A 115,343-nucleotide genomic window follows, 5' to 3' on the forward strand; every position below is an offset into this window, starting at 1 on the left:
GGACCTTCCTATGGAAGAATCTCATTTCCTCAAGCCTCAAACCGATGCCGCAGGAATTGCCTGGATCAACCTGGCCACACCGACGACTCCGGAAGCTCGCATTCAAGATATGAACCATAACGGTTCGGGGTTTCTGTATTACGTCTCCAGGACCGGAGTGACCGGTGCAAATGGCGGGCTTCCCACAGATCTTGCACAGCAATGCAGCAAACTCCGCGTATTGTCTGAACTCCCCGTGGCAGTCGGGTTCGGCATAGCAACTCCTGAAGATGCAGCAAACCTGCGGGGACACGCGGACGGCGTAGTCGTCGGAAGCGCTATCGTTTCCCACGTTGCAACCAAGGGAATCGGCACAGAATTGGATTCGTGGCTGAAAACGATGACGGATAGTTTAGCGTGAAGATAAAGAATGAAGAATTGGGGAGGAACTTCGTGTAATCCCGCTTCAGCGGGACTCCCCAACCCCCATCTCAAGAACTTTCAGCTTTCTCCGGACTTGACTATTCATCGCTCGAGGGGAGAGGAAATTCCGAGCCCCAAAGGGGCGATCCAATCGTAGTCCCGCGGGACGCGGGATGCAACCCGTGGAGCAGCACGTCCGTAATTCCTCGTGGACGACCCTGAAGGGGTCTCTGCAAAAAACATCCATGATTCCAAAATCTTATTGGGCAACCCCTTCAGGGTCCGTACGATCCAAGGTTTTGTCTTACCGTGGGTTTGCACCCACGGCTACCTTAGGGCTACCCTTTCACGGCATGGATAAAACGCACCATGCAACTGCAAAGTTATCAATAATTCTCCTCTAAGAGAAATCCTCCCCCCTCTCTCAAAAAGGGGGCAGATACCAATGTGCTTTCAAAGCGGTAATATCTGGGAACCTTTTTTTGTAAAAAGATTCCCGAACCCTCCAAAAAACTTTTAGCACTCGCCCAAGCCCATAGTTTTTCGACAGAAAAACCATGGGCTTGGGCGAATATTAAAAGTTCTTGGGAAGGGTCTGGGAAACACTTCTTACAAGAAGGGTTTCCCAGGTTTTTATCTCTTTGAATGCAAATCTCCTCAAAAATCATCTGTGTTGGGTGACGCCGATTTGATTGCAGCACACCAGAACCGGACATTTGGAGCAGAAAGGAGAGATGGGGCGGCAGATATTCTGGCCCCAGGTCACGAGCAGGTCATTGTACTCGATCCAGTATTCTGCAGGCAGCTTGGCTCTAAGCGCCATTTCTGTCTGTTCGGGTGTCTTGGTGCTCACGTACCCGAGTCGATTGCTCACCCGGTGCACATGAGTGTCCACGCAGATTCCCTGTTGACCGAACCCCAAAGTGATCACCAGGTTGGCAGTTTTCCTGCCCACCCCTTTGATGGTAAGCAATTCGTCCAGGTCGTCAGGAACTTTACCGCCATACTTTTGCAGCAAATCCCGGGCGAGCTGCCTGAGATTCCTGGCCTTGGTTCTATAGAAACCCACGGGGAAGATGAGCTTCTCGATCTCTTCTTCCGGCAGATCGGCAAGCGCTTCAGGAGTGCTCGCCACAGCTAGGAGTCTCCGTGAAGCAACTCTGGTAACATCGTCTTTTGTACGGAGAGAAAGGACTGTACTCACGAGAACGTCGAATGGATCGCGCCTCTTCCGTGATATCTCGGTAACGATTGGTACGGCAAGGGACTCTACAGAGCGTCTCAAAATATCTACTACTCTGTGGATGTCGCAATTGTCTCTCAACCCGTTCAATAGCGTGTTCCTACGCGTTGTCGCACGAGTTCCAGGGTTTTCTCACCGATGTTTCTGGCCTTTTCGGCTCCCATAGCCAGTACTTTCCGGATATAGGTCTCATCTGCAAGCAGTTCCGCTCGTTTTTCTCTGGAATCCTTGAAATAGTCCCACAAGATTCCTACCAGCTCTTTTTTCAAGGTCCCGTACGCGGCCCCACCCTCGATATAGAGACGGTGCACCTCTTCCACCCTGGAGCGTGGAGCGAAATGTCGATAAATCTGAAACAGATTGCAGGTTTCGGGATTCTTCGGCTGATCCACCGGAGTAGAATCCGTCGTGATACTCATTACTTTTTTCCGAAGCTCTTTTTCGTCCAGGAAAATCTCGATGGTATTGCCATAGGATTTGGACATTTTCTGTCCGTCCACCCCTGGAATCGTTGCAATATCGTCGCTGATTTCGCCTTCCGGAATTACGAATGTATCGCCGTACGTGTAGTTGAACTTCAGAGCGATATCCCGGGTAACCTCTATGTGCTGCTTTTGATCCTTTCCCACAGGGACGAGATTCGACTGATAGAGTAGTATGTCTGCAGCCATGAGAACCGGATATGCAAACAGTCCATGATTGGGGCTGATTCCCTTGGCGATCTTATCCTTGTAAGAATGACATCGCTCAAGCAATCCCATGGGGGTTATACAGGTGAGTATCCAGGCGAGTTCGGTCACCTCCGGTACATCGGATTGCACCCAAAAAACGCAGCGATTCGGATCGAGCCCAAGAGCGAGAAAATCCGCGGCCGCCTCCAGGGTACCACGGGCAAGCTTGTCCGGTTCCGCCACACTGGTCAGGGCGTGGAAGTTCACGATAAACACGAACAGCTCCGCTCTGTCCATGTACGACAGCATGGGTTTCATCATGCCCAGATAATTTCCCAGGTGCAGGGACCCGCTGGGCTGAATGCCTGATAAGACTCTCAAGGGAGACTCCTTTTCGATGCATTGTGATTGCTGGATATGGAGCACGCAACACTACAACAGGCACGAGTTCCAACAGTGTAAGATGCACCAGTTGACGTTCACGGTCAATGGTCTTGCACCCGATGCCCGGTTTTTGAGGGCGACCATTCAGTTATGAGGGGGCACTAAGCATTCTGCGCTCTGGAAGGGCGGCCCAATAGTAGCCACGGGTGCAACCCGTGGACAGCGGCACGCCCATAAGCATGGTCCAACGACCCCTAGAAGGGGTCGACCAACAAGACAATAACGCTCAAATGTCGTTGGTGGACCCCTTCAGGGTCTTGAAGACAAGGGACTTGCCACACTGCTTCCGTGGGTTTTGCACCCACGGCTACTGTTGGGCAGCCCCTATGGGGCTGTAGAAAGCTCTTCCACGCGCAACTGAATAAATGCCTTTTGAGGAACAAGCACGTAAAGATTCAATGAGAAAACTATTCTCCCTGGAGGAGTCATAGGTTATTATGCCACGGGCGTCAGCATTCTTCCGAGGCAATCTTGAACTCCATGATATCGCGCGATCGCATACTCACGTTTCTCGCTCTTGGCCTGTTCTTTGTATTTCTCTACATTGCAGATAACCATTTCGATGAATACTCGATTCGCATACTCATAAATATCGCTATCTTCATCATCGTAGCAGTCAGTTACAATCTCATAAATGGAATTACGGGACAATTTTCGCTCCAGCCGAACGCGTTCCTGGCCGTCGGCGCGTACACCAGCGCTCTCCTTACACTTACGCCCGAAGAAAAGCTGAGGAGCTTCATCCTCGAACCCCTTATCTGGCCGCTTTCAGAGATAAGCACCTCGTTTCCCGTTTCCCTCCTTATCGCGGGACTTGTCACCGCATTGGTCGCGTTTCTTCTTGCAGTGCCGGTTTTCCGGGTACGCGGAGATTATCTCGCGATAGTAACCCTCGGATTTGGTGAAGTGCTCCAGGTAATTGCGAATAATCTTGTTCCCGTGACAAACGGACCTCTCGGGTTGAAAGGTCTCACGCCGTACACAAATCTCTGGTGGAGCTGGGGACTGTGCATCTTCACGATTCTTTGCACCGTGCGGCTCGTGAATTCTTCGTACGGCCGGGCAATGAAGGCATTGCGGGAAGATGAAACCGCAGCTCAGGCCATGGGGATAAATGCGTTCTGGACCAAGACGCTGGCATTCGTTTTCAGCGCGTTTTTCGAGGGTATTGCAGGGGGACTCCTGGCGCATCTTATCACTACCATTTCGCCTTCTCTGTTCACTTTTATGCTCACGTTCCATCTCTTGATCATGATCGTAATCGGGGGGCTGGGCAGCACTACGGGAGCCGTGATTGGCGCCGCGCTTATTACCTGGGGCGGTGAGGTCCTGAGATTCGTGGAAGAGCCCATGACCATATTCGGTCACTACTATGAAGGGGTGCCCGGCATGCGCATGGTGATCTTTTCCATCCTGCTGATTTTCGTAATGTTGTTTGCGAGAAGCGGCATCATGGGACACCGCGAGTTTTCCTGGCAGTGGCTGATAGATAATCTGAAAAGGCTTGCAGGAACGATCCGGGGCAAGGCATGACAGATAGGCTTTTCAGCATAGATGGATTGACCGTCGTGTTCGGTGGACTGTCAGCATTGCACCAGTTGAATATCGAGATCGGTCAGGGCGAGATTATCGGACTTATCGGGCCGAACGGAGCAGGAAAGACCACCGCATTCAATGCCATCACAGGGCTCGTGAGACCGACTTCCGGGAGAGTGACACTTCGAAATACCGACATAACAGGATGGGCTCCGGCCCGGGTAGCCAGATTCGGAATAGCCCGCACGTTCCAGAACATCAGGCTGTATGAGGACATGCCTGTACGAGAAAATGTGATGGTCGCTGCACATGCATCCATACGGTACAATTTTCTTGAAGCGGTTTCCGGGCTCGGTCGATTTCGTAGTGATGAACGACGAGTATACGATCAGGCCGACAACCTGCTGGAACTCATGGGACTGACAGAATTCGCGAACGAAAAGGCTCGGGCGCTTCCCTATGGCAGCCAGAGAAAATTGGAAGTCGCCCGAGCACTTGCACTGAAACCCGTGCTTCTCCTCCTGGATGAACCGGTCGCAGGAATGAACCCGAGAGAAACCATCGAATTCAGTCAACTCCTCAGGAAGATCAGGGATGACCTGCATCTGACAATAGTGCTGATCGAGCACGACATGGGATTCGTGATGGATATTTGTACAAAGATTCGCGTCATTGATCACGGCGTCCCCATTGCCTGGGGGACTCCGAAAGAGATCCAGAACGATCCCAAAGTGATCGCCGCTTATCTCGGCGAAGGGTAGGCCTATAATTCATGTTGGATATTCGAGACCTGCACGTTCATTACGATGGAATTCACGCACTCAAAGGAGTGTCCCTTCATGTGGAGGAAAAGCGAATCGTAACGCTCCTTGGGGCAAACGGAGCAGGCAAGAGCACAACAGTGAGGGCAATTTCGGGCATCGTTCCCGCCAGTTCCGGTGAAATACTTTTTCAGGGCATGCCGGTAAACAAGAAACCTGCCCATCTGATCCAACGGCAAGGACTTGTTCACGTTCCGGAAGGCCGCAAGGTCTTTGCCAACCTGACTGTACGCGAGAACCTCATGATGGGCGCGTACAACAACAGGGACAAAGCCGAAGTCAACCAGGTCATGGACATGGTTTTGACCAAATTTCCGATACTCAAAGAAAGAACCGCACAACTGGGGGGGACTCTCTCCGGTGGAGAGCAGCAGAAGCTGACAGTAGGCAGAGCCATGATGTCGAAACCGCGTCTGCTCATTATGGATGAGCCGTCACTGGGCCTGGCTCCTATGGTGGTTGCAGAAGTGTTTCGGATAATCGAGGAGATCAGGAGTGAGGGTGTCACGGTTTTCCTTATCGAACAAAACGCGAACGCAGCCCTCAAGATTGCCGATTATGCCTATCTTCTGGAGACCGGGCGCATCGTGTTGGAAGGCACCGGAGAAAAGCTCCTGAACAATCCTAAAATCAAACAAGCCTACCTTGGTGAGAGTCTCGAGACTGCTTTTCAAGATTGATAAAGCAAAACTTCAAGAAATATTGAGAAGTCACTTGACTCCACGCGCGGGTAATGGTAGGGAAGGGCCCGGCCTCAACCTCGGGGGAGGGAGGGGCCCTTGACCGGCAAACCGGGGGTGAGGATTGAGCAATCCTCGCCACCGGTTTCATTTTGCACGGCCTACAGAGACTCTCCAGATCGATTCACCCGCAGCCGTAAACAGAATCGTCCGAACCCGCAGACAACAAGGCCCTTTACACAAGAGAATTCATGCCTTATATAGATGCTTCATATTGTTAATCGGGGGATCCGTTTTCGATCACATAAAGCGATTGTTTCTCGCATCGTATGCAGCCGGATGAGACCGCCAGGAGGTGTTTTACTCCGCATTCATAGAATGCCGGACTGCAACCATCGAATTTCGGATTTACCTATAACCCCGTCAGAAATTGTCGGGCCCCAGCCGGGTGATGATTTCAAAGAGAGATATTATGAGGGCAAAACCCGAAAAAGCGATCGTCACGCAAGAAAAACCGACTCGAACGATATTCCAGGAGTACGCAGAAGCCTTTGTTGTAGCAGTGATCCTGGCCATCATTATTCGAGCAGTGCTTGTCCAGGCGTTCAAGATTCCGTCAAGCTCAATGGAACCAACTCTTCTCGTGGGCGACCACATACTCGTGAACAAATTTATCTATGGACTCCGCATTCCTTTCACCGATGAACGGTGGCCCAGGTTCAAGGACCCCAAGCGCGGCGATGTAATCGTATTCATCTATCCTGAGGACAGGACCAAGGATTTCATCAAACGAGTGGTGGCAGTCGGCGGAGAAACAATCGAGATTCAAAATAAGAAGGTTTTGATCAACGGAAAAGAGCCACCGGAACACTACGGGCATTTCTTCAGCAATGTAATGCTTCCCGGAGACATGAACCCCAGAGACAACATGCCCCCCGTCAAGGTCCCGGAAGGTACGGTATTCGTTATGGGTGACAACAGAGATTTCAGTCATGACAGCCGCTTCTGGGGGTTCGTACCCATCGAGGATATAAAGGGCGAGGCTTTCATTATTTATTACTCAGGAAAAGATTTCGAACAGGTGCGATGGAACCGGTTCCTCAAGATTATTCGGTAAGGCCGTCCCATGTGCCTATAGTCAGTGCCAAAAATTCTGTCGTTTATCACTCGTGCGAATTACAGGATATTGGTAGGGACCCAGCGTCCCTGCCGGTCCATTCTGTTGATATCATTGATCATATTGAAGATGTGCCGACACGGAGGCACGGCACCCACTAGTATTCCTAAATCTTCAATCGGTCACTAATTTTGGCTGCAAAATCAAGGTAGGAAGTAGAAAGCGAAGCACCTCATTGCTTTGAGAAAAGTTTCCCGCTGGACACGGCACTGCTCTGGTCACTCGGAAGAAGATTCCCTCCAATCCCCATGGGCGTTAACTCAAGCTTATTTTTGTCTTTTGTTCCAGAGGAACATCTGAAAATAGACCGGTGATTCATCGCCGGTTACCTAGGCAATTACAAGGATTTTTGAGTCCTGGAGGGATGGCTGGTTCACTGGTTCATAGGAATCCCGGCAATAAATTACCGGTCTATTTCTTTTCATCCCGCGGGGATGAAGAGATTAGGACAAAGTTAGCGCATATACCTTTAATTCCTGTTGTCTCGGCACTTATTTGCTGCCGAATCCCCCGAAATGTAACCTCGATTGAGGGCATGCGTCCAGGCACTGTGCGCAATTGGTGCACAGGAGATTGCCGCCTTCTTTGAACGGAGCCAATCCCATGGGACAAACTGCTGAACAGTGGTTTTCCGTGCAGCACGGCGACCTTACGGCTTTCACTTTGTTGATGACAGTCATGGTGAATGGAGCACGGAACAGAGAGAGAAACGATCCCGTCGGGCAAAACAACCTGCACCAGAAGCGGGGCAAAACGGCAGTTTCCATCACGAGCAAAGCAGCTATGAATAAGAATTCGGGGGATAGGCTGCGCTCTTTGACGAAAATCATAGCTTCCGTGCTGAATATTCCCGGAGCATGCACGTAGTTCAAAACGGGAATGGAAATCGCCCCTGCCAGGGCTGTGCCAAAAAGCAAGAAACTCAATCTAACAGCGTTCGCCTTAAATGAGCTTTTCACCGGGAGCGCTTTTTCGAGAGGGCGGCGCAATACTCGTTCACCAAAGAATCTCCTGACTTCTGCAGCACCGTCCGCAAGCAAATGATAAGGGCACATCCAGCCACACCAGACTCTCCCGAAAACGAGTGCGAATAATACCGGAAACAGTGCAGCGCCGAGCAAAAGCACCGTCAACCTGCCTGAAGCGAAAACGGCCTGCAGAATCACCACAGGATCGGTAACGCTAAGCCCCCCGATATTTACCGCATAAAGTGTCCCGGTAACCGCATATATTTCAAACAGGTTCAGCACCGGAACCAGAAACACAAACACCAGCACACTAAATTGGACTACTCGCCTGTGAGATCTGTACATCATACCCATGGGGTTTCCAAAGCGATAAGATCGGGGAAACCCTTCTTGAAAGAAGTGTTTCCCCAAGCCCCTTCTCAAGAACTTCTAATATTCGTCTAGCTTGGTATTTTCCGTAGGAAAAACACCAAGCTAGACCAGTATTAAAAGTTTTTGGAGGGGATTGGGAACCTTTTTACAAAAAGGTTCCCCAATGTTATTGCCTTTGAATCCGTGTCAATCCCAGCCTTCGATTTTTTTTGGAGTCTCGTATGGGAAATCGAATTTCGGGAGTTCTTTTGTCCCGTCGATCCGGGACTTTTGTTCCAGGAGCTGTTCTCCTTTCAAAACGCCTGCGGATCCCTGTGCAGGTACTTGAGCGGATTCATAGTGACCTTTGGCTTTACGAAAGTAGAATCCCGCTTCGTCAACCCTTCCCATACCCGTCGGAACGATGTTGACGGCACGTCGGGGGCGGGTAGGACAGCGCTCCACACATATTCCGCACCCTACGCATGCATCCAGTATTTCCGGACAGAGATTCTTTCTCAGTACGATAGCTTTGTCCTGAAGCGGACACACATTATAGCAGGTATTGCAGAGCGCCCCGATTTTCCGCCCGGATTCGTCCGGCAGCACGTCGTGATCCAGAAAAAGATGGCTGTAACAGATGGAGGAATCGATAACTGCACGCCCCATAGTGACTTTTTCCGGAGCCACCAGTTCATTATCAAGCGCACCTGTCGGACAGAGCCTGGAACAGGCCATACACAGGTAACACGCTTTCTGCTCGGGAAATACGTACGGAGTTCCCATGGTGACTCCGAGACCGGCCCTCTTGATCGATCCGTACGGGCACACTTCCAGGCATCTGTTGCACCGGATGCATAGCGCCATGAAATGCTTTTCGTCGACTGCTCCGGGCGGCCTCATTCGATTGTGCAGGAACGTGCCGGTAAACGGATTTTGGCCTTTTGAGAAAATGTTTTGGAGCAGTTCTTTCAGTCCGGACAATGAGCATTCTCCCTGCGGGGGCCAAGTCTGCAAAATTGTCATTGCGAGTGAACCGAAGCAATCTCCCTGGGCTGCAGTTGCACGTCATACCAATTCGTTTTTATGAACCTAATTTGGCCGGCACGGAGGCCGGCCGCCACCAGCTTTTGGTAGGGTCCGGCGTCTCTGCCGGACCTATTGGTTCTATGGTTTTTTTAGCGAAACGGTATCAGAAGATTGCTTCATCGATTCGCTCCTCGCAATGACACTTTCTCAAGTCAACTGGACAAAGTGCAATTGGGGAACTCTCTTGATGAAGAAGGTTCCCCAATTGCCGTGAACAGGAGAATAATCAGCTTCCTGATACTATCTTCTCCACCTCATCCTCGAAATTGATATACATGTGTGTAATATCGAGGATTTCAACGATCTGTGATTTCAAGCGGTCGCAGAGATCTTCGAGTTCGCCCTGGCTTTCAGCTTCCAGATTCACCACGAGCTCCGTTCTTAAATCCGAAACCGCCTGAACCGTGACTTGGGGGAATTCCTCCAGTTGTTTCAAGACGCTCTCATATGAGCCGGGCTCGATGAAAAGAGCGCTTCCTGTAATCACCATATTGTGCCGCCTGTCATGCTCTTGAGGGAAACGGCGTATCCACGCTGGAGATCACGGTCATGTCGGCTACGTCTTTCGGATCTCCGAACCGTTCGATCCTTACCGCACAGATCTTGAATTCCGGTTGTTTCGATCCGTCGTCGAACGCATCTATGGTGACCCGATTGATCATTCTGTCCCAATCCTGATCGAACCAGGGTACGAACAGAATTCCAGGCAAGGAACTCTTCACTACCCTCGCAGGCAAGATGTTGAATCCTCGCCTGCTGATCATTTTGACCAGGTCTCCGTTGTTGATTCCATATTGTTTTGCATCCGACGGATGTATTTCCACGTATGCATTGGGCTGCGACCGGGCTATTTCAGGCACACGCATCGTCATGGTCCCGCTGTGCCACTGTTCTATGACACGACCCGTGGTGAGAAAGAATGGATACTCCTTGTCAGGCGGTTCTTCAGGCCCTTTGTACGGTCTCAGGAATACGTTCGCTCTTCCTTCGTGTTTCTGGTCCGCATAAAAATAGATGAGCGCTTGTGGAGGGACTTTGACGATTTCAGGCATGTCCATGATGGGATCTTTGCCGCGAACGTAGCGCCTCGCTGTTCCGGGGCTCTTCTCATCAGGACACGGCCATTGCAGGCCTTCTTCCATCTTCAGGAGCCGGTCGTACGTGATGCCGTACAGGGAATGCTCCGTCATCTTCACACACTCGCGGTAATCGTCCCAGGCCATCTTGTAGTTCGCTGCAGGATCGTCCCCGTTCCAGGGAATCAGTTTTTCCAGGCCCATGCGTTTGGCCAGTTGAGCTGCAATCCACAGGTCGGGTTTTGCCTCTCCCGGTGGATCGGTACATTTCGAGGTGAGTTGGCTTCTTCGCTCCGAACAACCGTACACTCCGCCTTTTTCATAGATGAAGGCCGCGGGCAGAATCACATCAGCCAACTGAGTGGTTCTCGTGGGAAATATGTCCGCGACGACGAGAAAAGACTCCTTCATGCCCTTGTGATACTTGTGGCAGTTTGGTAACGACTGAGCCGGATTCGTGGTGGTGATGAACATACCTTTGAGAGGCTTGGAAGCGTCGTTTTCGGCTCCGAGCTTTGCGAACATTTCCATGGTGTGGAAGCCGGGTTTCGGATCGATTTTTCCTGCGGGAATCTTCCATGCTTTCTCCACTTGCTCTCGAACCGCTGGATTAGCCACCGGTCTCGTGCCGGGGAGAAGATGGCTGAGCGAACCGGTTTCGCGAACTCCTCCGCACGCGTTAGGTTGACCGGTGAGTGAAAAGGAATCCGCTCCTTCCTTGCAGATGTTTCCCGTAATGAGGTGTAGGTTATGGACCAGATTATTCGCCCAAACACCTCTTGTGCGCTGATTGAGCCCCATGGTCCACAGACTCATGGTCGGGCCCTGGGTCGCGAACAGCCGGGCGGCTTCCACAATGTTTGCAGCAGGGCAGCGGGTGAGCTTTTCCACTGCTTCAGGGGTAAATTGTTCGAGAAATTGTGTGTAAGCGGCGAAATCCACCACCTGCGTGCCTGTGGTAAATCTGCACAAGTTCTCGATGTACCACTTGTCCACCCAGTTGTTCTTCACGATTTCCCGAGCCATGCAATGGAACACCGCGAGATCGGTGCCCGGGTCTGCAGGGAGCCAGATGTCTGCGATTCGTGCAGTGGAAGTAAGCCTCGGTTCGCACACAATCACTTTGATGTTGTCAGGATTGGAGAGTTTCTGTCTCGTTACTCGTCTGAAGATGATCGGATGACACTCAGAGAGATTCGATCCCACGAGAAAGAATGTCCTGGCCTTCTCGATATCCGCGTATGAACCTGCCGGTTCGTCGGTGCCGAAAGTAGTAACATATCCGCCCACAGCGGAAGCCATGCATAATCGAGGATTCCCGTCCACCATATTGGAGCCGAATCCACCTTTCCAGAGCTTGTTGAAGGTGTAGCTCTCCTCTGTCATGCACTGGCCGGAACCGTAATACGCAACAGCATCTTTGCCGTGCTTTTGCTGCAGTTCCATGAACTTCTTCGCGACAAGATTCAGCGCTTCATCCCAGGAGACTCGTTTGAACTTGTCGTCCGCTCCGCGAACCAGCGGATATTTGAGGCGGTCGGGATGGTACATGCTCATGTACCCTTTGAATCCCTTCACGCAAAGAAATCCGAAGTTTGTTGCCGCTTGAGGGTTACCTCGGATAGCGGCTACTCTGCCGTTCTTCACCCCCACGTACACGCCGCATCCGGTACCGCAAAATCTGCATGTGCCTTTGATCCATTTGTCCACATCCACAACATCCTCGGACGCGTGTGACGTTCCTGCAAACGGAATATTCAAAGCCGCTGCCGCGAAACCGGCGGCCGTCATTTTGATCATTTCCCTACGAGTCACGCTCATGGTTTCCTCCACAAAACCGAATAGCGGCCTTTTAGAATCCCGGCACTTTGAACCTGTCTTCCCGTCCGGGCGAGAATTTTTCATACGTCTGTATCTTGTGCACCGTGAACCAGTGGCTCTTGTGACAGTATGAACAATTGGTGACCAGCGCCTGAGCGGGCATGTTATGTACCTGCGCGGAATGACATCCGATGCACACTGCCTTGTCAGGTCTGGCGCGATAATTGTTCACGTCCCCGTGACAGATGCCGCATTTCACGTTATTGATCCCGTGTTTGGACCCAAGCCACTGTTTGTAGTTCTCAGGGGTTTCTTTCTGGTGGCAATCCATACAGTTCTGTTTTCCGAACTGAACCCTGTGACAATCAGGCCGTTCGCCCGGCAGAAGAGGAGGTGCCACGAACTCTCTCCATTTGGGGTCCAGCACACTCGATGTTGCGGGCTTGGGACAGTCGGGGCAATCTTTCTCCTGGCCGCCTACCGGAAGCACCCAGACCGCAAACATAATGGCTGCAAGACAAACGGCTTTTTCCAGCCTGCGAATTCCCGCAGAGGAAACCGGACCGGGAAAGAGGGACAGTAGTACATCCGAGGGCCTTTTCATCTTCTACTCCTGTTGTTTATCCAAATGCACGAGCACTTTTTCCCGAGAAACTTGATTCTGCGACCTGGTTGTGAAGCTTCGGGGTTCCAACGGTCGCCCACGATATCTCCTTTATTTCTTACTCCTGAGCGCCTCCACCAGAACCGGCACAGCAGGGGAACCGATGGCGGCAAGGATGTTTCCGGCAGCCCTCGAAGACCTGTCGTCTCCTTTGAGCACCACCTGGACGAGCTGTTCGACTGCATTCGGCCCGATCTCCTTGAGCGCGGCAGCAGCACGCTCTGCAGCCGGTTTTTCTCCCTTCTTGAGCACCTCGATCAGGGGATCTACCGCATAGAATCCCATGCGTCCCAGCGTCTCACTTGCAGCTTGTCCCGTTTTCGAATCGCCGGATTGAATCGCCTTGATGAGATGTTCCACCGCAGGTTGTTCGACTTTCACAAGGGCCAGAATTGCACTGTCCCGAACACGCTTGTTGTCGTCACCAAGACAAAGGATGAGATTGGGGACTGCCGGAGCGCTCTGTTTACCGATGCCGAAAAGAGCCAGCGCAGCAGCCTCTCTCGTCATGTAATCCTTGTCTTTCAATGCATCCGTAAGCGCAGGAACAGCGGGGGCCGCATCGGGCCCGATCTCTGCGAGTGCCTCCATGACATTGAGACGGACGATCTCGTTCGGGTGCTTGAGGGCCTTTACCAGCAACGGAACAGCCTCTTTGGCTTTAGTGCCGTTTCGTTTGATCAGCTTTGTGGCATTCAGGACTACAGTGGGATCCGGACTTTCCAAATCTTTCACGATCTTGTCCAAATCCTCATTGGGCGCTGCTGCAAAAGTCGGGAGCGAGGCGAATGCTATGAAGACAATGAACAGCGCCGTCGCACACTTCACCAATGCAGTGATCCGTAATTCAGTTAATTTCAGCATCTTCACACCACTCGGATTCATGCAGGAACATGATGATGTCCCAATCGTGCTGTCTCCGCGTTCCTGGCAGACGTGAATTCACCTGTTTCAATGGGGATAATGATCTTCAGAATGGTCGTGAGAATCAGGAGACCTATTGCCCAAATTCCCATTGCCACCAGAAGTTCCAGTGTTGTCGGAACGTATTCCCAGACCTCGCCAAGCGGAGCCGGGATGAATCCGGGAATGATCAGTCCCATTCCTTTCTCTATCCATATGCCGATTATGATCAGGACGCACCCGACATTCAGGGTGACGAAGTTCTTTCGTGTGGTTGGAATGAGGAAAATGAGAAATGCGATGACGTTGAATATCAGGGCCGTCCATATCCACGGGACCAAAACGCCTTTCCCGTGCAACCCGGCATAGAGATAGAGAAGCGGCGAAAGATGATGCGTATTCGAATAGAGTTCCTTGTAAAATTCAGCCAGCAAGAGGAAGAGGTTGACGGCCATTGCAATGGAAATCATCTCTGCGATCTTGAACAGAGCTTCGTCTTTCACATGAAACCTCGTGTAATGCCTGACAATCTGATAGAGAATGATCACCAGTGCCGGACCGGAACAAAAAGCTGACGCAAGAAAACGGGGGGCGAGAATGGAAGCGTTCCAGAAGGGTCTGGCTGCAAGGCCGTTATAGATGAATGCGGTGACCGTATGAATGCTCACGGCCCAGGGGATCGACAGCAAGATAAAAGGCCAGATGAACCGCATATTTACCGGGCGATTGTTGTACGCTTTCCACAGGATGTATCCGGGTATAAAAAGATTCAGGAACATGTACCCGTTCAGGACGACGATGTCCCACCCAAGCAGCGACTTCGGAAGATTCAGGATTCCCAGGCCCGGCAGGAGATGCCAGATCCGATCCGGTCGGCCCAGGTCCGCGGTGACAAACATCATACACATGGCAAGAGCACTGACAGCAAGCGCTTCTCCCACAATGACGATGTCCCGGATGGGGCCGAAATCGTACAGATAGGCGGGAATGATCAGGAGAACCGCCGCAGCGGCCACTCCAACGAGAAAGGTAAAATTGCCGATATAGAATCCCCACGAGACGTAACTCGTCATTCCCGTAATGATAAGGCCCTTTTCCAATTGCACCGTGTAAGCTGCTATCCCGATCCCCGCAAGAATCGTAAGGCCCAGCATCCAAATGTAGTACAACGGCGGGCCTGTGAAGAGCCGCTTTATTGCCGATACGATGAATCCGGATCTCGCCATTGGTCCCTCATTTAGGAAAAGAAGTAGTAGAATTTGGGTTGTGTATTGAGATCCTCTTTCAGACGGAACACTCTTTTGGTCTGGATGATCCTGCTGATCTCGGAATCAGGATCGAGAAGATTGCCGAATTTTCGAGCACCCACCGGGCAGGCTTCGACACATTTGGGATACTGCCCCAGGCGTACGCGTTGAATGCAAAAGGTGCATTTTTCCACGACATTACGCATTCTCGGTCGGTTCCCGAGGTAATGGGTCTTCGTATTGACTTGTTCGGCAGGAATTACCGGATCGGCAAAATTGAACCACCTGCCCATGTAAGGACACGCTGCCATGCAGTACCGGCATCCGATGCACCAGTTGTAATCGACGACAACAATGCCGTCGGGTTCTGTCCAAGTGGCTTGTACAGGGCAGACCTTGGTGCACGGGGCATTTGCGCAGTGCTGACATTGCACTGGCATGTAGTAATAACCGGCCTCCGGCACTTCTTCGGGGTCGTAATAGATGGTGGATTCCTCGAGGTCCATGTTGCCGTCTTTGAACCTGAGAACCCGTATGTAATGCATTTGAGGATTTCGAGTGTGATTGTTCTCGTCGACGCACGCGTACACGCATCGCCTGCAGCCGATACACCGTTGGATGTCCAACGCGTATCCGAACAAAGTTCCATCTATGGGCGCTTCGGTTCCCACAACGAAATCCTTGCCATATTTGTTTTTGTACTCGGCCTTGAGGCGCTCGACTGTTTCTTGAATCTCTTTTTCGGTCATCCTCTTAAAATGGTTTTGAACAAATTCCTGCCACGAACATGAACTTACCGAAAGTAATCCCAGGATAGTAGCTGCGCCTTTAAGAAACGTGCGTCTATCGGGCTTCACGTCGTCACGGCTGTGTGAACCGAGTGATGCGGGTTTATCGACTTCTGCGACTGATTCAAGAGTTTGCTTCGGGTCGGGCATGGCTCTAAAACCTTCAGTGCTTGACCTGGATCTTCGGCGTCCAGGGTTTTGCGGGTGCAGGCATTGGCTCCAGAGGCTTGAACTTCGGTTGGTGCGGATTGTGACAGTTCACACAGAGAAAATACTGCTTCTCTCCATTCCAGTTGCCGGTCCGCTTCCCGTGAATACCGTTTCGCCAGTCCCTGTATTTTGTCCCGTGGCATTTGCCGCAGAGTAAATATGATTGCTCGAATTCGATCGGTTTTCCATCGCTCAGCGGCAGGAGCACGTTCCGGTTATCCGGATGATGGCAATCCAGGCACCAGACGCGAACCCCGCCATGAGCCAGACGGATGTTCCTGTGGACCAGCAGATCCTCCCGCCGGTTGAAGTTCACGGGAAAATCCTTTTCAGGTCCGTGACACGCCCTGCAAGGGGTAATGGTCTTGGGCAAAGGGGTGACCGGAACGGGGAACTCCTGGCCGGATTCAACTGCGGCAGTGTCTTCCGATTTTGCCTCATCGTCGAGCGTTACCTGGGCCGGAATCACTCCGGGCACCAGGCACGCCACGGCTAAGGCTGAAGCCGCGACCAGGAGCACTGTTTTGAGTTTTGCGATAATTCCCTTCATGGATTCGCTCTCTCCTGGTTGAGACCGGTTCTTACTTGGCCTCTTTTCCGCCGTACCGTTGCTGATAGAATTGCTCGAGTTTGTTGAGCTCGTCTTTACTCATTCCTTCCTTGTACCATTTGTGTTGAGGATCGGAAAATACGAACTCATTCAGGATCGGAGCCGCTTGATCCTTGCCGCCCATGATTCTTTCCACTTCAGGGATGAAATAGATGTAGAAGTGCTTGGCGACCTCATACATTCCGTGCCACCATGCGTAATCCGGGCCCATCATGGAAGCCCCGTGTCGTGCTCTTCGGCCTTCGTGGTGCCACAATTCATAGTAGGTCCAATCCAACTTGTCATCCATGTCGGCTTTTGTGAGCTTACCCATGTCCATGAGTTTCTGACGAATCTTGGTGGCAGGGATGGCAAACTTATTGTTGTAGAGCTCTACCAGGTCGTCGTATTGCGAATAGAATCCTTCGGTCGTGAAGTCCGAATGACACTGGCGGCAGACGTCTTTCATTTTCTCTCGGCGATCTTTCCAATGGGTGAGCTTCTTGGAAACAGCAGGTCTCAAAGTCCAGGAGATCCGTTCCCCTACATCATGGGTTTTTCCTTGATTGGGTGTTGCGCTGATATGGCAGGTGGCGCACGTTGCGGAATCCTGGTAATCCACACCCACAACCCATTCGTTATTGCCCATATTCATCTTGTCTCTGTGGGCCTGATACAGAATCCCATGTTTGGATTCGTTGTACACTTCGATCTGCGGATGGTCGGGGCCGAGATGACATTTGCCGCATGAATCGGGCCGCCTGGCCTGCTCTTTGGAAAAGGAATGTCTCGTATGGCATGCCGAGCAGCTACCCTTGCTTCCGTCGGGATTTATCCTGCCGATACCCGTATTGGGCCACGTGGAAGGATCGAGCTTGCCGTCTTTCAAGAGCTTGACATTAGATCCGTGACACTGACGACACCCCGTGGCAACTGCAGCCGGTCCACCCACTACGGTTCCGAGGTAATTATCGAGAGAGTTCAGGATGTCCGCGCCTTTTGCGTGGTGAGAACCCTGCTGTTGATCGAACTGATCTTTATGGCAGCGGGAGCAGTCCTTGGGGCTCACGATGGTCGCAATCCAGAATCCCCTGTGGTCATGTCCATCAGGATCTCCGGGGGTTTTATCGGTCTTTTTTTCCGCTCTGTGGCAGTCGTAGCAATTCACTCCCGCCTGCCCCATTTTGCCCGAGCGCCACAGTTTGTGGAGGCCCGGTGACTTGAGTTCATGGCATTTGATACAGACCTGTCCTTCCGGCGATCCATACAACTTCGGATCTACCTTGACCGCTGCGTAGGTCTGCCAGGAAGAGAGAAGAACCGACAATGCGACCAGTATGAGAACCTTTCTCATGTTTCCACTCCCCATATCAGTGAAATTACTCCTGAAAACATCGTTTTAAGCCGAATTCCGGTCGGATTAGTGATCCGAATGCCCGCAGTTTTCTAGCACCGCTCGGGTAATTTTTCCGCTTAATCCAATTATGACATGCTCTCCTGTAAGAGCGGTGTAAAATGCTGTAAAGATCCTGTAAAGTTGCTTCGGCCTTACGCGCTCGTCCGAGAGCCACCTGCAAATTCCAGCCTTCTAGAGTATAATTTACAATTGCCGATTCGCTTTTCTTTGCTTCTGGGAGGCTGGAGGCATCCTTTGCTGCGGACGACGTAAGGCCGTCTAAGCACACAGCCGGGACACCCCAGCCTTTGCTATGTCATGTGCATAACTGCGAAATGGTACAATACCAATGTGCTTCATAAAGAGAATATTGAAAAATCTGTTATTTGCCGGGACCGGATTTGCTCCCGCCGGTGGCGGGATTACTTCTTTGAACGCACATTCCCATGAAAGTCCCGAGCTACACAGCAAGGGTTTGAGGTTTTCTTATGTTCATGGTTGATCTCCATTCGAGAAAGCCGGCAAGTTTAAGAAGATTCCCATGCGTGGTCTCCGAAAGGAGCCGACAGTTTGTTGTGCCAGCCGGCGATTGGTCATGTTGGTATTCGAGCTCACGGCTTCAGTTTGCGTTTCGACTTTGATGCGCTTCTAAGTGAATATAGGTGCTTGGGCTGTTGCTGCCGGTTGATCCAGGGGTACGAGTTCGTACCCAATGAGAGACGCTTGCCAGGTAAGGTATTTTATCTTGGCCTCTCGGTTTCTTTCGAGCAGGTAAGTCTCTCCGAGATCTTTGAAATGTACTCCGTATTTGAGTACATGGTAAATGGTTTTAAGGATTTTGTGGGCTACTGCGATTATGGCCTTTTTGGCCCCCAAGCGCGCTTTCAGGGCGTAATATTTGGCCCGGTAGTAGGATCCTCGTGCCTTGATTGCCGGCCAGGCTACTTCAACCATGATGGTTTTTAGGTGGTTCTTTTTGACAGGGCTCTTGCCACTGAATCGCTTGCCACCGCTTTGGTTGTTTCCGGGAGAGAGGCCACACCAGGAAGCGAGGGCATGGGCGGTGGGGAACTCAGTCAGGGTTGGGCCTATCTCGGCCAATATGGCATGGGAGGAAACCGCGCCTACACCGGGAATCTCTTCGAGCCGCCGGATCGCTTCCTGAGCGTCTCTCATTACTTCCTTGATACGGGATTCAAGGATAGAGATTTGGGTCTCTAGGTTTTCGATCGTGTTGAGCAAAAGAGACAACAGGAACCGGTGATGGGCCTCGAAGAAGCCTTGGACAGAGCGATGGAGCTCCGCTGCCTTGTCTTGCAGCGATCCTCTCAGACAATTTTCAACCTCGGAAATCGTAGGGGAATTGTTGCCTGAGATTAAGAGTTTCATGAGGTTGCGGCCCGTTGCGCCGAACAGGTCGGATACCACGGAATCGATTTTAATGTTTGACTGTTGAAAGAGCTTGTGAACGCGGCGTTGGAAATCCCCGAGGTCTTCTTTGTAGTTTCTTCTCATTCGGGTCAAATCACGCCACTGTCTTTGATGTTTCGGAGGAATAAAGGCGGCCTTGAGCAGGCCGTGACGCAAGAGTCCGGCTAGCCATCTGCTGTCGCTGATGTCGGTCTTATGGCCTGGAACATTTCTCATGTGTCGGGCATTCACCAAGATAACCTTGACGGAATCTTCAAGGACGTTATGAACAGGAGTCCAATATGGTCCTGTACTCTCCATCGCAATTACAGGACACTCTCGTTCCAGGAGCCATTCCTTGAGTTTGATAAGGTCATCTGTGAATGTTTGGAACTCACGCATTTCGGATTGCTCTGTACCGGAACTGTCTGAATACAACAGACACGCTGACACGGAATTTTTGTGGACGTCCAATCCGCACGATATCTCGTGCACGACTGATATGGTAGTGTTATTCTGGTTTCTTGAGGGCATGACACGCCTCCTAGTGTTGTTTGATTTCATCTCATACTAGGCAGGTAGCCATGCTCTCATCTCAGTTCAAGGGACTTTCATCCTTCGTTGTGGCGCTCTTCGCCATGGGAGTTGGTACAAAACACTGCCGGAGGGCTCACATGGATGTTGCCGCATCCGCAGCGGTATTGGTTCTCATAGTTACAAGCCTGGTGATTGTAATTGCCATTCTCATTGGAACCCTCGCTTTTCAGCTCGTACAATTGAGCAATATGGCGAGGCTTCAAAAGAACAAAAAGGAATAAATTCAAACTAACCAACGCTCTAGTTGTTCAGAATTACTAATGAGAATAACAGGTGTTAGAAACCAAATCCAGAAGAAAGATCAGTGTGCGTAATCGTTCTGTTACAAACGGGCACTAGAGATTCTGCGCTTGGAAGGGCTGCCCAATAGTAGCCACGGGTGTCAGAGACTGTCTCAAAACTGTGCTGACACTCAGAATCGTGCCACGCTGACCACCCGGGGCTGAAGCCCCGGGCTATTTTCTGCCGCCCCTTCGCGGCTCAGGAAGCTGACGTCCCAGAGGGACGCAGGATAATAGCCTGGTAATTCATTGCCGGGAAGAAAGAAGTCGTGCCACGATTTAGGATAAATTTCGACTTTTGAGACATTCTCGTCAACCCGTGGATAGCTGAGGATGCGATGACCAACGGGAATCGCATCTGTCGAGGTCTTTCGCGACCGATACGGTTCGTTTCGCTCACCACATGCTACGTGAGCTACAATCCCGCCGGGAAGATGATGGGAAATTCGTGGCACAATCTGGGATAACTTTCAACTTTTTGAGACAGTTTCTTCCTGCCGGTCCATTCTACCGATATCAGGTGACGAATCCCTCCGTTTTCTTGGGATCGATCCGTCAAAGGCCTCGTCGTTGTAGAGTCCGCATACGATTCAAATTAGTGTTCATGTCCCTGATAGAGTTGTCGAGACCGCGCATATTACTCTGGAAACGTCGTTCGTAGGTTTCTATGCGTCTCTGAGTCGGACCGGTCGCGGAAAAACCGGAATAGAGCGGTGCTTTCTTCCCGGCGATGAAGTCGGGATTATCAATGAGAGACGCAGTCTCGGATTTGGCTGATTGGCTGGTTTCTCCCACGATCGTTTTTTCGGCACGATAATCGGCAACTGCCGGGGACACTTGCATCTCACCCATGACAATATGTGGAAACGCAAGAGAGAGCACAATTAGGAGCATAATTATACGAAACATATCGGCCCTCTTTCATCGGGATGACCGGATAAAACTCACTCTTGAATATAAGACAAGGACCTGGCTCTATCAACATCATGCAAGCGTTTGGACAGCCGTTTTCCTGTCAATCGTGAGGTAGAAAGTCCACCCGCAGCGCAGTATTGTTGATAAATCTACGAAGGGAAAATCCGGTTTCCACCTCTTCCAAAGTTACTGACAGCCCCACTGCTTCAAGTTCCTGATGAATGAGCCGAGGAGCGTGCCTGAAGTTCATGCGCTGAATCACCTGATGTATCGTTGCAACCGATGCGTTCCCGGGAGGTGGGACTACCATTTCGCGATTCGTGTCTATGCACTTGAAGCTGAGAACCACATCGTAATGACCTAATCGTGTGGATATGCGTACTCTCTTGTCAGAACCTTCCTTTTTAGCGTCAGGGACCGCATAACGCCTGAAAAGACTCTCCGTCAAGTTCTGTTGACACAGATACAATGCGGAACTCAGATCGTACACGTCCAAGGGGCGGTTCTCGAGACTTTCAATACGGCTTGTTCCCCGTTTTGGCTTCGCGAGCTTTGGAATAGACTCATTGCGATTGACGATCAGATCCACAATGATATTGCCCATGGAACAGGAAAGGCAGATAGGATTTTCGCCTCCATCCAGTCCTTGCTGCCGTATTTTCCGCAGAATCAGATCGTGATGGTGCGATGCAGTGATACGCTGGATCACCTGCTGCATAAAGAAAGGATTCGTGTTGAACTTCTCAGAAAGAATTATCCGCTGCATCTTTTGGATGTGCAGTTCGAGGAAGTAATTCTCTGCCTGGTAATACATGCTCACTGCTTCGCTGGAATTATCTTCGGGCTGGTACTTGCGCCAGATTTCCTTCCAGTTGTACTCTTTCATCAATCCGAGAACCAAAATGAGATCATATCCGTCGATATTTCTTTCTTCGCTGATACAAATCGGGCAGGGTAAATTCATCGCGGTCGTTTCCTTTGCGCCATAAAAAATTACAAATCACGCGGCAGGGCCGTTTTCGTTCCCAGGACGAAAAAATCCGGATACTTTCTAAAGCGCAAATTATAGGGGTTTCTTGGGTGCGCTCCAAATACTCTGGATCTTTCGGAAAGAATAATACTGATAAACTTGGACAGGAATGTCAATGACTCGTGACCCCGAAGGGTTCGTAGGAGTAGACGAGACGAGACGCCTCCGCAAAAAAGGTTCGATCGATATTCGTTCTAACTTCTGCACTGTATGTCAGCCGTGATTTCCTCCATCGAAGCTTCCCATGTCCGATAATTGTTCGGCCCTTTTTGGCGGCTGAACGCTATAGCTTCAGCGAGACTGTTCAACAGGTGATTCATAGCCCGTACAGAGACCGTGACTGAATCCCGGGATGCCATTTCTCGAAGCGCTTCATGGATAGGCCTCCCGCAATCAGAGCAACAGGATTCGAAGGAACCGGGCAGCGCGTGCGAATCCGGTGGGATCGCCTCTCTCGCAGCTTCAGGTTGGCTGCTCTTCACAAAGGAAACTATGATCACAGGATTCGTTTCAGCATCGGGAAGCGGTGAGGAATTCCAACCCTGAATTGTCCGCGCACGTTCCAGGAACGATTCTAATTCCTCCGCGGAAAGAACGAGACTATCTTTCCCGAAACCGCCGTATCGATTCCAGAGCAGTGCTCCCCCATTATTCCACCAGGAATCCATGCTTTCATTCCATGCAGGATCGGTTTCCCGGACAATCTTCAGTTCGTAATCCATCTGTTTTCCTTTCATGATTGTGGAGCTCTAACAAGTTAACCATGCTTTTCTCGAAAGTAGATGCGTTGTTTCTGTCCATACTACTGTGGTACGGAACCGTGAGTCCATGAGCGATGTGGAATTGAGCGACGCGGAGTATAGGGATAGGGAGGCAAAAAGGCTCCTAATTTCCTCACATGGACACTATGAAAACGGCGATGGATGCCGCGTCGGATCACGCTGCTATTTGGGTGGACCTGGGTATCTGACCTTCGGCCGCTAAACGGAAAATCCGATTACTGTCCTGCTTCCGTTTGACAAACGTCAAGATCGTGCACGGAATAGCTTTCTCCAGATCATGTCGCAGGGTTCAAGCGGATATTCAAAATACAAGAAAAAATGACTTGACATATATTAATATATCTCTATATACTGGTTTTTACATTAGACACCTCCTATTTCGAGTATTCCCTTGACAGGACGCCGTATCTTCTTACCTTCCGGCACCCTGCTGAGAAATGCGGCGTCCTATTTCTTGTCCTCCACCCCTATGGGCCGGTTCGCCGACCTCCGGTCCACCCAAGTTCTTCCCCTGTCCAAGGCAGGCCTCCCGGTGCGGCGTTCCATGATGCGCCGTACCGTTAATTTTCACTCAGAAAATCTAACCGGCTTTGCTGAGAGGTGTTATACGGAAACATCTGCAAAAACCCTCAAGTATACATGTGTGTAAAGCACGCAAGAGAGGCACCAAACGAACTCGACGGCACATGGGAGGGGCTTGACAAGCATAGGCCGATGCATAACTGAACCCTAAATTGGTTGCATGGAAACGGTTGATTCGTCGACGAATTAAGCTGAGCGTTTGGATTTAAAGAACAAAAATGAATGCGATTCTGACATGAGAGAACAAGAATAATGCAACAAGGGAGGAAACAGCCATGGTCCGATGGAGAATAGGACGAGATCCTCTTTGGCAGGAGTTCGATCGCCTGCAAAAAGGCATGAACGAGCTTTTCCATGCCATGAGCGGGGGCACGCCACGATCCTTTTTCGATCCGCTTTGGCGAGAAGCCCGCATATTTCCGCTCCTCAACGTGAAGGAGATGGATGACAGCTATGTGGTCACTGCAGAAATTCCCGGCATGAAGACGGAAGATCTTGATATCAAAGTTATAGGAGATACTCTGACCCTTAAAGGTGAACGGAAGCCGATAGAAATCGGAGAAGGGGCGAGCTATCACAGGCGCGAACGGGCTACCGGCACTTTCCAGAGAAGCCTCACTCTCCCCGGCAGGGTGGAACCCGAGGGAGTAAAAGCGAACTATAAGAACGGCATTCTGACAGTGACCCTGCAAAAAGAAGCGAAAGCCCAACCGAAGCAAATTTCGATTACTGCGGAATAACCTGTACAGGAGGAACACTGAAATGGCCGATGAACTACCAGTCACCAACAAGTCGGAAGTTGCTCCTCAGGGCGAATTCACCCGGGAAGGGCGTTACTTTTCACCTGCAGTCGATATTTACGGATCCGACAACGAGCTCATCCTTCTGGCGGATATGCCCGGAGTCTCACCCGACCAGGTGGAAATAGATCTTCGCGATGAAGTATTGACGATCCTGGGAAGGATATCTCAGGAAACGGAAGAAAGAGGCCAAGGCCTGATGACGGAATACCAGACCGGAAATTACTTCAGGAGCTTCCGGGTCACAGACATGATCGATCAATCAAAGATTACTGCAAGCATGTCAGATGGTGTTCTGAAACTTGTCATGCCCAAAGCCGAAAAAGCGGTGCCAAGAAAAATTCCTATTACGTCGGAATAATGGGCAAATACAGGGAGGCGTTCAACTGAAAGCGCCTCCTGCACCTCACGATTGTTCCCTTAGCTCCGCCACTGAAAATCCCCCTGAATCCCCCTTTAGAAAAGGGGGACATTGATGGCTTCCTTTACACTCGGAGGTGCCCATTTAAGCAGCCGTGATCCCAAGTTAGCGCCTATGCCCTTTTGGTCTCTGTTGCATCCAATTTGTGGCAAAATGCCGATCTTTCGAATCCCAAGAAACGTGAGAATCTTGACAGTAATCAGGGAAAGTAGACATATTAGGTAAAAGTCTGTGAGGTGTATTTGATGGCCGTGCGTACAATCATGGTCGTTCCTCATACCGCGTTGACCCGCAAAGCCGAATTGGTCACGAACATAGACGAGCGTGTCATATGCCTGGCCCAGGACATGGCCGAAACCATGTACAAGGCCCCGGGAATAGGACTGGCTGCGAATCAGCTCGGTGAATTACTTCGGCTCATTGTAGTCGATGTGATTTATCCGTACGAGGAATCCAAAAATAAGAAAAAGAACCCCATAATCATCTTGAATCCCGAAATCATCAAAAAGGAAGGGAAAACCGTAAACGAAGAGGGTTGCCTTTCTGTTCCTGAACTGGGAGTCGAGATTGAACGAGCTGAATTCATCCAAGTTCAGGGAGTTGATATTTCGGGTAAACCGCTGCGTTTCGATGCCGAAGGGCTATTCGCCCGTGCGCTTCAGCACGAAATAGACCATTTGAACGGAACAACCATTCTGGATCATGCTTCCCCTCTCAGAAGAGATCTCTACCGGCGCCGTTTGAAGAAAAAAGCCAGGAGAGATAAATGAGCCTCAGGGTGGTCTTTATGGGATCCCCCGACTTTTCGGTTCCAGTCCTGCTTGCTCTCCATGAAAATTTTACCGTCGTCGGAGTCGTTACTCAGCGCGACAAGCCTCGGGGGAGAGGGCAGAAGATTTCATCAACACCGGTGAAAATTGCCGCAGATCGATTCGGCATCCCTGTTATGGAACCGGAACGTCTGAATCAGGATGTTGTCGACGCGATGGTCGAATGGAATCCCGATGTAATTGTCGTAGCAGCGTACGGGAAAATTTTGCCGTCGAAAATTCTTGAGATGCCGCGTATGGGGTGTGTAAATCTCCATGCATCGCTTTTGCCTCTCTATCGTGGCGCATCGCCCATTTCAGCGGCCATTCTCGACGGAAAAAGTTTCACGGGTGTTTGCACTATGCTCATGGACAAGGGCATGGATACAGGTGACATCTTGCTGTGCCGGGAAATACCTATTGCCGAAAACGACACCACCGGTTCGCTTCATGACAAATTATTGGAACCTGGAGCCTCCCTGGTGGTCGATACTTTACGGCTCATGATTGCAGGAGAAATCACCCCTATTCCTCAGGATCACGCAAAGGCGACCTACACGAAGTTGCTCACGAAAAAAGACGGCAAACTTGACTGGTCCAGAGATGCGGAATTCCTCTCCCGGCTGGTAAGGGCAATGAGCCCGTGGCCTGGAGCTTTCTTTGTATTCCAGGAAGAACAGGTGAAACTCAGCGACGCACAGCATCGTACCGGTAAAGCAGAACCGGGCGAGATTTATGATATTGTTCCGGATGGAATCCTTGTCGGCACGGGTAAGGATCTCCTGTTGCTGAAAACGGTGCAGGCTCCGGGTCGAAAAGCGGTTTCAGCTTCGGATTTCGCTCGAGGAAAACACCTCAAAAGAGGAGATTTCATGCAGTAAGGTTGGCGTAGCGCGAATACAGTGACGTTCATTGCCGACTTCAATCAAGGTTGGAGCATTCGGACCGGCAGCGACCAGCGTTGCTGTTTATTAACAGTGGTCAAACGGCATCTTTGTGATGTTCTGATGTTCTTCACGCAGATTAGCGGCCCCTAAAGTGTCGGTCCGCACATGAACACTATTCAAGGAGAGACTAAACTATGAACCAGCTTCGAACGATCGTATTATTGACCGCTCTGGCTGCGCTCCTGGTTGTTATCGGTGGAGTAATTGGAGGCAAGAACGGAGCCACCATCGCTCTGGTGATTGCCATTGTCATGAATTTTGGAAGTTACTGGTTCAGCGACAAGATCGTCCTGAGCATGTATCAGGCTCAGGAAGTGACTGAGGCTGAAGCTCCGGATCTTTATCACCTGGTTCAACAACTGGCTGACAGGGCAGGCCTGCCCATGCCAAGGGTGTACATTATACCTGACGATTCACCCAACGCCTTTGCAACCGGGCGAAATCCTTCCCACGCGGCCGTTGCCGTGACTGAAGGTATTCTCCGCCTGTTGTCCTGGGAAGAGCTGGCTGGAGTCATCGGTCATGAGCTGGGCCACGTGAAAAACCGGGACATCTTGATCCAAAGCGTCGCGGCAACTATCGGCGCGGCAGTGACATATCTTGCTCAGTTTGGTTTCCTATTCGGCGGCCGTTCGGACGATGAAGAACGAGGTTCTATCATAGGCACCATTCTCATGATGATTCTGGCCCCATTGGCCGCGGCAATTATTCAGATGGCAATCTCGCGATCCCGTGAGTATATGGCGGACGACACAGGTGCTCAAATATGCGATCACCCGCTCTGGCTGGCAAGCGCTTTGGATAAGCTGAGGAGAGGCTCCGAAGCCATCCCGATGCATGCCAATCAGGCAACTGCTCACATGTTCATCGTGAGCCCTCTGTTCGGCGGCGGCCTGGCAAGTCTGTTTTCCACCCATCCGCCAATCGAAGAGAGAATCGCGCGGCTGCAGCACATGGCAGGCTATTAATCACTTCTAGAGTCGCCGGAGAATCTTCCTTCTCCGGCGAAAATCTCCCGGTATAAGAATCTTCGTGTGGCGTCTCTATTTACTCCATCGAGAAAAGTAGCTTTACAAGTACTCCAAGAAGTTCGCGAAGGCCGGTTCGCAGAAGACGCGCTCTCCGATGCGCTCGATCGCCAGAGCCTCTCGGCCAAAGACAGAAACCTCGCGACAGAGCTTGTGTACGGTGTGGTTCGCTGGCGCGATCGTCTGGACTCGATTATACGGCGATGCGTTATCAGACCGGGAACCAGGATGGATCCGGATGTTCGGGAAATCCTGAGGACTGCGCTGTACCAGATCTTCTTTCTTCAGAGAATTCCCGAGCATGCCGCAGTCGATCAGGCGGTAATGTATGCATCCCAACGCTCTAAGAAGCATGCGGGATTCGTTAACGCGGTGCTCAGGAGAGCTTTGCGAGACAGAGAAACAGCCGATCCTCCTCCGGAAAAAGATCCGAGACGACTGGCCGTTTACTATTCTCACCCGGAATGGCTGGTCCGCCGATGGCTTCACCGTTTTGGTTACAGAAAAACCAAACACATTTTACAGCACAACAATTCCAAAGCTTCCCTTGAGCTGAGGCTCAATACCCTCAAGGCGACGCCGGATACCGTTTCACAAATCACAGAAGAATCGGAGCTTCAGGCAATTCCCGGGTTTCCGAACGCTTTGCGCGTTATGCGTTCCTCGGGAAAAGTTGAAACAATCAAGGGATTTCTTGAAGGCTCGCTGGTAGTGCAAGCGCTCGCGTCACAGATGATTGCGCCCCTTTTGAAACCTCAGCCTGACATGCGAATTCTCGATGCGTGCGCAGCTCCGGGAGGAAAGACATCGCACCTCGCTGCTCTCGTTCAGGACAATGCGCGAATAGTCGCGCTCGATATTTCACAACAACGCCTGAATGAGACGGCTGCAAACCTCCAGCGGTTGGGTGTGCATTCAGTTGAGTTCGTCGTAGGCGACGCGGCCGATCCGCAGATGGTGAAAGAACTGGGTACATTCGATAGAATCCTCGTGGATGCACCCTGCTCCAATTTAGGGGTGCTTCGGCACAATCCCGAAGCCAAGTATCGGGTGACTCCGGAAGCTCTCATGCAGTTTGCACGAATCCAGTCACGCATCCTCTCCAATATGGCAGGTCTCCTGAATCCCGGAGGAATGCTCGTATATTCCGTGTGCTCGCCCACTGAAGAGGAAACGGTGGGGGTTGTCGATGCCTTCCTCACCGCAAGTCCAGGATTTTCGCTGCTCCCGTTCATCCGGGAAGAAGTCCCGATGCCCGTTTTGGTGGACGCGCGCGGTTTTTTCGCAACGTTCCCTCCACCCCCCGAAATGCCTCTGGATGGTTTTTTTGCCGCTCGCGTAGCGAGAAAATAGCGTTTTTCTCCAGTAATGCGTCGATCAGAGGCGCGTATCGGTCTCTCTACAGAGCCGGACAGCGCGATTTCGGTAAAGATAAGAACGCGAGGCGGTTTCTTGCGTTGAGGTGTGGCGGATGTAAACTACCTCCAAAACCGAATTGCGAAAAAATTTCACACTTGATGTCTTGGATGATCGAAAGGTGCGAAAAAATGAAACAACTCACAAAGGAAAAAATGAGCATATCTTTGGATGGGTCAAGCGAAATTGGGTACTTCCGGTGCTTGGCATGCTTGTTGCTCAATAAGATGGCGAACAACGACTCCTAACCATACCCTCTTAGCAATCCTCCTTTAGGATTGCTTTTTTTTTTGCCGAAACTATGACAATCCCGTAATTGCCCAGCAGTTTAGACGCCTTTGCAATCAGCACAGCCAGCCCTATATCAGCCAGATCGATCACAATATCCGTAATAGGAATTGACGTGGCAACCTGTTTCATCCAGGGGCCGACGTTGCCTCTGAAACGTTGATTGCGCAGCATGGCAACCGATTTGTTCTGCCTGTACGCACATGAGGAATTCCTGCGTGCTGACGGTATGAGCAACAGCCTTAACAGGCCGAACGGGTACGATGTATAGATTTGATCCGTGTGGAAGATCCTGTCAATTTCCATTGAGCAGGTATCCAGATATCCTGCGATCGATTGAGGAGTAAATAGTGAAAGATGGCGCGGCACATCTTCCGCGCAACTGCTCCGCATTCCAAACGCCCCAATGTTCGGCACGAGAAAAACGAAACGTCCCTCCGGACTGATCAGCTCCGAGACCCTCCGGAAATACAGAGAAGGTTTGCGGACATGTTCAAGAAAAGCCCATGCAGTGATAGCCTGATAATGGGATTCCGGAAGTTCCATCGTCAGGAAGTCGCCTATTCGTACTGAAATTTCGTGCGGAGTCTTCCAATCGATGAGATCCACGCCTTCGGCTCTCCACCCGGCGTCTCCTGCAAGCTTCACGAAATCTCCGCGGCCGCAACCGATATCGAGAAGCGTTCCGGATTGCTGTGGCAAGTAATCCAGGAGTCGTCTGAATCTCTCCACGTCCACATCTTTGTCTTTGTGATAATCGTCGGGGTACAGCGCGGGAATCGATTCCTCTGCAGGCATGGGGTTAACGAATGCCATTCCGCACGAGCATTGGACCAGGTTAAAATCCTGTCGCGTTACGGGATCCGTTTTTGAGAAGAGTAATGTCTGATCTTCAGACCCGCACAGATCGCATTTCACGTATTCCGTTGATATTCTTGCCGCCATACGCAGCGTTTAGCACCTTTGAGGTCAAGAACGCAAGGCATTAGCTCCGTTACCTGTACTCAAAAAAAAGAGTTGAGACTTATTGCCTTTCTCACTGGCATTTTATAGGATTTTCTCATAGCGAACCCGGTGACGGAAAGCGCCCCTTGAACGGGTGTGGAAATGTCCATGTCGCTGCTGAAGCTCGAATGTCTCGAACTGAAAAGACGTACGCAGGACACAAGCGCGAGGAGATAACGCATGGAACTTATGGAAGCTATGGTAAACGATACTCAGGAAGAGATCATTGAGATCACTTTTTCCGGAGATGAAGACGAATGGCGGGAAATCGCCACTGTGCTGAAAGAGTCGGATTCGGATCTGGCCACCGAATTAGGTTTGAGAATTCGGGAAGCCTTGAGAAATGCCGGCCGATAACCACGATGCTCAGTTTTCTCGATCATTTTCCGGCGCGACGTTGTCCCTGCTCGGCAAAGGCTGTGGAGAATCGTCTGTGGGGGGCGCCATCATCGAGCACAGGCTCTCAGCCGCTTTGTACGAACTTCTTACCAAAGGTCCTGACACTACCTCTCTGATTCCTTCTCTCAGAGCCATTACTCCAAGTTCCGCAAATGCTTCCGGACGCAGATACTCCGCCACAGGGTGATGCTCCGGCGAAGGCCTCAGATATTGACCGATAGTCAAGATCGAGCATTGCACGCGTACGAGGTCCCGAATCACCGATTCGATCTCGTCTCCGGTCTCTCCCATGCCTACCATGATCCCGGATTTGGCTACTGTTCCGCTGGCAGCGACCCGCTGCAACAACTCAAGGGAGCGCTCGTACGATGCGCCAATCCTCACCAGAGGGTATAAGCGGGGCACCGTCTCGACATTATGGTTGATCACGTCAGGACGGGCATCGATCACGGTTTCGAGCGCTTGTAGATCCCCCTGAAAATCGGGAATGAGCACTTCTACCGTAACAAGAGGGCGCGTTCGCTTTATGGCCCGGATAGTCTCGGAAAAGACGTGTGCTCCTCCGTCACCGAGGTCGTCCCGCGTCACGGATGTGATTACCGCGTGCCTCAGTCCCAGAGCAGCAACAGAAGCAGCGACGGATTCCGGTTCTTCGGCATTCACTTCTGCAGGAATTCCGTGCCGGACCGCGCAAAACCGGCAGTCACGAGTGCAGCGATCTCCCAGGATGAGAAAAGTCGCAGTTCCTTGAGCTTCACACTCTCCGCGGTTTGGACATAACGCCTCCTTGCAGACGGTATGGAGGCCTTTGCCGTAGGTCTGCCTGTGTATGGAAGAGGTTGCGGATGCACGCGGAAAGGAACGTTTAATCCAAGGAGGTAAAGAAGAGCGGCTCATTTCAATTCCCGATCCGTTTTCCGATCAAAATGGTCAAACAATAGCAATTGAAAAAATGAAGACCGTCTCCGGTAAGGTATCAAGGGGGGGGAGTCATGATACAAATGGAAGACGGCCTTTCGAGACCTAAAATAGCTCTGGCCCCAGAAAAAGTCAACCCCCGCAATTAAAAAATCGCGAGGGTCGGCTTGATGACTCCCGGAACCTTCGATACCAACCGTGTTGAATAGAGAATAATCGATGAAGAGACAAAGTCAACCGACAATAATTAGATATGTTTTAGGTATCCAAAATACCCAAAAGTGTGCAAATCCCGCATTCCTATTCATTCTCAGAATCTTATCCAACCCGATTGAGATTCACTATTCCTTGGTGTAGTATTCCTCAATATGCTCAGTGAGCGCGCTGGAATGAATTCAACGCGCGTTATCAAATATCTGATGTAAATACCCCACTAAAAGAGGTGGAAATGAGTGAGTCTTATTCTGTAGCAGTGATTCCCGGAGACGGAACGGGCCCTGAAGTTATCCGAGAGGGGAAAAAGGTGCTTCAGGCTGCAGGTTCCCTGTACGGCTTCGCCCTGAATTTTGTCGATTACGATTTGGGGGGAGACCGCTTTCTGAAGACCGGCGAAGTGCTTCCAGATTCGGTAGTGGAAGAGTTGCGTCAGGCGGACGTGATATATTTGGGCGCCATCGGACATCCTGACGTGCAACCGGGTATTCTGGAAAAGGGAATTCTTTTGAGGTTGAGATTTGAGCTGGATCAATATGTGAACCTTCGACCGGTAAAGCTCTATCCGGGTGTGGATACGCCGCTGAAGAATAAGGGACCGGAAGACATTGATTTTATCGTTCACAGAGAGAACACTGAAGGATTCTACGTCGGCTCCGGCGGTTTCTTCAAGAAAGGGACCCCCGATGAAATGGCGATCCAGGAATCGATTAACACTCGGAAAGGTATCGAGCGTCTGCTCAGGTATTCGTTTGAGGTTGCTCGTCAGCGCCCCAGAAAAAAGCTGACATTATGCGGCAAGACGAACGTTCTCACCTATGCCTGGGATTTGTGGAACAGAACCTTTCAGGAACTGGCCAAGGAATACCCCGATGTCTCGACGGATTATGCACACGTGGACGCAATCTGCATGTGGATGGTCAAGAATCCCGAATGGTTCGATGTCATTGCCACTGACAATATGTTCGGGGACATCATCACCGATCTCGGTGCGATGATACAAGGAGGCATGGGCATAGCCGCGGGAGGAAACATAAACCCCGAAGGCGTCTCCATGTTTGAACCCATTGGTGGATCCGCACCGAAATACACCGGCAAGAATATAATCAACCCTCTTGCTTGCATCCTGGCAGGGGGTTTGTTGCTGGAAACACTGGGAAAGAAAGAAGCAGCCGATTCCGTTGAAAAGGCTGTAGTGAAAGTGCTCTCAAAAGATCTGAAGAGTCTCGATGCAGGACGCATGGGCTATTCCACTTCAGAAGTGGGAGATCGTGTGGCCGAGTACTTAAGCGCGTAAGTGCCGACAGGCTCCCACCGCCGGGACATCATGCCGTGTCCCGAACCGGTGTGCAGGATACCCATAATGATATACTCTATCCATGAGAACCAGTTGATACTATTCATCGTGTTAAGAGCCATATGGATGAAGACCTGAGAGTGCTTCCCTTAGGGGGGCTCGGAGAAATCGGCCTGAATATGATGATTGTGTCCTACGGACGGGATGCATTCATTATCGATGCAGGTCTCATGTTCCCGGATGAGTCTATGCCCGGAGTCGATATTGTAATTCCGGACATAGATGCTCTTCTGGAGAGAGACTACAATATTTTGGGCGTATTTCTTACCCACGGGCACGAAGATCACATTGGCGCCCTACCCTACCTCCTCAAGAAGATAAACGTTCCGATTTACGGTACCAGCCTCACGATGGGATTTATCGAGTGTAAGCTTGAGGAATTCGACATCCTGGGCTCGACGGAGCGACGCATCATTTCTTCGGATCAACCTGTTCACCTGGGACCTTTTGTTATCGATGCCTTCCCTATGTGCCACTCTGTAGCCGACGGTGTGGGATTTGCGATTACTACGCCCATCGGCGTGATCGTCCATTCGGGTGATTTCAAGTTGGATCCCACCCCGGTTGACGGACGACTTTGCGATCTGGAAAAGCTGATAGCGTATTCCAAAACCGGAAACGTCTTGATGCTCTTTTCCGATAGCACGAATGTAGAAAAGAAAGGGAGCACTCTTTCTGAAACCGCCATACGTCCGGCATTTGAGGAAATATTCAGGACTGCAAAAGGCAGGATTCTTGTTGCGACGTTCTCTTCTCACATTCACCGTATCCAGCAAGTCTTTCAGTTGGCAGAGGAATTCGGCCGAAAAGTGGTGATTGTCGGACGTTCCATGGCTTCGAACGTTCGGATCGCTTCGGAAAGAGGTTACTTACACGTTCCGCCGAAAATTCTCGTGGACGTAAAAGATCTTGATACTTTGAAGGATGAAGAGACAGTCGTAATCTCTACCGGTTCCCAGGGAGAACCCATGTCCGCGCTCTCCCTCATGGCTTTTGACAAGCATAAATATTTGCGGGTCAAACCTGGAGACATCATGGTCTTATCTTCTCGGTTTATCCCTGGAAACGAGAAGGCTATCAACCATGTCATCAACGAGTTTTGCAGACGCGGCGCCCGTGTAATATACGACAAGATATCGCCTGTACACGTTTCCGGCCATGCCGCTGAAAAAGAACTGAGATATTTGATTCGGTTGCTGCGTCCCAAGGCATTCATTCCTATCCATGGAGAATTCCGACACCTTCGAAGACATGCGGAAATTGCCGTCGAAGAGGGGGTCCTTCCGGAAAGGGTTCTTGTTGCTCAGAATGGAGACGTTGTTTCCATCGCTCACGACGGAGTTAGTATCGCCGAACAGATAGAAGTGGGTCGGATCTTTGTTCACGGTAAAGGAGTGGGAGAGATCGGACACGATGTTCTCCGGGATCGTCGCGTCCTTGCCGAGGTGGGCCTTGTAATCGTGGTGCTGGTAATAGATGCTGAAACCGGAAAGAGAATCAGCGGCCCCGAACTGCATTCAAAAGGAGTGACGTTCGAGGAAGCCGAACCCGAACTGCTGGAAGGCGCACGGATTGCCGTGGAAGAGCAGCTTGCATTCATCGATCCCGTATCCGCTGCTCAATGGGAAGAAACGAGAGAAGAAATCCGTCTTGCAGTCAGAAGACATGTAAACAGGCTTTTGGGAAGGAAACCACTTGTACAGACTATAATAGTACAAGTTGGCGACAATGAGCGCGTTGTTGTTGAATAAGGTCCTCAATTTGGTGCTCTATGGAGTTCTTATAGTTCAATCGATGTTTCTCTATTGAATTTGCATGGAAGTCGAGAAATTTTGCTTGCAATTGTTTGTGAGTTGGATTACCTCATATTGCATGCATGGACTACGGACGAGCATGGCAAGAGCACTTGTCCATTTGATTTTAAAAAGGTTTTACACCGGGCCGCAGCGTGAGGGGATTTTTCTTGACAAGAGGCTGAAAGGCGTGCTACGGTGGCGAAAATTTTGGTCTAACAACTCTGTATTGGAGATGCTTCATTTAAGGAGGGTTTAGGATGAAGAAGTCGTTGGTAATGCTGGTAGTTCTCATGACCTCATTGGCGCTGGCAGGATCCGTGTTCGCTATGGACTGGGGCTGCTATGAAATGCCCGTATGCAAACCGATCCCCTGCAAAGACAAAGTTCTGTGCAAAGGCAAAGCCAAAGGCATGGAAAAACTTTGTGGCCCCTGCGCCCCCGTTATCAAGTGGTCCGGTAGCTGGATGACCATTGAAAAATGCCCCGACTCCAAGCCTGCTGCAGCCAAGAAGGTTGCCAAGAAAGCCAAAAAGAAATAATACGTGTTATAGGTGCTTTTCAAGCCCGCAACACCGTATAATACATTTCGATTTTAAGAGAAAAGGCCTCTTCAGGTAATGGAGAGGTTTTTTTTTGCTCGTTGGAGTATCTTCTCCCCACATTCGGGATCTCATGCCCGCAGAAACATATCGAAAGAATAGAGAAGGCGTTCATGACTGATTTCGACGATAACCTCAGGGTACCGCTCTTGGATCTCGAGCCTATACATCAACCCATCAGGGAACACCTCCGGCAAGCAGTTGTTTCCGTTTTGGAGTCAAACCGTTTCATCGGGGGTCCCGAGGTCGAGCGTTTTGAACGTGAAGCGGCTGCATATTGCGGAGCTTCTTTTGCCGTGGGCGTCTCTTCCGGCACGGATGCGCTCATAGTATCGCTCATGGCGCTGGGCATAGGAAACGGGGATGAAGTAATAGTTCCGAGTTTCACGTTCTTCTCCACTGCGGGATCGGTTCGTCGGATCGGTGCGCAGCCGGTATTCTGTGATATAGAGCCCGGTACGTTTAATCTGGATGTCCGATCTGTGGAGCGCCTGATAACGAAACGCACCAAAGCTGTCATTCCCGTGCATCTCTTCGGGCAATGCGCCGACATGAACGCCATTGCCGGCATTTCTGAAAAATACGGCCTCAAAGTGGTTGAAGACGCTGCTCAAGCCATTGGGGCGGAATTCAACGGCCGCAAAGCGGGAACATTTGGCGATACAGGATGTTTTTCATTCTTTCCGTCCAAGAACCTGGGAAGCATTGGAGATGCCGGCATGGTTATCACCAATGATCCTGAGCTTGCAGACCGAATTCGCCTGCTTCGCGAGCACGGAGCAAGTCGCAGGTATTACCATTCCATGGTCGGTGGAAACTTCCGTTTGGACGCGATTCAGGCGGCAGCACTGACCGTGAAGTTATCTTATCTGGAACAGTGGCATCTGCAGCGCGTTGCGAATGCCGGTGCGTATTCCGCAGCGTTTGCCGATCTGCAGGAGCGAGACCTGCTTAGTATTCCGGTCCAAGCTCCTCAAAGAAAACATGTCTTTAATCAGTATGTGATTCGAGTGCGAGATCGAGACCGACTTCAGGAATACCTCGGTAATAAGGGAATCGGAACCGCTGTGTATTATCCTATTCCTCTTCATTTGCAGGAGTGCTTTCAAAATCTGGGATGTGCTGAAGGCAGTCTGCCGGAAAGCGAAAAGGCTGCACATGAGGTTCTTGCGCTCCCTGTTTTTCCCGGACTGACAGATGCCCAGAGGTCTAAAGTCATAGCGGCTGTCCACGACTTTCTGCAGGTACGTTGACATCGCCGGGGCAAGCCTTATGAATCCCGTGACGAGAATACAGATCGTTCTGCCGATGATATGTATTCCTGAAACTGCATTTGGCGGTCGCGCAGCCCCGTCACAGCCGTTCCCCGCCAGGGTCGGTCGTTCGCATTCAACGAAATGGTATCTGACTTTTTCTAGCTGGTGAATCTTGAATCGTGAGATCAGAAATCGCTTCTCGTCATCCGTGATCGTCTCCGGGGAGGCAGTATCGATCAAATCGTTGTTGCGGGAGAAGGCGCGGCCGGGAGACGATTTTTCCGAGGCAGAACTTTCACAGGTCGACCTGTCGTCATTGAATCTGTCAGGGATGAAATTCATGCGATGCAATTTTTCCCGAGCAAACCTTACGAAGACGAATTTTGCCGACTCCGATCTTACGGGGAGCAACTTGACGACTGCTGTTCTTGTTGCTGCCACGCTCACGGGAAGCGATCTCACGGAAACCAACCTTACCGGAGCCGACTTAACGGCCGCAGATCTGGTGAATTCCACGTTAATTAACGCAGACTTGTACTGGGCCCGTCTCACTCTTGCCACCCTGGACGGAGCAGATTTATCCCAGGCAAATCTCTCCAAGAGCGACCTCACTCTTGCCAGTTTGACCGGCGCCGACTTGTTCTGGGCCGATCTGGGAGGAGCAACCCTAGTCGGGACAAATTTGTCAAAGGCAGTGCTCACCGTGGCCAATTTGTCCAAGGCCGCCCTCATGATGGCTGATTTGTCGGGAGCAATACTAGCTGGAGCAGATCTCTCTGGAGCGGATCTGTCGGAAGCCAATCTGACCGGCGCGGATTTGAGTGAGGCCAACCTGCGTGGAAGCAATCTAGCCGGCGTAGACCTGGATGTCGTCGATCTGAGTAAGACTAGACGGTGATTCTCGAGAAACGGAAATTTGCATGAAGCACACCAAACGCTTTCGAAAAGTCCTCAAAGGTTTGGACGCAATGACGGTCTGGGTCCACGACATTGCGGAAGAAGTAGAAGAAAGTGGATTGCTGCGACAACACTTGCAGGATGCTCTTGTCATCAAGCTGCTCGATTCCGGTATAAGGGCTCTGGGAATAGGCAATGTGCCTGAACCTCCCGGAAACCCGTGGCTGAACGTGTACATTGCGATAACCGCGTCTGAGGATTTGTACCATTACCGGGTAACCATGCGTCTCGACGAAATTGTGAAGCCGGTGAGAAGTCACGATATCAGGACAATAGGGACTACGTGGGAAGTTGGAGCGGGTGGTTTCGCAAATCAAACTACTCTGCCCAGGAAGCTGGAAAAGGAACTCGACGCGTTGGCGGATTATTTCGTATACGATTATCTTCTCGAAAATCCGCATTGAATCTGCCTCATCAACCACATGACCAAAAAAACGATCCAGGGGGGACACGTCGTGGCTGAAACATAGGCAGTGCAATTGCCAAAAATTCTGACATTTATGCGCTCGGACACAAGATATTAGTGGAGACTGGCGTCCCTGCCGGTCCATTATATCGATATCATTGATCATATTGAAGATGTGCCGGCACAGAAGCGGGCACCCACCAACACTCCTATCCTCAATCGGACATTAATCTTGGTTAACTCCTATATGCACCCACGGCCGAGAATGCCAGTAATTTACCCGTGCAGGCATGTGAATCCGTTTGCTTGATTCATTGTAATACGTGTTCAGATGCTATTCGGTTGTGTTGAATTCAGAATAGCGAACTTAATATAAATTGTGAGCTCTATTAAATAACGATTTAATTTTGCAAACTAAAGTGTATGATTCAGTTTATTATAGTTTACGAAACATGCTGTCCCGGTTATCCATCTTGACTTTTCTATGAAAATCAGGTATGTTAGCCACATCAATCTTATAACATTTGTTTTACTCTAGTTCTATTTTCTCATGGGATGGGTGTGGCGTACACATGAACTCAGCCAAGTTGGTGGGAAATTTTCCTTCGATTGTGCCTATTCTTCCGTTGAGGGACATGGTCGTTTTTCCTAACGTAATGGTCCCGCTTTTCCTGAAAGGATCCCGGGTAGTCAAACTCGCTGAATCCGTTGCAGGAGTGGACAATCTCGTCGGCCTTTTCTACCAAAAAACTCGCAGTCGTCTTGGATTGGCTTCGGAAGAGATTTCTCTGGTAGGTACACTTGCCCGGATTCAGCAAGTCGTTCGGCTTGATAACGGTGGTATCAAGGCCATTGCCGACGGCGTATGCCGGATCAGGCTCGTCCGACAGACTCAGTCCGAACCGTATCTCATGGGAGAGGTCACTCGACTCGAAGAAGTGTCCGAGCCGCAGGAACTGCTGGATTCCTTTGTTCGAAGTGTGGCAGCGCTGTTCAAAGTCAGTCTCACATTAGGCAGGCCTGTCAGCGATCATTCCATGTCCATGGTGGAACGAGCGGACGATCCGGGTAAACTGGCCGATTTGATAGCTGTCTATCTTTCTCTGAAAGCAGAGATAAAACAGAATCTTCTGGAAATTGAGGATCCCATTGCACGGCTAAGAAAAGTCTTTTCGTACCTGCATGCGGATATTCAGAACCTGCAGCCTAAATTACAGGGCCTCGGTGAACCTGCTGCAAATTCGGGTCTCATGCGAAGACAGAGGGAAATGGGCTTGAGACATCAAATCCGATCCCTCCAGAAGGATCTTTCCGCTCCCGACGATCCTCATCTATCGGAAATCAAAGAATTCGAGGAAAAAGTCCGAAATTCCGGCATGCCTGACGAAGCCGTCGAAGTGGCAACCCGCGAACTCCAGCGGCTTGAGAGAATTCCTCCACATTCTCCGGAGTATACTGTTTCCCGGACCTATTTGGAGGTGCTGACCTCTTTGCCGTGGAACGTGACCACGCAAGATAACCTGGACATCAATCGCGCTCAGGAAATTCTCGAAGAAGATCACTACAATCTTCACGACGTGAAAGACAGAATTCTCGAGTTTTTGGCTGTGCACAAACTCAGGGAACACAATAAAGGCCCTATCCTGTGCCTGGTCGGACCTCCCGGAGTTGGCAAGACATCACTCGGCAGATCGATTGCACGTGCTCTGGGCCGAAAGTTTATACGCATTTCTTTGGGAGGAATGCGTGACGAGGCCGAAATCAGAGGTCACAGACGTACCTATATCGGTGCCATGACCGGCCGGATCATCCAAGAACTCAGGCGAGCCGGAACGCGAAATCCTGTATTCATGCTCGATGAAGTGGACAAAATCGGACAGGATTTCCGAGGCGATCCTGCTTGTGCCTTGCTCGAAGTACTGGATCCGGAGCAGAACAACGCTTTTGGAGATCATTACCTGGATATTCCCTTCGATCTTAGTAGTGTGATGTTTATTTGCACTGCAAACCAGTTGGACCCGATTCCGGCGCCTTTGCGAGACCGTATGGAGATAATTCGTATATCCGGGTACACGGACGAAGAAAAGCAGGTCATAGCGGAAAAGTTTCTCGTTCGCAAAGCAAAAGAAGAAAACGGCATTAGCGACTATCCTTTTACCATAACATCCGATGCCATCGGTTTTGTAATCAGGGGATTCACGCGAGAAGCCGGAGTCCGCAATCTGGAGCGCGAAATCGGATCGGTCTTCAGGAAGTTGGCTCGAGATGTGTCCATGGAACTCCCTCTCAGAGAAGAAGTCACTCCTCAGGTAGTAGAAGAGCTTCTCGGACCGCAACGCTTTTTCTTCGATCTCGCGGAAGAGACCGATCAAATTGGAATTGCCACAGGCCTTGCCTGGACAGAACATGGTGGAGACATCATTTTCATTGAAGTCACCGGGTTCAGAGGTCAAAAGAATCTCACCATGACCGGCTCTCTGGGCGAAGTCATGCAAGAGTCGGCCAGAGCAGCATTGAGCTATCTGAGAAATAATTGCAGTTTTTACGGATTAGACGATCATCTGCTCGGAGAAACCGATCTCCACATTCACGTTCCGGCAGGTGCCATACCGAAAGACGGTCCATCGGCAGGAGTAACCATCGCTGTGGCGCTCTCATCGTTTTTCACGGGCATTCCGATTCGCCGGGATGTTGCCATGACCGGGGAAGTAACCCTTAGAGGTAGAGTCCTGGCAGTGGGCGGTGTGAAAGAAAAGCTTCTCGCAGCGCGTCGTGCAGGCATTCGTGAAGTAATCCTCCCCAAGAGAAACGAGCCGCATTTACGAGACTTACCGGATTATGTCAAAGAGGGCATGATTCTGCATTTCGTATCTGATGTAGGCCAGGCTGTAAGAATTGCGCTCAATACAGACTTACCCGGAATTTGCGACGCGTTTTCCCCCGATCAGCCGATTTTGCCATTATTCCCCAATCAGGCAGGTGGCTACAGTATCAGCGCAAGGACTTCCGGGACTCATTAGGCCCCGAAGCCCCGGCATCCAACAGCGAGCCATTGCCGTCAATCTCCGTGTGGCCAAACCTATTGTGCAGCGACAATTCTGTTGGTGGTGGCCGGCGTCCCTGCCGGCCATTCGCACTTCCCTGAGGATACCGCTAGGTCATCCCCCTGTGGCCTCCTGGTCTCGGCCAACTCCTCGCAATGAACCTTTAATGGGAATTGTTGGGCTGGCAGGGACGCCAGCCACTACCGAAGAGGAAAAACTCTCGTCCTGTGATGTTTCGCAATATTCGGCAGACCTATCGCACCGGAATGAACTGGAGATTCCCTGTTCTCACCCCAAAGAAGCCCATTAGATTTCAGGACATTACAGAGAAATCCCCATCCTCATTCCCGTCCTTAAACAGCTATTTCCGTCGGAGAGCAGCAAGCCTTTCCGAGAGACTCGCATCCGGACCCTTTGTTTCCTGCGTCACGGTTTTGAGTGCTGCTTCTATATTGGCATCTTTCACCTGTGTTTCGGGGCTCAGGAGTTTTGCTTTCATCTCCGCGGCAGCGGCTGATGCCCGTGCTTCTTCAGCCTGCTTGTTCATGGCATTGAGAGCAACACCGAGGCTGGATGTCTCTTTCTTCAGACCTGCCAATTGTTCGGCTCTTTCAGCCTTGGCGTTTGCACGTTGCTGCTCGATTTCTGCGCGCTTCATGTCACGTTTGGCCTTATCGAGCTGCGCCCGCGCGGTTCTCACTTTCTGCGCGGCTGTTTCCGCAAGGCTCTTGAGTTCCTCATAATATTCACGCGCCTCCTCAGCTTCCTGAGCTTCCCTGTCCACTTCGGGTTTCATCTCTTCCAGATCCTGGAGAAGCTTTTCAAGGCTGGTGCCAAGCTCCTTGGTCTTTCCTTCGTCGCCGGATCCCTGCGCCGCTCCAAGCTGGCCGTTCAGGACGTCGGCTGCAGCTATATAGCGATCGTAGTTCTTCTGAATTGCTTCAGATTCGGCCTTTTCCCGATCGTACTGAGATTTGGCTTTTCCGGCCTCTATGGTAAGCCTGTCCAGTTCTTCGATCATTGTCTCGATCTCAGCCTGGGAAGCCGTTTCCGGGTCCCATGCCACTATTTTCTGGGTAATACTTTCAGTTGTCTGGTTGAGTTTGTTTCTGCCGAAATTCTTGAGAAATCCAAAAATTCCTCCCATTCCTAAGCCTCCTTGATCCTTGGTCAGATTACTTTGATCGATGCCGGTTGGAGCTCGATTCCCACCATGATCTGAACTGAAGCTCCATCTTTTTCACTCACTGCCGAGAGCAGCAAGTACTCGTCCAGGTTCTCGTTCACCTGGCGGCCGTAAAGCATGGAATCATACTTGACTGTTTCGCTTTCTTCACCCCAGGGGGAAAGATATACCGTCTCCATGTATTCCATGGGCGGTATCCGCGTGATTTGATTACCTTGGTCGTCCTGTTCCACGACCGTTTTTCGGTCGCTGTCCCAAACTCGAAAATACCTGGTGCCGTCTTTGATATCGAATATTTCGTATCCGATATATCCATCACGCTCGCCCAGCCAGAATTCCCAATCATCCGGAATCACTTCATCATAGGGCATGAAGAGCTTACATTCTTCCACAGTGTTCGTTCTGTCCGTTACGATCTGCAGCACGTAAACCATTCCAGACGCATCCAGGTAAAACCTGTGAACAACCGAATCACCCACAGGGAAATGCCCGTACGAAATCACGACATTCGCGTCGCCGGGATGTTTAATCTTTAGTTGATCACCGCCCAGAATGAAGTCAACCTGGGGAATCTCAACTATTCCGCTCATGCGAATGCCCAGAGGCAAGTCCTTGTCCACGCGTTCCCGACCGCTTCTTTGAAAGGATTCCTTATATTGGTCGATCTTCTTTTGTCCCATCCTTCTCAGAAGGTTCCAGGTTTCTGCCATATATCCTCCTTTGTGGAGTGTTCTGAAAGCAAATCAGCCGATCATTGAGTTCTATTCGCGAGCTTCTGAATGTCAGGTTTCACTGTCAAGATTGCTTTGGACAGTGCATCCATGGCTTCGGGACCGAACTTCCGAGCCCATTCGGTCCTCAACACGACAACCGCTTGGACGGCAAGAGTCCGAACATCACCACTGAAAAACCATCCTTTCTGAAGACTCGGATAAATGTCGGACTGAATTTCCGCGAACCGATAAATTGAATTCCCGTGCTTATCCGCTCTTCTGGCAAAATGACGGTCATCCAGAGTGACCAGCCGGAGATTTCCCGATTTTTCCGCTACACTTTCCGCTTTCTTGAGAAAATCACTGTTCAGGCCTCCCACAAAGAGCATGAGCGCTTTGCTGTTCTTCTGCACTTCGCTCAAGGCTGAATCATAATCCGAATACTGGAACGGTATCTTCTGGTATCGTTTATCCAAGTATCCGAGGGCTTCCCACGTCAGCGCGGTACCTGACCCCTTCGGTCCCACGAGGACGACATTCTTGGACGGATCGATATCCTGCACGGATTTTATCCCGCTATCCCTGTTTGCTATGAGTTGCGCATACTCCAGGTATAAGCTGCTCTGTTCAGAGATCAGGTCTTTTCCCTGTAATTTCTTGTCCATAATCGCCAAAACGTCGGATTGGACGATTGCCATGTCAGCCTTGCCTTCCGCAAGCATCCTCAAGTTGTCCAGAGATCCTTCCGTACGGATACTTTCCACTTGCAGCGTCTGCGCGGTCTCGGCGAGTTTCACGCCAAAACGGTCGTACCAGCCTCCTTCTCGGCCGGTTGCAATCCTCAAGACAGGTTTTTCAGGTTTCTTTGTCGCAAGCACACTTCCAGCAAGAGCTACTTCCGGAGGCACTCCCGGCGGCAGGTAAGCAGGGTCTTTCGGGGTACCCTGCAATGCTTTTACCTGCTTGTCCATTTCATCCAGCTTGGATTTCAGCTCAGGGTTATCTTTGGCAAGGGTCCCGACTTCGTCTCTCCATTTTTGAAATCCGGGATCGTTCCAATGATTGTACGCTGTCGCAGCAACACTTTTATTGCCGATATGGTCCAACATCCAGTAAAGGAACATGCCGCTGAACAGGCCGAAAGCGGGTGAGCTTCCGAAAGCATAAGACGGTGGGGCCCAGTTTTGTTGTCTGTAAAAATTGTCCCTGTTCCCGTAATAAGTGCCGTAATCAAACCCAGAGTAGTTCTTTGCCTTTTGATACAGGGGATTTGATTCCACACCCTCCACTTTGTACGCGGGTTTTTGGAATTTGCTCTGTTCAGCCTTGTACCTTTCGAGCGATTCCTGAGCCTTCTTTTTTTCGAGCTGGTTCACGGTCTGCCGGTCAAACCGGGATCCACCGGTGAACTTGCCCTGTTCGGGAGATGGTGACGGTTTTGTGTAACCTCCCGAGGTGCTCGCCCCCGGCCGTGAGACCTCAGCCGGAGTTGGTTTCGAATATCCCCCGGAACCGGAGCTAACCGATGGCGGTTGGCCTGACCCCAGGGAAGGTTTGGAATATCCCGAAGAGGACGGGGTCTGTGAACTTCCCGTGCCTGGATAGCTGAATTTCCCGGTTTCAGGACGAGGCGATACGGGAGCCCCTCCCCCCAGAGACGGTTTCGAGTATCCTGACGATGAAGAGCCGCTGCTTTGGGGAGGTTGCTGATACGCACCGGGACGTTGTCCGAGAGAAGGTTTGCTGTACCCCGAAGAACCACGCTCCTGGCCGAAAAGACCTCCTCCACTTCGATTCCATGTTTTCTGAGTTGGCGAGGACCAGGGAGCGCTCCTGCCGAACCCGGACCCTCGCGAGCCCGAAAAGCCCCGGCTTGCCGCTAAACCTTGATCCGCGAAGTAAGCGAACTGCCCGACAAGGAATACAGCGCTTACTAAGAGTATTGAGAGAAATCGTAATCTTTTCATGTAGAGTCAGTCCTCGTATAGGTACGACCACGCGAATTCGATACAGATCTGCGGAATGAAAGACTGCTCAGGGAATCTCACGTTGATTCTCTTTTGAATCCGCGTAGCGATATGGCTGATGTTTCTCACGGGCTTGGCCGCGTGTCAAGAGAGGCAAATTGTTGGGGATGCTAAAGAGCAGACTGGTAGGACGCCTTGGAGTCTTTAACTCCAATTCCTCATCTGAATCTATTCTTGCAGTAATACTTCAATTCTTGATGATCGTAGATTCCTTCATTTCCAAGGTCTTTTCGAAATTTTCCCAGAATTCTTTTTCCGATTTTCTCCAGTTCGGGCCGAACCGGGTTCCAAAGAATTCACCGAGTCTTTTGAGTGTCTTGAGCCAGGCTGACTCATAACTGAGGGTTTGAACATCTTCGAGGAAGGGGACAATGTGCTCTATGTCATCTTTGGGGATGTACGCTCGCGCTCCAAGTTCGATGGACTTTTTGAGAGCCTGAGGGCTCAGTGCATGTGCAGTAAGCATCACTACCGGGAATTTCTTGAGGACCGCGACTTCCAGGAGTTCAAAACCCCGAACACCCATGATGTCCAGAATGACCAAATCATAGGTGCAAGAAGTAAGCAACTGAATTCCGCCTTCGTAACTCAGTGCCCTGTCCATCTTGACTCCAAACCTGTCGAGCTCTTCCTCCAAAACATCGAGGATGTCAGGTTCATCGTCAACTGCCAGGATTCTCTTGCCCGTTAAAACGCTCTCCCCCATGTGCGCCTCCTGCTCGGCCGAGATGTGACTTACATACTTGTACACGCAAAAACATGCGTGTCAACCAGATTCAAGTAAATGCCACAATAGACAAATATTCACTTATATGAACTGCTTTTAGAGAATCTTGGATGACGATGAAACCGAGTCTACAGAGGTTTCGCCAAAATCTGTTTTATCTTTACATCAAAAAATCGATCGGACGGATGCGCCACCAGCACAGCGACGGTATCCGCGCCCCGTCCTGTTCCCGCCATGGCTACTATGTCCGGTCCTTCAGGTATAAGTCCTGCATCGCAAGCCTCCACAGCGCACTCTACACATACTTTTATTCCCTGGCAGAAGAGACGCAGGCTTTGCGCTACAATATAGGCAGGATAGACCCCCTGGTGTTTCTTCATGAGGGCTGCTTCTATGCCGCGTGACAAAATGGTTCCAGTGAAAATTTTCACCCCGCGATTAGTTAATTCCTGTCGTACTTCCAGTGGACACTCGTCCTGGTTCGGGCCCGCGTACCCGATATTGTGAGTGACTGCGACAATGTTTACGTCTTTTCCCTGGAGATACTCGGAGACAGCCAGCGCAGTCTGGCCTCCCGTAGTCGCAACTACGACATGAGAAAAGCCTTCGTTGACGAGGTCCGAGACAATCTCCACACATCTGCGGGTATTTTCTTTGCCCGGTTTTTCAAAATATTCAACCTGTCGAATCATCGTATACCTCCTGTAATGGCTGCAAAATAGCATCGAATCAATCTGAAGTCGTATCTTCATCTCTGAAATGCTCCATGAACGTATATAGCAAGTGCATAAAACAGTGTCCAATTGCGAAAAGTATTTCTCGTTAATTGGTAGGTGCCGTGCCTCCGTGCCGGCACATTTTTCAAATAAAAATCAACCGGTTCGGGGCCGGCAGGGACGCCGGCCCCCACCGTTCTTTTAAAGCACAATGTGTTCAAAAGTTCAGAAATTATGTCATCCGCTATAGTAAGCCAACCAAAAGTGCCGCCTCAAATGATTTGTTTCCTTTCGTTCGTACAAATCGGAGAAATATGGTAATCGCACAATCTTGAGTTAAAACAACGCAAATTCGACTTCCGGTATGCTATTATTAGACTACTGTCGTGATTCTACGGCATCATGCGGGTAAGATCAGAGCCACACTAAGTAACGGGACACGGGTCGCCAAAATTTCGCAGGCAGGAAAGGAAAACCGGGGGACCTTTTTTGACGAAGATGTCCTTTCACACTTTTCCTGAATGCAAACGGAATGGGAGATGACACCCGGTACGCTTGCGCAGTATCTTGATAAATTGGGAGAACCGTTCGAGGCAGGGTCGTGCTCGGGTACGAATGTATCGGACATCATAGAAATGTACGACGAGTTCACGCCCAAAGCGGTCACGCAAGGATTGCCCCCTGCCAACGCGAGTGCCCGCCACCGCTGGGTGGAAGCACTCTTTCAGACAGGCGACAATTTTGCTGCATGGAAACTGGGCAAAGTCGCCGGGCACAGCGTTTTGATCCCGGATCTTGAACGAAACGATGCCGAATACTTGATTTTCGTTCTCGGACAGTATCAGAACCGCGGAGTGGGGACTGTTCTGACGCGGATCGCTATCAATCGGGCCATAGCATTGGGAATTCACCAACTATGGCTTACTGTGGAAGCCTACAATTTTCGGGCTATACGCATGTACAAGAATGCCGGTTTTCAATTCTGTGATGAAGGCGACAGGGAACGAACCATGCTGAAAGAATTGTGAGGTTTTTTTGTTACCAATAGGGCTCATTAAAGACACTCGTTACATGGAACACAGACCCGGCCTCGTTCATCCGGAAAGTCCAAACCGGCTTCGGAGTCTCTACCGACTTGTCGATAAAGAGTTCAAGGATGTAGTAACATTTGTCGAGCCTCAAAGCGCTACCCTGGAACAATTGGAATTGGTGCACACACCCCAATATATAAAGCAGATCATGAGCACTGCCGGAAAAGAGTTCACCAACCTCGCTCCGGATACTCCGGTGAGCGCCAACACCTACCTTGCTGCGTGGCTTGCAGTGGGCGGATGTCTGAAGGCTTTGGAGGCTCTCATGGAAGGCCGCTTCAGGGCGTGCTTCTGTCTGGTCCGACCGCCCGGACATCACGCGTTGACGGATCGCGCCGGAGGATTCTGCATTTTCAACAATCTCGGCGTAACCGCCAAGTATGCCATAGAGACGTACGGCCTCAAGCGAATCCTTATCGTCGACTGGGACATTCATCATGGTAATGCGCTCCAGGATCTTTTCTACGGAGAGAATAGGGTTCTCTACTTTTCATCTCATTACCGCGGGTGGTACCCTCATACCGGCGACTGGGACGAATTCGGTGAATCTGAAGGCTTAGGGTACAATGTAAATCTGCCGGTTCCGAAGGAAATGACCGATAACGACATTATTCATGTCTACCGTGAACTCGTGGGTAGAATTGTTCGCAGATGGAAACCCGAGCTCATTCTGATTGCCGCGGGTTTCGATGCGCATGAAAAAGACCCGTTGGGACGAACCAGGCTGAGTGAAAATGCTTACGGATGGCTGATGCAGATGATTCTGCAGTTCAGCGATGCAGCGAAGAGCGCTCCGATTCTCCTCTCCCTGGAAGGTGGATACGATCTGTGGGCTCTGGTGAGTTCTGTGAGGGAAGTGCTTCGTGTGTTGACTTTCGAGGGCCGAAGGAACAGAATTCCTACGGTCAAGACGAAAGCAGGATCCGAACTTGTGGCAAAGGCATTACACCTGCACGGAAAATTCGGAATATGGGCTTCCTGACGCTTTGAGTTTCATGTAAACGAGACAGCAATGATCAAGGCCCGAGTCAAACCTGAAAATTCCAATGCAAATCTGAAATCGTACTATGACGCCTACAAGAGCTTTTCATGGGAACAGGTGAAGAAAGAGTTCACAACAGACCATGAAGGCTACGTCAACATTGCGTACGAAGCGGTCGATCGCTGGGCAGACAATCCTGCCACAGCAGACAATACGGCCCTGATTATCGAAAGGGCTGATGTTGTTGAGACGATCACGTTCAAAGATCTGAAAGAAAGATCGTGTCGGCTGACAAATCTGCTCCTGAAATTCGGGTTTAAGATCGGCGACCGTTTCTTCATATTCCTCCCTCCCTGCCCGGAAATCTACTACGCAATGCTCGCATGCGCTCGAATAGGCGTTATCTTTTCCAATTTGTACACCACCCTCAACTTTGAAGAACTGCACTGGAGATTCAACAACGCGCAGCCGCGAGGTATCATCACCCATCCACATCTCGTGGAAAGACTTCCGTCGGAATCATCCGAGTATCTCAAATGCATACTGCTTACAGACGGACCTACCCCCGGCCTGTTCCCCTCCGAAGTGGAACTGGAATCCATGATGCAGTACATGTCTTCCGAGCATTCCGTAAAATGGGTTGCCGAGAATACTCCTCTCTATTTGCTTTACACTTCGGGTTCCACAGGACCTCCGAAAGGGGTGGTCCACGCTCACCAGGACATGGCGGGACATCTGATTACTGCACGCTGGGTGTTGGACCTGAACGAGCGCTCTGTGTTATGGACTGACGGCGATCCTGCGTGGGTCACAGGTACGGTGTACGGAGCGTTTGCTCCCTGGTTGTGTGGAGCGGCTTCTGTTATTCAAGGTAATCCTTTTTCTGCCTCGAGTTGGTACAGGACCATCGAGAAATATAAGGTCAATGTATGGTACACCACTCCGCAGTCCATCAGGAGACTCATGGAAGCCGGCGCGGATTTACCCGGCAGGTACGATTTTTCCGATCTGAGGCATATTGCTACCGTAGGCGAGGCGCTATCACCTGAGCTGTTCTATTGGGTGAGGGAGAATCTGAAACACTCACCACACGACACATGGTGGATGACGGAAACCGGTATGATTTGCATCGCGAATTTTCCATCGCAGCAGATCAAGCCCGGTTCCATGGGTAAACCTGTTCCCGGGATTGAGGCTGCAGTTCTTGACCCGCAAGGCGAGCCTCTCTCGATTCTGACTCTCGGAGAGTTAGCGCTTAAAGTTCCCTGGCCTTCCATGATGCAAGCGGTGTGGAACGATGATGAACGGTTCGCGGCGTACTTTTCCGAAGAATGGTTCTTGACCGGTGACATGGTAATAAAGGACGAGGATGGTTATTATTACCATGAAGGCCGAAATGACGATCTCATAAAAGCAGGTCAGACATTTGTCGGGCCGTACGAAGTGGAGCAGGTACTGTGCATGCATCCGGCAGTTGCAGAAGCAGGAGCAATCTCGAAACCGAATGATAAGGGCAGAGTGGAGGTGAAAGCCTTTGTGAAGATCGCAAAGGGCTATGCAGCCTCAGTACGCCTGAATTACGAGATAAAAGCTTTTGTCAGAACAAACCTGCATTCCGAAATTCCCTTGGGAGAAATCGAGTTTCTGGACGAACTTCCCAGAACGCTTTCCGGTAAATTGCTGAGACGGGTGCTGAGAGCACGGGAACTCGGTTTGCCTTCCGGAGATCCGAAGAAACTGCGGGGCTGATATCGCGGATATCTTCACGCAATTACGGGTGTTAATCCATTTCACCGATGAACCCTTTTTTTGTTGGTTCGCATCAAAAATGGAGTATATAGTAAGTTCTTTTGACGTACGGAGCACGCTGAAAGGAGCACATAATGAGAGAGGAAATTCAGGCAGCACTTGATTTGGTCAGACCGCAGCTTCAGGCTGACGGTGGAGACGCGGAAATAGTTGATGTCACCCCGGAAGGAATCGTGAAATTACGCCTTAAGGGTGCATGCGGCGGTTGCCCCATGAGCCAGATGACCCTCAAAATGGGTATCGAGAGAATCCTCAAAGAACGCGTTCCCGCCGTGAAGAGTGTTGAAGCCGTCTAGATGAGCCTACGTTGAGCATTCCTGAATTCTCCATGAATTCTGCTCAATATAATTCGATTGCCTTTCTCAACCGGAATCCCGGACGAGACGGGTGCGACAAGTCTCGAAGTAACAAGAACCGAATCTCAGGCAGCAGGAATCGGGGTACCTTCCTGAACAGGTACCCCGATTTTACTTTCGAACCTGTTCACACGGATTTGCGGTCAAGATGCTATAGCAGTTGCCAAAATTAGTGACCGATTGAAGATTAGGAATATTGGTGGGTGCCGTGCCTCCGTGCCGGCACATATTCAATATGATCGATGATATCGATAGAATGGACCGGCAGCGACTGTGTTTCTTGTCAAGGAAAAACTACCTGGAAAGGCTGTTTTTTCTTGAGCATTGCGTTTAGGATGACGATCATCTTACGCATACAAGCCGTGATGGCAACCTTGAAAGGTTTTCCAGCCTCAATGAGGCGTTGATAGAAAGGCTTGATGACTACATTGGACGTTATGGCCGCGACTGCAGCCATATACAGGGTTGAGCGTACATCCGCCCGTCCACCCGAAATCTCGCGCTTGCCTTTCTTCTTTCCGCTGTCTTTGTTGAGAGGCGCCAGGCCGACGAGGCGACTGATTTCATGACGGCTGACATGTCCCAGTTCGGGCAGTTTTGCCATGAGCACTCTGGCAGTTATGGGGCCCACGCCTTTGAAGGTTCGGAGGAGTTCCTCTGTTTCACGCCACAGAGGCGATTTCCTGATAAGGTCATCGACATCTTTATCGATGTCTTCGATTTCCTTATCTAGGGCTGCTATGACCGTTTGAATGCTGCGCTGCACGCGATTGGAACGGGCTCGATGGAGGCGATTCTTTTCTGATGCACGCAAATCAACAAGCTGCTTTCGACGTGTTACGAGTTCCTTGATTTGCTTTTCGTCCTCCGTTGGCAGCGGCTTCGGTATGGGCCTAACCGTTTGGGCAAAGCGTGCCAGCACATAAGCATCGATGGCGTCTGTCTTGGCGAGTTTTCCGATGCCTTTAGCAAAGTCCCGCACCTGACCAGGGTTGACGACAGCGATCGGCAGGCCGGCGAGACCTAACTGGGCCGCAACGGTTATCTCGTAGCCTCCGGTGGCTTCCATCACGATTACCATGGGGGTCTCTGCGTGGAGGATCTCAATCAGCGAGTCGATGCCTTGAGTGTCATTCTTGACGGTGGTGTGCATGCCTTTTGGCAGCACATGCGCATCCAACTGATCTTTAGAGATATCTATGCCAACAAAAACTTCTTCATGCATGTGTAACATCCCACCCTTGTGGATACGGACTTCTCAACGAGTCCAGGCGACTGTTCGGGCTTTTTACACGAAGGCCTCCGGTGATCCAGCTGCCGGGCAGTCTCAGAGGACCAAGGGACGAACGATCTACCGGTGCCTCTGCCCGACTCCTGCAGAGAGTCTGACAGACGTGCATCCCCCCTCTATCAGGACTCTTATATCTTGGCAACCAAGAGTCCTATTTTTTGAAGTACCTCGTATCATTGATCCAGTATCAGCCCCTCCCCTCAGCTCGGTACCGGTTCCAGAGATTCAGTACTTCATGGACAGAAACATACAAGGGACGCCGGTCCCTACCAATATTTGGGTGCCACGGACCTGCCCTGTAGGTCCGTGTTACCTCCTCAATGAGAAATATCTTGACTGCAAGTCCGTATCAGTCGCTATTCCCGTGGTCCTTCATCTTTTTGCGTTAACGAAGCCAATAGTACCATCATCCCTAAAACCAGATATGCCAGGGTGAACTGATACGGTATCTGTTGTTCCAGACCGGTAAGCAGCCAAGGGAAATACACGTTTGCCTGTAGAGAGGAGGAATGGATGATTCCGAAGAAAGTAAGCACAGCGAGAATGAAGAGGTAGATCGCACAATTCCTCAATCTTCGATCTATCATTTCAGCGAGAAAAGCGCCCCAGAGCATACCCGTCAAAATGAAACCATTCCCCAGAGCAACGGTCACGAGGATTTCCGGCAATCCACTTCCCGCCTTGTTCAACAGATGATGGAGTTGCTGTGTGGAAACGATTTCAGGATTTTCATACTGGATCGACAAAAGACGTGCAATCGTCGGCAAGATAGCCAGCACCACTGCGGACGCATGACGGCGGGGGCTGTGGACAAACGCCTGAGCCGTTATCTCCAGGCATATGAAAACGAGTATCGGAGCGAGCACAGCACGTGGGATGAGTTCGACAATAAACGAGACATAACCCAACATGCCCCCAAGTCCTACGAAAATTCCGGTGAGCAGAGTGTACCCCGCTCTCGATCCCATGCGTTTGTATGCAGGGTGACCGATGTACGGGCACGACTGGGCCACACCGCCGCAAATACCTGCAATCAGTGTGGCAACCGCTTCGGTGAGCAGGATTTTCCGCGTATCGAATCCATCTCCTGCTACTCGGGCGCTTTCCGTTACATTTATGCCCCCGACTATGGTGAGAATCCCAAATGGAACGGCAATGGGTAGATACTTGAGCGCGGGAACAATCCCCTCCAGAAATCCCAAACTCGGAGCGGGAAGACCCGGATGAAACGCGAGTTTGGGCACGGTGTACGCTTGAGATTCGATTCCGGCGAATCCTCCGAGATAGTACCCATGGTACAGGACTGTTCCCAAAATGACGGCAGTCAACACTCCCGGAATTTTCCCAGGCAGCTCGATTCCCGCAATAGCTGAATACAGCACGAGCCCCAGAGCGATCGTGCCCACCACCGGCATGCTGAAAATATCCACCAGCGGGAAGAACCCGATGAGAGCCACCCCTACTCCGGCAAGAGATCCCAGGAGCCCTGCCCGCGGCACTACTCTTTGAATCCAGTTGCCGCAAAAGGAAAGGACTACTTTTACGATACCGATCATGACCATGGTGGCTGTTCCGATGTGCCAGGTCATGATTGCGGCGTCTTGAGGCGAAAATCCATTCTGCTTCAATGCAATGAATGCCGGCCCCAGCACAGTAAGAGCAATTCCGATAGTTGAAGGCGTATCCAGACCGAGAGGCATGGCAGTCACATCGGGATTTCCGGTTTTTCGGGCTAGTCGGAAAGCCATCCAGGTATAGAGAAGATCTCCTACCAGAACTCCGAATGTGGTCCCTGGAAACATGTATCTGTAAACTATTTCTGCAGGAAAGTTGAAAACAACGATCAGAGTTCCTGCCAGAAAGGACAGGACGGCGATGTTATCGAACATGAGTCCGAAAAACCCGTTCAGGTCACCTATTCCGATCCATTTGTACGTACTCGGTTGATTGTTCATACCCGAGAAGCCATATTTCCGAACTCTTTGAGGAAGAAAGAAGGATATTTATTGCGACTGACGATTGCAGGCAAGAATATGCTACGCATTTTTGCACAGCACAAATGCGAAAAATCTGTAAAACACAGATAGCACAGACTTCTCGGATTTCTCCAGAATTATTACTGCGCCCCGTGCCTGGTCAACATGGCCACCACCGACTGATGGCCCTTTTCATTTGCGTATGCCAGGGCGTTCTTGCCCTGATTTTCCCTGAGATTGGGGTCCGCCCCTTTTCTCAGGAGCAGGTGCACCGTTTCAAAATGACCGTTGTGGCAGGCGGAAATCAGCGCAGTCCGGCCGGAAACGGCTTTCGCATTGACGTCAGCTCCCCTGTTAATGAGGATTTCGGCGATTTCAGTGTTGCCGGAAAAGCAACTCCACATGAGAGCACTACTGCCGTTTTCAGCCCTTGTGTTCACGTTCGCACCGCGTCTGAGGAGCAGATCTACAATCCGTTTGTGCCCTTTTGAAGCAGCCCAGATGATGGGAGTCATGCCCCACTTGCCGCGTGCATTCACGTCCGCTCCGTTATTGAGAAGACGTTCCGTCTCCTTCGCGTTTCCGGTCCGCGCTGCATGAATGAGCAGCTCATTGTATTTCTTCTTCTGAGAATCGTCGAAAGCCGGGAATTGAAGAATGAGCTCTACGGTAGCTTCAAACAGTTGTACCCTGTCATCCAACTCGTCCTGAAAGAGGAGTCCTTTATCAACCAGTTGATTGAGTAAATTCATCAACTTATCAGCAGAAAGATGGTATTTCTCCATAAGAGCCGTGTCGTCCATGCCGGCTCGTATGTCTCTCACTACCTCGCTCGCTTTGATTTTGGTTTTTTCCATCTATAGCCTCTGAAACCAGACGTAGCCGAATCGAGTTCCCAAACCAAGAATAAAGCTCATTAAGATATACACGACGCAAATAAAGTTAGTCCAGAAAATTACTGATGAAAGCGAAACGCCGGGAGAGAATTGTACGGTCAGTAACGGCAGCGGTCTTTGTTTTCGGAAATCTCAGAGCCTTCGGGAGACCATTCTTCTAACCCATTGCAAAAGAACCTCTGTCCGGTTTAGTCTGTACCATCCTGAAAGAAATGAATAATCGGTGCAGGTCATGACAGGCGATGACGAGGCACGCGAAGGAAAAGAGTCCCGTGAAAGCCAATACGCACGTGAAACAGGCTTCCCCCGAAAACATCACCCCCACTGGAGAGAACACGGATGCCCAGATCCAACAGGCTCTCATACTCGCGCAAGCCCGACTGAAGGCTCTGTTTGAATATATGCAGAATGGGGTGGTTATTCTCAGACCCGAACAGAACGGCAGCGATTTCATCATTGTGGATATGAACCGTGCGGCAGAACGGATCGAAAAGATCAAACGCGATAGAGCCATTGGAAAAAGTGTTCTCAAGGTGTTGCCAGGCCTGGAAGAATTCGGCCTCCTGGATGTCTTTCGGACAGTGTGGCGCACCGGTAAGCCTGTCGATTATCCTGTAACCAGGTACAAGGACGACCGGCTTGAAGGATGGCGGGATCACTTTGTCTACAGGCTCCCTTCAGGCGAACTCGTCACCGTATACAGTGACGAGACCAGGCGAAAACAAGCCGAAGAAGAGATGCATAAAAGCCATGCGCTCTTCCGAGCCGTGGTAGAAAGCGTTCCGGATTGCATTTTCATCCAAGATGCTTCCCTGCGGTTTACGTATGTGAATCCGGCTGTGGAAAAACTCCTGGGAAGACCGGCTTCCGAAATTCTGGGACAAACAGCGGAGGACATCTACGGGGAAGAAGCAGGAAGAACCATTCGCCAGTGGGACCGCCGGGTGCTCCAGGGACAATCTCTGGAAGAAGAGCATACCAGGCCGGTGGACGGAGTCTATTTAACCTTTCATGACATCAGGGTGCCTCTGAGAAATCATACGAATGAAGTTGTCGGAATCTGTGGAATCGCCCGCAATATTACCGAGCGCAAACGGCTTAGCTGGGACATGCAGGAGTGTGCGGAAGATTATCGCTCCGAAGCAATGCGTGAAGTAGTGAACAAGGCTTTTTTTGCATCCACCACGGATAGCATCATACTGCTACAGGGCGAGAGCGGAAGCGGAAAAGATTACCTCGCTCGCTGGATACACGATCACTCCCGACGGGTTGACGGCCCGTTCTTCGCCTTGAACTGCGCTGCGATTTCGCCGGAACTGGCGGAATCCGAGCTTTTCGGACACGAGCACGGTGCGTTCACCGGGGCACGAGGCAAGAAAAAAGGGCTCCTGGAATTGGCGGAAGGCGGAACCCTGCTCTTAAACGAAATCGGTGAGCTATCCCTTGCTATGCAATCCAAACTGCTGACGTTTCTGGATACTCGATCGTACCTGAGGGTTGGCGGCAACAAGAGCATTCGCGTCGATGCCCGTCTCATCGCAGCCACTCACCGGAATCTTGAAACAGAGGTGCAAACCGGGCGTTTCCTACCTGCGCTTTTCTACCGGTTGAACGTGTTTCCCATAGTCGTTCCGCCTCTCCGCCAACGGGTTGAGGATATACCGATTATCGCCCGATCTCTTCTGAAAAAATTGACTGTTGAAATGCAACTCCCCGGAATTCGCGAGATTTCTTCAGAAGACCTGGAAGCTCTTGCCCGCTATCACTGGCCGGGAAATATCCGTGAACTGCGTAACGTGCTGGAACGGTCACTGATGTTGTCGCAGGACGGGGACTTCCGGGTGGCCCTCTCAACGGGCGAAGATGCTTCCGGACACGAATGGACGATGCGGATCGGTTTTCCGACCGACGGGACTCTCAAGAAAATGAGCGATCTCGTGACGGAATCACTTTGCAGAGAAGCGCTTCGACGCTGCAAGGGAAATCGGAAAGCAGCGGCACGGCTGCTTGGGATTTCTCGTGATTCGATGCATCGGCACATCCGTCGCTTCGGGATAGTGTCAGACGATCGCACCACCTTGTAGACTATTGTTGCATTTATCTGACACCTTTTGCTCGGTTTTCAGGCAAAAGCTAACCAAGAGAGAGCTGGTGTCAGATAACCGCACACATTCAGCATGGCCCCGAATGTGCGTGTTTTTTGCTAACCTCCTATTACACTGTAATACCTACCCTTTTTCCCTCTGATCTCCTCATTTCCGGTTTGGTATGAGACTTGCTTTACCGTAATACAGGTCACTTCACACGAGCTTGGTGCGCCTGAAGCGCGCACCAGGGTGATCGAGATCCACTGGCATAACAATTCAAGTGCGTGAGGAAGCACTCCGGGACAAGCGATCAGAGCGTTTCCCGGCGGTAGTTCCTCAAACGCGCAGCGGTAATGGTACGGAATGTGACGACACACATCCTGTTCGTTGGCGTTGAGCAAACACTTACCGCACGGATTCGTAGATCTCTCAAAGAACACGGGGTCTTCGTATCCATCGCCGCAACTGCCGATCACGCGGTTTCCATGCTCGATTTGCAGCCTTTCATGGATGCGGTTCTCCTGGACGTGACAAGCTCCGAATCGGCTGTTCTTGACGCTCTGCAAAGCATGAAAAGCGCACATCCTTTGATCGAAGTGATCGTAATGGCGACTCGGGAGAAATTCTATGTAGCAATCCAGGCTATGAAACTCGGTGCGTTCGATCTTCTCGTGCAGCCGTACCGGGTTGATGAACTCCTGAAGAAGCTCAGGGAAGCGAAGGCACACAGATGCGAGCACCAGGAGAAAATCCTGGCAGCGCAGAAGAAAATGCTTCTCTTGCGCAGAGGGATTTATTCCGAGGAAGGAACGTAGCTGCAACAAAGTTTTTCACAAGGCTGTTGTCCGATTGAGGATTAGGAGTATTGGTGCGTGCCCGGCCTCCGCGCCGGCACATCTTCAACATAATCAATGGCATCGATAGAATGGACCGGCAGAGAGAACTGTCTCAAAACCTCGAATGCACAAGAAATCGTACCACGATTCCCCTTCCGAGTAGGGGCAGACCTGTGTGTCTGCCCTCATTTGGGCGGACTCGCAGGTCAGCCCCTACACTCAGACAGGGAAGATGATGAAAAAATTCGTGCCACGATCTAGCGCTCTAACGATGCGAATTCGAGTTTAACGAAGTAGAGAAGAATTGAAGGCCAATAAGAAAATAGTTGTCTTCACAGATCTGGATTCCACGCTTCTGGACACGAATACCTATTCGTGGGCTGCGGCCCGAGCTGCACTCGATGCGCTTAAGCGAGCGCACGGTCATCTCGTGCCGGTTTCAAGCAAGACTCTGGTGGAAATGGAACCTTTGCATGAGGCATTAGGATTCACAGATCCGTATGTAGTTGAAAATGGCGGAGGAATCGTTGTGCCACCGGAAAGCCGTCTAAAGGAGACCATATCCTTCATTGCGGGAAGCGCAGGGTTGGTATCCGAACAGAGAGCTTCCGTATGGGCGCTCGGGAAATCGTATGAAGAAGTGGTTGCGGGTCTGCGCGAAATTTCCGAAGAGACTGGTGTTCGACTCCTGGGGTTTAGCTCCATGTCAGATGCGGACGTTACCTGTTTGACAGGACTTTCATTGAATGATGCCCGGAAAGCGCGAGCCAGGCAATTCAGTGAGCCTTTTCTCATTATTGAGGATGTTTTGCCGGAGGCGGAACCCATGGAAGCAGCCGCAGCGAAAAGAGGCCTCACGGTAGTGAAAGGAGGAAGATTCTGGCACCTCATGGGACACAATGGGAAAGGTGCAGCGGTTTCATCTCTTATTCGAGCGTACACGCAATTGTTCGGCCAAGTACTCACGATAGGACTCGGCGACAGCCCCAATGATCTTTCATTCTTGGAAATTGTGGATGTTCCCGTGCTTTTGGGGATGAACAGACGCCTGTTCAGGCATTCGGAATCGTCCGGGAAGCTTCGAAACTACCCGCGGACCGGACCCGAAGCGTGGAATCAGGCGGTACTTGAAATTCTATCTGAGGAACAGGAGGAGCTTCAATGAGTGATTTTCTACAAAGAGGACCGATCAGCACTCTCCATCTTCTGGGGGACACGAATATTTATACTCTGGAACGAGAAATTGAAGAAGCGGCCGAGACGCGGCCGATAGCGCTCGTACTTCCCTGCCTGATTTCCGAAATGGACGGTTCCGCTCTGAAAGTGATCATGAGTGCTCTGGAAAGAGTGAATTATCTTCGAGAAATAATCATTACCCTCGGACCGGCAGACAAGGACGACTTTGCAAGGGCATGCGACTATTTCTTGCCGCTGCATAAAAAAGGGCGAAGGGTAAGGCTCATCTGGAATGACGGAGAACGGGTAACCTCGTTATATCAAGAAATCGAAAAGACCGGACTTTCACCCGGGCCGCACGGTAAAGGACGCAGTGCCTGGATGGCTTACGGATACATCCTCGCGGAAGGAGAGGCCTACATCATCGCTCTCCACGATTGCGACATTCTTTCGTACACCAGCGATCTTCTGGCGAGGCTCGTCTACCCCACGGTAATGCCTGAATTCGATTATGAATTCTGCAAAGGATATTACAGCCGAGTGACAGACCGCCTGCACGGGCGAGTGACGCGCTTGTTGTTCACCCCGCTTATCCATGCCTTGAGACGAATTCTCGGACCGCTTCCTTTGCTCCATTATTTCGCTTCTTTCAGGTATCCGTTGGCTGGAGAGTTCTCCATGGTTTCAGACTTGGCACGCATAAACCGTATACCCGCGGATTGGGGACTCGAGGTGGGCGTGCTGGCAGAGATCTATCGTAACTGCTCTCTGAACAGAATTTGCCAGGTTGAGCTATGCCAAAACTACGATCACAAACACCAGGATCTCTCTGCTGAAGATCCGTCGAGAGGTCTCCACAAAATGGCGGTGGACGTGTGCAGCACGGTATTCCGTGTGCTGTGCTCCAGTGGAGTCGTACTGAGCAGCGGCTTTTTCGATACGCTCCGGGCAACGTTCCTCAAAGAGGCACAAGACCTTATGGTCATGTACAACGGAGACGCCAGAATTAACGGTTTGAAGTACGACCGACATGCCGAAGCGGTTGCCTTTGAAACCTTTGCCGACGCAATTCGTAGAGCTGGAGACGTTATTCGGACGGATCCATTAGGCATACCTTTGATTCCTAACTGGAACCGTGTGTTTTCGGCCATTCCCGGATTCGAGGAACGATTGGTTGAAGCTATAGATTGTGACAATCGAGAATTCGCAAATATCGCGAAATTTCCCGGAGGAGAGGACAGAAGTGAAGTTCAGCAGTGCTTTGAGACCGTATGTGATCAAACGGGTTGAGGAGTTGGAAAGGGCGGATCTGGTTGTAGGAATTCCCTGCTTCAACAATGAAAAGACTATAGCTCACGTCGTTCAAATGGTGAGCCACGGCCTGAAGGAATACTATCCGCAACTCCGGGCCGTGATCATCATATCCGACGGTGGTTCTACGGACGACACGAGAGATGTTGCAAAAGAGTTTCAGTTAAAGCCGTGGCAAGAGAAGATCGTCGGTATCTACAGAGGTATTCCGGGAAAGGGAACGGCGCTTCGCATGGTGCTGCAATCTGCTCACATGTTGAATGCACGTGCATGCATGGTGGTGGATGCAGATCTTCGGAGTATTTCCAACAGATGGATTCAAGCGCTTCTGGACCCGGTCCTTTCGCATGACTTCGATTTTGTGGCGCCCATTTACACTCGTTACAAGTACGACGGAACCATAACCAACAATATCGTTTACAACCTCTGTCAGGCGGTATTCGGCAAAAAGATCAGACAGCCTATAGGCGGCGATTTCGCGTTTAGCAACAGGCTGGTTCAATTCTATGTGCAGCAGGACGTGTGGGAAACGGATGTCGCACGTTTCGGCATCGATATTTGGCTTACCATCCAGGCCATCATGTATGAATTTCGGATTTGCCAGTCTCACCTGGGGCGAAAAATACATGACGCAAAGGATCCTTCCGAACATCTCGGCCCCATGTTCCGACAAGTTGTCTCGACACTTTTTGCTCTCATGGAGCAGACAGAAAGAAGCTGGCACAACAAAACCGGAGCGGAACAGATTCCCGTATTCGGTGAAATGAGCACAGACGAGCCTGACCCTATTCCGGTCAATCTGGCGAAACTCGTGCACTCGTTCAAGATGGGATTAGACCATTTCGGAAGTCTGTGGGAACAGATTTTTTGTGAAGACTGTTTTGCTGCAATCAAGACAGCAGCCAGAATGGACGTTTCGAAGTTTCGGCTTCCACAAGATACCTGGGTGCGGGTGCTCTACGAGCTTGCAGGAACGTATCACAATTGGCCGAGTAACCGCAGGAGGCTCATAGATTTGATGACTCCTCTGTACTACGGTCGTGTCGCGTCTTTTGTGAATGAAACGAAAGACATGACCTCTTTGGAAGCCGAACGTCTCGTGGAAGAGCAGGCAGCCTTTTTTGTGGATGCAAAGGATTACCTCATCCAGGCCTGGGACAATCCTCGTACCTGCAGCAGGGATTTTCTCGCTGAAGCGGAAGAATTGTAATACCGATATGCTTTCAAAGCAGTAACACCGGGGACCAAAAGGATTATGCCTTTAGCTCAGTTCCTAATGAAAGCACAGGCTCTATTAACTGACATACTGGTCTTGACATTGCGGCACAGCCGTGTAGGGGCAGGTCTCGTGAGACTGTCTCAAAAGTCGAAATTTATCCCAGATCGTGGCACGAAGTTCTGGTCGTCCTGCTGGGCTGATTGTAGGGGCGGGCCTCGTGTCCGCCCAAATAGGGGTAGGCACTAGGCCTACCCCTACGAAGATGGCGAATCGTGGCACGATTTGTTGTGCATTCGAGAATTTTGAGACAGTCTCCACGGGATGCCCCTACCCAAAGGTTCCCGGACTCTAGGTACATCGCGAGCAAAACAATGACAGTTGCGGATCTCATTTCCGGATGATTGATTCATTCGATGTTCGTTCAGGTGCACGCATAGTCTCATCGGGGAGCTGCTTATTGCGCTCCCTTTTATAGTGGAATGGATTAAGAGGTGATAAAAAATGAACATTGCCGGATTGCTCATCGGCGTGATTCTCTCTGTGGTATTCGTTTTTTCCGGTACGGCTTCGGCTAGCGGATCGCCTTCGAACAATGCGATTCTCGTTATTCAAGGCCAGGTTCTGGATTCTGCGGGCAATCCCGTCAGCGATGCCCATGTTCAGCCATTCCGGGACGGACATCCGGTCAAATTTGAAGGAGACGGATCCGGTCACAAGAAAGTCTTCACCGGAAGAAACGGACTCTTCATGCTGGAGATCCCCTCGTCTGCGGAAGCGCTGAAAGAGGCCAAATGGACAGCAAAAGTCACCTGTCCGAGTTTTCGACCATCCCAAATCATACCTTTGAATCTTCACGAACAGGATATCGAAAACGGCGCTCAACGTTTTCTAGGTTCGTTCACGGTAACGCTCCAACGTTATCAGGGAGCAGCATTCTGGATCGCGCTGGTGGTATTCACGCTCGTGTACGTACTGATTGCGTTTGAAGTGATGCATCGCACGCTGGCGGCCTTCCTGGGTGCGACCCTCATCCTGTTGATCACCCATACTCTGGGAACGTTCGACGATGCGTACAAGATTCTGACGTACGAGCAGGCATTGCTAAAGATCGACTGGAACGTGGTCTTTCTCTTAATGGGCATGATGATCATAGTCGGAGTCTTGAAGATTTCCGGAGTCTTTCAGTGGCTTGCCTATAAGTCTTTTCAGTTGGCAGGGGGACGCATTTACCTTCTGTCCGCGATCCTCTGCGTCGTCACGGCTATTGCCAGCGCTTTCCTGGATAATGTGACAACCATGTTGCTGCTTACGCCTGTGACACTCGAAATAGCGCTGGTCTTGAAGGTGTCGCCTTTTGTCTTCCTCATGCCGGAGATCGTTGCCTCCAATTTCGGAGGAACAGCCACACTCATCGGCGATCCTCCCAACATCATGGTGGGATCGTACGCAGGACTCACTTTCAACGATTTTGTCGTAAATCTTACCCCAGTCGTGATAGTGATTATGGTCCTGCAGATCCTCTACAATAAATTCCTGTATGGAAAGGAATACTCTCGGGCCAGGGTAGAAGATGTGCCGAATATGATGGCTTTCCTCAAAGAGAAATATCCCATTACGGATAGTCGGGTTTTGGTCGTGGGAGGCACGGTGCTCGCTGGTGTTGTGCTCTTGTTCATCCTGCACGGATTTTTCCATATGGAAGTCAGTGTTGCAGCGCTGTTCGGTGCAGCTCTAATAGTCCTGCTCAATAAAGCGGATGTCATAGAAGTACTGGAAAAAGAAATTGAATGGCCTTCGCTGGTCTTTTTCATCATGTTGTTCATTGTGGTCGGCGGGGCAGAGCAAACCGGAATTTTGCAGGCCGTTGCGGACTGGATCTTGAATGTTTCCCAGGGAAATCTCGTGATAGCTATATTGATTATCCTTTGGGTTGCGGGAATCGCATCCGCGATTGTGGATAATATTCCTTTTACTGCAACGATGCTTCCCATAGCAGCGTTTCTGACCAAGACCATCCCCGGCGCGGAAAGTGGGGTTTTGTGGTGGGCGTTGGCTCTCGGTGCGTGTTTTGGAGGCAACGGGACCATCATCGGGGCATCAGCGAACGTGGTTACAACGGGAATCGCAGAAAGAGCGGGGCACAAAATCAGTTTCTACGATTATTTCAAGCAGGCAGGGCCTATTACGATTGTCAGTCTGATTCTGTCTTCGGCGTACCTGCTTCTTTTTTACTAACGCCCGATGATTTGTTTCAGGCCATCTCACACCGATTCGCTTTTCATAATCCGGGAGGCTGGAGGTATCCTTCACTATCTTACGTGCATATAACGAATGTCAAATTTTTCGTCCGATTGCGAAAAGCGCTTCTCGAAAATCGGTGGGTGCCGTGCCTCCGTGCCGGCACATTTTTCATAACGAATCAACCAGTTCGGCCCGGCAGAGACGCCGGGCCCTACCGTTCCTTCTAAAGGGTAGGGTGTTCAAAACGTCGACAATTATGTCAACTGTTATAGCTGCGAAAAGGTGCCAGTTTATCCGGCAATTCTTCGTACACAAGAAGAGCCCCTGAACAGGGGCTCTTCTTGTGTCGGGATGCTATATGTTTACAGCGTGGAGGAAAAGCCCGGACCTCCGCAGCCGCGACCGGGGCCACCACCGCAACCGGCTCCGAATCCGCATGCACCTGCTCCTCGTCCGAACCCCATGCCCATGCCGACAGGTCCGAGTTTCTGTCTCTGTTCAGGGGTGAGGAGAGCTCTGAATTTGGTGCCCATAGCCCTGCGCTCGTCTCTCGCCTGATCCTGGAGCGCCCAGATCTCCTGTCGCTTCTTTTCGATTGCTGCCTCGTCGGCTTTATCTTTGGAAGCAAGTTCCTGAAGTTCGATGCGTTTCTGCGCCATTTGCGACCGAACAGCTTCCTGTTTTTTCATGAACTCGGTACGCAATGCAGAAGCCTGCTGTTTTTGTTCGGGACTCAGTTCGTTCCACACGGCCGGTCCTCCACCGCCCGCACAGCATGCTCCTCGCTGGGCATAAGCTGCCACGGATAGGGATAGTACGAACAAGGCGGCCAAAACGGCAATCGACATTCTACTTTTCATCTGTCCATTCTCCTTAGAGGAATTCGTCTTTCTATGTGTCACTACCAGCCTGACAGAAGAATCCCGCGCAGCTACTCGAGAATTTTTCAATTATTTTGGATTTCCAATCGAGAAACCACTTGGAATCTTGCTGCCCTCAACGTTCGGAGAGAATCTATGACGGGTGACAGAGACTTCCATGCTTCTTCTGTATTGAGATAGCCGCAGCCAGCAGTTTTACTTTGCAGAATTATTGAGAAATGGTCTTCTCAGCATTTCAGCTCACGCTTCGGCGTCTCGGAATCTCAATTCCGCAAGATAAAACTCAGTCAACAATTTGTTCACCTTTATCGCGGAGCCACAGCTTGATGGCGGCATTGAGTATTCGATCGAGATCATTATACTTGACGGACCCTTCAAGCTCTTTGACTAGTTCATCGGGTACTTTAATATGTTGGAGCCACATGAGATAGTCAGGGGGAACTTCCGCCGGAAAGATAATGTGAACTCGTTGCTTATCAGTAGCCTCTTTTCGTTGGGCTGATGGCAGTTCCAGGAAATGGAGAATAGACGCCTGAATCGATTTGTCCCGGTCAGAAGGAAGCTTCGCCAGATAGTCTCCTCTTATCAAAGCAGAATATTTTCCTTTTTCAACACGAGTCATCTTTCATTCTTACTTTCTTCAGTTTTGAATGTTTGCGCCTGGATCTGTCGAAAAGCTAGCTGCAGTATCTCGACTGCACCAGGAACTCGAAATCCCCCTTCTCACCCATTCATCCAGACAAATCTTCAAGATTTCACATTGAGTGATAATGAGATCGACTGATCCAAAAATTTTGTTGGCTTCTGCGCTCTCGAGTTCGCCTTGCTCACAGCCGGAAACATCTGGTTGAACTAAATTCTCAAGATTTTCCAAGTCCTTCCTGAGCCGATCCGCTAAGTCAGGATACACAAATACCAACTTCTCTCGAATCATCCTGCCTAGATTAGCAACCAACACATTGATTTTGCTAGCTTTTGACAAAACATCCTGATCAGTTATATCGATGCTTCTGACGCAATCAATGACGTCACCCAAGTTTGCTTTAGCACTGTCAATTACTCCGTTGTTGGCTTTATAATGTTCCAGCGCTGACCACGCGGGGACAATTATAATGGCATAAGTCAGATACGTACTGATGAGTACTACAAGCACCTGAAGAGCACTTTTAACTAATTCAAAGATTAAGAGCTCACAGCTCATTATAATACCCCGCACCCGAAAAATCATGCACTGCTAGAGCGTTCTGGTATCTCTATCTTCTCCTCTGCGAACCTGGGCCCATTAACTCACTACTCCGAAGAGAAACAGCAATGCATGCAATTGTCAAGAAAATGCAGCCCCATGCTCTCAGGAGAACGTACCATCCGGAATTATTCCCAGTGTCAGTTGAACCAATTGTACCGTACGCGTTCAAGTGATCGTTGGCTCTCTGAACCAAAAAGATTGCTTTCTGGCATTTTTTATACGAAGATGCTGCCACCGCTTACCTGACGCGTTTTCAGGCGTATCGATTCTTTGAGAATGGTTTGCAGAGGTCTGGAAGTTCATGCGTGCAGTAATATTGGCAGGCGGCCAGGGCACTCGCCTAAAGCCTTATACCGCCGTTTTACCAAAACCGCTTATGCCGGTCGGAGACATGCCCATCGTGGAAATCCTGATCCGGCAACTGCAGTCTAATGGAGTAGATCGGATCACCTTTGCCCTGGGACATCTTGCTCATCTCGTCCAGGCTGTGCTGGGGAATGGCAAGCGATACGGAGTGGAAATCGACTATTCCATCGAAGATAAGCGTCTCGGAACCAGCGGCCCCCTGTCGTTGATTCGCGATCTGAACGAGACGTTCCTCGTTCTGAACGGAGATGTGCTCACGGACCTGGATTTCCTCGACATCACCCGTTTTCATGCAGACCAGAAATCCACAATAACCATTGCATGTCACAAGCGGTCAGTGAACATCGATTATGGAGTCATTCATCGAGATGGGTTCCGGGTCACGGAATACGAAGAAAAACCTGTTATCGAATTATATGTGAGTATGGGCGTCTACGTGTTCGAACCTGCCGTGCTATCCTATGTGGATCCGGAAACGTACCTGGATTTTCCCGATCTGGTAAATCGGCTCATTCACAAGAACGAGCAGGTGAAGATTTACCCGTACGATGGCATATGGTTCGACCTCGGACGATTTGAGGACTTCAACAGGGTTCATGAAATCTGGGACGATTTGAAGCCGAAGATTCTGTCTCATGAGTAGTTCCGAAATCATCTTGTCAAAGAATTTGTCGGTAGAAAGCTTCCGCAATAAAAGGGTACTGATCACCGGAGCGGCCGGGTTCATCGGCAGCCATCTTTGCGAGGAGCTGGTACGGCAGGGAGCACGGGTCAAAGCCCTCGTGCGGTACAATTCCACACAGTTTTACGGTCACCTGGAATCCGTGGAGAAAACGGTCTATGACGCCATCGAGATCGTTTCCGGTGACGTGCGTGATCCTTACTTCGTTAGTACGGCAGTATCAGGTTCTGACGTTGTCTTTCATCTTGCCGCACTGATAGCTATTCCCTATTCGTATCATGCTCCAAAGAGCTATGTGGATACGAACGTTTCCGGCACTCTGAACATTTTGCAGAGCTGCCTTACCCATGCAGTTGCACGTGTTGTTCACACGTCTACCAGCGAAGTGTACGGAACCGCACAATACACGCCCATAGATGAGAAGCATCCGCTGCAAGGACAATCTCCGTACTCGGCTACAAAGATCGCAGCGGATAAGCTTGCAGAAAGCTTTTATCTTTCTTTCAGGCTCCCGGTGGTCACTATCAGACCGTTCAACTGTTTCGGACCGCGACAGTCCGCACGAGCATTCATTCCTGCAATGGTGTCGCAGGTCTTCACCGAAGATATAATACGCTGTGGATCGCTCACTCCATTGCGCGACTATACGTACGTGAAAGACACGGTCGCGGGATTCATTGCGTGCGGGTCCGTTCACGGTATTGAAGGAATGACCATAAACGTGGGCTCCGGAACCGAGATTTCCATGGGCGATCTTCTCACACGGATCATGGAAAGAACGGGAATCCAAAAAGATACCGTTCAGGAATCTCAAAGAATACGACCAGCCAGAAGTGAAGTCATGGAACTGATCTGTGACAATTCCCTTGCAGCGGCGATTTTGCAGTGGAAACCACGGTATACTCTGGATGAAGGATTGGACGCTGTCATCGAATACGTGAAGGAGAATCTGAGTGCGTACAAAACCAGGGATTACGTGATCTGATGTAATACCAATGTGCTTTCATAGAGGACATATTGAGAGATCTGTTTTTTTGGCCGGTCCCGGCATGTCTCCGAAGCGAAGTCAGGCCGTGCCGTTCGTAGCGAAGGAGATTCGGCGGGACCGGATTTGCCAGATGTCACTTCTTTGAACGCTGGTATAACAATCGTTCGCAGACGATCCCTACACTCGGTTCAAACGGGCATTATCGGACACTGCGTTCCAAGGCGGCCTTTCATGAACTGGCAAGTACCTTTATCAGATCTTGATTTCGGCTTAGAAGAATACGAAGCCGTGCAACGGGTCCTAAAATCCGGGTGGATTTCCATGGGACCTGAAACGGAGCTTTTCGAGCGCGAATTTGCAGAGTATCTCGGGGTGGATCATGCGATTGCAGTGTCGTCGGGTACAGCGGCACTCCATCTTTCGCTCGCGGGGCTCGGGATAGGTCCGGGAGACGAGGTTATCGTCCCTTCTCTAACATTTTGCGCCACCGTAAATGCCATCGTTTACACCGGAGCGGTCCCCGTATTCGCTGACATCGACGGATTGCATGACTTGAACATATCGACTGCTTCCATCGAGCAACGGTTGACTTCGCGCACACGAGCCATTCTCGTTGTCCATTACGGTGGCTTCGCCTGCCGAATGGATCAAATTACAAGAATAGCCGACGACAATGGACTGCTGCTTGTGGAAGATGCGGCCCATGCACCGGGTTCGGCTTTTCATGGCAGGAAACTGGGAACCTGGGGTGACGCAGGATGTTTCAGTTTCTTTTCCAACAAGAACATGGCTACAGCCGAAGGCGGCATGATAGCAACTGCTAACCCGGAATTGGCTGAACGGCTCAAGAGACTGCGCAGTCACGGCATGACCAGTCTCACCTGGCAGAGGCATCGCGGGCACAGCTTTTCATACGATGTGGTTGAAACAGGATACAATTACAGGATGGATGATATACGGGCCGCACTCGGACGGGTGCAGTTGGCCAAGCTCGAGAAAAACAACGCCCGCCGAAGGGAAATTTTCGGTCTCCTGCGAGAAGGACTGGCTCAAGAACAAGGCATGGCTGTTCCTTTCAGCGACTGTGACCTGAACGAATCTTCGTGTCATCTGTTTCCCGTAATCCTTGCTTCCTCGAACATGCGAGAAGGATTCATGGCGGAAATGAAGAAACAAGGTGTTCAGACCAGTATCCATTATCCTCCTGTCCACAGATTCACCTATTATTCTCGAATTCCTTCTCACGATATTCCATTGACCGAAGATGCAGCGTCCAGAGAAGTCTCTCTCCCGCTGTTTCCCTCCATGACGCGGGACCAGGCCGAACTGACAGTCCAAGCCGCGATTCATTCGCTGAAAACCGCACACTGTAGTAAGGGGGCTGTCGTTTGAGCGGATCACTCTGCACCGGCTGCGGATACTGCTGCTCGACCGTCATATGCAGGACGGGCGCGATGTTTTACGGTCATTATTCCGATCCCTGCCCTGCCCTGGAATGGAACGGTTCACGATACGTTTGTTCGCTGTTTCTTAGCGATCCGGACAGGTATGAGCATTTCCTGGATATTGGCGGTGGATGCTGTTTTCCCGAAAATCCCCGGAGAAGGCAAGCTGAGGGCTGAAGACTTCTCCGCAATTGAATACTTGCTTCGACCGAAGTGCTTAGAATAAACATGGGAGCAGTATCTTACGACGACTGATACATTCAATCGGACGAGGCGACAATGGAAAAACCTGTTTACCTGGACTACAACGGGACCACTCCACACGATCCCGAAGTCATAACCGCCATGAGGCCGTTCCTGGAAGAGGAGTTCGGGAATGCTTCCAGCTCCCACTGGTTCGGCATAGCTCCGAAGAGAGCACTGTCACTCGCGCGAAAACAAATCGCGGGAATGCTCAATTGCGACCCCAAAGAGATACTCTTCACCAGCGGCGGAACGGAATCGAACAATCATGCCATCCTGGGTATTGCCTTTTCCCGCAAGGACAAAGGCAATCATATAATCACGAGTAAAATAGAACACCCTGCAGTGCTCGATGTGTGCCGATTCCTCGAAACCCAGGGATTTACAGTCACTTACCTGGATGTGGACGAGTACGGGGTCGTCTCGGTATCCAGCGTTGAAGCTGCCTTGAGACCGGAGACCGTGCTCATTAGTATCATGCACGCGAATAACGAGGTCGGGACAATTCAGCCGGTGGAGGAAATAGCAGCCATTGCCAAAGATCGCGACATTGTGATGCACACGGATGCGGCACAATCCTTGGGGAAAATTGCTGCTGACGTAACAGCTTTGAGGGTCGATCTGCTATCTGTGGCAGGGCACAAGTTGTATGCTCCCAAGGGGATCGGAGCACTCTACATGCGAGAGGGCCTGAAACTGCCCAAATTCATGTTGGGCGCAGGCCAGGAGAGCGGGCGCAGAGCAGGAACGGAGAATATTCTCGAGCTCGTGGGACTGGGCAAAGCCTGCGAGATAGCAGCACGGGATCTGACGAAAAACAGCGAACACATGAAGAAGATGCGAGATAAGCTGCACGCAGGCATCACAGAGCGGATAAAAGAAGTTAAGCTGAACGGTCACCCTGAAAAGCGGCTCCCCAATACGCTCAATCTTTCCTTCAAAGGACTCGAGGCGAATCGCATTCTTGAGGAGATCGGCCTGGATGTGGCCGCTTCTGCAGGAGCGGCATGTCATTCCGATCAGATTACTATTTCTCATGTGCTCGAGGCTATGCATGTGCCTCTGGAATGGGCCAAAGGAACCCTGAGGTTTACCACAGGCAGAATGACCACAGAATCGGAAATAGATCGAGCTGTGAAAGCAGTTATTTCGGGGGTTTCACGGCTGGCTCAGAGTTGACGAATTGCAATGAATGAGGCTTCGCTGAAGAAAAAGATATCCATTCAGTACATTTTACTTGGGGGCTCAGTACTCCTGCTCTTCACGTGCGTGCTCGGTTACATGCTCCTGCCGGATTACCGGAATGCATTGGAAGAGCAACGAGAAAAAGCTGGAGTGGTGATTACCGATCGCAACGGACAGATCTTGCGCATTCTGCCTGATGCCAACGACCATTTGACCATCTGGTACTCGATCGATTCTATTCCGGATATCGTAAAGACCTGTTTCATCGTTTCAGAAGACAAGCGTTTTCGATATCACCCGGGGTTCGATCCCATAGCGATAATCAGAGCAGTGCAATCGAATATTGCGAGGGGGAAGACTGTATCCGGCGCCTCCACGATAACACAGCAGGTTGTACGTCTTATTGAGCCGAGACCTCGGACGATTCGCTCCAAGATTATCGAATTCATCTGTGCTTTGAAGATGGAAATGCAGCTTTCGAAGGATCGTATCCTGGAACTGCATCTCAATCTCAGTCCAATGGGAAGGAACATTTATGGGGTCGGTCTGGCCTCGAGAACCTATTTCGGGAAAGACCTGCAATCGGTCAATGTTGCGGAAGCGGCAGCGCTGGCCGTTCTGCCGCGTTCTCCATCGCGATTCAATCCCCGATGGCAATCGGGGCAAAGGATGCTTGTAGCGGAAAAAGATCGTCTTCTGACAACCATGACAGAACTGGGGCTGCTATCAAACCAATCTCTTGCAGTCATGGTCGGCCCGGTGATCCGTTTCGTGAACCGGCCTTTACCCCTGGAAGCGCCACATCTGGTGGATCTTGTCATGGCGCGAGGCGGAAGGCAGACTGGAAACGTTCGAACCACCATCGATCTGGATCTGCAAAAATCATCGGAACAGATTGTTCGGTCGCATAAGACTCGTTTGCATCGAATGGGAATTTCCCAGGTGGGGCTCATGATTGCATCGGTAAATCCCGGTGAAGTCCTGACCTTAATGGGATCTCTGGATTACTCGGAAAAAGACCTCGGTTACAACAACGCTGTTGTGGCGCTCCGCAGCGCAGGTTCCACGCTGAAGCCTTTTCTCTACGCCCTTTCCCTGGAACGGGGCATGCAGCCGTCTGAAGAAATTCCCGATACATTTCGCAGCTACCGGACGCCTCATGGCGACTATTTGCCATTCAATGCAGATCGTCGGTGGTACGGACCGGTAAGCCTTCGATCTGCTCTGGGCAATTCTTTGAACATCCCCGCGGTGAAGACCATTCGAGAGCTCGGAATCAAGGATTTCTACGAACTTCTCGGTTCCTTGCAGCTCTGCAACCCAAAGATTGCCGATTCGGAAGAATACGGACTTGGTCTGGCCATCGGCAATATCGAGGTAAGCCTGTTTCGGCTTGTCCAGGCGTACCGAGTATTTGCCACGCAAGGATTATTTGGGCAGTTGGCATTCATTGCAGGAGAGACGCAGCCCGGACCTTCTGCATCAAGAGTGTTTTCCAAGGAATCATCGTACCTTGTCACTCACATACTCTCGGATCCTGCGGCCCGACTACTGACATTCGGAAATCCGGATTATCTGGATTTCAAGTTCCCTGTTGCTCTCAAGACCGGCACGAGCAGCAAGTACAAGGATTGCTGGATTGTTGCCTACACTTCCCGGCATGTCATTGGGCTCTGGGGGGGCAACTTCAGCGGCGCGCCCGGTTCCGGCGCTTCCGCTGCAGCGCTGGGACCGATACTCAAGGAGCTGATCGTACATTTATATTCGGCCGAGGAACCGGAGGCTTTTCCGAGACCCGAGGGACTGGAGGAAACGACGATTTGCTGGATGTCGGGAAAAATTGCACGGCCTGATTGTCCTTACACGACGAAAGAGCTCGTCCGAACATCGGAGACACCAGGTAAATGCGAATTAAACCATGAGAATGACAGGCATGACCTCGCCTCGACCTATGCGCACTGGCTGAATCGCCGGGAAACTCAACAGGGCTCAGGTAGATACCGATTAATGCGCTCGATGCATGACCCGACGAATACCATAATTGACAAATTCAGTTCAGCCCGAGGCAAAGGGATTGAAATTGTGAGTCCGCACAATCACGATTGTTTTATCTTATCACCTCACAATTCGCGTAAAGTGTTATTTCGAGCCATTCCACGCCCCGCTGTGGATTACGTTACGTGGTTGTTGAACGGAACAGAAGTGGCCAGAACGCCGGCTCCTTACGAATTCGCGTGGGAGATGAGTCGAGGCACGTACACGGTTCTGGCAGTGACTCCATACAAGAATGCCGCCCGAATCGTTATTCACGTCGAGTAGAATATGCATATCAAAAGAAGTGCAAAAAACCCCAATTCCGGAGTAGGAAGTGGTATTCTGAACGTGAGAATCGGAAAGATCTTGGCGAAAGCAGGTCGACACAAGCTTATAGTCATTGCCAAAATAAATGACCGATACTCAGCACAGATGTTAGTCGAAAAATCTCCCCTACCCTTTTAATAAGGGGGAATTAAGATGTTGGCCCTTACCCCCCTTTCGTAAAGGGGGGCTGGGGCATAGGCGCTAACTTGGTGTCTTTTTGGCCGTTTGTTCCGGAGGAACAACTGACAATAGGCCGGCGATTCATCGCCGGTTAAGGAAAAAATACAATGATTTTCAAGTCTCGGAGGGACGGCTGATACTAAAATTCCCGGCAATGAATTACCGGGCTATTTTCTTTAGTCCCTTGCGGGACAAAGAATTTCAGAAAAGTTAGCGCCAATGGGGGCTGGGGGGATTTAAATCGGACAAAACTTTCGGCAGACACTATAGTAAGAGAGTAGATCCAATTCTTCTGTGTCCTATCCTCCAGAAAGGCACCAGACCAGGAAAGGGGAAGCACCATGGCAGTAAGAGTTCTGATCACGAGAAAATTCAAACAGCACCATATGGAGGAAGCTTATAGGCTTCTCCTGGAGCTTCGGTCCCTTGTAACCCTCCGACAAGGGTACATTTCTGGTGAGACCCTGATTTCAGCCACGGATCCTCAAACGATTCTCGTGATTAGCACCTGGATAAATGCAAAGAAATGGGATGAATGGGTGCAGACGGAAAAACGGAACGAATACCATAAAAAATTGGAGCCACTCCTGGAAGCACCGGAACGAACAGAAGTATACTTCACGGGAGAAAAACAACCAGAGTGGGTGGATATGGCTTAGAGCGCACTGCGTCACATTTTTGAGCATTTACAGTACTATCAGAATTTTTGTTCAACTGCGAAAAGCGCTTCTCGAAAATCGGTGGGTGCCGTGCCTCCGTGCCGGCACATTCTACCGATGTCATTGATCATATTGAAGATGTGCCGGCATTGAGAAACTGTCTCAGAATGCCGATCCAAAATTACTTGTATTGAGGTTGGCATCATGTTTAGCCGAATATTTGGGTAGGCATGCGTCCCGCGTTTCACGGGATGCCTCTACCAAGCATCGGAATTGTCCACTCAGCATTGCTTTCATATCCTGTCATTGCGAGGAGCGCAGCGACGTGGCAATCGCCTGGGACTCAGGCGCTTAATGTCAGGCGATTGCTTCGCTTCGCTCGCAATGACAGGCTTTAGAGATCTCAGTTCCCCTGAGGCCAATGAGTACCGATTTTCGATGAATTGCTCTGAACAATTCCGTCACTTTTGAGAATCACTATAGTTTAGTATTCTGTCATACGTCCGAAACGTAGATCACCTTACTTCCCTGGGGTTCAAAGGTGAAGGGCATTTCCTGGAGATTGCCGAGAACCTGCTTTACTCTGTCCTGATTCTGCTTTTCCACATAAAAAAGAAGGAATCCTCCCCCTCCCGCGCCCAGCAATTTCCCACCGATCGCTCCTGCAGACCGAGCTTTTTCGTAGAATTCGTTTATGGAATCATTGCTGATGCTGTCCACAACACTTCTTTTGTTGAGCCATGCTTCATGAAGGATCTCGCCAAACCTGTTCAGTGAACGGCCGCTCTGGAGAACCTTGAGTGCTTCGTCGCACAAATCTCTCATTCGGGTAAGCACATCCATTTTCGACAGCGTGACGGAATTCTGTACTTCCAGTATATCCCCTGCCCTGCGGGTCAAGCCCGTGTAAAACATCAACAGATTCTCTTCAAGCGCCAACTTCGTCGCTTGAGGACAGATCACGGGATCGACAAAGACCGACTCATCCGTGTTGAACCGAATATGGCATATTCCTCCATAAGCCGCGATGTACTGGTCCTGCTTTCCAATGGGATCGCCGAGACGTTTGATTTCGATTTCACAGGCTTCGGCTGCCAACTGAGCTGCTGAAACGTATTCTCCTTTGTACGTATGGAGTGCATGCAGCAGCCCTACAGCATATGAGCTGGAAGACCCCAACCCCGTACCGGCGGGAATATCCGCCATAGAGGTAATTTCCACTCGATCCACCACTCCGGTGATCTTCATGGCTTCCCGAATAATGGGATGACGGATCTCATCCACAGAATCCACAAGCTCCGTACGTGAGTACTTGATGAGTATTCGGTTCTGGAAATACGGGGTAAGTGGGTTGATAGTTATGTACACATACTTATTTATGCTGGTACTGACAACCGCTCCCTGCCGGTGCAGATAATACGAAGGAAGATCCGTTCCGCCCCCGCAGAAACTGACCCGTAACGGCGTCCTGGTTATGATCATGATGCACCTGTATCAAAAAGGGATCGGTCGAAGAAAAGGCATGAAATAACCGAAGATCGATAACGGATCGAGATGATGTATGCCCCGTCCAGGAAGGCCGCCCACCGGAAAGTTCTTCCGGGACGGGGTATCACTCAACCCTCCATTCACGCAAACAAAAAACCGATAAAAAAAATCCGGAGTGCGGTACGGGCGAGGATATGCGAGAGCTAACCCATCCGTCAAGGTTTTTTTCTGGGCAACCGCTGTGGCGGCCGAATCGAGCCTCCTGATGAAAGCAAAACTTCAACAAAATCAAAGTGTTTTCGAGGAAACGGATGATATTCGGCTTGGGGAGGGATTGCGCATTTACGTGCCGGAATAGAGCAACATCTGTTCAAAAAAGCCAATTACGTGGTCTTATGGCCCCCATCCTTTTCCAGTTGCCTGATGTACTCTTCGTATTCGGTGCCAAGCCGTTCCGCGGCTTTCCTGCAGCGTTCCTTTTGAATTTTGTACGTCACGACGTATCCCAGAGTCCCGAAGATTACGGCCAAAATCACTGCTGCTATCAACCACCGTAATAGAACATCCTTGCCCAATGCAGCAAAAGCACACGCCACCTCCCAACAATACGACTGGGTCATCATCGGTTCCAAAAGTTTTTCAAATACATCGAACTGAATCGTCGCAGGTTTTCCGATGATAAGAGACCCAAGATAGTAATAGCCATAGTACATGGGAGCCGCATTCAACGGATTCGACACCAGAGTAAATGCGAACGCTATCGGGACATGAAATCTGAAAACAAGTCTGAGTGCTGCTACAGTTACGATCTGAAGGCCCACGGGAATGAGAAATCCCACAATCAGCCCCAGAGAGACTCCTCGAGCATCGAACCAGGGAGGATTTCGAGATAAAACCAGCGGGTCGAGGAAGTTTTGCACGAAGAATTTGCGGAGTCGTGCAATGAAGTTGAACCGTGAACCTGTCTGTGATCGCAATGTTGTTCTCTTTCCATTCCGGTCGCGCGCGACCGGTGATCCTGACCTGTCTGCATCGATCGCTTTTTGGATTAGTGTAATCGAGCTTTTCAACCAAAACCCGACAAAGCTCCAAGCATGTCGACAAAATCCAGAGTGTAAGGTAAACTAGCGGGCCACGAGCCACGCTCAAGACATTTCATATCACAATTTCGAATGTCTCTCAAATTCAGCCTTGATTTGCAGTGCCTCTCGCATTAGCTTTTGCTTGTAGCATTGCCGGACAGTTACAAGAATGTTAAGAACCCCGTTGAATAGCTCCCAGGAGTGCACATAACGATGTCAAAACATAATAGTCCCAGCTATAGCCTGACGATCAGGCTGCGTTTCGATCGAAAACCCGGAGCCCTGGCTCGCGTTGCAACCACTATCGGGTTCCAGGAAGCCCTTGTAGGCTCGATTCCGATAATCAAGATCGAAAAAGACAAGGTCACACGAGAATTCGACATCTATGCGCGGGATGAAGAGCATGAAAGACGAATTATAGCAGCATTAGAAGCTCTACCTGGGGTTGAAATCCTGGGGGTGACGGACCGAACCTTTGCCTATCACGAGGGAGGCAAAATAGAGGTAGTGGCACGCAAACATTTGGGCGGACGAGAAGACCTCTCCATGGCGTACACTCCCGGCGTGGGGAGAATCAGTCTTGCTGTGTCCGATGACCCCAATTTAGCTTACCAGTACACCATGAAAGGCAACGCGGTGGCAGTAGTCACCGACGGAACCGCAGTCTTGGGACTCGGCAATATCGGCCCGTACGGCGCTCTTCCGGTCATGGAAGGCAAGGCGATGATTTTCAAGGAATTTGCTGGTATCAACGCATTTCCGATATGTTTGAACGTCAAGGACGTTGACAGCATTGTCTCCGTTGTCAAAGCAATGAGCCCGGCATTCGCCGGAATAAATCTGGAAGACATCTCTGCGCCCCGTTGTTTTGAAATCGAAAAACGGCTGACAGAGGAACTCGACATACCGGTATTCCACGATGACCAGCACGGCACGGCGATTGCCGTTCTGGCAGCTTTGCAGAATGCTTTGCTCAGAGTGGAAAAAGAACTCTCCTCGGTCCGCATCGTAATTGTCGGCATTGGAGCTGCCGGTGTAGCGTGCATCAAGACTCTTATCGAAGCGGGAGCCACCGATATCATTGCATGCGACCGCGTTGGTAGTATTTTCCAGGGCAGATCCGAGGGGATGAATCCGGCAAAAGAAGAAATTGCGCAGTTGACGAATCGCGAGAACCTGGCTTGTTCGCTCCCGGACATGTTAAAGGATGCTGACGTCTTCATCGGGTTGTCATCGGGAAATCTGCTGCAACCCCATGATTTGAAATTGATGGCCAAAGATCCGATCGTTTTCGCTCTTGCCAATCCTATTCCGGAAGTAGACCCCTGGGACGCATTGGATTACGCCAAAGTCGTTGCAACCGGCCGGAGCGATTTCCCCAATCAGATCAACAATGCACTCGTGTTTCCAGGAGTATTCAGAGGAGCTTTGGATTCCCGAGCAACCAAAATTACTTTGGAAATGCGCATTGCTGCGGCAAAGGCCATCGCAGGACTTGTCAAAGAAGACGAGCTTGCGGATCAGTACATTATTCCGGGCATCTTCAACCGGGATGTTTGCCCAACGGTAGCCGCAGCGGTAGCGCAGGCGGCAAAGGAAAGCGGAGCGGTCCGACTCTAGCTCTCTGCCGAGAATTGATCTATTGTGAAACATGAAATTCATTTTGGAGAAGAATAAGAGTGCCAGAGGAATCGATTTTGACCGAAGAAGAAGCTAGAATGACATTTCTCGAACATCTCGACGAGCTGCGAAAGCGGCTTATTCGGGCTGTCACTGCAATATGTATTATCGCTGTAATATGTTTCATCTTCAGTGAAAGACTTTTCAGCATTCTTTCTGCGCCTGTCGTCAAGCTTTTGCCAAAGGATGCTTCACTCGTCTTCACGTCCTTACCCGACCCTTTCTTCATTTATCTCAAAGTCTCCATAATTGCGGGCCTCTTCGTCGCTCTACCGTACGTGTTGTTCGAGCTGTGGAGATTCATCTACCCTGGTCTGCACAAACATGAGCGGCGTATGGCAGTCCCTTTCATCATCGTTGCCACGCTACTGTTTTATGCAGGGGCCGCTTTCGCGTATTTCCTGGTGTTTCCTGCTGCATTCAAATTTTTCCTGAGTTACCAGACCGCAGATCTGAAGCCAATGATTGCAATTCGGGAGTACGTCTCGCTTATCATGCTGTTGGCCCTTGCCTTCGGAGCTATTTTTGAAACACCGGTCATCATCGTTTTCCTGGGCCTCCTTGGCGTGTTTGACAGCTCATTTTTGAAACGCGGTCGCCGATATTTCATAGTGCTCGCGTTCGTCATTGCAGCCATGCTCACCCCTACGCCCGATGTCATTAACCAGACACTTATGGCCGTGCCTCTACTTCTTTTCTATGAGGTGGGAATCTGGGTCCTTGTTCTGTTCGAGAGAAAACGAGAGAAGGAATTGGCTGCAGAGACTGCTGAAGATGTTGAATAGGTGATTCTGCACCGTGTGGTAAATCGCTCAACCTCGGGGGGAATGCCAATGAGAATTCTGGCACTAGTTCTCTTTCCGGGCTTCATTCATCCTTGCCGGAGACCCGAATTAATATTTGTAAATTTTACTCTCTCCCGCAATTCTGTGCGGGATTCACGACAACCGAATCCCCAAACATTGAAGTCTGGAAATACTGGACAAGGAAATTTTGTAAGTGCCAAAATTAGTGTCTGATCGAAGATTAGGAATATTGGTGGGTGCCGTGCCTCCGTGCCGGCACATCTTCAATATGATCAATGATATCGATAGAATGGACCGGCAGAGACGCCGGTCTCTACCAATAGCCTGTAATTCACACGCAGGATAAACGACAAATTTTTGGCACTGACTATAACTCTCACAAGTCGGAGTCCTGCGCGCGACACAACAAACGCGTTGCGTGAGTAACGCAGCCCCGGAAGCGAGCTTGGAACACGAGATCAACAACTTTCGCAGTCACACGCACAGTCGGAGGGACCTGTCAGAAAGAACTCGGTTGCAGATTGAGGCTCCTCACACGAACACCTGTCATCCTCAAATAATACAGAACACCCCTGTTCATTCATTTCCGTTTGTCGATCGCGAACCCACCCCAACTCTTCTTCCGACTCAGAACCCTTTTGCATGATTGCGTCGTCCTGCATATTCATGGTCATCTCCCTTGCAAAGAATTTCTTACAATCCATGATGCTTGAAGGTCGGATTAGGATTCACGTTGCGTGAGTGGAGAGTGAATTTAGAGTAATTCTCGAAAGTAATCGCGGATTGTGAACAGCGGTTCCTCGAAATTGGTAGCCACCGGCCTCCGTGTCGGTGGACAATATATAACAAAATCAATTAGTTTTGCCCGGCAGGGACGCCGGACGCTACCAATACTTTTCTTTTACAGTTGCCGGTTTACCTCAGAATTTTTGAGAAACACTAATAGAGCGTAGAAATTTGCATATTGACATTTCACTTTGAGTCGTCTACAAATGACAGGCAAGTCTATCTATAATAGACAGTCCAAATACTGGGCTGCTTGGAAATGTTCACACAATTGCACACTTATGCCGTGAAATTATCCATTCTGTCGGCTTTAGGTCGTGGAAACATCGATTCTGAATAACTGAGCAAACGAGGATGAGGAGGGACAAGAATGCATATGAAAGCCGAGTTCCTGAGTACCGCGGAAAAGGTGCGAATATCCCAATCGAATGGATATTTCATGGAAGATATCCTGATCCGCCACGCTATTCCCGGGAGAATGCGAGTCAAGGTCTCGGCTATCCGTTTTCTCCAGGCTCGAGCCCACTATCTCCAGGTGTGGCTTTCTGAACGTAGGGAAATCGCATTTGTAGAAGTCCGCTCAGGCACCGGAAGTGTCATTTTGGAGTACGATCCTCAGAAAATAGGATGCTCCGCGATGGTGGACCTGGTCCTTGCAGGAGTGCGGGCGGCTCTGTCAGCTCCTGAGACGAGTTCTTCAGTTCAGGGAGCGGTATGTGGGTCGGATTGTCCGGTATGCCGGCCATCAGAGCGGCAGATAGAACAATCCTTTACCGGACGTATTGTGGAAGTCGTCGCTCTCTCGTGTTTCATGCTCTATGCTCTCGTTCGGCAGATCTTCTTCAAAACTCCGCTTGCCCAGGGTCCTCTCAGTATAGTTGCCCTTGTGGCAACTGCCGCTGCTATTCCGCTGCTCCGACACGCGTTGCACGACATGAAACAGGGCAGGTTCACCAGTCTTTTTCCATTCCTGGCTGCTACTACCCTGCTGGCCATTTTCACCGGAGAAGCTCTCACTGCTCTGGAAGTCATCTGGATACTTCGCGTGGGTCTGCTTCTCGAGGATTACGTGGCTGACAAGTCCCGTAAGGCGATCCGAGAAATTCTGCTGCTGGCAGAGAAGAACACCTTCATCTGGGTTGATGGAGTTGAAGTGGAGACTCCCGTGGACCAGTTGCAGATCGGAGACACCGTTGTAGTGCATACCGGTGAGAAGATTCCGGTAGACGGAAGTGTCATAAGAGGTGAAGCGTTGGTCGATGAGTCTCACATTACCGGTCGATCGCACCCGGAAGTCCGGGGGAAAGGCACCCCTGTATTCGCAGGCACCATCGTGCAGAGAGGGGTCATCTTCATCAAAGCGGAGAAGGTTGGCGATAATACGTATCTTTGTCGAATACTCCACATGGTGGAAGACTCACTCGCAAACCGTGCGCCTGTCGAGAAGCATGCGGATATTCTTGCAGGTAGACTGATGTATCTGGGGACAGCGGCTACGGCCGGAACCCTCCTCTTTACCGGGAGTCTCGTGCGTTCCTTTACCGTGATGCTGGTGATGGCCTGCCCTTGTGCGACGGTGCTCGCTTCATCCACCGCCATAACGGCAGCTATAGCCAATGCGGCGCGTAACCACACACTCATTAAAGGGGGCCTCTACCTTGAGATGGTGGGCAAGGCGGACTGCTTCTGCTTTGACAAAACCGGTACCCTGACAACGGATGTGTCGGAAGTGGTTGAAGTTGTCCCACGCTCACCCAAACTGAAACCTCGGGACGTCCTGGCACTTGCGGCAGCGGCGGAGATCCATAATGAGCACCCCATGGCCAAGTCAATTGTGGAAGCAGCGAACAGTCAGGGCATAGTTCCCGAACCCCATGCTGTATGCGACTTCGTGCTGGGAAGAGGTGTCAGGGCCGAGCTTCGCGGTGACACCATTCTCGTGGGAAATCTCAAGTTCATGGAAGAACAGGACGTGAATACTTCCTTCTTCAAGGCACGGGCAGCTAAGGTTATTGCTGACGGGAATACTGCTCTTTATGTGGCAAAGAACGGCAGAGTGCAGGGCATGATTGCGGTCGCCAATAGCGTTCGTCCTCGAGCCGAATCCGTATTGCAGTGGCTCAGAGGCGACGGCGTAAAGACTCTTCATATGGTTACAGGGGATACCGAAGGCATGGCCAAAGCAATGGCGGAAAGCTTTGGTTTTGACGAGTACCGTGCAAGCCTGCTTCCGGAAGATAAAGGTCGCTATGTGGCAGACCTGCAAACCAACGGCAGACGACTGGCAATGGTGGGAGACGGAGTGAATGACGCTCTGGCTCTTTCTAAAGCTCATGTGGGCATAGCAATGGGAGCAGGCGGTGCTGAGGTTGCCATTGAATCCGCGGATATCGCTCTCGTGGACAGCGACCTGGAAAGACTGGTCTCGCTACGTCAGCTCAGTCATCAGACGCTCAGGATTGTGGAGCAAAATCACTGGCTGGCCATCTCTACCAACGTCCTCGGAGCCTTCTTTGGGGCTGCCGGATTGCTGTCGCCCGTCATGGGAGGCCTTCTCCACATTGTTCATACTCTGGGAATACTTTTGAACTCGAAAAGACTGGAAACCTGGGAAGCACCGGGGCTTTTGGATGAAAAGACAAGTCCCGGCCGTTACACTGGCGTGAAGCGAACGAGCGGAGCATTGTTGCCCCACAGAGAACTGGGGCGTTCACAAAGCCCACGAACCTCCGCAGAATCATGCGTCGCAGCGAAGGGTGCGGAGCATGGTTCGCGAAATGTGAAGGAGCAACCATTCAGTTACGCATGAGAGAGGTTTCTTCAGCCCCGAAGGGGCTTCCCAACAGTAGCCGTGGGTGCAAACCCACGGAAGCGATACGGCAAATCCTTTGTCTTCAGGACCCTGAAAGGGTCCACCAATGACATTTGGGAATCTTGCCTGTTGGTCGACCCTTTCAGGGTCGTTGAACCATGCTTATGGACATGGCGCTGTCCAGTCCACGGGTTGACGAAACTGTCTCAAAACTCCATTTTGGGCTCGCGATTTGCCAAGAGATGTACTAGAAAGGAGAGGAATTCAACAACCACGAGGCTGTCATGGGCAAACAGATCCGGGCCGATTACGAACAGATCTTGATGTTTCCGCCGTCAGTGGAAGACTGGGTGGCTAAGGATCACCCGGCGCGCTTTATCCGAGATTTCGTGGATTCCTTGGATCTGTCCGAGTTGGGAATCGAGGTTCCCGACAGCGATACAGGACGTCCTCCGTATGCGCCAGATCTTCTGTTGAAGGTGTGGCTTTTCGGATACTTCAATCGGATCAGGAGTACCCGTAAGCTTGAAAAGGGTTGCCTTGAGAATATGGGGCTGATTTGGCTGACGGGGATGAATGCTCCGGATCATAATTCCTTATGGCGATTCTTCAAGGCGAACAAGAAATCATTGAGGCATCTGTTCAGACAGTCGATTCGTGTTGCTCTGAAGGCCGATCTGATCGGTCTAGCTCTTCATGCCGTGGACGGGACCAAGATCCAAGCCGTCTCATCCAACGACAAGGCTCGGGGTCGTGAGCACCTGGAGAGGTTTCTGGAAAGTGTTTCGGAGAGATTGGACCGCACGATTGCCGATGCGATGACTGAGATAGAGAGAGCCGAGCGGGAAGAGACCGGTGAGTATCGCCTTCCGCAGTCCATGCAAGACGGATTGAAACGGAAACAGCGGATACAAGAGGCTCTGAAGGAGTTGGATGAATCGGACAAGAAGTCAGTTCACCCTTCGGAACCGGAAGCTCGCTTTATGAAGAATCGCCGGACCAAAGACTTGTCGTACAACGCTCAGGCGGTTGCCGACCAAAAGAGCGGCCTTATCGTGGCCGCAGATGTGGTCACGGATGGGGCCGACAACGGGCAATTGGTCCCCATGCTCGACAAGGTGAAAGAGAATCTGGGCGCTGTGGCAGAGGAAAATGTGGCGGACGGGGGATATTTTTCCTCAGGGCAGATAGGTCTGGCCCATGAGCGAGAATACGGCATTCTTATCGGGAAATCGTCAGGGGAAATTGTTTCCGAGAGAGGTGCGGATGAGGATCTCTATCACCGATCCCGGTTCGTCTTTGATCAGGAGCGTGATTGCTTCATATGCCCTGAAGGGCGCTTGTTGCCTTTTCATCAGCGGAAAATTAACGGCAAGAACCACAATGAGGTTCGCAGGTATCACTGCAAGGATTTTCTAACGTGTCCCAATCGCTGGAAATGCTCCAAGAGCAAGAACGGACGCCTCATAGACCTCAGCGTTTACGAGGCGGCCCTAGAACGACACCGCAGCAAGAGGGAAAAACCAGAGAACAAAGAGCGCCTGAAGACTCGAAAGAAGATTATCGAGCCACCGTTTGCCTGGATCAAGAGCGCATTAAGCTTTCGGCGATGGACCGTGGCCGGAATCGACAACGTAAAGGCCCAGTGGGACCTTATTTGCACGACCATAAATCTCAGGAAGCTCTACCACCATTGGGTATCCGGCGAGGTGGCATTCACGTAAGCAGCCGGAGGGAGACCATGACCTTATAACGGACAGTACACTCGGATCGAACCTCGCCTGATCTTCACTTGACGGGACTGCTTTTTTCCCAGAAGCAGGTCCTCCCGTCCGGCTTGCGTGATTCGCCGCAGTGCGCAGGTTTTGAGACGCTTTCTGACACCCGTGGCTACTATTGGGCCGCCCTTCCAGGGCGCAGAATCCCCAATGCCCGCTCGTAACTGAACGGTTACGTGAAGGAGCAAGAATGAGCTTCAAAATCGCACATACTCTGGATTGGCGGACAAGAATCAAAGTTCCCTATCTGGTGAATCGCAGGGAAGCTGCGCAACGGGTCGCCGATGCTTTAAACAACATCCCTGCGATCAGCACGGTTGAAGTTCATTTGGGAACGGGTTCTGTCATCTTGTTTCATCCGGATGCCTCTCCGGACTTCCATACCGTACGGGAAGTACTGGCCTCTGAGGTTCCTTCTGTGAGGAGAGGGCAATGTGACGATAGTGCTGTGTGTTCATCGTGCTCTCCTTCCCTCGCAGCGATTGAGCGCTCCCATGTTTCCGGAGCAGTGCTTGTAATCACAGGGCTTTACATTCTCTTTGAATGGATACGGCGTCTTTTCTCTGGAGGCAGCGGAACTCCCGGCGGTTCGTGGTTGATCCCCCGCATATTCAATCTCCCTGCGCTTGTAGCTGCGGGCCTGAGCATCCCAATCATGAAGGAAGCAGTGCGGAGCCTGTTTACCCGAGGGGTCAGCATGGACCTTCTTGTGACCTGTGCGGCCGTTCTGTCAATTCTCATGGGTGAGGCTATGGCTGCGCTGGTTGTCATGTGGCTGGTGAATTTCTCTGAATGGCTCGAGACCCAGACGGTTGAGAGGACGAGGAAAGCCATTCGAGACATGCTCAAGCAGGAGATCAGAGAAACATGGGTGATCAGAGATGGAGTTGAAGTGCAGGTTGCCGTCTCCAATCTCGTGAAGGGCGATATTGTCAGCATACGAGAAGGCGATGCTGTCCCAGCAGACGGAAAGGTAGTTTACGGCGAGGCTTTGATAAACGAATCGGCCATGACGGGCGAATCCCGGCCGGTATTTAAAGTAGTGGGAGACGTCGTGCTCGCGGGTACCACCGTGGATATGGGAAAAATACATATTGAAGTGGAATCCACCGGCGAAGAGACGCGACTCGGCCAGATCGTTCGTCTCATTGAAGAGGGCCAAGAACACAAAGCCGAGATCGTCCTCTCATCCCAGCGATTCAGTGATGCAGTTGTCCCCTTTTCTCTGGGATTATCACTGCTCACTTACATCCTCACCGGTAATGTGCAACGTGCCATGGCTATGCTGATCATCGCTTGTCCCTGCGGTGTGAGCCTTTCAACGCCCACGGCTCTCAGCGCTGCCATGGGAAATGCCGCGCGCCAGGGTAGTCTTGTCAAGGGCGGGCGGTACCTCGAAGGAGCCGGACAGATAAAGCATCTTACCTTCGACAAGACCGGTACGCTGACGTCCGGTGTTCCCAGGGTTTCCCGGGTAATCTCTCTTGACGACCGATATCAGCCGATACAGATCCTTCAATTGGCAGCAAGTTCTCAGATGCATTACAAGCACCCGATGACCTTGGCGGTTCTCAACAAGGTACGAGAGTCCGAAATCGAAATTCCTCGCCATGAAAAAACCGAGCTCATTATCGGTCATGGGGTAAAGGCAAAAATCAATGGCGACGAAATCCTCGTAGGCAGTCACCACTTTATGGAGGATTACCGGGTCGATCATGACGCGGGCCATGATGAGGAGGAAAGAATGCTTGCCAGAGGAGAAAGCGTTCTTTTCGTGGCATGCAACCGTCGGCTCATCGGGCTCATGGGAGTGGAAGATCGCATGAAGGAGTCCGCGAGAGAAGCTCTCCTTGCTCTGAAAGCTCTCGGCGTAGAACACATTGCCATGTTGACGGGCGACCGCGAGGAACATGCGAGAGCCCTCGCTCAGCATCTGCCCATTGACACGATCAGGTGGGAACAATCGCCCGAGGACAAAGCCTCATGGATCATGCAATGCAAGACACTCTATCCCGACTCGACCGTGGCCATGATAGGAGACGGGATCAACGACGCGCCTGCGTTTTCCCATGCAGATATCAGCTTTGCCATGGGTGACACAGGGGCTGACGTGGCCATCGAAAATGCAGACGTAGTGCTCCGTAATGGAGACCTGGCGCTCGTTGCCCAGACGGTAGCCCTGGGACAGAAAACTCTGAAAATAATACGGCAGAATTACGGCATTTCTGTGGTGTTGAATTTGGCAGGGATGCTCTTTGCTGCACTCGGATGGGTTTCCCCACTGGCGGGTGCGGTTTTTCATAACCTTATAACTGTGGGCGTGGTGAGCAATTCGACCAAGCTCCTTTTTTACAGGGAGGATTTGGCTGCCCTGGCGGAGAACGCTCGAGAAGATGAAACGGCTGAAGGAAACGGCCAAAGACATGCGGAAGGGGGCGAACCGCAGAACGCCCAATAACAAGAGCGAAAGTGAAGATAGGTTTTGTAGTTATTGCCAAAATAAACGACCGAGACTCAGTGTAGATGTTAGTCGAAAAATCCCCCCTACCCCCCTTTAATAAGGGGGGAATTAAGATGTTGCATTCTTACCCCCCTTTCGTAAAGGGGGGCTGGGGGGATTTTAGATCGGACAGGCAAACACTATGATCCTGACAAAGAAAGGATCTTCTCGGAGAGTCAAGTAGTCACAATTCAGAAGAATGTCGATGCACCAGCTTGAGGAGGTACACATGATAGAAACGCCGATCGCGCAGGAACAATATGGGAACCAGGGTGAAGCTGTTTCCATGCCGGAATCGGCAGGAGTTCAGTGGAAATCAGAGGAAAATGTCGCAGGCAAGATTCAGGAAAGTGTTTGTGAATCCGGGTACGGAAGTCATGGGACTGCCACGGCAGGAGATCCGGGGCAGACGTGCTCTGAGAGCCGAGGGGGCTCGGGTCAATCAGGATCGGGAATCCCGGACTCAGGAGTCGGATGCAGTGAGCAAAGCGGGGCGTCACCGCACACACAGGGAGCTTGGAATCCGGGCGTGGGTCCGCAACAGACGGGCGCTATGCCCGGTCAGGCAGCTCAGTATGGACCGTACATGTACAATCCCGGTTACTACGAGAATCCTACCTTCGGACATCCTATGGGCGGTTCCCCGCAATACGTGCATCCGGGTATGGGACACCACCCGGGATGCTTTGCACATCACACGGGAATGCACTGGCATCCGCAGCAGGGTCCCCATTTCGGAGCCAATCCCGGACCCGGTTTCGGCTATGCAGAGTCTGGCCGTCATGCAGGACAAGGGGAACAGAATTACGGCCAGTTTGCAGATATGGTCGGAAAGGCCTTGCAGGGACAAGCAAATCCACAGGATCTGCTCAGCGGACTTTTGAATCTGAATTTCAGCGGCGATCAGTTCTGGAAAGGGGTCATTGTCGGGAGTGTTGCTGCGCTCCTGGTGAGTAGCGACTCTGTCCGACAGGCTGTGACAGGCGCTTTGGGGGGAATCTTCGGTAAAGCCCAGGCAACAACAGCACAATCTGAAGATAAAACAGGCGAAAATGCCTCGTAGGGCGCACAAAGAACCTGCCGTCGATCTGCGTGCAGGACATGAACTTGCATGACATTCACCAGCGGTAAAAATGTAAACAGCCGGAATTTTCATTTAAATAAGAAAGGAGACAAACATGAACGGTTATCCCTATTACTCCTATCAAGGTCATTATCCCACTTATTATGGGACCAGGGCCGGGGTTGGTCCTGTAGACCCTGCACGAGTACTCGCAGCAGGCGGATTCGGATTCGTAGTGGGCGGCTCGGCAGCCCTGGGAGTCAATCTCCACAAAATGCGGGCCAATCAGATGACGCTGAACGAAGCGCTTATTGACTCTCTTGCCAAAGGTGCTGGTGCCGGTGTGGCAACAGCCGCTGCAACTGCGGCCGCTTCTGCTGTGGGCGGTTCGGGCATCGTCTCCTTTGCTGTCATGGCCGCTACTGCTACGGGAGTCATCTATTTGCTGAACTCCATCGGCAAGCATGCAGCGGAAGAGGTAGTGGTCCCCTCGAAAAGGGCCAAGTAGAGCAGTCGACCATTCATAGATCAGGAGGAATTCACATGGACTATACGCAATATGGTAATCCGGGAACTCAGGCAACCGGCCCGGCTGCGGGACAATCCGGGTGCGGTTGTTCCACCTCAACAGGTCCCACCCCTTCTCCATTCCCACCATCTCCTATGATGCCCGGCCCATCCATGGAATCCGGCGGATTCGGCGGCGCACCCGGCGCATCGGCCTCAATGGGACCGATGCAGGGAGGACCGCACCAGGCTCCGTCAGGTCATACGGGTTGCAGCGGAGGTTCACCTCAACCAGGAGCCGGTCCAGGCGGCCATGCTCATCCCGGCACCTCTCAGGGCGCATACATGCATCATCCGCCTTTGCATGAGGCTTACCACTACGGGTATTATCCACATGGTGCAGTTCCGCAGTACGCTGCGCCGACTTCAGAAGGGTATTCATTCCTCGGCTTGAATTTTAGCGACGGCAATTTCTGGAAGGGTGCGCTCGTCGGGGCTGCTATTACTCTCCTCATCACCAACGAAACAGTTCAAAGGACCATTATGATGGGTGTCGCCAAGGCCTACTCGGCTGCCCAAGAGGGCATGGGCGAGATGAAGGAGATGTTTGAGGACGCCCAGGCGGAATTGAGAAAATCAAAGGAATAGCTCGAATACAGGTAAGCGTTCAGTTATTCGGAAAAAAATGGACTTTTGAGCTCCAGAGGAGCGAACCAACAGTGGCCACGAGTGAACCCCGTGGAACAGAGCGTCCATTATCTCTGATAAGACCCTGCCAGGGCATAGGTGTTACCTTAGCGTGTTCTTGGTTGTTTGTTCCAGAGGAACATCGGGAAATAGACCGGCGATTCATCGCCGGTTACGGTAAAAATGTAATGATTTTCGAGTCCTGAAGGGACGACTGATTCACTAATCCCCGGCAATGAATTACCGGGCTATTTTCTCTAGTCCCTTCGGGACAAAGAATTATATAACAAAGTTAACGCCTATGACCCGCCAGGGTCCGCAAGAACAAGGATTTCGACATATGGGTTGCCCCTCCGGGGCATTCATCGAATGCCGCACGTAAGTGAATGCTTACCAATACAGACTGATCCGGGTCACGTTACGTCTGCAAAAGCAGTTCCGCACCGCCCCGGACATCTTCTCTACCAAAGGTTTGAATAGCAATGGAACCAAGTACTATCAGAACACTGACCAAAATAGGGATGGTCGGCTCTTTAGCCGTTCTCATTCTTCCCCAATTTCACGAGGGAAGTAGCGGAAACCGTCACGGTCAAACGCAGAGCCTGGATCTTCACACCTGGGCGGGAATTGCTCTGGTGGGTTTCACGGTCTGGCATTATAACTGCTATCAGCCACCCGTATGGGTCCAGAAGTAATCCACGATAGGGCTAAGCTTCAATGAACAGGGTGGTCAATGGTTTTCCATATCGACTGAATAGTTGTACTGATTCTCTAAAAAGCTTGGATTCTTGCTAATCCTGTTTTATAGTAACTCGTTTGCGCGCGGGCCGAATCCAGGCAGAATCCTTTTCTCGGGTTAAGCTGACGGAACTCGCCTTTCGTTTCCTCTATGTGCTCCTTTCCTCATTTTTTCAAGAAGATAGCACAAAGGAATCTTGAAGCCACTGCTTGGCTTTGAAAATTCTTGACAGCGTTAATAAGTCCCGCTAACATCATGCCGATTTCTAGTAAGTAATTCTAATGTTTCCGGCCGGCTGTTTCTGCAAAGCGGACCGGGTTGTCCGCTTAATCAGCGGAAAAAACATTCAATCCCACCACATGGAGGAGCATATGTCGTTCAGTAAACCCAACAGAAGCTCAGCGACGAAAACAAAAACCAGAGTAGAGCCGGCGCCCATTTCCGGTATTTGCGTGACCTGTCTCGACGGATGTCCCGGCCCGTGTGAAATCGGCCGATCTGCCATTAAAGGACGAGAGACAATTTATCCTCAGCCGTACGGAAAAATAACGGCAGGCGCAGATAAGGATTACCCGGTCGATTTTTCCCATTTCAATATTCAGGGAACCTGTGTAGGTGCTGTCGGAGTTGCAGCGGATTCGGACGTCGCGACGTTCCCGTCCGTAGATTGCTCCACTCGGCTGGGAAAAGACGCAAGCATAGCATTGGATTTTCCCGTATTCACCGGAGCCGTGGGATCGACTTTCATTGCACGGGTAAATTGGGAAGAAATAGCAATCGGTGCCGCAATCTCAGGCATTATGGTTATTGCAGGCGAAAATATTTGCGGCATGGACAAGAACGCGGAATTCACGAATGGCAAGATTTCGCGATCTCCGGAAATGGAGCGCCGGGTCAATGCGTATCGCCGGTGGTATCAAGGCAAAGGCGGGATCATTGTCCAGGCCAACGTCGAGGATACCAAGCTGGGAGTTCCCGAGTATGTCATTGAAAAACTCGGTATCGAAATATTCGAGTTGAAATGGGGCCAGGGAGCGAAAGATATTGGTGGTGAAGTCCAACTCACTACACTTGAACGTGCAATGCAGCTCAAGGAACGCGGATACATCGTGCTTCCGGACCCCACAAATCCGGCTGCGAGAAGAGCCTTTGAAAGCGGAGGCATATCTGAATTCGAGAGACATTCCAGACTCGGTATGGTCACTGAAGAAGGTTTTTACCGCGAAGTGGAGCGACTGAGGAAACTCGGCGCCAAATACGTGACGCTCAAAACAGGAGCTTACAGGCCTGCAGATCTGGCAAGAGCAATCAAATTCTCTTCCAATGCGGGAATAGATCTTCTGACCATAGACGGTGCGGGCGGCGGTACCGGCATGAGCCCCTGGCGTATGATGAATGAATGGGGAATCCCCACTGTACATCTCGAGTGTATGACGTACCAAATGTGTGAAACATTGAAGGCTCAGGGTGCGTATATTCCTCCCATCGCCATCGCAGGAGGACTTTCTCTGGAGGATCACATCTTTAAAGCAATCGCCCTGGGGGCTCCTTATGTAAAAGCCATCTGTCTCGGCAGAGCCCTCATGACGGCTGCTATGGTCGGCAAAACCAATGGAAAGCTGACTGCAGACAAAATGGAACTTGAAGGCAAAAAACCCGAGGAAGGATATATGGGACTCTTCGCAGTCGCGTCACAGCTCAAAGAGCGATTCGGCGACGACTTCGGCAATCTTCCCGCCGGGGCAATCGGTCTGTACTCGTACGTAGACAGGCTGAAACAGGGGCTGCAGCAACTCATGGCAGGAGCTCGCAAATTCAGGCTCGAATACATCGATCGAAACGACATCGTGAGCTTGACCCGTGAAGCGACCGACATTTCCGGTATCCCGTATATAATGGACTGCGACAAGGCTGAAATCGAAGCCATTCTGTCCGGCAATGGTGAAGCCTTCGGTTTGCATGCAGTGGACAAGAAATAGATGATAGTCTTACGGATATGCTTTGAAAGGAGGTGCCAATATGGCGCCTCTTTTTTTCTCATTCTCAAAAGAATCTGACGATTATAGCGATTGCCAAGAGAATTGTCCGATCGCGCGCAAACAGTAATTGGTAGCTGCCGGCCTCCGTGCGCGCAGACCGTATTATAACCACCTGACGATTTTATGGCAGTTGACGTAATTTCTGACCTTTTTAACACTCTACCCTTTGTAAGGAACGGTAGGGGCCGGCGTCCCTGCCGGACCGACCTGGTTGATTTGTTTTGAAGAATGTGCCGGCACGGAGGCCGGCACCCACCAATTCTTAAGAAGCGCTTTTCGCAATCGGACAAAAATTCTGTCTTTGCTATAATGAGGTGGGTCGGCACCTACCAACACTCCTATCCTCAATCGGGCATTAATTCCGGCAATTACTGTAAATTCGTAGCTTCAGAGGTTGTCGTGAACAGCGCTGAATAGAACAGGAGCCGATGGAGGAACGTCGCAAAAGATCGTTGAGGTATTTATTTGCGGCCAGAGGCAGCTTTTCTGCAAAAAACCGCCAGGAACACGAGAACACAGAAGCCCGAGAATGTTCCGAGCAATGGTAGCTCTGAATAATAAGAAGGGTACAGAGATACCACATACAAACCAGCCGCAATTTCCCCGAACAAGGCTATTCGAAAAAGAGTGCTGGAAAGAACCGGTTTTTCCGGTATTCGATATTCCAATGCGGGCCAGAGAAGAGCGTCCAAACCAATGAACGCGACCGTGGCGCACATTGCGCCTCCCAACACATCCATAGGGAAATGGGCCCCAACGAACACCCTTGAGAGTGAAACCAAAATTCCCCAGAGTATGGCGACAACCGCCACCCAGCGAGACGAAGTGAACCTGACCAGCGTAAGACTTGCAGCCATTGCCGCTGCAGCATGCCCTGAAGGGAACGAGCCGCTCCTCAGGATCGGTCCCAGGAGATGCACTGAATCCATGAGAATGATCGGTCTTGCCAGGGGAATGAGATACTTGAGCGCGTGCGCCAGGCCGCTGGAACACGCGAGAAGCAGTAAGCCGAAGACCGCAATACGCGGATTTATTATGAGAAACACACCGAGCATGACCGTCAGCAGAAAGCCGTCGCCCAATGTGGTGAACCCAAGCCAGATTGTATCCGTGAACGGTGTGTGCAGGCCGTTCATGAAGGCGAACAAGGGACGATTGTACACGGCCACGGGAATAAACAGGAATCCCATGCATATGAGTGCGGCCACAGCGGACACGTTGATTTTGGGTTCTTTAGATATCGAAGACAATGTGCGCCAGGTATCCGGATTCATGTTCCTGCACACTTAAACCGTGATATGTTACACCCTTGATCTCGGCTTCAGGCAGGCAGTTTTCTGGAGGGCTTCCCCATACAAGATTTCCCGTTACTTTGTTTTGGGAAATTTCCAGGACATTCAGGTCGGCCAGGGCAAGACCTTCTGTTTGATATCTGTACAAAATCTCACGTAACCAGGTTACCAGGAGTTCTTCAACAGTGAGTTCCTCGATTTCCAGAAGGATGTTTTTTTCCCGTGCAATCGGGCACCCGGAAAAAAGTGTATCCATCAGACCGAGAGCGGCATTTTGAAACAGCTCCGCCAGATTACCGCCGCGGATCTCCATACGTATATCCGCGGTATGTTCGAGGAATGACCATCCTCGATCAGTGTCCTTGGTCATCATCTTCGTCGGGTGCTTCTTCCGATTCCGGTTCTTCTTCCGATTCCTCTTCGGACTCTTCTTCGGATTCTTCGTCTTCTGTCATTTCTTCCGGCATACCTTCAGGAATCTGTCCTTGCTCTTCTTCCGCTTCGTCCGCTTCCTCATAAGGTTCAGCCCGAGCAACATCCACAACGTATTCCCCCTGATCCATTCTGACCAGGGTTCTGCCCATGGTGTTTCGTCCGATAACGGAAATTTCTTCCATACGGAGTCTGATAATTTTGCCTCCGGACGTGAGAATGAGCAAATGATCGGTATCGCCGACCACTTTGACTGCAACTACTTCGCCCAGCTTTGCGGTATTTTTTATGGTAATGACGCCCTGGCCGCCACGATTCTTGGACGGATACTCTTCAAGTGATGTTCTCTTGCCGAATCCGCTCCTTGTGATCGTCAGGAGCGTGCCGTCATCAGACACCACTTCCATGCCGATGACAGAATCGCCTTTCTTGAGCCTGATTCCGGTTACTCCACGGGCCTGTCGTCCCATAGGTCGTACCTGGCTCTCGTGAAATCTCATAGCGAGACCTCTGGCAGTCGCGAGCAGGATGTGATTTTCCCCTGTTGTGAAGTTCACATCTATAAGTTCGTCATCAGGGTCTATGGTAAGTGCAATCAACCCCGAAAGTCTGGGTCTCGAAAATTCCTCGATAGCAGTCTTCTTGATTTTGCCCTGCCTGGATGTCATGACCACAAACCCTTCGGTGCGTAGTTCCTGAACAGGCAGGATTTTGCGTATCTTCTCACCCGGATCGAGGCGCAACAAATTTATAATGGCTTTCCCACGGGCGTACGGCGATTCTTCCGGTAATTGAAACACGCGAAGCCAGTGGACTCTCCCGCGGTTGGAGAAACACAGAAGCACATCGTGTGAGGACGCATACAGTATCTGGTTCACAACATCGTCTTCTGTCACCTTGGTTCCGATTCTTCCCTTGCCTCCGGGTCTTTGGGATTTGTACAAATTGGCGGGAACTCTCTTAACGTAACCCCTGCTGGAAAAGGTTACGACCATGTCCCCTCTCGGGATAAGGTCCTCATCGAGCATCTCGCCTTTGTCTTCGAGAATTTCTGTACGCCTCGGATCGCCGAACTGATCTTTGGTTTGCTGCAACTCCGTAACGATTATGTCCAGAATTTTCTGTTCGGACGCGAGTATTCCCTCCAGCTCGGCGATTTTTGCCAGGACCTCTGCGAGCTCCTGCAGGATCTTCTCCCGTTCCAAACCGGTAAGCCGTTGCAGACGCATGTCAAGAATCGCTTGAGCCTGCACAGGACTGAGCCCGAATTCTTCCATGAGGGCCTGTTTGGCTGCATTCGGGTTTTCGGATGCTCTGATCACCTGGATAACCCTGTCCAGATTATCCAAGGCTATCTTGAGACCTTCCAGGATGTGGGCCCTCTCACGAGCACGTGCGAGTTCATATCGGGTTCTTCGGATCACGACTTCTTTGCGGAAGTCTATGAATCCCTGAAGAATCTCCTTCAGATTCATCTGCTTTGGGCGGCCTTGATCGACGCTCAAAAGCTGAATGCCGAAATTCGTCTGAAGCTGTGTGAACCTGAAGAGCTGATTGAGAATTACATCGGGGTTTTCGTCCTTTTTTAGCTCAAAAACGACCCGAATGCCCTGACGGTTGGATTCATCCCGGATATCTCGAATACCTGCAATTCTCTTGTCTTTGACCAGGTCGGCAACGTTTTCCACCATACGCGCCTTATTCACGAGATATGGTATTTCCGTCACGACTATTCTCTGGTAACCCTTTCCCGCGTCTTCTATTTCGGTCTTGGCTCGCATAGTAACCGAGCCCCTGCCGGTGGTATACGCATCGATTGCCCCTCGTCTGCCAAGGAGAAAGCCTCCGGTAGGAAAATCCGGCGCGGGAAGATGCTCGATCAGCTCACCCACCGATGCCGAAGGATTCTTGATCAGATGTATCGTGGCATCGATAGTTTCACCAAGATTATGCGGAGGAATGTTTGTCGCCATACCGACCGCTATGCCCTGAGAGCCGATGACCAGGAGCACAGGAAATCGTGCAGGCAAAACCAGGGGTTCTTGAAGAGAGTTGTCGTAATTGGGGACGAAATCGACCGTCTCTTTGTCCAGATCCTCAAGGAGTGCCTGGCAAATGCGATCCATGCGAACTTCCGTGTATCGCATTGCCGCAGCAGAGTCTCCATCCACACTACCGAAGTTGCCCTGCCCATCAATGAACGTGTACCGCATAGAAAAGGGCTGGGCCATGCGGACAATGGAATCGTAAACGGCTGCATCTCCGTGGGGATGATATTGGCCGATGACATCACCGACCGCTCTCGCAGCCTTTCGGTATGCGCGATTCCACAGATTACCCGCTCTGAACATTGCGTAAAGGATTCTCCGGTGAACCGGTTTCAGTCCGTCTCTGAGGTCGGGGAGAGCTCGACCCACAATTACGCTCATAGCGTAATCCAGGTAAGACTTCTGGATCTCCTCTTCTATTCCTACCGTTACCTTGTCACGAAGCACTGCCAAATGCGTTCCCCTTTGCCTCGATATATTCGAGCAGGCCGATTCTTACCAATTTCGATACCCCCAAGGGATCGGCCGAAGAAGTCTGTAAACGATCATTTCTAGCATTTTCCAGAGTGCTGTTCAAGACTCCGCGTCGGAACGGTTTGTCCGCTGACTTACCGGGGGAAGAAGGCCGGTAAACAGTGTTTCCGCCCCATGGAGTTCCGAAAAATGCGGATGTTTCCGTTCGTCGGAATGAGTAGGTACATTCCTTTCGCGAACAGTTGAGAACTCACGTACGTTATACAACTGCAGACTCGTGATTTCCCGGAAAGCCGTGTAACAAAAAAAGCGTGACCAGAGGCTTACTGCATAATAGAATCGCTCTGTTTCGGATTCCGCTCATGATGGCGAAATCCAATTTGATGCTATGCGGTTTGGTTACGAGGGGGATACTTCCATCTTCCTGACGGCACTGCGCATTAAATCAGGCTTCAGGATTCGATGCACGTAATAAGAAAGGAGGAAATGTATATAGATTGTTAGTTGGGTTTCTTCTCGGCTCGGTGTATGTTCGAAGCATAATATCGACTTCCAATACGGTTGCTCCATCTTCCGAGTCCTCAATCCGCGCCTAAACGATCCCCGCTTAACCAAAGAGAATCGAGCCCATACCGCACGACCCTGACTTCCTTCCAAACTATTGCTGTTCAGAAGTCGATTCAATGAAGTAACAGAGTATTAAGGAGAATTATCGATGACAACACACTGCATGGATTGTGATCATTTAGATGAAAGACTGAGGGAGCGCCAAGAAATTCTGCGAAAAGTGTTTACACAAGGTCCGCTGGGGCTTGCCATAGTGGGACTGGATTATCGATGGATTACCGTTAATCCGGCTCTTTGCGAAATGCTAGGGTATACCGAACATGAGCTGAACAACCTGACGTGCGTTGAACTCACCCATCCGGAGGACCTCCAGGTAAATTTGCAGTATTCCGAACAATTGGTAAAGGGTGAGATCTCGTCGTACAGCGTTGAAAAACGTTTCATGAGAAAATGCGGCGAACCTCTGTGGGTTCATAATATCGGCTCTATCATCAGTGATGATAATGGAAAACCGCTCTATTTCCTGTACATGGTCGAGGATATCGAAACACAAAAAAGATCCCAACTTGCCTTGAGAGAATCAGAACAACGCTTACGTCTCATAATCGATTCGTCGCCCGTAGGTATCGGAATAATTCAGAACGGTCGATTCGTCGATGTGAATCCCGCGTTCGCCGCAATGTTTCGTTTCGACTCTCGTGGGGAACTGGTGGGTCTTCCTGCCGAGATGTTATTTGCACCTTCCAATCAGGATCTGGTTCGACTGAGATGGGCGGAGAGACGGACGGGAAGGCCAATCAGTTCTCATTACGAAGCCGCTTGCATGACCAGGACAGGAAGAATCTTCGAGGTTGGGGTGTGGGACACGGAGATCGATTACCTCGGGAAACGCTCTCTGGTTGTATTTGTAGTGGATGTGAGCGAATCGAAAAGACTCAGATCCCAACTTCTTCAGGCGCAAAAGATGGAGGCTGTAGGCGCACTGGCAGGCGGTATTGCCCATGACTTCAACAATCTCTTGACAGTCGTGCTGGGCTATTCGGAACTCATTATCTCCCAGAAGCATGAAAAAGATCCGGACTATGAAGATCTCACAAAAATAATATATTCAGCGAGAACCGCCGCTGAGCTGGTACGAAGGATCCTTGCTTTCAGCCGAAAAACGGAGGCAAAATTAGGACCGGTTGACCTTAACGAGCAAGTAGAACTCCTGCAGAAAATACTCTCCAGGATAATCTCCAAGAATATAAAAATTCGTCTGAATCTCGACCCGTATCTCCCGACGATTCACGTCGATGCCTCACAGATCGACCAGGTTTTGATGAATCTTTCCCTGAATGCCAGAGACGCAATGGCCGAAGGTGGAACTCTGACAATACAGACCGGGACGATATTCTTGGACGAAAGCTATTGCCAATCTCATATCGAAGCCAAAGAAGGACTTCACGTTCTTCTCACGGTGAGAGATACCGGTGCGGGAATTGATGAGAACTCACTTGAACATATATTTGAGCCGTTTTTTTCCACAAAAAAACCCGGCGAAGGGACCGGATTGGGTTTGGCTATGGTTTACGGCATTGTAAAGAGACACGGTGGGCACATAGTTTGCGACAGTAAGCCGGGTTACGGCACACTTTTCAGCATCTATCTCCCGGTGAATAAGGTTATTTCCGATGTGAAAGTGGAAGAATCGCAGAAATCTTCCACTGTTGCTTCGGGGACTATTCTTTGGGTGGATGATGAGGAATTGGTACGATTGCTGGGCCGAAGGGTTTTGGAAAAGGAAGGGTACACGGTGATTACAGCCGAAAACGGCCTGGAAGCGATCGACATCTTTCGCGAAAGAAAAGACGAAATCTCGGTTGTCGTCTTGGATCTCATAATGCCTGTAATGGATGGCAAGAAATGTCTGAACGAAATCCTTCAAATTGACAGCACGGCAAAAGTGCTGATAGGTACCGGCTTTTCACCTGATGAAGTTACCAAAGAGACTCTGGAAGCCGGAGCAACTGGATTCGTCCAGAAGCCGTACGATTTCAGGAAACTTCTCCATGTATTGCAGGATGTGTTAGGCCACAAATGACAAGCAATAATAGGTAAGGTTTATCTGAATTGCCTGACGTCTCAGAAGACGTCAGGTTCCGGAAAAAACGATTTCAACCGAGTTCAATCGGGCATACCCGCATCTATCCACGTTGCTATCTCCTCTATTTCTTCTCTGGTAAGATAAGGTCCTCCGGAAGGCATTCTACGATAGCCTCCTATGGGCCCTCGCAGAATTCTTATAAGATTGGTCTCCGCCGAACGTCCGTTTCCCACCTTGTCGGGATCTATCAGCACCTTATCGTACGGGCTGCTCGTAGCCAGGTCTTCCTTTGTGTTCCAACTTATACGTCCTTCGTGCGCCCCTCGCATTTTTGCATCCCGACCGTGCTCGGTTTTCCATCGTTCCATAGCTCCGTCCAATATCTGTTTAACTCGAGGCCATTGTATACCCGACATCCTATTCACCTCATTATCAGCATACGTTTCAGCACAAATTAACCGGCCGATTTCCATTCACCTGAAGGACTCGAGGGAATTATCCCTTTACAACTCCCATGGGCCGTATTCTGGCGACTTTTCTCGCGAGGCCTGCCCTTTGTACAACGTCCACAACAATCGATACGTCCTTATAAGCATGGGGAAATTCTTCCCGAAGCGTTTTTCTTCCTACCCAACGGGGGTACACGTTCTGATCCTGGAGTTCTCTCTCTATCGACCTGCCCTTCGTTTGTCGGAGCGCTTCATGCCTTGAGAGTATTCTACCCGCTCCATGACATGCGGAGCCGAAGGTCTCGTTCATGGCGCCTTCTTGACCCGCCAGAATGTAGGACGCACGTCCCATATCACCGGGAATGAGCACCGGTTGACCGGTACTTCGATAAACTTCCGACAGCTCCGGATGGTTCTTGGGAAATGCTCGTGTAGCACCTTTTCTGTGAACCATGACTCGTCTCTTCTGGCCGTTGAGAGTATGCATCTCGAATTTCGCCACGTTATGACAGACGTCGTACAGCAAACGGAATTGCAGTTCTCTGGGAGATATGCCAAGAGACTTTTCCCAGGTGGTCCTGGCCAGGTGCATGAGAATTTGGCGATTCGCAAAAGCAAAGTTGGCAGCAGCAGCCATTGCTCCGAGGTACTCCCGTGCGAGCGGAGTATGCAATCTGGTACAGGCGAGTTGTCTGTCCGGAAGTTCAATACCTTCGGCAGCCACCGATTTCACCATGCGAGCCAGAAAATCGTCGCATACTTGATATCCGAGGCCGCGCGATCCGCTGTGGACCATAACCGTGACCTGATCCTGAACAATGCCCCACTGTGCAGCCGTGTCCTCATCGAATATTTTCTCAATGAATCCGATCTCCAGAAAATGATTTCCGGATCCCAGTGTTCCGAGCTGATCTTTTCCACGCTCGAATGCCCGATCGCTCACAACTGACGGGTCTGCCCCTTGTAATGCTCCGCCTGCTTCGATGCGGTCCAGGTCAGACTCTTCTCCCATTCCCTGACTCACAGCCCAGGCGGCTCCTGCCTTGAGCACTTTTGACAATTCGCTCTTGTTAAGCCGTATTCCACCCCTGGACCCCACCCCGCTGGGGACTTTTGCAAAGAAACTGTCAATTAGCGGGCGAATCCTGGGATAGAGCGATTCCTTGTTCAAACCGGTCAAAGCGATGCGAACTCCGCAGTTGATGTCGTAACCCACGCCGCCGGGAGACACCACACCTTCATGCTCGTCGAAAGCAGCAACTCCCCCGATGGGAAAGCCGTACCCCCAGTGTACGTCCGGCATTGCAAGGGATCGACCTACGATTCCGGGTAGTTGTGCCACGTTGTACACTTGATCCGCACTCTCGTCTTTTTCAATATCAGGCAAAGTTCTCGCATCAGTGTAGATAAGCCCGGGAACGCGCATTTTGCCGGTTCTCGGAATTTCCCATCGAACCTCATCGATTTGTACCAATTTGTACGGTTTCTGGGTCATATTGACCTCCTGCAGCCTCAACCTCGCTTGCTCACGCATTTCATTCCAGTCCGGCCCGGTCATCCGGATTTCTTTATCCGGGGTATTCATGCCAGAGATTCACTTCTCCCTCAGGTGAAGATCTATCTCAATACTAAAAATATAGCATTCATTCGTTCGTGTGCGGTCGAGGGCCGTTAATACGGATTCGCTTTCAAGAATACCGGATGAGATTTCTTTTCCGCACTGACCTACGTTTCGCAGGTCTGTGCTTCATTTTTTCAATGTTATAGCAGTTGCCAAAATTAGTGACCGATTGAAGATTGGGAATATTGGTGGGTGCCGTGCCTCCGTGCCGGCACATCTTAAATATGATCAATGACATCAATAGAATGGACCGGCAGGGACGCCGGTCCCTACCAATATCCTGTAATTCACACGAGGGATAAACGACAGAATTTTTGGCACTGACTATACACGCCCGAAAACGAAATGGTATAAGAAGCGTCCGGAACAATAAGAGGATGTGTGAACAGAGATCGGGATGTGAATCAACGTGCTGAGGCGCCTACACAAAATTTACCATGCGAGGAGCAATTACCGTATCTTGATCCAGAGAAGCTTTGCTGTTCCGGGACCGGGATTGGACCATTGTGTCGGCATTTCGGAAGCCAAATATACCACATCGCCGGATCGAAGCTTGTGCACCGCTTTTTCCACGGTCATCTGCAATTTTCCCGACAACACGTACCCGATTTCCTCTCCCTTGTGGATGAAAAAATGAGACGGCAATTTCGCTTCCGGTGCTATTTCTATGAGATAAGGCTCGGCCTTCGCGTCGAAATCGACCGGCGTCAGCAACTTTGCAATTATGGTCTCTTCGGGCATATCGGAAAGCTTGACCACGGAAGCCTCGGTTGCAGGGAACACGAGACGCTTTCCCATTTCGGTTTTTGCCTGAAAGAAAGAGCTCACTTCAACGGACAATACTTCCGCCATTTTGACGAGAGCCGGCAATGAAGGATATATCAAGTTGCTTTCCACCTGAGAAATCGTGCTGGGCGTTACGCCCACGAGCTTTGCCAATTCTGTCTGGGAAAGTCCTCGCTTCGATCTCACTTCCTTCAAACGGAGACCGAGCTCAATTTTTCCGGAGGACCTCTTTTCGTCCTCGAAAACAATGGTCAAATCCTTGGTCCAGTAATTGAACGGCTTATGAAGATTATCGAGACTGCGGCGTTCGGCTTTCAGAATTGTGAGAGAGGTTGTACCTCGCTTAATCGATAGTTCGATGGACACCTGGGCTATCTGGTTGATATGCGCTCGAAGCCTGGAAGAATGTGCGTTTTTCTCGAGAATCCAATATGCGATCGTGTTCAGCTCATAGAGTCTTGGACAGGAATGAGTGTAAAAATTCAAAACGTGATCTTCGCCACCCCATAAATCCTGCATACCCGTAAGGCTCTCGAAAACGAATCGGACGTCCCCTGCCATGGAGGCATGAATCCCGTATAACGCATCCATAACCTGGTCGACCTGGCGCGGTTCTTCCACCCTCACGATGCGGCAAGGCCATTCGGCTTCGACATCCTTGTAGAATCTCAGGAATACATCCGAACCCGATCCTTTTCCCCAGGTGAAACAATCCAGAATGGTCAGGCCGGGGTAATCCGCCAAAGGCCCGAGCCTTTCCAGTAGATTTCTCGGAGAACGATCGAATGTAACGTAAATGATAGGTTTATTCTGGGACTGCGAAGCTTGAATAAAATTCAGACAAAACACGGACGCAAGACTCCCCGCATCATCGTGCCATACCACGTTGTCCCCGATAAAAAGGCCTCCGAGCAATCGGTCCAATTGGCTGACGCCCGATGCGACTCGCTGTTTTCCTGGTTTTGCTGCGGACATATCACGGTCCCTCCCGGGAGGCGTTCGGCAATCAGAGATTAACAAAACCCCGGAACCTGTTCAATATGCATTGGGACGGCAAGGGGCAATCGGATAGGACGATATTCGTACAAAAAAAAAACGACCGGATTCGGTCGCTTAGAATTGGAGAAGTACTCAGGCTGTCACATGTAGCAATTACATCCAGCGCCATTCCTTCTTATCAATTCGCCGCAGTCAAACGTGGTAACAATTTCTTCCATATCATTCTTCTATGCGGCAGCATTACTAAAGGCGCCCCTCTTCTGTAATAATTGAGCAACTTCCACCTCATTCCAAAAATTGGCTTCAATCAATGCCGTTCTGCCAGCGATATCTCTGACGTTTATGTCGGCCCCTCGGTCCAGAAGGATCCCAACAATCCCTACGTGTCCCCCAAGGGAAGCTTCGATGAGAGCTGTCCTTCCATCAACGTCTTTGGCATTGATATCCGCGCCCCATTGCAAAAGTAAATCGACTATCTCTGCTTGTCCGGTGAGTGCAGCCATATTCAGTGCAGTGGATCCGAAGATGTTCTCCTTGGAATTGATGTTTGCACCCATTTCCAGCAACAATTCCACAACTGAATGATGTCCTCTAAATGCAGCCTCTATAAGAGGCGTGGCTCCATATTTGTTACGGTAATTAACGTCTGCTCCTCGAGCCAATAGCTCTTTGACCCTGTAGAATCTTCCAGCTTTAGCCGCGGCATGAAGCTCTTCGCCCAGTCTCACCGACATGTTTCGAAACCTCCATCTCCCTGGGCTCACAACGCGCACCATGAACGACTCCGCTTGGAACAGTGAAGAATGTAATTAATAGTGCGTTTCAGCACACTGTTCTTCAGTCTATATAATTGATCTGGGAACGGGCTTGAACACTCGCCCGAAGGATTGATTGGGACTTCTCTCATACTTTTCATCCCAGATCCTAGTGTCTCTATGGTTACCGCGCTATGGACCCTCCGTCCGTTCGGTATTTATTAATCCGTTACGAGTTTGACTCCCCCCTCGTAATTCCTTCCACCTCTCTTCCGGCCGAAAACGTACCCGCAATTCTGATGTGTACGCATCCGCTTACCGGAACCCCAGTTCACCCACCAAACTTCTCTCAAGCATTGGCATGTAGATTTTGTCTGCGGCAATCTTCTGAGCAAGGAATGTGCCAAATCAGGCCAGGGCCGCGCGGTACTCGGTAAAACGTCTTGGTACAAGGGTTGGAGAATTCATGGCGTCCATGTACTTTGCGGTCGTTCAGACAAATTTGACTCGCCGGTTCAATGGTTAAAAACTACCCAACGCGAAGGCTTGCGAATGAAATTGTGGAGTTATAATTTTTGCGCCGGGTAATTTTCACCCTGTATCCGTGGATTCGAGCAGATGTTACCCCTTGATGCAAAAGCTTCCTCCGTAGGCCCTTTATCTATTGGATGATTTCTTCTCGAAATTACTCTCTTTGTACCTTTAAGTATTTAGGAGGAGCGGAACGGTTCTTTCGCGACAATCTGGTTTGATGCGCGCCTCACGGAGTGCGGACCAATACCAATGTGCTTTCATAAAGGGAATATTAAGAAACCTGTTATTTGCCGGTCCCGGCAAATCTCCTTCGCTACGAACGGCACCGCCTGACTTCGCTTCGGAGATATGCCGGGACCGGATTGCCAGATGTTACTTCTTTGAACGCACATTGCGTATAACCTGGGCGATGCCGATGCGCGCCTCACGGTCGGATCTACAGGAATTACGGTCCTTACTTGACAAATTTCTAGATAGTATTTTCTGGACAAATATTATAAAGATTACGTTTTTACTAGGCCGACAGACTTTAATATCCTATCAATCTCCTATGAAATAGGCTTGACTTAGTAACTTCTCCAGAATATCCTGTGGGAAATTTCCTTGTGGAGTCTCTGAATTCTTGAGGAAACCAATTAAAAGGCTCGACCTAGGTCGGCAAACTCTCAGTGCGAGACAAAGAATAACCACAGATTAAGGAAGGGAGACAAAGGGGCAATGGAGAACAGCATCAGTCATGCTCTGTACATTCTCGAGGAACCGGTCCAGTACGTGTGTTTGACCTTCATGGCTACTATGTATGCGATAAAGATTTACCAGCTTTTGAAAAAACCGTTTCCGCCCGAAAAAGCTGAATTAAAAGGGGATCGAGTCGCAGGATCGCTTCATTCACTTACTAACGTACTCAGACCTTGGGATATGGAAAGTACCAGTAAGAATCTTTTTTTCTACACGGAATTCCTCGTGTTCCACATTGCAGTGGCATTGACGATTGGCGCCACTTTCATTATTCCGCTTGCTCCGAAGGTCATGACGCCCGCTGTCACTACGGTCTTCATGGTCTTTATGGGTCTCGCCTTCCTCATTGGAATTCGACGTATTTATCGAAGGTTCACTGTACCCGAGATCCGAATCATAAGCAGTCCTGACGATTTCTTCGCCATTTTCCTGATGACGATCTTTTTCGGCGTCGGTTTCGTGGCAATGGAACTCTGGAGACAAGGTCGTCCCGAAACTGGGTGGATGTGGATCTTCTTTCTCATGACCACGTTCTTTTTGCTTTACGTTCCTTTCAGCAAGATCTCCCATTACGTGCTGTATCCCTTCGGCCGGATCAATTTCGGCATGGTATTCGGAGGCAGGGGACTTTTGAACAGAAAAGTCAGCAATCCGACGTGGGACCCCAAATAAGGAAATATTTACCTAATGACATACGGAGGAAAATCAATGTCCAAGACTCAGGAAATTGGCGTCCCTGCCGAATCTGATAATCAAAAACCGGAGAAATTAGGAGCGCCTGAAGAGAGAGCATGGCCTACAAAGCCTTCATTTACACCCGATATGCTGGCAGAGATGGAACGCCAATTGCCTTCGAAGCTCAATCGCGTTGTTGCAGCCTCACTTGCGGGATGCATTCATTGCGGTATGTGCAGCGACGCTTGTCATTACAGTGTTTCCATACCTGAGGATAAAACCCTTGTACCGGCTTACAAGGCCGACCGGTTCCGCAAATGGTACAAGAGCCGCTATGATTGGATGGCCAAAGTCTTCCCCAAATTCGTCGGTGCCGAGCCTCTTACGGAAAAACTCGCAGAAGAAATGTACGACAAGCTTTACGGCGGATGCACCATGTGCAGGCGCTGCACATATAATTGTCCCATGGGCGTCGATTACGGCATGATGGTCAGAGCGGCCAGAAGTCTGATGCAGTCGGTGGGTAGGGTTCCCCAGCATCTGCAGGATACGGTAGACACGCATTACAATGCCGGCAACAATATGGCTGTTCCCCAGGATGAGTTCATCGAAACCATTGAGTGGATCGAAGAGGAACTCCAGGATGAAGACGGCTGCGCGGATTTCAAAATCCCCGTCGATAAGAAAGGCGCACAGTACTTTCTCACGCTAAATCCCCGCGAACCCAAGTACTACCCTCTGACCATTCAGGCGAGTGCCAAAGTGCTCAACGCTGCTGGTGTCGATTTCACTATTTCATCCAGATATTGGGATTTGACTAATTACGCTCTGTTTAACGGCAACGACCCGGACGCCAAGCTTTTTGCGATGTGGCAAGCCGAAGACGTGAAACGACTCGGTTGCGAATATCTTCTCGCAGGTGAATGCGGCCATGGCTATCGTGCGCTTCGATGGGAGCTCCCCAACTGGGTAGGCGGGGTGCCTTTCAAGATCACCAGCATGATGGAACTCATGGCGAAATTGATCCTGGAAAAGCGAATCAAGCTGGATAAATCGGTATGGGCGGGAACGCGGTTCACCTATCACGACTCCTGCAACATTGCTCGATCCGGCGGAGTTCTCGAAGAGCCAAGAATCGTGATCAGAGCTGCGGCAGATGATTTCGTTGAAATGGAGCATAATAGGGACAAGAGCTTTTGCTGCGGCGGAGGCGGTGGTGCTCTGGCCATGCCGGAATTCACGAAACGCAGAATTGCCGCAGGCAAAATCAAAGCGGACGAGATCCGGGCAACCGGCGCAAACGTGGTGCTTCAATCCTGCCACAATTGCACTGACCAATTGAAGGAAATCATCGAGCATTACGGAATTGAGGCAAAAGTCATGAACTTGGCTGAATTGCTGTCTCCGGCTTTAGTACTCGATTGATGGCGATGCTCAAAAGGTGTTTTGAACATGGGGGCGGGCCGTCTTTTTGAACGCCCGCGTACCCCATGTGCAAAATCAAATTGCCGAAAGGGAAGGCGCTCACTAGTACCAATTTGCTTTCAAAGCTAGACCCAAATCCCCTCTAGCCCCCCTTTATTAAAGAGGGGAATGGGGGGATTTTGAATGCAAATGGGTATAGTACGGTAAGACCGGCGAATGGTTGGACGCGTTTTTCCTGCGGTCGTGCAATAGAGTTGGCTGGATACCCATGGAGCGTCTTCTGCGTAGGCTGTTCGGGAGCCTGAGGTTCAAACTAAGTTTTTATGTGGGTCTGTTCGTGTTCGTCGCTGTTGTGGCGTTTGCGATCCACAGCATTGACGTACAGGAAAAAAACCTCGTAAACGCCAGGGTCAATGCTGCGCTCACCTACTCCGAAGTCATCAAATCAGCAATTTGGAATGGAATGATGACCAAGGACAGGGACGTTATCCGGCAGATCATCAAGACCATTGCCCAGCATGAAAATCTGCAGGCCATCAATATCTACGATCGGGACGGATTCCTTCGGTATACGACTGAAAGAGGGTTCATCGCCAACCCTACTCAGAAGGCGGACGATGTCGGCAACAGTCTTCTGAGGGGTCTCGATTCCAATCCTTCTGTGAGGCATCGGTTCCTCGAAAACCGCCGGTACCTCAATGTCGTAAATCCACTGGTGAATTCTCCAAGTTGCTCCACTTCGGCATGTCACTCGCATCCGGAATCGCATGAGGTTCTCGGGGCTTTGGAAGTCACGTTTCCGCTCAAGGGGTTGAGAACCCAGATTTACAACAGTGCCCGTAACACATACATCTTCGCATTTTCGCTGTTTATTTTGATATCGACAGTAAGTGGCTTGGGCGTTATTTGGCTGGTAAGCAAGCCCCTGAAGAAGCTCCAGGAAAAAGCCAGGAAAATGGCATCGGGCAGATACAAGCCGGAAGCCTTTCGGTCCGAGGCTTATGATTCCGTTGCCATGCTCTCTCAGACGTTCGATGAAATGAGCAGGCAGATTAATGAGAGGACTCGACAACTCGATGAGAGTCGCAAGATGTACAAGGAGCTCTTCGAGAAGGTCCCCTGTTACATAACGGTTATCGACAAGGACTATAAAATAGTGCGGGCCAACGAAGCATTCACGAATGAGTTCGGAGATCAGGTGGGAAAATACTGCTTCACCGGTCGTAAAGGACTCGATTCAAAATGCGAAAATTGCCCCGTCGAAAAGACCTTTGCCTCCGGGGTCTCCAAGCGTTCCGAAGAAATTTGGAACCCATGCAGCGACGACAGGAAAGCGTACGTGATCGTCCATACTTCCCCTATTCTCGACGAATTGGGAGAAGTCGTCGAAGTCATGGAAATGTCTCTTGACGTAACCCGGATGGTGCGGCTGCAACTCGAGCTCGAGCGCAAGGAAGAACAGTACAAAAGCCTGATTGAGAGTGTTCCTTGCTATCTGACCGTGGTGGATCGCGATTTCAGGATTTCTTACCAGAATACCGTCTTTACGCGGGATTTCGGTCACAAAATAGGCGAGCTGTGTTTCAAGGCTTACAAGGGGCTGAATTCAAGGTGTATCAACTGCCCTGTGGAGAGAACGTTTCAGGATGCGAACAACCATACTTCCGAAGAGATCTGGTCTCGGAATGGATCCGACGCGTACATCGTTACGTATACGTCGCCAATCCACGATGAAGCCGGGGATGTCACATCGGTTATGGAAATGTGCACGAACGTGACTGAGTTGAAACTCCTCCAGAACGAACTTGCTGTGCTTGGAGAGACTATAGCGGGAATGTCACATACGGTGAAAAACATTCTTTCCGGTCTGGCAGGCGGAGTTTACATGGTTGATTCCGGCTTGACTCAGGGGAAAGACGATCGAGTCCGCGTCGGCTGGGACATGGTGAAGAAGAATGTGGACAAGGTATCGCACCTTGTAAGAGACATTCTTTATGCATCGAAAGAACGGGAGCCCGAATATGAGTACTGCGACTTTACTTCCGTGCTGGATGATGTCTGCAGTTTGTATGAAGGCAAAGCCCGGAAACATGGGATCGATCTGGTGAGGGATTACGAAGCTATACCGCGGATGTCGGTTATAGACCCCAATGGGATGCACAACGTTCTGTCGAACCTTATTTCCAATGCAATCGAAGCATGCCGCAACGACACAGGTAAGGAAGCATATCGCATTGCGGTCGGTTGTGAGACTCAAGGCGTCGATCTGATTTTGAAAGTCACTGATAACGGCTCGGGGATACCTGAGGAAGTCAGAAAAAACCTTTTCAGAAAATTCTTTTCCACCAAAGGGGCGCGAGGTACCGGTTTAGGGCTGGTCGTGACCCAAAAAATAATTGCGGAGCACGGCGGAACTATATGTGCGGAATCGATCGAGGGAGAGGGGACCACATTCATTGTCCGAATATCTTCCAAAGAACCGGATCGCCAGAGTGCTTCGTTGGCGGTTTCATCATGACTCGTGAGAAAAAAAACGTTTTAAAATTTTCCGATTACCAAAAAAGGAAAGCAGGAGGAATCATGAATGGCATAGGGCTATGCGCAGTTTTTTCCCGTCAAGGCGATTGGGCTTTTGACTATGCTTTGAGTCTTGCCAGACACCACAAGACGAAACTCAACATTTTCCATTTTCTCGAATCTCCTTACATGCTGAGAAGAGATGTAGTCTTTGTTGACGCTGAGAAAAAAGAAACCACCATCGTGAATCCCGATTTCATAGCCAAGAAGGACAAGGAAATGCGGGAAAAATACGACGATCGGCTGGGAGACTACGTTGAGGTTGGATTCCGCCTTTGTGAAGGCAACGATGAACTCGAGTTGAGAAAATGCTTCAAGAAAGGCGATTACGAGATTCTGGTCATCGGATATAACGAAAAGGGAGCGTCTTTCGGCGGAACCACCACAATAGAAGAGTTCTGCAAGAAATTCAAAGGTCCGGTCATTCTCGTCGGCCCTGAAAGTCCTGATTCCTTCTATGTCAATGATGCCGCTGCAAAACGTTTGGGTGACCTGCTCCTCGAAAATGGCGGATGGAAGCGCATCGAAAACTGACCGATTGCAATCGAAGCAGTAAGATTGGGGAACCTTTTCTGTAAATGGGTTATGTCCTTGTGCTCAGGTCCGAATTGAGCTGACAAATATGATCTTAGTATTTCGCGCACAGTCAGTGTAGGGGCAGGTCTCGTGCCTGCCCTTCCTGGAATGACCGGCGCGGAGGCCGGTCACCACCGGGCACCCACAAGGGGCGCCCCTACCAATCCGCATTGACCGTGATCCCGCGAGACAGGAACATCTTACAGCCCCCTCGACTGAACTAAGGAGATAATCCATTTGTAAAAAGGTTCTCCAAATCTTACTGCGTTGAAAGGGCACCCACTTCGCAGTTATTTGAAAACGGAGCGACCCTGATCAGTCCAGAGAGGAAGACCCCATGCTTGTTACGACAGCAGGCAGATATGCGCTTCGTGCACTGTTTGATCTTGCAATTCACAGCAATGGTAAACCCGTTCGAATAAAAGATATATCCACTCGCCAAAAGATATCGAATCGCTATCTGGAACAGATCTTCAGCAAATTATTCAGAGCCGGTCTGATCAGAGGCCGTCGCGGACCTTCGGGAGGCTATGTGTTGGCCAAAGAGGCGCAAGACATAACGGTCGCTGACGTGGTCACGGCAGCGGAAGGATCTTTGCAGCCGGCTGCCCTCACCTGCATTACTCCGGATGGAGACCCTTCAAATGGGTGCGAGTTGTTCGAAGAATGCATGTGCAGACATGTTTGGAACGAAACCCGAAAAGTATTGTTCGATTATCTTAATAGCGTTACTCTGGCGGATCTCTGTAACCGGGCAAGTAAAAAAGGGAATTTCTCTCGTGAGGCATGTCCCGGCGGTCAACAAATGTTCAGAGATTCCTGATCCCACAGCAAAGGCTTACGGAGAGCCTCCTCCCCTGAATGTTCCTTGACTCCCCACGCTGAAGACTGTACATTTTCTTACAATCTGTGATTCACGTTAGCGGGTAATCGGCTTGTGAGCACTTATTCACCCCATGACAGTGAGGCGTTCGAGTTTTCTTCTCCCCGGCACTCACTGACCGGTCACGTTCGAACCATTTTCAGAAAGAAGTGGCTTTTCCTGGGGATCGTCGCACTGGCACTGGCCGGGGGCGTTGTTGTCGGCCTGGTAAGATCTCCTGTTTACAAATCCTCTGCAATATTACGTGTGGAGTTAGGCGGACCTTCACAGCGGGGCCTTCAAGGGGCGCTCGAGTTCTTCGCCGAATTCAGCATTTTTTACGAAACTCAAGTTCAATCTCTCAAAGAAATGGCTCAAAGCGGGAGTCTCAGCACACCGGACCGGAGAGGTCTGGAAGATGCAGCGAAAGCTCTCCCAAGATGGTCCGACATCCGGATAACCGAAAACCGTGGTTCTCAGCTCATCAACGTGGAAGCATCTGCAAACGATCCCTTTGCGGCAAGAGAAAAGCTCCGCGACTATCTGGAACAGTATATCCGTGCTGACAGGGAACGACTGGAAACACTCGCGAACAGCTTGCTCGCCAAACTGCAGAACGAGTTAAGACAGGCTGAAGAGCGCATGCGCAAGTCGCAAGAGGAACTGGTGAATTTCGCCAGAGAGCATGGAATGGTACTGCTGGACGATGAGCCCGAGTTGGAATCCTCGCTTCTGGAGACGGCAGGCAAGACGTTTCTGGATATCAGGAACGAGCGGTTGAACCTCGAGACCTTGACCCTTCATAAGCAGATGATACTGCCAAAATATATCGATAACGAGTTTCTTAGTACGTTGAAGAAGAATTCTGCCGCACTGAAAGCAGATTACGTATCGGCTGCCTCGGTTCTTGGCTCCGGACATTTTCAGCATTCGTTGGCCCAAGGCAAACTGTATGCAATGGAAAAAGCCATCAGCGAAGTGGAACAGTCCGAAATCGCATCCAGCCTGGAAGCTGCAAAGAAGAGAGAATCCGCGGCTCTCCAGGCGTACGAGCTGGCAAAGGAAGCTGCCATTAGAGCAGGGTCGAATGCGACGCGGCTTTCTATTCTGAAAAGGGCTGCTGCAGCGGACGCACAGGTCTATTTGACTCTGACTCAGAAGATCAAGCAAATGGCACTTTTCAGTAGACTTGCTCCCCACACCCTCGGGATTGAGGGTCCTCCGACTTTGCCGACAAAACCGGTTTTTCCGGATTGGAGGAGAATAATTGCTGCCAGTCTTTTTGTAGGCTTATTCGGCGCAATTGTTGTGATTCTAGGGCCTGGAATGCTGTCTACAGGCGTAAAGACCTCGGGGGACATCAAAGAATTGGGATTACCGGTTCTCGGTGTAATTCCGGATGCAAAATCGATCATGCGCGGCAATTTCGGCGGTGTGTCCGGATTCAGCTACGAGTTATCGCCTCATTATTTTCCCCTATCGCTGCTCACGGACGCACTTCACGTGGTGCGGGAAAATATAGCCTCCGCCCTGAAGAAGGACGAAGGTGCTGCAATTTGTGTAACGAGTTCGCTTCCTTCGGAGGGCAAAACGTTTGTAGCCACTTCCCTCGCGGCTACAATTGCATCCGAACGGAACCGCGTAATAGTAATCGATGGGGATTTGAGAAACCCTCGTGTCAGTGAGGTGTTCAAATCCTCTCGACAGGAAAAAGGGCTTGCGGAGTTCCTGTCGGGCAATACAGTCTCGGCTGAGGAGATAATCAGGCAATCAACCATTCCCGGACTTTTTTACGTACTTGCAGGCAATCGCCCGGACAATCCGGTGGCTCTTCTCAAGAGTCCCCGATTTGGCGCTTTCCTGCAGCATTGCATACAGACTTTCGATCTCGTCATCGTCGACGCCCCGCCTGTTCTTGGATTTGCGGATGCGGCAATTCTGGCTAAGAGCTGCACCGGAGCATTAATGGTAGTCAGGCAGGGATTTGAAAAAATGGAATTGATAAAAGATGCCCGCGACACATTCAGGCGGCTTAAAATCAGGATCCTTGGCGCAATGCTCAATTTTGCAGAAACGGATCTTCCTGAACTGGGATTCATTCACGATGATGTTTATTCCGGATATGCAAAATTCCTGGACAAACCTACCCAATGAGAGATTTCTCTCTCTCTTTCATGCGAAACCATTTGGCTACGCATAGATCTTTATCTGTCCGATCGATCATGTGTGAAGGGGACCCCATGGAAAAAGGTCCCCCTAAGAAATATTCGTAATTGAGAACATGCATTCCATATGGAGTCATTTAGAGCGATTAAGGGACCGGAGGTTCGTGAGTGCTGCAAAATGGGGCCTTCCCTAATACCGGGGCATTACACACACGACACAGACTCCTGCGCACGGGGTCCTTTATTGAAGCGCATTCATCTTCCGGTACTTTTATATCCGAAGCGCCGGTTACGGTAGACTCCACATCTCTTTCTCTCGTTTCAGTATCTGACATCGTTTGTTCCTCCTCAGGTGCGACATCTGATAATGTAGACGCAGATGAACGCCGAGGGATTCAGGAATCAGGAAAAAAGTCGCTTGTGGTTGTGATACCATTTCGCAATTTTATGCATATAAGATGGCGCAGGCTGAGGTGTTCTGAGCGGAGTGATTAGACGGCCTTGCGTCGTCTGGAGCGAAGGATACCTCCAGCCTGCCAGACTATAAAAAGAAAAGCGAATCGGTATGAGTACATTATTGGCCGGTTTTCACCAGTGATTGGGTGTATTAGAGCGATTGCCAAGAATTCTGACGTTCGTCCCACGCTCCAATACAAGATATTGGTGGAGACCGGCGTCCCTGCCGGTCCATTCTATCGATATCATTCATCATATTGAAGATGTGCCGGCACGGAGGCCGGCACCCACCAATATTCTTATCTATAGTTTCGCGATTCTTGCATGGTCGAGTCCGCGCGTGGAGCGCGGGCCGTTGAGTTTTTCGAACTTATTGATTCGGCTGGCTTTCGAATAAATTCTCAGCGAGAAATGACTCCTTCGAGCTGCTGCCAGCATGTCTGAAAAGGTGAACGACTTTTTCCGGCAGTACCAGGGAGCCGGGTCGGCAACGAGGTTCTTTGCAGTGACGAATTGCCCAACGAACCAAAGCACTACAAAGCAGTAGGCCCAGTAAGCAAACATAGGGGCACGGGTTACCGAGGTCTCTTTCCGACACTGAGGTTCAGCCGCACCCAGGAGGTTCTTGGTCTCTCGATTGGTCATCTCAATGCTAAAGCGTGCAGCGTAGCGCTCGATAATCTGCTGTGGTGCAGCCTGAGGGTCCGTATCGAAAAACACCATATTGGCATGGTGGCCGGCCCAATGCTGTTGAATTAAGGAAAGGGTTCTTGATTTTTCACGTTTAACCTCCGAGAATTCAGAAGGAATTGTGTTGACATGCGGGTAGTTACGCGCGATAAATTCTTTCAAAACAAGCTGCTGAAAGGATTTTATTATGGCACGCATTATGCTTTGAAGAACCATGCCAACTTAGCGCGTACGCTGAAAAATTTCTTCACATTATTCCCGGACAAATCGACCCTTCCAAGAAACGCTCGCCTCAGGACTTTACTCGAAACAGAAAACTCGCCTTTGGAAAGCTTATCACCTTCATCTTGTCCATTGCCGCCAGTGGAAAGGGTAAAGGAGTGGACATGAAATCCGGTGAATTCTTTCGACATGCCAGAATTCTTGGCCTTTGGCCTGACGCCGAGGCGATCCATCGAAGCGCGCTCACCAAGGCGCGCAAAAAGGTGGATTGGAGGATCTTTCGGCAAATACTCGATGATGCGGTTGGTCTGGCTTATGAGTGTTGGCCTAAGAGCCCGAAGGACGAGTGGCATGGTATGTCCACTCATGCGATAGATGGCTCCGACTATACGCTTCCAGCCGCCGATGAGCTCAGGGCCGAGTTTGATCCTGAGAGCGGACTTGGGCAAGCGGGCAAAGGACATTATCCTCAGTGTCTTGTATGCACGCTCTATGACGTCTTCAGACGTCTGCCCATCGCAAGAACTGTGGTCCCGGTGAATTCTTCGGAGCGGGACCAAGCCAAACATCTCCTGCCCCTCGTGCCTGAGGGAAGTGTCTTGCTCCTGGATCGAGGTTACCCAGGATATGAATTTCTCAGCTACCTTTTGGACAAGTTCAAAGGCTATTTCGTGATACGTTGCCCCGCAACGTCCACCTTCGCCACAGTAAAGGAATTCATTCGGAGCGGGAAGAGCGA

The 115,343-nt window shown here is 50.7% G+C and carries 94 protein-coding genes and 1 pseudogene (2 of these 95 running past the window's edge); 55 read left to right on the forward strand and 40 right to left on the reverse strand.

The genetic code is table 11. The features are described 5' to 3' along the window. Positions 1 to 400 carry the 3' portion of a tryptophan synthase subunit alpha gene (gene trpA / locus DESTI_RS20425; RefSeq protein ID WP_014811879.1) on the forward strand. The gene continues 380 nt to the left of window position 1, outside the view, so 400 of the gene's 780 nt are visible here — the last part of the coding sequence; its start codon lies beyond the left edge, outside the window; the stop codon is at positions 398 to 400. Between the two features lie 666 nt (positions 401 to 1,066). Here trpA and DESTI_RS20435 read toward each other — a convergent pair. Together DESTI_RS20435 and trpS are read right to left on the reverse strand one after the other, a co-directional pair. Beyond that, the gene (locus tag DESTI_RS20435; RefSeq protein ID WP_041287387.1) at positions 1,067 to 1,726 is read right to left on the reverse strand and encodes an endonuclease III domain-containing protein; all 660 of its coding nucleotides are present in this window, start codon (positions 1,724 to 1,726) and stop codon (positions 1,067 to 1,069) included. Between the two features lie 5 nt (positions 1,727 to 1,731). After that, positions 1,732 to 2,697: a tryptophan--tRNA ligase gene (gene trpS, locus DESTI_RS20440; RefSeq protein WP_014811882.1), complete on the reverse strand. Its 966-nt coding sequence runs from the start codon at positions 2,695 to 2,697 to the stop codon at positions 1,732 to 1,734. A gap of 543 nt (positions 2,698 to 3,240) precedes the next feature. Here trpS and DESTI_RS20445 point away from each other — a divergent pair. The 4 genes from DESTI_RS20445 to lepB all read left to right on the forward strand — a co-directional run bounded on the left by DESTI_RS20445 (position 3,241) and on the right by lepB (position 6,914). Continuing rightward, on the forward strand, positions 3,241 to 4,293 hold the full coding sequence (locus tag DESTI_RS20445; protein WP_041286360.1) for a branched-chain amino acid ABC transporter permease: 1,053 nt from the start codon (positions 3,241 to 3,243) through the stop codon (positions 4,291 to 4,293). Continuing rightward, positions 4,290 to 5,057 carry an ABC transporter ATP-binding protein gene (locus DESTI_RS20450; RefSeq protein ID WP_014811884.1) on the forward strand — a complete coding sequence of 256 codons (768 nt, stop codon included), beginning with the start codon at positions 4,290 to 4,292 and terminating at the stop codon, positions 5,055 to 5,057. The genes DESTI_RS20445 and DESTI_RS20450 overlap by 4 nt, the downstream gene beginning before the upstream one ends. Positions 5,058 to 5,068: 11 nt before the next feature. Further along, complete coding sequence (locus tag DESTI_RS20455; RefSeq protein WP_014811885.1) at positions 5,069 to 5,797, forward strand: ABC transporter ATP-binding protein; 729 nt, start codon at positions 5,069 to 5,071, stop codon at positions 5,795 to 5,797. Between the two features lie 472 nt (positions 5,798 to 6,269). Further along, positions 6,270 to 6,914: a signal peptidase I gene (gene lepB / locus DESTI_RS20460; RefSeq protein WP_014811886.1), complete on the forward strand. Its 645-nt coding sequence runs from the start codon at positions 6,270 to 6,272 to the stop codon at positions 6,912 to 6,914. 551 nt (positions 6,915 to 7,465) lie between these two features. Here the strand turns inward: lepB and DESTI_RS20465 are convergent. The 11 genes from DESTI_RS20465 to DESTI_RS20520 form a co-directional block, all read right to left on the reverse strand. Further along, on the reverse strand, positions 7,466 to 8,290 hold the full coding sequence (locus tag DESTI_RS20465; RefSeq protein WP_169316387.1) for a 4Fe-4S binding protein: 825 nt from the start codon (positions 8,288 to 8,290) through the stop codon (positions 7,466 to 7,468). Positions 8,291 to 8,500: 210 nt separating this feature from the next. Then, positions 8,501 to 9,277 carry a 4Fe-4S dicluster domain-containing protein gene (locus DESTI_RS29190; RefSeq protein WP_014811888.1) on the reverse strand — a complete coding sequence of 259 codons (777 nt, stop codon included), beginning with the start codon at positions 9,275 to 9,277 and terminating at the stop codon, positions 8,501 to 8,503. A gap of 331 nt (positions 9,278 to 9,608) precedes the next feature. Further along, positions 9,609 to 9,872, reverse strand: coding sequence for a chaperone NapD (locus tag DESTI_RS20480; RefSeq protein ID WP_014811889.1), 264 nt, complete (start codon positions 9,870 to 9,872; stop codon positions 9,609 to 9,611). Between the two features lie 13 nt (positions 9,873 to 9,885). Beyond that, entirely contained in the window at positions 9,886 to 12,279 is a 2,394-nt protein-coding gene (locus tag DESTI_RS20485; protein WP_014811890.1) for a molybdopterin oxidoreductase family protein, read from the reverse strand. Positions 12,280 to 12,310: 31 nt separating this feature from the next. After that, entirely contained in the window at positions 12,311 to 12,883 is a 573-nt protein-coding gene (locus DESTI_RS29195) for a hypothetical protein (RefSeq protein WP_014811891.1), read from the reverse strand. Between the two features lie 111 nt (positions 12,884 to 12,994). Further along, positions 12,995 to 13,807 carry a HEAT repeat domain-containing protein gene (locus DESTI_RS20495; protein WP_157212227.1) on the reverse strand — a complete coding sequence of 271 codons (813 nt, stop codon included), beginning with the start codon at positions 13,805 to 13,807 and terminating at the stop codon, positions 12,995 to 12,997. 17 nt (positions 13,808 to 13,824) lie between these two features. Then, positions 13,825 to 15,072 (reverse strand): sulfate reduction electron transfer complex DsrMKJOP subunit DsrP, encoded by a 1,248-nt coding sequence (gene dsrP / locus DESTI_RS20500; RefSeq protein WP_014811893.1) that lies wholly within the window; start codon positions 15,070 to 15,072, stop codon positions 13,825 to 13,827. Positions 15,073 to 15,083: 11 nt separating this feature from the next. Continuing rightward, a complete protein-coding gene (locus tag DESTI_RS20505; protein WP_014811894.1) occupies positions 15,084 to 16,031 on the reverse strand; it encodes a 4Fe-4S dicluster domain-containing protein in 948 nt (315 codons plus the stop codon). Between the two features lie 13 nt (positions 16,032 to 16,044). Then, entirely contained in the window at positions 16,045 to 16,641 is a 597-nt protein-coding gene (locus DESTI_RS29200; protein ID WP_014811895.1) for a hypothetical protein, read from the reverse strand. Positions 16,642 to 16,672: 31 nt separating this feature from the next. Beyond that, positions 16,673 to 18,034 carry a multiheme c-type cytochrome gene (locus tag DESTI_RS20515; RefSeq protein WP_014811896.1) on the reverse strand — a complete coding sequence of 454 codons (1,362 nt, stop codon included), beginning with the start codon at positions 18,032 to 18,034 and terminating at the stop codon, positions 16,673 to 16,675. A 690-nt stretch (positions 18,035 to 18,724) separates the two neighbouring features. Further along, positions 18,725 to 20,020, reverse strand: coding sequence for an IS110 family RNA-guided transposase (locus DESTI_RS20520; RefSeq protein WP_014809800.1), 1,296 nt, complete (start codon positions 20,018 to 20,020; stop codon positions 18,725 to 18,727). 50 nt (positions 20,021 to 20,070) lie between these two features. On the opposite strand from DESTI_RS20520, the gene DESTI_RS30905 reads away from it, so the two are divergent. Beyond that, positions 20,071 to 20,304 carry a hypothetical protein gene (locus DESTI_RS30905; protein ID WP_014811897.1) on the forward strand — a complete coding sequence of 78 codons (234 nt, stop codon included), beginning with the start codon at positions 20,071 to 20,073 and terminating at the stop codon, positions 20,302 to 20,304. A 615-nt stretch (positions 20,305 to 20,919) separates the two neighbouring features. Here DESTI_RS30905 and DESTI_RS20525 read toward each other — a convergent pair. From DESTI_RS20525 to DESTI_RS20535, 3 genes are all read right to left on the reverse strand, one after another. Then, positions 20,920 to 21,273: a hypothetical protein gene (locus DESTI_RS20525; protein ID WP_041286364.1), complete on the reverse strand. Its 354-nt coding sequence runs from the start codon at positions 21,271 to 21,273 to the stop codon at positions 20,920 to 20,922. Positions 21,274 to 21,379: 106 nt separating this feature from the next. After that, positions 21,380 to 22,243: a hypothetical protein gene (locus DESTI_RS20530; protein WP_014811898.1), complete on the reverse strand. Its 864-nt coding sequence runs from the start codon at positions 22,241 to 22,243 to the stop codon at positions 21,380 to 21,382. 260 nt (positions 22,244 to 22,503) lie between these two features. Beyond that, positions 22,504 to 23,046 carry a hypothetical protein gene (locus DESTI_RS20535; protein WP_157212228.1) on the reverse strand — a complete coding sequence of 181 codons (543 nt, stop codon included), beginning with the start codon at positions 23,044 to 23,046 and terminating at the stop codon, positions 22,504 to 22,506. A 902-nt stretch (positions 23,047 to 23,948) separates the two neighbouring features. On the opposite strand from DESTI_RS20535, the gene DESTI_RS20540 reads away from it, so the two are divergent. The 6 genes from DESTI_RS20540 to rsmB all read left to right on the forward strand — a co-directional run bounded on the left by DESTI_RS20540 (position 23,949) and on the right by rsmB (position 29,031). Next, the gene (locus DESTI_RS20540) at positions 23,949 to 24,413 is read left to right on the forward strand and encodes an Hsp20/alpha crystallin family protein (protein ID WP_014811901.1); all 465 of its coding nucleotides are present in this window, start codon (positions 23,949 to 23,951) and stop codon (positions 24,411 to 24,413) included. Between the two features lie 22 nt (positions 24,414 to 24,435). Then, complete coding sequence (locus tag DESTI_RS20545; protein ID WP_014811902.1) at positions 24,436 to 24,834, forward strand: Hsp20/alpha crystallin family protein; 399 nt, start codon at positions 24,436 to 24,438, stop codon at positions 24,832 to 24,834. 305 nt (positions 24,835 to 25,139) lie between these two features. Further along, positions 25,140 to 25,664 (forward strand): peptide deformylase, encoded by a 525-nt coding sequence (gene def / locus DESTI_RS20550; RefSeq protein WP_014811903.1) that lies wholly within the window; start codon positions 25,140 to 25,142, stop codon positions 25,662 to 25,664. Next, on the forward strand, positions 25,661 to 26,584 hold the full coding sequence (gene fmt, locus DESTI_RS20555; protein WP_014811904.1) for a methionyl-tRNA formyltransferase: 924 nt from the start codon (positions 25,661 to 25,663) through the stop codon (positions 26,582 to 26,584). Before def ends, fmt begins: the two co-directional genes overlap by 4 nt. 200 nt (positions 26,585 to 26,784) lie before the next feature. Continuing rightward, positions 26,785 to 27,618: a zinc metalloprotease HtpX gene (gene htpX / locus DESTI_RS20560; RefSeq protein WP_014811905.1), complete on the forward strand. Its 834-nt coding sequence runs from the start codon at positions 26,785 to 26,787 to the stop codon at positions 27,616 to 27,618. Positions 27,619 to 27,684: 66 nt separating this feature from the next. Continuing rightward, positions 27,685 to 29,031 carry a 16S rRNA (cytosine(967)-C(5))-methyltransferase RsmB gene (gene rsmB / locus DESTI_RS20565; RefSeq protein ID WP_014811906.1) on the forward strand — a complete coding sequence of 449 codons (1,347 nt, stop codon included), beginning with the start codon at positions 27,685 to 27,687 and terminating at the stop codon, positions 29,029 to 29,031. A 321-nt stretch (positions 29,032 to 29,352) separates the two neighbouring features. Here the strand turns inward: rsmB and DESTI_RS20570 are convergent, their stop codons facing one another. Then, positions 29,353 to 30,327 carry a class I SAM-dependent methyltransferase gene (locus DESTI_RS20570; protein ID WP_014811907.1) on the reverse strand — a complete coding sequence of 325 codons (975 nt, stop codon included), beginning with the start codon at positions 30,325 to 30,327 and terminating at the stop codon, positions 29,353 to 29,355. Positions 30,328 to 30,567: 240 nt separating this feature from the next. Between DESTI_RS20570 and DESTI_RS30910 the strand changes: the two genes are divergently transcribed. After that, entirely contained in the window at positions 30,568 to 30,744 is a 177-nt protein-coding gene (locus DESTI_RS30910; RefSeq protein ID WP_014811908.1) for a hypothetical protein, read from the forward strand. A 9-nt stretch (positions 30,745 to 30,753) separates the two neighbouring features. On the opposite strand, the gene lipA is transcribed toward DESTI_RS30910, so the two are convergent. Then, positions 30,754 to 31,683 (reverse strand): lipoyl synthase, encoded by a 930-nt coding sequence (lipA, locus tag DESTI_RS20575; RefSeq protein ID WP_014811909.1) that lies wholly within the window; start codon positions 31,681 to 31,683, stop codon positions 30,754 to 30,756. A 469-nt stretch (positions 31,684 to 32,152) separates the two neighbouring features. Between lipA and DESTI_RS20580 the strand changes: the two genes are divergently transcribed. The 7 genes from DESTI_RS20580 (at position 32,153) to lon (ending at position 41,308) form a co-directional block, all read left to right on the forward strand. Then, entirely contained in the window at positions 32,153 to 33,214 is a 1,062-nt protein-coding gene (locus DESTI_RS20580) for a 3-isopropylmalate dehydrogenase (protein WP_014811910.1), read from the forward strand. 122 nt (positions 33,215 to 33,336) lie between these two features. After that, positions 33,337 to 35,025 carry a ribonuclease J gene (locus tag DESTI_RS20585; RefSeq protein WP_014811911.1) on the forward strand — a complete coding sequence of 563 codons (1,689 nt, stop codon included), beginning with the start codon at positions 33,337 to 33,339 and terminating at the stop codon, positions 35,023 to 35,025. Positions 35,026 to 35,327: 302 nt separating this feature from the next. Next, positions 35,328 to 35,609 carry a hypothetical protein gene (locus tag DESTI_RS20590; RefSeq protein ID WP_014811912.1) on the forward strand — a complete coding sequence of 94 codons (282 nt, stop codon included), beginning with the start codon at positions 35,328 to 35,330 and terminating at the stop codon, positions 35,607 to 35,609. Positions 35,610 to 35,782: 173 nt separating this feature from the next. Next, positions 35,783 to 36,922 carry a DegT/DnrJ/EryC1/StrS family aminotransferase gene (locus DESTI_RS20595; RefSeq protein WP_014811913.1) on the forward strand — a complete coding sequence of 380 codons (1,140 nt, stop codon included), beginning with the start codon at positions 35,783 to 35,785 and terminating at the stop codon, positions 36,920 to 36,922. Positions 36,923 to 37,097: 175 nt separating this feature from the next. Continuing rightward, entirely contained in the window at positions 37,098 to 37,823 is a 726-nt protein-coding gene (locus tag DESTI_RS20600; RefSeq protein WP_014811914.1) for a pentapeptide repeat-containing protein, read from the forward strand. 22 nt (positions 37,824 to 37,845) lie between these two features. Further along, entirely contained in the window at positions 37,846 to 38,286 is a 441-nt protein-coding gene (locus tag DESTI_RS30915) for a hypothetical protein (protein ID WP_014811915.1), read from the forward strand. Positions 38,287 to 38,860: 574 nt separating this feature from the next. Next, on the forward strand, positions 38,861 to 41,308 hold the full coding sequence (gene lon, locus DESTI_RS20610; protein ID WP_014811916.1) for an endopeptidase La: 2,448 nt from the start codon (positions 38,861 to 38,863) through the stop codon (positions 41,306 to 41,308). 385 nt (positions 41,309 to 41,693) lie between these two features. Here the strand turns inward: lon and DESTI_RS20615 are convergent, their stop codons facing one another. The 5 genes from DESTI_RS20615 to DESTI_RS20640 form a co-directional block, all read right to left on the reverse strand. Further along, positions 41,694 to 42,479, reverse strand: coding sequence for a hypothetical protein (locus DESTI_RS20615; RefSeq protein WP_014811917.1), 786 nt, complete (start codon positions 42,477 to 42,479; stop codon positions 41,694 to 41,696). A gap of 23 nt (positions 42,480 to 42,502) precedes the next feature. Beyond that, on the reverse strand, positions 42,503 to 43,228 hold the full coding sequence (locus DESTI_RS20620) for a YjfK family protein (protein ID WP_014811918.1): 726 nt from the start codon (positions 43,226 to 43,228) through the stop codon (positions 42,503 to 42,505). 41 nt (positions 43,229 to 43,269) lie between these two features. Further along, positions 43,270 to 45,198 (reverse strand): TAXI family TRAP transporter solute-binding subunit, encoded by a 1,929-nt coding sequence (locus tag DESTI_RS20625; RefSeq protein WP_014811919.1) that lies wholly within the window; start codon positions 45,196 to 45,198, stop codon positions 43,270 to 43,272. 247 nt (positions 45,199 to 45,445) lie between these two features. After that, entirely contained in the window at positions 45,446 to 45,964 is a 519-nt protein-coding gene (locus DESTI_RS20635) for a response regulator (protein WP_014811920.1), read from the reverse strand. 149 nt (positions 45,965 to 46,113) lie between these two features. After that, on the reverse strand, positions 46,114 to 46,677 hold the full coding sequence (locus tag DESTI_RS20640; RefSeq protein ID WP_014811921.1) for a pyruvate kinase alpha/beta domain-containing protein: 564 nt from the start codon (positions 46,675 to 46,677) through the stop codon (positions 46,114 to 46,116). Positions 46,678 to 47,240: 563 nt separating this feature from the next. Between DESTI_RS20640 and DESTI_RS20645 the strand changes: the two genes are divergently transcribed. The 4 genes from DESTI_RS20645 (at position 47,241) to DESTI_RS20660 (ending at position 50,879) form a co-directional block, all read left to right on the forward strand. Then, complete coding sequence (locus DESTI_RS20645) at positions 47,241 to 47,729, forward strand: GNAT family N-acetyltransferase (protein ID WP_014811922.1); 489 nt, start codon at positions 47,241 to 47,243, stop codon at positions 47,727 to 47,729. A 43-nt stretch (positions 47,730 to 47,772) separates the two neighbouring features. After that, entirely contained in the window at positions 47,773 to 48,774 is a 1,002-nt protein-coding gene (locus DESTI_RS20650) for a histone deacetylase family protein (RefSeq protein ID WP_083846986.1), read from the forward strand. Positions 48,775 to 48,804: 30 nt separating this feature from the next. Continuing rightward, on the forward strand, positions 48,805 to 50,523 hold the full coding sequence (locus DESTI_RS20655) for an AMP-binding protein (RefSeq protein ID WP_014811924.1): 1,719 nt from the start codon (positions 48,805 to 48,807) through the stop codon (positions 50,521 to 50,523). Between the two features lie 134 nt (positions 50,524 to 50,657). Then, positions 50,658 to 50,879 (forward strand): NifU family protein, encoded by a 222-nt coding sequence (locus DESTI_RS20660; protein WP_014811925.1) that lies wholly within the window; start codon positions 50,658 to 50,660, stop codon positions 50,877 to 50,879. A 343-nt stretch (positions 50,880 to 51,222) separates the two neighbouring features. Here DESTI_RS20660 and DESTI_RS20665 read toward each other — a convergent pair whose 3' ends face one another. From DESTI_RS20665 to DESTI_RS20675, 3 genes are all read right to left on the reverse strand, one after another. Further along, positions 51,223 to 52,164 carry an IS110 family RNA-guided transposase gene (locus tag DESTI_RS20665; RefSeq protein WP_014809154.1) on the reverse strand — a complete coding sequence of 314 codons (942 nt, stop codon included), beginning with the start codon at positions 52,162 to 52,164 and terminating at the stop codon, positions 51,223 to 51,225. A gap of 422 nt (positions 52,165 to 52,586) precedes the next feature. Further along, the gene (locus DESTI_RS20670) at positions 52,587 to 54,185 is read right to left on the reverse strand and encodes a hypothetical protein (RefSeq protein WP_014811926.1); all 1,599 of its coding nucleotides are present in this window, start codon (positions 54,183 to 54,185) and stop codon (positions 52,587 to 52,589) included. 161 nt (positions 54,186 to 54,346) lie between these two features. After that, positions 54,347 to 55,063 carry an ankyrin repeat domain-containing protein gene (locus DESTI_RS20675; protein ID WP_014811927.1) on the reverse strand — a complete coding sequence of 239 codons (717 nt, stop codon included), beginning with the start codon at positions 55,061 to 55,063 and terminating at the stop codon, positions 54,347 to 54,349. Positions 55,064 to 55,374: 311 nt separating this feature from the next. Between DESTI_RS20675 and DESTI_RS29205 the strand changes: the two genes are divergently transcribed. The 6 genes from DESTI_RS29205 (at position 55,375) to DESTI_RS20705 (ending at position 63,966) form a co-directional block, all read left to right on the forward strand. Next, positions 55,375 to 57,186 (forward strand): sigma-54-dependent Fis family transcriptional regulator, encoded by a 1,812-nt coding sequence (locus tag DESTI_RS29205; protein WP_052316077.1) that lies wholly within the window; start codon positions 55,375 to 55,377, stop codon positions 57,184 to 57,186. Positions 57,187 to 57,542: 356 nt separating this feature from the next. Next, positions 57,543 to 58,004: a response regulator gene (locus DESTI_RS20685; protein WP_014811929.1), complete on the forward strand. Its 462-nt coding sequence runs from the start codon at positions 57,543 to 57,545 to the stop codon at positions 58,002 to 58,004. A 325-nt stretch (positions 58,005 to 58,329) separates the two neighbouring features. Continuing rightward, the gene (locus DESTI_RS20690; RefSeq protein ID WP_014811930.1) at positions 58,330 to 59,190 is read left to right on the forward strand and encodes an HAD-IIB family hydrolase; all 861 of its coding nucleotides are present in this window, start codon (positions 58,330 to 58,332) and stop codon (positions 59,188 to 59,190) included. Then, complete coding sequence (locus tag DESTI_RS20695) at positions 59,187 to 60,491, forward strand: glycosyltransferase family protein (RefSeq protein ID WP_014811931.1); 1,305 nt, start codon at positions 59,187 to 59,189, stop codon at positions 60,489 to 60,491. The genes DESTI_RS20690 and DESTI_RS20695 overlap by 4 nt, the downstream gene beginning before the upstream one ends. Beyond that, positions 60,445 to 61,722 (forward strand): glycosyltransferase, encoded by a 1,278-nt coding sequence (locus DESTI_RS20700; protein WP_014811932.1) that lies wholly within the window; start codon positions 60,445 to 60,447, stop codon positions 61,720 to 61,722. The genes DESTI_RS20695 and DESTI_RS20700 overlap by 47 nt, the downstream gene beginning before the upstream one ends. 510 nt (positions 61,723 to 62,232) lie before the next feature. Next, complete coding sequence (locus DESTI_RS20705; RefSeq protein WP_014811933.1) at positions 62,233 to 63,966, forward strand: ArsB/NhaD family transporter; 1,734 nt, start codon at positions 62,233 to 62,235, stop codon at positions 63,964 to 63,966. Positions 63,967 to 64,334: 368 nt separating this feature from the next. On the opposite strand, the gene DESTI_RS20710 is transcribed toward DESTI_RS20705, so the two are convergent. From DESTI_RS20710 to DESTI_RS20720, 3 genes are all read right to left on the reverse strand, one after another. Beyond that, the gene (locus DESTI_RS20710) at positions 64,335 to 64,832 is read right to left on the reverse strand and encodes a Spy/CpxP family protein refolding chaperone (protein ID WP_014811934.1); all 498 of its coding nucleotides are present in this window, start codon (positions 64,830 to 64,832) and stop codon (positions 64,335 to 64,337) included. Between the two features lie 304 nt (positions 64,833 to 65,136). Then, complete coding sequence (locus tag DESTI_RS20715; RefSeq protein ID WP_014811935.1) at positions 65,137 to 65,475, reverse strand: hypothetical protein; 339 nt, start codon at positions 65,473 to 65,475, stop codon at positions 65,137 to 65,139. 18 nt (positions 65,476 to 65,493) lie between these two features. Further along, positions 65,494 to 66,054, reverse strand: coding sequence for a hypothetical protein (locus tag DESTI_RS20720; RefSeq protein ID WP_157212230.1), 561 nt, complete (start codon positions 66,052 to 66,054; stop codon positions 65,494 to 65,496). Positions 66,055 to 66,400: 346 nt separating this feature from the next. Here DESTI_RS20720 and DESTI_RS20725 point away from each other — a divergent pair, with 346 nt between their 5' ends. The 7 genes from DESTI_RS20725 (at position 66,401) to DESTI_RS20755 (ending at position 74,208) form a co-directional block, all read left to right on the forward strand. Then, a complete protein-coding gene (locus DESTI_RS20725) occupies positions 66,401 to 67,108 on the forward strand; it encodes a sugar phosphate nucleotidyltransferase (protein ID WP_014811937.1) in 708 nt (235 codons plus the stop codon). Then, positions 67,101 to 68,132, forward strand: coding sequence for an SDR family NAD(P)-dependent oxidoreductase (locus DESTI_RS20730; RefSeq protein ID WP_014811938.1), 1,032 nt, complete (start codon positions 67,101 to 67,103; stop codon positions 68,130 to 68,132). Before DESTI_RS20725 ends, DESTI_RS20730 begins: the two co-directional genes overlap by 8 nt. Positions 68,133 to 68,366: 234 nt before the next feature. Next, entirely contained in the window at positions 68,367 to 69,527 is a 1,161-nt protein-coding gene (locus tag DESTI_RS20735) for a DegT/DnrJ/EryC1/StrS family aminotransferase (RefSeq protein ID WP_014811939.1), read from the forward strand. After that, positions 69,524 to 69,757 carry a hypothetical protein gene (locus tag DESTI_RS30920; RefSeq protein ID WP_157212231.1) on the forward strand — a complete coding sequence of 78 codons (234 nt, stop codon included), beginning with the start codon at positions 69,524 to 69,526 and terminating at the stop codon, positions 69,755 to 69,757. Before DESTI_RS20735 ends, DESTI_RS30920 begins: the two co-directional genes overlap by 4 nt. A gap of 102 nt (positions 69,758 to 69,859) precedes the next feature. Next, positions 69,860 to 71,002, forward strand: coding sequence for a cysteine desulfurase family protein (locus DESTI_RS20745; RefSeq protein ID WP_014811941.1), 1,143 nt, complete (start codon positions 69,860 to 69,862; stop codon positions 71,000 to 71,002). A gap of 9 nt (positions 71,003 to 71,011) precedes the next feature. Further along, positions 71,012 to 73,327 (forward strand): penicillin-binding protein 1C, encoded by a 2,316-nt coding sequence (locus DESTI_RS20750; RefSeq protein ID WP_014811942.1) that lies wholly within the window; start codon positions 71,012 to 71,014, stop codon positions 73,325 to 73,327. Positions 73,328 to 73,890: 563 nt separating this feature from the next. Continuing rightward, positions 73,891 to 74,208, forward strand: coding sequence for a putative quinol monooxygenase (locus DESTI_RS20755; protein ID WP_014811944.1), 318 nt, complete (start codon positions 73,891 to 73,893; stop codon positions 74,206 to 74,208). Positions 74,209 to 74,703: 495 nt separating this feature from the next. Here DESTI_RS20755 and DESTI_RS20760 read toward each other — a convergent pair whose 3' ends face one another. Together DESTI_RS20760 and DESTI_RS29210 are read right to left on the reverse strand one after the other, a co-directional pair. Next, positions 74,704 to 75,690: a GHMP family kinase ATP-binding protein gene (locus DESTI_RS20760; protein ID WP_014811945.1), complete on the reverse strand. Its 987-nt coding sequence runs from the start codon at positions 75,688 to 75,690 to the stop codon at positions 74,704 to 74,706. Positions 75,691 to 76,079: 389 nt separating this feature from the next. Further along, positions 76,080 to 76,673: a DUF2062 domain-containing protein gene (locus DESTI_RS29210; RefSeq protein ID WP_014811946.1), complete on the reverse strand. Its 594-nt coding sequence runs from the start codon at positions 76,671 to 76,673 to the stop codon at positions 76,080 to 76,082. 318 nt (positions 76,674 to 76,991) lie between these two features. Between DESTI_RS29210 and DESTI_RS20775 the strand changes: the two genes are divergently transcribed. The 10 genes from DESTI_RS20775 (at position 76,992) to DESTI_RS20820 (ending at position 92,115) form a co-directional block, all read left to right on the forward strand. Then, on the forward strand, positions 76,992 to 78,398 hold the full coding sequence (locus DESTI_RS20775; protein ID WP_014811947.1) for an NAD-dependent malic enzyme: 1,407 nt from the start codon (positions 76,992 to 76,994) through the stop codon (positions 78,396 to 78,398). 77 nt (positions 78,399 to 78,475) lie between these two features. Then, positions 78,476 to 79,243 (forward strand): twin-arginine translocase subunit TatC, encoded by a 768-nt coding sequence (gene tatC / locus DESTI_RS20780; RefSeq protein ID WP_157212232.1) that lies wholly within the window; start codon positions 78,476 to 78,478, stop codon positions 79,241 to 79,243. A gap of 1,177 nt (positions 79,244 to 80,420) precedes the next feature. Next, positions 80,421 to 82,859 (forward strand): heavy metal translocating P-type ATPase, encoded by a 2,439-nt coding sequence (locus tag DESTI_RS20790; protein ID WP_014811950.1) that lies wholly within the window; start codon positions 80,421 to 80,423, stop codon positions 82,857 to 82,859. A 287-nt stretch (positions 82,860 to 83,146) separates the two neighbouring features. After that, positions 83,147 to 84,586 (forward strand): IS1182 family transposase, encoded by a 1,440-nt coding sequence (locus DESTI_RS20795; protein WP_014808019.1) that lies wholly within the window; start codon positions 83,147 to 83,149, stop codon positions 84,584 to 84,586. 244 nt (positions 84,587 to 84,830) lie between these two features. Further along, positions 84,831 to 87,098 carry a heavy metal translocating P-type ATPase gene (locus DESTI_RS20800; protein ID WP_014811951.1) on the forward strand — a complete coding sequence of 756 codons (2,268 nt, stop codon included), beginning with the start codon at positions 84,831 to 84,833 and terminating at the stop codon, positions 87,096 to 87,098. Positions 87,099 to 87,369: 271 nt separating this feature from the next. Beyond that, positions 87,370 to 88,203, forward strand: a complete 834-nt coding sequence (locus tag DESTI_RS20805; RefSeq protein WP_014811952.1) for a hypothetical protein — start codon at positions 87,370 to 87,372, stop codon at positions 88,201 to 88,203. 115 nt (positions 88,204 to 88,318) lie between these two features. Next, on the forward strand, positions 88,319 to 88,711 hold the full coding sequence (locus DESTI_RS20810; RefSeq protein WP_014811953.1) for a magnetosome protein MamC family protein: 393 nt from the start codon (positions 88,319 to 88,321) through the stop codon (positions 88,709 to 88,711). A gap of 35 nt (positions 88,712 to 88,746) precedes the next feature. Beyond that, positions 88,747 to 89,358: a hypothetical protein gene (locus tag DESTI_RS29215; RefSeq protein WP_014811954.1), complete on the forward strand. Its 612-nt coding sequence runs from the start codon at positions 88,747 to 88,749 to the stop codon at positions 89,356 to 89,358. Positions 89,359 to 89,879: 521 nt separating this feature from the next. Further along, positions 89,880 to 90,092: a hypothetical protein gene (locus tag DESTI_RS30925; RefSeq protein WP_157212233.1), complete on the forward strand. Its 213-nt coding sequence runs from the start codon at positions 89,880 to 89,882 to the stop codon at positions 90,090 to 90,092. 415 nt (positions 90,093 to 90,507) lie between these two features. Further along, a complete protein-coding gene (locus DESTI_RS20820) occupies positions 90,508 to 92,115 on the forward strand; it encodes an FMN-binding glutamate synthase family protein (protein WP_014811955.1) in 1,608 nt (535 codons plus the stop codon). 521 nt (positions 92,116 to 92,636) lie between these two features. On the opposite strand, the gene DESTI_RS20825 is transcribed toward DESTI_RS20820, so the two are convergent. The 3 genes from DESTI_RS20825 to gyrA are packed head-to-tail and all read right to left on the reverse strand — an operon-like array spanning position 92,637 to position 96,400. Next, positions 92,637 to 93,449 carry a phosphatase PAP2 family protein gene (locus DESTI_RS20825; protein WP_014811956.1) on the reverse strand — a complete coding sequence of 271 codons (813 nt, stop codon included), beginning with the start codon at positions 93,447 to 93,449 and terminating at the stop codon, positions 92,637 to 92,639. Continuing rightward, positions 93,409 to 93,780 carry an archease gene (locus DESTI_RS20830; RefSeq protein ID WP_157212234.1) on the reverse strand — a complete coding sequence of 124 codons (372 nt, stop codon included), beginning with the start codon at positions 93,778 to 93,780 and terminating at the stop codon, positions 93,409 to 93,411. Before DESTI_RS20830 ends, DESTI_RS20825 begins: the two co-directional genes overlap by 41 nt. A 40-nt stretch (positions 93,781 to 93,820) precedes the next feature. After that, entirely contained in the window at positions 93,821 to 96,400 is a 2,580-nt protein-coding gene (gene gyrA, locus DESTI_RS20835; protein ID WP_014811958.1) for a DNA gyrase subunit A, read from the reverse strand. Between the two features lie 736 nt (positions 96,401 to 97,136). On the opposite strand from gyrA, the gene DESTI_RS29220 reads away from it, so the two are divergent. Then, a complete protein-coding gene (locus DESTI_RS29220; protein ID WP_014811959.1) occupies positions 97,137 to 99,071 on the forward strand; it encodes a PAS domain-containing hybrid sensor histidine kinase/response regulator in 1,935 nt (644 codons plus the stop codon). An 83-nt stretch (positions 99,072 to 99,154) separates the two neighbouring features. On the opposite strand, the gene DESTI_RS20845 is transcribed toward DESTI_RS29220, so the two are convergent. From DESTI_RS20845 to DESTI_RS20860, 4 genes are all read right to left on the reverse strand, one after another. Further along, positions 99,155 to 99,490: a c-type cytochrome gene (locus DESTI_RS20845; protein ID WP_014811960.1), complete on the reverse strand. Its 336-nt coding sequence runs from the start codon at positions 99,488 to 99,490 to the stop codon at positions 99,155 to 99,157. A 79-nt stretch (positions 99,491 to 99,569) separates the two neighbouring features. After that, positions 99,570 to 101,018, reverse strand: a complete 1,449-nt coding sequence (locus DESTI_RS20850; protein ID WP_014811961.1) for an RtcB family protein — start codon at positions 101,016 to 101,018, stop codon at positions 99,570 to 99,572. Positions 101,019 to 101,594: 576 nt separating this feature from the next. Continuing rightward, positions 101,595 to 102,905: a helix-turn-helix domain-containing protein gene (locus tag DESTI_RS20855; protein WP_014811962.1), complete on the reverse strand. Its 1,311-nt coding sequence runs from the start codon at positions 102,903 to 102,905 to the stop codon at positions 101,595 to 101,597. Between the two features lie 251 nt (positions 102,906 to 103,156). Next, positions 103,157 to 103,663, reverse strand: a complete 507-nt coding sequence (locus tag DESTI_RS20860) for an ankyrin repeat domain-containing protein (protein ID WP_014811963.1) — start codon at positions 103,661 to 103,663, stop codon at positions 103,157 to 103,159. A 1,272-nt stretch (positions 103,664 to 104,935) separates the two neighbouring features. On the opposite strand from DESTI_RS20860, the gene DESTI_RS20865 reads away from it, so the two are divergent. The 6 genes from DESTI_RS20865 to DESTI_RS20890 all read left to right on the forward strand — a co-directional run bounded on the left by DESTI_RS20865 (position 104,936) and on the right by DESTI_RS20890 (position 113,225). Next, the gene (locus DESTI_RS20865) at positions 104,936 to 105,628 is read left to right on the forward strand and encodes a hypothetical protein (RefSeq protein WP_014811964.1); all 693 of its coding nucleotides are present in this window, start codon (positions 104,936 to 104,938) and stop codon (positions 105,626 to 105,628) included. A 36-nt stretch (positions 105,629 to 105,664) separates the two neighbouring features. Continuing rightward, complete coding sequence (locus DESTI_RS20870) at positions 105,665 to 107,056, forward strand: (Fe-S)-binding protein (protein WP_014811965.1); 1,392 nt, start codon at positions 105,665 to 105,667, stop codon at positions 107,054 to 107,056. Positions 107,057 to 107,324: 268 nt separating this feature from the next. Further along, positions 107,325 to 109,574: an ATP-binding protein gene (locus tag DESTI_RS20875; RefSeq protein WP_014811966.1), complete on the forward strand. Its 2,250-nt coding sequence runs from the start codon at positions 107,325 to 107,327 to the stop codon at positions 109,572 to 109,574. 62 nt (positions 109,575 to 109,636) lie between these two features. Beyond that, positions 109,637 to 110,167 carry an adenine nucleotide alpha hydrolase family protein gene (locus DESTI_RS20880; protein ID WP_014811967.1) on the forward strand — a complete coding sequence of 177 codons (531 nt, stop codon included), beginning with the start codon at positions 109,637 to 109,639 and terminating at the stop codon, positions 110,165 to 110,167. 379 nt (positions 110,168 to 110,546) lie between these two features. Beyond that, a complete protein-coding gene (locus DESTI_RS20885; protein ID WP_014811968.1) occupies positions 110,547 to 111,032 on the forward strand; it encodes an RrF2 family transcriptional regulator in 486 nt (161 codons plus the stop codon). A gap of 114 nt (positions 111,033 to 111,146) precedes the next feature. Next, positions 111,147 to 113,225 (forward strand): GumC family protein, encoded by a 2,079-nt coding sequence (locus DESTI_RS20890; protein ID WP_014811969.1) that lies wholly within the window; start codon positions 111,147 to 111,149, stop codon positions 113,223 to 113,225. A 157-nt stretch (positions 113,226 to 113,382) separates the two neighbouring features. Here DESTI_RS20890 and DESTI_RS30930 read toward each other — a convergent pair whose 3' ends face one another. After that, entirely contained in the window at positions 113,383 to 113,571 is a 189-nt protein-coding gene (locus DESTI_RS30930; RefSeq protein WP_014811970.1) for a hypothetical protein, read from the reverse strand. A gap of 424 nt (positions 113,572 to 113,995) precedes the next feature. Further along, positions 113,996 to 114,433, reverse strand: a pseudogene (locus DESTI_RS20895) (IS701 family transposase); the annotation flags it as partial. Positions 114,434 to 114,717: 284 nt separating this feature from the next. On the opposite strand from DESTI_RS20895, the gene DESTI_RS20905 reads away from it, so the two are divergent. After that, on the forward strand, positions 114,718 to 115,343 hold the 5' portion of the coding sequence (locus DESTI_RS20905; protein ID WP_237671475.1) for an IS4 family transposase. 592 nt of this gene lie beyond the right edge of the window; the window shows 626 of its 1,218 coding nt (coding positions 1-626); its start codon is at positions 114,718 to 114,720; its stop codon lies off the right edge, out of view.

The sequence above is a fragment of the Desulfomonile tiedjei DSM 6799 genome (genome assembly GCF_000266945.1).
Taxonomy (GTDB): domain Bacteria; phylum Desulfobacterota; class Desulfomonilia; order Desulfomonilales; family Desulfomonilaceae; genus Desulfomonile; species Desulfomonile tiedjei.

Bases quoted from the DNA above. Each gene is read 5' to 3' on its own strand.
- DESTI_RS20445 (WP_041286360.1), top strand. From the start codon at position 3,241: ATGATATCGCGCGATCGCATACTCACGTTTCTCGCTCTTGGCCTGTTC.
- DESTI_RS20450 (WP_014811884.1), top strand. From the start codon at position 4,290: ATGACAGATAGGCTTTTCAGCATAGATGGATTGACCGTCGTGTTCGGT.
- DESTI_RS20455 (WP_014811885.1), top strand. From the start codon at position 5,069: ATGTTGGATATTCGAGACCTGCACGTTCATTACGATGGAATTCACGCA.
- lepB (WP_014811886.1), top strand. From the start codon at position 6,270: ATGAGGGCAAAACCCGAAAAAGCGATCGTCACGCAAGAAAAACCGACT.
- DESTI_RS20465 (WP_169316387.1), bottom strand. From the start codon at position 8,290: ATGATGTACAGATCTCACAGGCGAGTAGTCCAATTTAGTGTGCTGGTG.
- DESTI_RS20480 (WP_014811889.1), bottom strand. From the start codon at position 9,872: ATGGTGATTACAGGAAGCGCTCTTTTCATCGAGCCCGGCTCATATGAG.
- DESTI_RS20485 (WP_014811890.1), bottom strand. From the start codon at position 12,279: ATGAGCGTGACTCGTAGGGAAATGATCAAAATGACGGCCGCCGGTTTC.
- DESTI_RS29195 (WP_014811891.1), bottom strand. From the start codon at position 12,883: ATGAAAAGGCCCTCGGATGTACTACTGTCCCTCTTTCCCGGTCCGGTT.
- DESTI_RS20495 (WP_157212227.1), bottom strand. From the start codon at position 13,807: ATGCTGAAATTAACTGAATTACGGATCACTGCATTGGTGAAGTGTGCG.
- dsrP (WP_014811893.1), bottom strand. From the start codon at position 15,072: ATGGCGAGATCCGGATTCATCGTATCGGCAATAAAGCGGCTCTTCACA.
- DESTI_RS20505 (WP_014811894.1), bottom strand. From the start codon at position 16,031: ATGCCCGACCCGAAGCAAACTCTTGAATCAGTCGCAGAAGTCGATAAA.
- DESTI_RS29200 (WP_014811895.1), bottom strand. From the start codon at position 16,641: ATGAAGGGAATTATCGCAAAACTCAAAACAGTGCTCCTGGTCGCGGCT.
- DESTI_RS20515 (WP_014811896.1), bottom strand. From the start codon at position 18,034: ATGAGAAAGGTTCTCATACTGGTCGCATTGTCGGTTCTTCTCTCTTCC.
- DESTI_RS20520 (WP_014809800.1), bottom strand. From the start codon at position 20,020: ATGCCCTCAAGAAACCAGAATAACACTACCATATCAGTCGTGCACGAG.
- DESTI_RS30905 (WP_014811897.1), top strand. From the start codon at position 20,071: ATGCTCTCATCTCAGTTCAAGGGACTTTCATCCTTCGTTGTGGCGCTC.
- DESTI_RS20525 (WP_041286364.1), bottom strand. From the start codon at position 21,273: ATGTTTCGTATAATTATGCTCCTAATTGTGCTCTCTCTTGCGTTTCCA.
- DESTI_RS20530 (WP_014811898.1), bottom strand. From the start codon at position 22,243: ATGAATTTACCCTGCCCGATTTGTATCAGCGAAGAAAGAAATATCGAC.
- DESTI_RS20535 (WP_157212228.1), bottom strand. From the start codon at position 23,046: ATGAAAGGAAAACAGATGGATTACGAACTGAAGATTGTCCGGGAAACC.
- DESTI_RS20540 (WP_014811901.1), top strand. From the start codon at position 23,949: ATGGTCCGATGGAGAATAGGACGAGATCCTCTTTGGCAGGAGTTCGAT.
- DESTI_RS20545 (WP_014811902.1), top strand. From the start codon at position 24,436: ATGGCCGATGAACTACCAGTCACCAACAAGTCGGAAGTTGCTCCTCAG.
- def (WP_014811903.1), top strand. From the start codon at position 25,140: ATGGCCGTGCGTACAATCATGGTCGTTCCTCATACCGCGTTGACCCGC.
- fmt (WP_014811904.1), top strand. From the start codon at position 25,661: ATGAGCCTCAGGGTGGTCTTTATGGGATCCCCCGACTTTTCGGTTCCA.
- htpX (WP_014811905.1), top strand. From the start codon at position 26,785: ATGAACCAGCTTCGAACGATCGTATTATTGACCGCTCTGGCTGCGCTC.
- DESTI_RS20570 (WP_014811907.1), bottom strand. From the start codon at position 30,327: ATGGCGGCAAGAATATCAACGGAATACGTGAAATGCGATCTGTGCGGG.
- DESTI_RS30910 (WP_014811908.1), top strand. From the start codon at position 30,568: ATGGAACTTATGGAAGCTATGGTAAACGATACTCAGGAAGAGATCATT.
- lipA (WP_014811909.1), bottom strand. From the start codon at position 31,683: ATGAGCCGCTCTTCTTTACCTCCTTGGATTAAACGTTCCTTTCCGCGT.
- DESTI_RS20580 (WP_014811910.1), top strand. From the start codon at position 32,153: ATGAGTGAGTCTTATTCTGTAGCAGTGATTCCCGGAGACGGAACGGGC.
- DESTI_RS20585 (WP_014811911.1), top strand. From the start codon at position 33,337: ATGGATGAAGACCTGAGAGTGCTTCCCTTAGGGGGGCTCGGAGAAATC.
- DESTI_RS20590 (WP_014811912.1), top strand. From the start codon at position 35,328: ATGAAGAAGTCGTTGGTAATGCTGGTAGTTCTCATGACCTCATTGGCG.
- DESTI_RS20595 (WP_014811913.1), top strand. From the start codon at position 35,783: ATGACTGATTTCGACGATAACCTCAGGGTACCGCTCTTGGATCTCGAG.
- DESTI_RS30915 (WP_014811915.1), top strand. From the start codon at position 37,846: ATGAAGCACACCAAACGCTTTCGAAAAGTCCTCAAAGGTTTGGACGCA.
- lon (WP_014811916.1), top strand. From the start codon at position 38,861: ATGAACTCAGCCAAGTTGGTGGGAAATTTTCCTTCGATTGTGCCTATT.
- DESTI_RS20615 (WP_014811917.1), bottom strand. From the start codon at position 42,479: ATGGGAGGAATTTTTGGATTTCTCAAGAATTTCGGCAGAAACAAACTC.
- DESTI_RS20620 (WP_014811918.1), bottom strand. From the start codon at position 43,228: ATGGCAGAAACCTGGAACCTTCTGAGAAGGATGGGACAAAAGAAGATC.
- DESTI_RS20625 (WP_014811919.1), bottom strand. From the start codon at position 45,198: ATGAAAAGATTACGATTTCTCTCAATACTCTTAGTAAGCGCTGTATTC.
- DESTI_RS20635 (WP_014811920.1), bottom strand. From the start codon at position 45,964: ATGGGGGAGAGCGTTTTAACGGGCAAGAGAATCCTGGCAGTTGACGAT.
- DESTI_RS20640 (WP_014811921.1), bottom strand. From the start codon at position 46,677: ATGATTCGACAGGTTGAATATTTTGAAAAACCGGGCAAAGAAAATACC.
- DESTI_RS20645 (WP_014811922.1), top strand. From the start codon at position 47,241: ATGACACCCGGTACGCTTGCGCAGTATCTTGATAAATTGGGAGAACCG.
- DESTI_RS20650 (WP_083846986.1), top strand. From the start codon at position 47,773: ATGGAACACAGACCCGGCCTCGTTCATCCGGAAAGTCCAAACCGGCTT.
- DESTI_RS20655 (WP_014811924.1), top strand. From the start codon at position 48,805: ATGATCAAGGCCCGAGTCAAACCTGAAAATTCCAATGCAAATCTGAAA.
- DESTI_RS20660 (WP_014811925.1), top strand. From the start codon at position 50,658: ATGAGAGAGGAAATTCAGGCAGCACTTGATTTGGTCAGACCGCAGCTT.
- DESTI_RS20665 (WP_014809154.1), bottom strand. From the start codon at position 52,164: ATGCATGAAGAAGTTTTTGTTGGCATAGATATCTCTAAAGATCAGTTG.
- DESTI_RS20670 (WP_014811926.1), bottom strand. From the start codon at position 54,185: ATGAACAATCAACCGAGTACGTACAAATGGATCGGAATAGGTGACCTG.
- DESTI_RS20675 (WP_014811927.1), bottom strand. From the start codon at position 55,063: ATGGAAAAAACCAAAATCAAAGCGAGCGAGGTAGTGAGAGACATACGA.
- DESTI_RS20685 (WP_014811929.1), top strand. From the start codon at position 57,543: ATGGTACGGAATGTGACGACACACATCCTGTTCGTTGGCGTTGAGCAA.
- DESTI_RS20695 (WP_014811931.1), top strand. From the start codon at position 59,187: ATGAGTGATTTTCTACAAAGAGGACCGATCAGCACTCTCCATCTTCTG.
- DESTI_RS20705 (WP_014811933.1), top strand. From the start codon at position 62,233: ATGAACATTGCCGGATTGCTCATCGGCGTGATTCTCTCTGTGGTATTC.
- DESTI_RS20710 (WP_014811934.1), bottom strand. From the start codon at position 64,832: ATGAAAAGTAGAATGTCGATTGCCGTTTTGGCCGCCTTGTTCGTACTA.
- DESTI_RS20715 (WP_014811935.1), bottom strand. From the start codon at position 65,475: ATGACTCGTGTTGAAAAAGGAAAATATTCTGCTTTGATAAGAGGAGAC.
- DESTI_RS20720 (WP_157212230.1), bottom strand. From the start codon at position 66,054: ATGAGCTGTGAGCTCTTAATCTTTGAATTAGTTAAAAGTGCTCTTCAG.
- DESTI_RS20725 (WP_014811937.1), top strand. From the start codon at position 66,401: ATGCGTGCAGTAATATTGGCAGGCGGCCAGGGCACTCGCCTAAAGCCT.
- DESTI_RS20730 (WP_014811938.1), top strand. From the start codon at position 67,101: ATGAGTAGTTCCGAAATCATCTTGTCAAAGAATTTGTCGGTAGAAAGC.
- DESTI_RS20735 (WP_014811939.1), top strand. From the start codon at position 68,367: ATGAACTGGCAAGTACCTTTATCAGATCTTGATTTCGGCTTAGAAGAA.
- DESTI_RS20745 (WP_014811941.1), top strand. From the start codon at position 69,860: ATGGAAAAACCTGTTTACCTGGACTACAACGGGACCACTCCACACGAT.
- DESTI_RS20750 (WP_014811942.1), top strand. From the start codon at position 71,012: ATGAATGAGGCTTCGCTGAAGAAAAAGATATCCATTCAGTACATTTTA.
- DESTI_RS20755 (WP_014811944.1), top strand. From the start codon at position 73,891: ATGGCAGTAAGAGTTCTGATCACGAGAAAATTCAAACAGCACCATATG.
- DESTI_RS20760 (WP_014811945.1), bottom strand. From the start codon at position 75,690: ATGATCATAACCAGGACGCCGTTACGGGTCAGTTTCTGCGGGGGCGGA.
- DESTI_RS20775 (WP_014811947.1), top strand. From the start codon at position 76,992: ATGTCAAAACATAATAGTCCCAGCTATAGCCTGACGATCAGGCTGCGT.
- DESTI_RS20790 (WP_014811950.1), top strand. From the start codon at position 80,421: ATGCATATGAAAGCCGAGTTCCTGAGTACCGCGGAAAAGGTGCGAATA.
- DESTI_RS20795 (WP_014808019.1), top strand. From the start codon at position 83,147: ATGGGCAAACAGATCCGGGCCGATTACGAACAGATCTTGATGTTTCCG.
- DESTI_RS20800 (WP_014811951.1), top strand. From the start codon at position 84,831: ATGAGCTTCAAAATCGCACATACTCTGGATTGGCGGACAAGAATCAAA.
- DESTI_RS20805 (WP_014811952.1), top strand. From the start codon at position 87,370: ATGATAGAAACGCCGATCGCGCAGGAACAATATGGGAACCAGGGTGAA.
- DESTI_RS20810 (WP_014811953.1), top strand. From the start codon at position 88,319: ATGAACGGTTATCCCTATTACTCCTATCAAGGTCATTATCCCACTTAT.
- DESTI_RS29215 (WP_014811954.1), top strand. From the start codon at position 88,747: ATGGACTATACGCAATATGGTAATCCGGGAACTCAGGCAACCGGCCCG.
- DESTI_RS30925 (WP_157212233.1), top strand. From the start codon at position 89,880: ATGGAACCAAGTACTATCAGAACACTGACCAAAATAGGGATGGTCGGC.
- DESTI_RS20820 (WP_014811955.1), top strand. From the start codon at position 90,508: ATGTCGTTCAGTAAACCCAACAGAAGCTCAGCGACGAAAACAAAAACC.
- DESTI_RS20825 (WP_014811956.1), bottom strand. From the start codon at position 93,449: ATGAATCCGGATACCTGGCGCACATTGTCTTCGATATCTAAAGAACCC.
- DESTI_RS20830 (WP_157212234.1), bottom strand. From the start codon at position 93,780: ATGGAGATCCGCGGCGGTAATCTGGCGGAGCTGTTTCAAAATGCCGCT.
- DESTI_RS29220 (WP_014811959.1), top strand. From the start codon at position 97,137: ATGACAACACACTGCATGGATTGTGATCATTTAGATGAAAGACTGAGG.
- DESTI_RS20845 (WP_014811960.1), bottom strand. From the start codon at position 99,490: ATGTCGGGTATACAATGGCCTCGAGTTAAACAGATATTGGACGGAGCT.
- DESTI_RS20850 (WP_014811961.1), bottom strand. From the start codon at position 101,018: ATGACCCAGAAACCGTACAAATTGGTACAAATCGATGAGGTTCGATGG.
- DESTI_RS20855 (WP_014811962.1), bottom strand. From the start codon at position 102,905: ATGTCCGCAGCAAAACCAGGAAAACAGCGAGTCGCATCGGGCGTCAGC.
- DESTI_RS20860 (WP_014811963.1), bottom strand. From the start codon at position 103,663: ATGTCGGTGAGACTGGGCGAAGAGCTTCATGCCGCGGCTAAAGCTGGA.
- DESTI_RS20865 (WP_014811964.1), top strand. From the start codon at position 104,936: ATGGAGAACAGCATCAGTCATGCTCTGTACATTCTCGAGGAACCGGTC.
- DESTI_RS20870 (WP_014811965.1), top strand. From the start codon at position 105,665: ATGTCCAAGACTCAGGAAATTGGCGTCCCTGCCGAATCTGATAATCAA.
- DESTI_RS20875 (WP_014811966.1), top strand. From the start codon at position 107,325: ATGGAGCGTCTTCTGCGTAGGCTGTTCGGGAGCCTGAGGTTCAAACTA.
- DESTI_RS20880 (WP_014811967.1), top strand. From the start codon at position 109,637: ATGAATGGCATAGGGCTATGCGCAGTTTTTTCCCGTCAAGGCGATTGG.
- DESTI_RS20885 (WP_014811968.1), top strand. From the start codon at position 110,547: ATGCTTGTTACGACAGCAGGCAGATATGCGCTTCGTGCACTGTTTGAT.
- DESTI_RS30930 (WP_014811970.1), bottom strand. From the start codon at position 113,571: ATGTCAGATACTGAAACGAGAGAAAGAGATGTGGAGTCTACCGTAACC.